Raw genomic sequence first — 112,798 nt, 5'->3', positions numbered from 1 at the left:
TCAGCGCCGGCTTCTCCTTCGCGGACGGGGACTGATGGCCGGCGCCTTCACACGGACGGCGCCGCTGGTCGAGCGGCGTGCCTTCCTGAAGATGGCGGGGGCGGCCTGGGCACTGTCGCTTTCGCCGGGGGCGGCCTTTGCGCTGTCGCGGACGGATGCCGTCTATGCCTCGGGCTTCATGGCGCCGGATGGCTCCTATGGCATCGCCACGGTGACGGAGCAGGGCGAGATCGTCGAGAAGGTGGCGCTGCCGGCGCGGGCGCATGGCATGGCCTATTCGGCGGCGACGGGAAAAAGCGTCGCCTTTGCCCGCCGGCCCGGCACCTATGCGATGATCTTCGATCCGCTGGGGCGGGCAGAGCCGATCGTGATCGGCGCCGTCGAGGGCCGGCATTTCTTCGGCCATGGCTGTTTTTCCGCGGACGGGCGGCTGCTCTATGCCACCGAGAACGATTTTGCGGCCAATCGCGGCATGATCGGGGTCTATGACGGCACGGACGGGTTTGCGCGCATCGGCGAGTTTCCCTCCTACGGCATCGGGCCGCATGACATGACGCTGTCGGCCGATGGCGGGCTGCTGGTGATCGCCAATGGCGGCATCGAGACCCACCCGGATTTCGGCCGCACCAAGCTCAATCTCGACCATATGGAGCCGTCGCTGGCGCTGGTCGACACCAGGACCGGCGCGCTTGTGGAGCGCCACACCATGCCGGAGCGCTGGCGGCAGCTTTCCACCCGGCATGTCGATATCGATGCCAGGGGGCGGGTCTGGTTTGCCTGCCAGTATGAGGGGCCGCGCAACGACCTGCCGCCACTTGCCGGCTCCTTTGCGCCGGGCGAGGATCTAAGCTTCGTCGATCTGCCGGAGGAGGCGACGGTGGCGCTGGCCAACTATGTCGGCGCGGTCGCGGTGAACCGGGCCGAGGGGCTGGTCTGCCTGACCTCGCCGAAGGAAGGCGTGGCCGTGACGCTGGAGGCGGCGACGGGCAAGGTGATCCGGCAGGAGAGGGTTCCCGATGCGGCGGGCGTTGCGGCCTCGCCGAAGAGCTTTGCGGTGTCGAGCTATGACGGCGATTTTGCCGGCCGGCGCAGCGACGTCGCCTGGGACCAGCATATCGTGCGGATCGCCTCTAAAGGGCAATGAGCTGCGGCAGGTCCTCCCAGAGATAGGCGAGCTGTTCGTGATCCTGCCTTCCGACACGCACGCGGCCCTGCGCCGCGACGGTCGCGCCGATATGTTCGTAAAAGCCGCGATTGGCATTTTCGGCAAGCACCCAGGCAAACAGGCCGTTTGCGCCGCGCGCGAGGCAATCGCTCGCCACGGCCTTGACCAGCGCCTTGCCGAGGCCGGTGCCCTGCGCGGCGGGGCGGATATAGAGCGCGTAGAGTTCCATGATGCCGGGTGGCACGGGGTGCCGGGCCGGGCCGTAATTGGCAAAGCCGATCAGGCCGTCGGCATCGACGCCCGCCTGATAGAAGACGCCGCCCGCCTGCATGCGCCGGGCGTGGCGGATGGCCTGGTCGTCCTCACTCATGCCGTCGAGATAGGCATCGTCGATGATGCCGCGAAAGGTCGCGCGCCAGGTCTCGACGAGGATTTCGCCGATGATGAGCGTGTCCTCGCTGTCGGCGGGGCGGATACGGAAGGGCTGGTTCATAGAAGGGATATGGGAGCCATGGTGCGAAGGTGGAAGAGGGCCGCCAGCGATGATCGCTGCGGTCTCGTGCCTCGGTGGGACGGCTCTGGACACGCCGGTTTGCGGCGCTATGTCCCGCTCTATGTCCAAGCCTCTCGTCTATGCGCTCTTCATCGTCCTCGTCACCGGCTGCGGCCTGCTGATCGGCATCAACAACATTCCCGGCGAATGGTATCAGTCGCTGGCAAAGCCCGCGTTCAATCCGCCGAACTGGGTTTTCGCGCCGGTCTGGACGGCGCTTTATGTGATCATCGGCTTTGTCGGGGCGCGATGCTTTCTCCACCATCGGTCTTCAGCGATGATGCGGCTGTGGGTCGCGCAGATGATCTTCAATTTCGCCTGGTCGCCGCTGTTCTTCGGCCTGCAGCGGATCGCGCTGGCGCTGATCGTCATTCTGGCGCTTCTGGTTTCGCTCATTGCCTTTCTCGGCGTCAGCTATCGCCGCGATCGGGCCTCATTCCTGCTGTTTCTGCCTTATCTCGCCTGGGTCGCCTTTGCGACGCTGCTGAACCTTTCGATTGTGCTTATGAATTGAGCTTGCCGGTGAGGGGCGTGCGTGCAACTGTCGATGCCAGAGGCAGGAGCAGCGAACCAACACGATGCAGGATGACAGACCGGCGGATTTCCGCGCGCGAATCCGTGAAAGTTTCGAAAAGCAGGCGGTGATGCGCACGATCGGCGCCGAATTGACGCGGATCGAGCCGGGCACGATCGAGATCGAGCTTCCCTTTGACGAGAAGCTGACCCAGCAACACGGATTTCTCCATGCCGGCATCATCTCGACGGCGCTGAATGCCGCTGGCACCTATGCGGCCTATTCGGTGCTCGACCCGGATGCCTCGATCCTGACCATCGAATTCAAGGTCAATTTGATGTCGCCGGGGCGGGGCGAGCGGTTTCTGTTTCGCGGCGAGGTGACCAAGCCGGGCACGACGATCATCGTGTCCGACGGGCGCGGCTATGCCATCTCGCCGGACGGGCCGGCCAAGCTGATCGCTTCCATGACCGGCACGATGATGGTGATCCGCGGGCGCGAGGGGATCGAGGGATGAGCTTCGAGCTGAAACCGGTAGCGGACAAGACGTTGCTCTATGTGATGGCGGCGGATGCGGAGTATGGCCGGCACCTGCATGCACGCATCTTGCCGTTGATGACCGGCGTCGGACCGGTCGAGGCGGCGGTGGTGCTGACGCGCACGCTGGCGGAACTGAATGGCCAGGGCGCGCTGCCCGATCTCGTGGTGTCGCTCGGCTCGGCGGGCTCGGCGCGGCTGCAGCAGGCGGAGGTTTACCAGGCGACCTCGGTTGCCTATCGCGACATGGATGCCTCGCCGCTTGGTTTCGAGAAGGGCATCACGCCGTTTCTCGACCTGCCGGTCGTCGTCGATCTGCCGCTCAGAATTCCGGGCGTGCCGGAGGCCAGCCTCTCGACCGGGGCCAATGTCGTCTCCGGTGCGGTCTATGACACGATCGCGGCCGACATGGTGGAGATGGAAACCTTTGCCGTGCTGAGAGCCTGTCAGTCCTTCGGCATTCCGCTGGTCGGGCTGCGCGGGATTTCCGATGGCCGCGAAGAGCTGAAGCATGTCGGCGACTGGACGCAATATCTGCACATCATCGACGAAAAGCTCGCCGCCGCCGTCGATGCGCTGGAAGAGGGGATCGTCTCGGGCGCGGTCGCGTTGTGACGGGTCACTCATCCCAGTCGATGATCCGCAATTGCGGCCAGAGCGCCGTCCATCGGGCGATCTTCGTTGCATAGACATCGCTCGTGATCTGCTTCTTGTTCGGGCGGACGGTGGCGTTCATGAGGTCGTCGATGCCATAGGGTGCGCAGAGATCGAAACCGTTCGGGCGCGGGCGCAGCGCAATGGCTGTCGCCGTGGTGGGGAAGGTGCTGACCGCATCCTCTATCGAGCGGTAAGGCGCGATGGCGTAGCCAAATTTGGCCTCGTACCAGAGATGGACGCGCGCCTCGTTCTTGATATCAAGATGAACCGGGAGATCGTTAAACGCCGCTCTGATCCTTGCCGCATGGGCGGACTCGGCGGTCTCGGAAAGATCGTCGATATCGAGATAGACGATATCGATATCGGTGATGCCGTGATTTGCAGGGAGCGCGAAGCGGGCGTTCCAGACGGTCTGGGCAAGGGCGCCGGCAGCAAGCCATCCGTCGGGCAGCTGGAGATCGCTCCAGCGGGCGAGAAGCGGCGCGATCAGCGGGCTTGCGAGGATGACAGCCTTCAGGTCGTCGGGGTCGGCCATGGAGCTTTCCGGGGAGTTCTGTATGATCCGATCGATGCCACGCCGCCTGCCGGGCTGTCCAGCGGGGCTCGGAAATTGTGCGGGTGCAATGTAATCGTTGCACTTCAGCGAGCCTTTATTTAAAGGCTCGCCATGATCACGCTTGCTGAAAGATCCCCCATGACCCAGACAGCGCATCCCGATACCGTCCTCATCATCGATTTTGGCAGCCAGGTCACCCAGCTGATCGCGCGCCGCGTTCGTGAAGCCGGCGTCTACTGCGAAATCGTGCCGTTCCAGTCCGCGGAGGAAGGGTTCCACCGGCTGCAGCCGAAGGCCATCATCCTTTCGGGCAGCCCCGCCTCGACGCTGGAAATCGGCTCGCCGCGCGCGCCGCAGATCGTCTTCGATTGCGGCCTGCCGGTTCTCGGCATCTGCTACGGCCAGCAGACCATGTGCGAACAGCTCGGCGGCAAGGTCGAGGCCGGCCATCACCGCGAATTCGGCCGCGCCTTCCTCGAAATCGACAAGGAATGTGCGCTGTTCGACGGCGTCTGGCCGGTCGGCTCGCGCCATCAGGTGTGGATGAGCCATGGTGACCGCGTCACTGCGATCCCCGAGGGCTTCGAGGTCGTGGCGACCTCGGCCAATGCGCCGTTTGCCTTCATCGCCAACGAAAAGCGCCGCTTCTATGCCGTGCAGTTCCACCCGGAAGTGGTGCACACGCCGGATGGCGCGAAGCTGCTCTCCAATTTCGTGCACAAGGTTGCCGGCTTGAAGGGCGACTGGACGATGGCCGCTTACCGAGATCAGGCCGTCGAGGCGATCCGAGCGCAGGTCGGCGACAAAAAGGTGATCTGCGGTCTTTCGGGGGGCGTCGACAGCTCGGTTGCAGCGCTGCTGATCCATGAAGCGATCGGCGACCAGCTGACCTGCATCCTCGTCGACCACGGCCTGATGCGCAAGAACGAGGCGGCGGATGTCGTCGCCATGTTCAAGGAACATTACGACATCAAGCTCGTGCATGTGGATGCCGCCGACCTGTTCATCAATGCGCTGGAAGGCGAAAGCGATCCGGAAAAGAAGCGCAAGACGATCGGCAAGCTTTTCATCGACGTGTTCGAGGCGGAAGCCAAGAAGCTCGGCGGCGCCGATTTCCTCGCCCAGGGCACGCTCTATCCCGATGTCATCGAAAGCGTGTCTTTCACCGGTGGTCCTTCGGTCACCATCAAGTCGCACCACAATGTGGGCGGCCTGCCCGCGCGCATGAACATGAAGCTGGTCGAGCCGCTGCGCGAACTCTTCAAGGACGAAGTGCGCGTGCTCGGCAAGGAACTCGGCCTGCCCGAAAGTTTCATCGGCCGGCATCCCTTCCCTGGACCGGGTCTTGCGATCCGCTGCCCCGGCGGCATCACCCGCGAAAAGCTGGAAATCCTGCGGGAAGCCGATGCCGTCTATCTCGACGAAATCCGCAAGGCCGGTCTATACGACGCGATCTGGCAGGCCTTTGCCGTGCTCTTGCCGGTGCAGACCGTCGGTGTCATGGGCGACGGCCGCACCTACGAATTTGTCTGCGCGCTCAGGGCCGTGACCTCGGTCGACGGCATGACGGCGGATTTCTACCACTACGACATGGAATTCCTCGGCCGCGCCGCGACCCGCATCATCAACGAAGTCCGCGGCATCAACCGCGTCGTCTACGATGTGACCTCGAAGCCGCCGGGCACCATCGAGTGGGAATGAGCCAAGCGGCGATAGAATGATGACGGCGGGGAATTTCCCCGCCGTTTTTTATTGTGCTTCGTATTTCAAAAAATTTGCAGGGAGATGTCGATTTGCGGCAGGCTCGTTCGTCGTTCCGGTGAGAGGCCAATAGAGGCCGGCTCGAACAGGGAGAAAGACGATGCGTGTCATGGTGTTCGTGAAAGCGACCGAGGAGAGCGAAAAGGGCATGCCGCCGGCGGCCGAGGCCTTCGAGGCGATGGAGCGGTTCAACGACGAACTGGTCGAGGCCGGCATCATGCTGGCCGGTGCGGGCCTGAAGCCGAGCACGCAGACAAGGCGCATCGCCTTCGACGGCCCCGGCCGCACGGTGATCGACGGACCGTTCGCAGAGACGCGCGAACTGGTCGCCGGCTTCTGGATCTGGAACGTGAAAGACATGGACGAGGCGATCGCCTGGGTGAAGCGCTGCCCCAATCCCATGTCCGGCCCGAGCGAAATCGAGGTCTGGCCGTTTATGAGGAAGAGGACGTGATCGCGTTGCTGAAGTCCGGCGAGGAGATGCGCAAGACGCTCGGCGTCGCCTGAAATCTCCGGCTGGAGCGGGGATCGAGGGCGTTCTGTTCCGCACGTCCATGATTCAATTATAGGAATAAATTCGTATTTGTTCCTATTTTGTTCTTGATAGAATCGGACAATCGGCTATACTGCCGGCATCAAAAAGAGAGAGGAAATTGCGATGCTTGGACAGTCCGGGAACGAGAAACTGCGTCCTCAGCAGGGCTCGCTTTGGAATGGCTTGCCGGAGATCGGCCCGGAGAGGGGCAGGGCGCGGCGTCACGAGGAGAAGGGGCGCTCCAACGTCTTTCTGGCGGTCATGCCGGATCAGCCGGCGGCGATGCAGGCCTGGGAGGCCGGGCAGGAACTGGGGCACCGGCATGGGCTTTCCCATGCGATGCGGCCGAGGGAGACCCTTCATGTGACGCTTAACCCGATCGGGTCTTATCTCACGCTTTCGGAGACCGATGTTTTTACGGTTTCGGAGGTGATGTCGTCACTTCGGGGCGCCCCCTTCGAAGTCAGCTTCGACCGGGTCGCCAGTTTTGCCCATGGCGAGCGCAGACTGATGGTGCTTTGCAACGCCATCCGCAGCGAGGAACTGATGGACCTGCATGTACAGCTGGCCAAGGAGATGTGGGCGGCGGGCATGACCTTCACCTACAATCCGCGGTTCATGCCGCATATGACCCTGAGCTACGGCGAGACGGAAATCCCCGAGACGGTGCTGGCCGAGCCGGTGCGCTGGATGGTGCGCGAAGTCGTGCTGGTCCATAGCCTGGTGGGCGAAAGCCGCTATGAATATCTCGGCCGCTGGCCGCTTTGCGACGATGCGGGATAGCAGCTTTCCCCGTCTTGCGCTCGGCGGGCGGAACGACCATAGATCGTCACCGGAAATTGCGGGAAAGGCGATACTTCTGTGCAGACATCCGAGATCGTGATTGCCGGGGATACGCCCGGCCTTGAGTGGCGGCTTCCGGTTATCCGGTTCAATGGCAAGGATGCCAAGGCGCCGTCCGTCTACATTCAGGCGGCGCTGCATGCCAACGAGCTTCCGGGCACGGCCCTTCTGCACTTCCTCTGCGCCCGGCTGCGAAAGGCGGATGCGGAAGGGGCCATTCTCGGCGATATCACCATCGTTCCGCAGGCCAATCCGATCGGCGCGGCGCAATCGCATTTCGGCGAGATGCAGGGGCGTTTCGATCTGGCCTCGCGCGTCAATTTCAATCGCGAATATCCGCTGATCCCGGTGGATGAGCGCGATAGCCTGCTGGAGGGCAAGGAAAGTCTGACGGCCGTCAACCGGCTGAAGCGCGAACTGCTGTACATGGCCATGGGCGCCGACCTGATGCTCGATCTGCATTGCGACGACCAGTCGCTGCAATATGCCTATATCGACGATGCCTTCTGGCCGGAGGCTGCCGATCTGGCCGCCGCCCTGAAGATGGAAGCGGTGTTCCTCTCCGACGGCGAAAGCTCGGCCTTCGAGGAGGCGGTGGGCTATGCCTGGAAGCATCAGGGCAAGGGAGCGAAGAAGACCGCGTTGCCGGGACGGCTTGCCGTCACCGTCGAGCTTCGCGGGCGGGCCGATGTCTATCCGGGCATGGCGAGCGCCGATGCCGACGGGCTCTGGAATTTCCTCGCCGGCCGCGGCGTGGTGGCCGATCCGGGTTTCCTCGCGGCGAACTATGAGGGGCCGGCTTTCGCGCTCGACAATATCGAGATGATCCGCGCACCGGAGGCGGGCACGGTGCTCTTCCATAGGGATATTGGCGACACGGTTGCCGAAGGCGACCTGTTGGCGACCATCGTTACCCGTCCGGGCATGGCCGAGGGCGATATCGAGGTGCGGGCGCCGCAGGCCGGGCTCGTCGCCACCCGCGCGTCGGCCCGTTTTGCCCGCCGCCGTGACGACCTGATGAAGATCGCCTGCGCGGCGCCGAGCAAGGCCGTTCGCAAGGCCGGAACACTGGAAGACTGAGGGACGGGCGTGGCGGTCAAAATCTACGGCATCAAGAACTGCGACACGATGAAGAAGGCGCGCAGCTGGCTCGATGGCCACGGCGTCGCCTATGCCTTCCATCACTACAAGAGCGAGGGTATCGATCGCGAGACGCTGACAGCCTGGTGCGAGGCGCTGGGCTGGGAAACGGTGCTCAACAAGGCGGGCACGACCTTTCGGGCGCTGCCGGAGGCCGAGCGGCAGGATCTCGATCGGGAAAAGGCCATCGCGCTGATGCTGGCGCAGCCTTCGATGATCAAGCGGCCGCTGCTTGACCGCGACGGGCATTTTTCCGCCGGCTTCAAGCCGGATCGCTACGCGGCGGAATTCAAGGGCTGAACAATGTCGAAGACGACGCGGGCGACGCAGTTTCTGAGCAAAGCCGGCGTGGCCTTCACGGTGCATGCCTATGACTACGATCCGTCGGCGGATCGTATCGGCATGGCGGCGGCGCAGGCTTTGGGCGAGGAGCCGCGGCGGGTGTTGAAGACGCTGATGGCGGAGGTCGATGGCAAGCCGGTCTGCGTCGTCGTGCCGTCCGACCACGAAGTCAGCATGAAGAAGCTGGCAGCGGCCTTTTCCGGCAAATCGGCCAACATGATGAAGCCGGCCGATGCCGAGCGGCTGACCGGCTATCATGTCGGCGGCATCAGCCCCTTCGGGCAGAAGAAGCTCGTGCCGACCGCCATCGAGGAAGCGGCCTTGTCCGAGCCGCATGTGTTCATCAACGGTGGCCAGCGCGGGCTGCAGGTGCGGCTGGCGCCTGTGGATGCGAAAACGGCGCTGAAGGCGGTTGCTGCGCCGCTGGTGGCGTGAGGCGGTGCGGCTGCTTGTCTGAAGTTGGCTGCCGCCGCAGGTTCCGCCGCTCTCGCAAGGGGGAAGGGAGTTGCAACGCCATTCCATAGGCATCAGCTGCACATGAGCAGAGCGCGGGCCTGCCGTCCTCATGGAGGACGGCGTTTATCGCTTCCGTAGGATGGCGCAGTTCGCTGTTAGCAGCGCGCTTCGTAGCGGCGGCCGTAGCGATCGCGGTAGATGCAATAGCCGCGGTGCTCCTGGGAGTGGCCGATCAGGGCGCCGACGGCGCCGCCGGCCACGGCGCCGATAGCCGCGCCGCCCCAGCTGTTGCTGGCAATGCCGCCAATGATCGCGCCGGAGCCCGCGCCGATCGCGGCGCCCTTCTCCGTCTGGGTGCAGGCCGTGAGGGTAGCAATCATTCCAATCAAAACAACAAGCTTACGCATGATCAGACCCTTTTGCATTCGCGGGATGGGAGTGCAGCATCTACGCAATACGCGCTTTTGTCGAGAGGTTCGATTCCGGTTGGCGGGCAGGAGGGGGATGCCAACTGTCGATGGTCTTTCGCTTTCGGCTTCCGGTTTGGCCCTCGTCGCGATAGAACGGGCCATCACACATGAGCAGGAGCCATCCCATGGACGCGACCACAGTCAAAACCGTTATCGATCCCGTGAAGCTGGAAAAGCTTGCCGAGGTCGCCGTCAAGGTCGGCCTGGGGCTGGAGCGCGGGCAGGATCTGGTCGTCACCGCGCCGATCGCGGCCCTGCCGCTGGTGCGGTTCATCACCAAGCATGCCTATATGGCCGGCGCGGGGCTTGTCTCGACCTTCTATTCCGACGAGGAAGCGACGCTCGCCCGTTATCGATACGCGCCGGACGAAAGCTTCGACCGCGCCTCCGACTGGCTCTATGAGGGCATGGCCAAGGCTTACGCCGGCAATGCCGCGCGGCTGGCGATTTCCGGCGACAATCCGATGATGCTGGCGGGTGAGGACCCGGCCAAGGTCGCCCGCGCCAACAAGGCCAATTCGATCGCCTACAAGCCGGCGCTCGAAAAGATCTCCAATTTCGACATCAATTGGAACATCATCTCCTATCCGAACCCGGCCTGGGCAAGGCAGATGTTTCCGGACCTGCCGGAAGATGCCGCCGTCGCCAGGCTGGCGGAGGCGATCTTTACCGCCTCGCGCATCAATGTCGCCGATCCCGTCGCGGCCTGGGCCGAGCACAACGCCAACCTGCACAAGCGCTCTGCCTGGCTGAACGGCGAGCGGTTCTCGGCGCTGCACTTCACCGGTCCGGGCACCGACCTGACGGTCGGTCTTGCCGATGGTCATGAGTGGCATGGCGGCGCATCAATGGCCAAGAACGGCATCACCTGCAATCCGAACATCCCGACCGAAGAGGTGTTTACGACGCCGCACGCGCTGCGCGTCGAGGGGCATGTTTCCAGCACCAAGCCGCTGTCGCATCAGGGCACGCTGATCGACGATATCCAGGTGCGTTTCGAGGGTGGACGAATCGTCGAGGCGAAGGCGTCGAAGGGTGAGGCGGTGCTGAACAAGGTGCTCGAAACCGACGAGGGCGCGCGGCGACTGGGCGAAGTGGCGCTGGTGCCGCATTCCTCGCCGATCTCCGCAAGCGGCATCCTGTTCTACAACACGCTCTTCGACGAGAACGCCTCCTGCCATATCGCGCTCGGCCAGTGCTATTCCAAGTGCTTCCTGAACGGCGCTTCGCTGAGCCAGGAGCAGATCAAGGCGCAGGGCGGCAATTCCAGCCTGATCCACATCGACTGGATGATCGGTTCCGACAAGGTGGATATCGACGGCATCCTGCCGAACGGTGGCCGGGTCGCCGTCATGCGTAAGGGCGAATGGGCCTGATGACCGGGCGACAAACCGTGCGGCGTGCCTCCTTCTCCCCGAATGCGGGGAGAAGGTGCCCGACAGGGCGGATGAGGGGCTGAATCTCGACATTCTCGGGGAAGAGGGTTTTGCCCCTCACCCTGGCCCTCTCCCCGCAGGCGGGGAGAGGGGACAATGAAGTTTGCCGCGCCCTGATCGTCAGAGATTGAGGCTGCCGATCGCCTTGGCGATATCGGGCATGCCGAAGGGTTTTCTGAGCAGCGCGGTATTGGCGGGGTCGCCGAGTTTCGGGGCTTCGTTCTGGCCGGTGGCGAAGATGATGCCGATATGGGGGAAGCGCTCGCGCACTTCCTTCGCCAGCTCCGTGCCGGACATGCCGGGCAGGCCGAGATCGGTGATGAGGATGGCGATCGGCTTGGCGTCGAGGATCGTCAGCGCCTGCTCGGCGGTGCCGGCCTCCTCGACCGCATGGCCGAGTTCGCTCAGGATATCGGCCGTCGACATGCGGATCAGGAAATCGTCTTCGACCAGAAGCACGCTGTGCTTCACCTCTTCCCGGCGGACGGCAGGCGGGTGGCGCTCCAGACGTCGGCGCGCCTCGATGTGCTGGCGGTGGTTGTTGAGCACGTGGCGGATCTTGCGGGCAAGCGCCTCGCGCGTATAGGGCTTGGTCAAAAGCTCGACGCCCTCGTCCAGCCGGCCGCCGTGCACGATCGAATTTTCCGTATAGCCGGAGGTGAACAGCACGGCGATTTCCGGGCAGCGCTCGCGCACCTGCCGCACCAGTTCCGTGCTGCGCAGCGGCCCCGGCATCACGACGTCGGTGAAGAGCAGGTCGATCGTCGCGCCGCTTTCGATGATGGTCAGCGCGCCCGCGGCATCCTTCGCCTTCAGGACGCTGTAGCCGAGGGCGCCGAGAAGCTCGACGACGGTGTTGCGCACCTGGTCGTCATCCTCGGCGACGAGGATGGTTTCGGTGCCGCCGGTGACCGGGCCGAATTCACCCTCGACGATGACATCCTCGGCCTGGCGGATGCGCGGGAAATAGAGCTTGACCGTCGTGCCCTGGCCGACCTCGCTGTAGATCTTCACATGGCCGCCGGATTGCTTGACGAAGCCGTAGACCATGGACAGGCCGAGGCCGGTGCCCTTGTCGACCGGCTTGGTGGAGAAAAACGGCTCGAAGACCTGCGCCAGCACGGCAGGCTCCATGCCGGAACCGGTGTCGGTGACCGCAAGCATCACATATTGACCGGGCTGCACGTCGTCGTTCTGACGGCAATAGGTGTCGTCGAGGGAGGCATTGCCGACTTCGATCGTCAGCTTGCCGGCGCCGTCCATGGCGTCACGCGAGTTGATGGCGAGGTTGAGCAGGGCATTTTCGATCTGGGTCGGATCGACGAAGGCGTTCCAGAGGCCGCCGGAGCGGATCGTCTCGATCTCGATGGCTTCGCCGAGCGTCCGGCGCAGCATGTCCTCCATACCGGTGACGAAGCGGCCGATATTGACGGCCTTGGGTTCCAGCGGCTGGCGGCGGCCGAAGGCGAGCAACTGGCTTGCGAGCTTGGAGCCGCGATTGACGCCGCTCAGCGCATTTTCGATGCGTTTCTGGGCGCGCTCGTTGCCCTGCACGTCGCCCGCCAGAAGCTGGAGATTGCCCGAGACGACCTGCAGCAGGTTGTTGAAATCATGGGCGACGCCGCCGGTCAACTGGCCGAGCGCCTCCATCTTCTGGGACTGGCGCAGCGTCTCTTCCATGCGCATGCGCTCGGCGATTTCGCTGGCGACCCGCTGTTCGAGGCTGCTGTTGACACGCTGCAGCTCTTCCTCGGCGCGCTTGCGTTCGCCAAGTTCACGCTCCAGGGCCTGGAAGAGGCTGGCATTGTCCATGCCGATCGCCGCAAGGCCGGCGGCGCTGATGACGAGGTCTTCATGCTCCTGCTTGAAGACGCCGGGCCGGGGATGGCCGAAGAACAGGCCGCCGATCACCTCGCCGGAGCGCGAAACGACGGGCACGGCGAGATAGCTTCGCACCGGCAGGTGGCCGGAGGGCATGCCGCGATAGGGCGCGCTGTGGCCATAGCGCGGATCGGCGAGAATATCGTCGGAGCGGATGACGCCTTCGCCCTTGAAGGTGGGCTGGAACACCGCCGTCGCCCGCGGCATGGGAAAGCTCGAAAAGCTTTCGCGCGGCACGCCGGAGAGCGAATAGAGCATGTAGCTCTCGCCCTTCTCGTTCAGCACATTGTAAAAGAAGGCACCGAATTTCGCGCCGGTCATGGCGACACCGGCATCGGTGATCATCTGCACGACCTTGTCGAGGTTGCGCTCGGCGGCGAGGTCCGTCCCGAGTTTGTTGAGCACGCTGAGCACGGCCGTCTCGCGCCTGAGCGCCAGTTCGGCATGCTTCTGCTCGGTGACGTCGTTGCCCTGCACGAAGACGCCGAGGGCCTTGCCGTTTTCGCCGCGGATCGGCTGGTAGATGAAATCCAGATAGCGCTCCTCGACCACGCCGGGAGCACGTTCGAGCCTGACCGGCGTCGCCGTGCCGACATAGGCCCTGCCGCTCTCGCGCACGTCCATCAGAACTTCGACGAAACCTTGGCCGATCAGTTCCGGCAGGGCTTCGAGCAGAGGTTGGCCGAGGATGTCGCGGTTACCGATCAGCTTGAGATAGGCGTCGTTGGCCATTTCGAAGCGATGATCGTCGCCGGTCAGCACGGCCATGAAGCCGGGGGCCTGGCCGAACATCAGCTTCAGCCGGTCGCTTTCCCCCCTCAGCCAGCGTTCGGCCTTTACCTTGAGGGTGGTTTCCACGACGATCGCCATCACGGCCGCGGGCTTGCCGTCCTCGCCGATGATCGGCGAATAATCCAGGTTCATCCAGACGGGTTCGAGCTGGCCGCTGCGCTGCAGCATCAGTTCCTGATCCGTATAGGCGAGCGTGCCGCCGGCAAGGCCGACCTTCATGACATTGTCGTTGAAATCGGCGACTTCCGGCCAGCCTTCCCGCACCTTGGAACCCAGCAACTGCGGATGACGGCCGCCGGCAAAGACGGAATAGGCGTCGTTGTAGATCATGATGCCGTCCGTGCCCCAGAGGGTGACGATCGGCACCGGCGACTGGAGGATGAGCGCGACGGTCGTCTTCAGGCTCTGCGGCCATGTGGTGACGCAGCCTATGGAGGTCGCAGACCAATCATAGGCTGCGATCAGCCGGGCAAGGTCGCCCTTATGGGCCAGGAAGGCGAAATCGTCGTGTTGCATAGAGGCAGGCAATCGCAAGGAAAAGGGACGGTGCAGGTTAGATAGAGGCCGGGAAGCGTCTGGAAAGAGGCGGTTTTGCGATTTGTTTCAAGGAAAACGCGGAGTTCCGGTATTCCCTGAAACCCCTCTCAGCAGGCGAGATCGGCGACCACGGCATCGAGGATCAGCATTCCCGCCGGCGTGCAGCGCAGGCGGGAATTGCCAAGCCGCTCGATGAAGCCGTGCTCGATCAGGAACTGCTCGCGGTCCGGGTCGGGCTCGCGGCCTGACAGGCCCTGCCAGCGCACGAGATCGATGCCTTCCTTGAGGCGCAGGCCCATCAGCAAGAGTTCGTCGGCCTGCTCGTCGCGGCCGAGGATTTCCTGGTCGATCATGCCGTGGCCGTGGTCTTCCACCAGTTTCAGCCAGTCTTCCGGCTTGCGCTCGGTGGCGGTGGCGATCTTGTTGGCACCCATCGTCAGGCGGCCATGGGCGCCGGGGCCGATTCCGGCGTAGTCGCCGTAACGCCAGTAGGTGAGGTTGTGGCGGCTTTCGGCGCCGGGGGCGGCGTGGTTGGAGACCTCGTAGGCCGGCATGCCGATGGATGAGGTGATCTCCTGCGTCGCTTCGTAGAGCACGGCGGATTGCTCGCCATCGGGCACGATCAGCTTGCCGGCCTTGTGCAGGCCGTAGAAGGGCGTGCCTTCCTCGATGGTCAGCTGGTAGAGCGAAAGATGATCGACGGCGTAGGAGACGGCTTCCTTCAGCTCCTTTTCCCATTCCTCGACCGTCTGTTTCGGCCGGGCGTAGATCAGATCGAAGGACATGCGCGGGAAGATGTCACGGGCGAGCCGGATCGCCTTCAGCGCATCCTCGACATTGTGGAGGCGGCCGAGGAACTTGAGGTCGGCGTCGTTCAGCGCCTGCACGCCGAGCGAGACCCGGTTGACGCCGGCTGCGCGGTAGCCGCGGAAGCGGGTCGCCTCGACGCTGGAGGGGTTGGCCTCCATGGTGATCTCGATGCCGTCAGGCACGTGCCACTCTTTCGCGATGCCGTTCAACACGGCCTCTACGGTCGCCGGGTCCATCAGCGAGGGCGTTCCGCCCCCCATGAAGATGCTGGTGACGGTGCGCGGGCCGGAGAGGCGGCGGGCTTCCGCCATTTCCTTCAGGAAGGCCGCGACGAAACGCGGCTGGTCCACCGGCTGGTGGCGGACATGGCTGTTGAAATCGCAATAGGGGCATTTGGCGGCGCAGAAGGGCCAATGCACATAGACCCCGAAACCGGGGTCGTTGTGGTCGCCGATGGAGGTGAAAGTGGCCATTCCGTTCGTTTCTTTTTAGTCCGTCTATGGCTGCTTGGGCGCCGTTTCAGGCGGCAAGGCAGGTTTCGGCAAAGAGCTTGAAGGCGCGGGCGCGGTGCGACAGCGCATCGGCGTCGCCCGGCTTCCAGCCGTGTTTCTGTTCGGCGGTCATTTCGCCGAATGTGGTGTCGTAGCCATCCGGTTGAAAGACCGGATCGTAACCGAAGCCGCTTACGCCGCGCGGCGGCCAGACCAGCTTTCCGGCGACTTCACCGCGGAAAAGCTCGACGTGACCATCCGGCCAGGCAAGGCAGAGCACGGACACGAAGCGCGCGATGCGGGCGTCCGGCGTCGTCGCCCCCTTTTCCTGAAGCGCCGTTTCGACCTTCTGCATAGCCATGGCGAAATCGCGGGTGCCGTCGGCGGTTTCCGCCCAGTTTGCCGTATAGACGCCCGGCGCGCCATCCAGCGCATCGACGACGATGCCGCTGTCGTCCGACAGGGCCGGCAGGCCGGAGGCATGGGCCGAGGCCAGCGCCTTGATCTTCGCATTTTCCTCGAAGGTCGTGCCGGTTTCGTCGGGTTCGATGAAGTTCAGATCGGCCGCGGATCTGGCGGAAAAGCCGAGCGGGCCGATGAGGTCGCGGATTTCCTGGATCTTGCCGGCATTGTGGCTGGCGACGACGATCGTCTTGTCTTCAAGCTTGCGCATTGGGTTTCTCTCAGTCGATGTTCCAGAGGCCGGGTTCGGCGCATTCCAGGCTGTTGCCGGCGGGGTCGCGGAAATAGATCGAACGGGCGCCGTTCGGCCAGCGGATGTCGGCCTCGATGGCGATGCCGGCGGATACGAGTTTTTCGGCGAAGCGGTCAAGGTTTTCGGCCGCGACGCGGAAGCAGGCGTGGCCATGGCCCTTGGTGCCGTGGGGCGGGACAGGCAGCGCGCCGTCATGGGGCGGCTTCACTGTCTCTTTCGGGTTGAAGATCAGGAGTACGCTGTTGCCGCAGCGGAAGAAGACATGGCGGCTTCCGGCGCGGGTGATCCTTTCGAGGCCGAGGATGCTGCCGTAGAAGTGCTCGGCGGCGTCGAGATCGTCGGCGTAGAGGGCGGTTTCGAGGATGCCTTCGAGGGAGTTAGGCATGGTGAGCGCCCCTCATCCGCCCTTCGGGCACCTTCTCCCCGCAGGCGGGGAGAAGGGAGATACCGCACACTCCGTCGTCCCCTCGCCCCGCTTGCGGGGAGAGGGTTAGGGTGAGGGGCAATCTTGTCCGAAGAAGCGCCATCGGTTCCCGTCTTAGCCTGCGACAGCCTGCTTCTGCAGCGTCACCAGTTCGGCGATGCCGTTCTTGGCGAGGCCCATCAGGGTTGAGAATTCGGTTTCGGAGAAGGGCTTGCCTTCGGCCGTGCCCTGGATTTCGACGATGCCGCCGGCGCCGGTCATGACGAAGTTGGCGTCGGTCTCGGCGGCCGAGTCTTCGAGATAATCGAGATCGATGACCGGCTGGTCGGCGAAGATGCCGCAGGAGATCGCGGCGATATGGTCCTTCAGAACCTTCTCGACCTTGATCATGTTGCGGGCTTCCATCCACTTCAGGCAGTCGTGAAGAGCGATCCATGCGCCGGTGATCGAGGCGGTGCGGGTGCCGCCATCGGCCTGGATGACGTCGCAGTCGATCGAGATCTGGCGTTCGCCGAGCGCCTGCAGGTCGACGACCGCGCGCAGGGAGCGCCCGATGAGGCGCTGGATTTCCTGGGTGCGGCCGCTCTGCTTGCCGGCGGCGGCTTCGCGCTTCATGCGCTCGCCGGTGGCGCGCGGCAGCATGCCGTATTCGGCCGTGACCCAGCCCTTGCCGCTGTTGCGCAGCCACGGCGGCGTCTTGTCCTCAAGGCTTGCCGTGCACAGCACATGCGTATCCCCGAACTTCACCAGACAGGAGCCTTCGGCGTGCTTGGAAACGTTGCGCTCGAAGGAAACCTTGCGCATCTGGTCGGTTTTTCTGCCGGAGGGCCGCATCATGAACTCCAATTTGATGTGTGTGCGCCCTTCTAGCCTATGTTGAGGAGAAGGGAAATCTTTTCGGCGGTTGACGGGACAGCCTGTGTTCAAAGCATTTTCCCTTTTGCACTGGCGCGCGGGATCACTATATTTTACGGAAGTGCAACAGCGTGGAATTTGCGGCGTAAATGGTGATCAACCCATCCGGCATGCGTGACAGGCTTTCCGCGCTCGACGAGCGCTCGGGAGAGATATTTCGCCGGATCGTCGAAAGCTATCTCGACAGCGGCGAACCGCTCGGCTCGCGCAATCTGTCGCGGCTGTTGCCCATGTCGCTGTCGCCGGCCTCCGTGCGCAATGTGATGAGCGATCTGGAGGATTTGGGGCTCATCTATGCGCCGCATACGTCAGCCGGACGCCTGCCGACGCAAGTGGGGCTGCGCTTCTTCGTCGATGCCTTCATGCAGGTCGGTAATCTTTCGGCGGAGGACCGCGCCTCGATCGATCGCCATGTGCGGCGCGAAGACCATGCGCAACCGGTCGAAACGCTGCTCTCCGAGGCGAGCCAGATGCTGTCGGGCATGTCGCGCGGCGCGGGGCTGGTGATAACAGCCAAATCCGATCCGGTGCTGAAGCATGTCGAATTCATGCGGCTTGCGCCGAACAAGGCGCTCGCCGTTCTGGTCGGTGAGCACGACCAGGTGGAAAACCGGATCATCGAGTTGCCGGGCGGCGTCACCAGCTCGCAGCTGACGGAGGCCGCCAATTTTCTCAACGCCCACTTAGCCGGACGCACGCTGAACGAGGCGCGGGGTGAGATGCAGACGGTCAAGGACGCCGTGCGCGCCGAACTCGATGCGCTGTCGCAGGATCTCGTCGAGCGCGGGCTGGCGATCTGGTCGGGCAATTCCGGCGACGACAAGTCGACGCAACTGATCGTGCATGGCCGCGCCAATCTCCTGGAGGGGCTTGCCGGCGCCGAGGATATCGACCGGCTGCGCATGCTGTTCGACGATCTCGAAAAGAAGGACAGCCTGATCGAAATCCTGAACCTTGCCGAAAGCGGTTCGGGCGTGCGCATCTTCATCGGTTCGGAGAACAAGCTGTTTTCGCTCTCCGGCTCGTCGCTGATTGTTGCGCCCTACCGCGACAGCGACGAGAAGATCGTCGGCGCCGTCGGCGTCATCGGGCCGACGCGCCTCAACTATTCCCGCATCGTGCCGATGGTGGATTATACCGCGCAGCTCATGTCGCGCCTGTCTCGCCGGAGTTAAGGCGACTTGCGCCCTTGATTTTTGAGCCTCGAAGCTCGATATCGGCAGCAACACGACTTTCCGGAGACCGTAATGACCGAAGACACGAACAAAAACGGCCCCGAGGCCTATGAAACCGAGGATGCCGCCGTGGCTGCGGAAGCAGCTGGCGAGGTAGGTACTGAAGCTGCCGAGGCCGACGCGCTTGAGGCGGCTCGCGCCGAGGCGGCCGATCTGCGCGACCGCTACCTGCGTCTCGCTGCCGAGATGGACAACCTGCGCCGCCGCACCGAGCGCGACGTAAAGGATGCCAAGTCCTATTCCGTCGCCGGCTTTGCCCGCGACATGCTGGCCGTTTCCGACAACCTGCGCCGGGCGCTCGATGCCATTCCGGCCGAGGCGCGCGCGGCCGGCGAGGCTGGTCTCGATGCATTGATCGAAGGCGTCGAGATGACCGAGCGCTCGATGCTGTCGGCCTTAGAGCGCCATGGCGTGAAGAAGCTGGAGCCGGAAGGCCAGAAGTTCGACCCGAACTTCCATCAGGCGATGTTCGAGGTTCCGAACCCGAACGTGCCGAACAACACCGTCGTTCAGGTGGTTCAGGCCGGCTACACGATCGGCGACCGCGTATTGCGGCCGGCGATGGTCGGTGTCGCCAAGGGCGGCCCGAAGATCGCTATTGTCGAAGGCGAGACGCCGGCGGCGTGATATTTGCCGCGTAGGTGCGGCACATCCCTTCTCCCCGCATGCGGGGAGAAGGTGCCCGACAGGGCGGATGAGGGGCGATTTCTGCCCCTTTTTTATTGCGGCTTTGCCCCTCACCCTAGCCCTCTCCCCGCAGGCGGGGAGAGGGGACGACGCAGTAAGTTGCAATCCTTATCCAAACAACTGCTTCAGATGATCGTTCAGGAAACGTCCTTCCGGATCGAGCTTGTTTCTCAGCGTCTTGAAATCACCTGCGCGCGGGTAGAGCGCCGTCACATCGTCGGCGCCGAGGAAGTGGAGCTTGCCCCAATGCGGGCGCGAGCCGAACTGGCGCAGGATGTCGTCCACGTCCTTCAGGTAGTTCCAGTAATCCGTGCCGGGCTCGCCCGAGACGGAGAGCGTGATCGAATCCTGCTCGAAGAACGGGCTGATCCAGCCGGGGTCGCCGGCGGTGAAGCGGTATTCGATCGGATAAATGCAGGTCGGATGCTTCTCCAGCATCAGCTTGCGCACCTCCATGCAGGCCTGCTTGCCGTAGCGTAGCGGCACGGCGTATTCCAGCTCGTGGAAATTCGGCACGTATTCGATCGGATAGATTTCCGAGGAATAGGCGATCTTTTCGAAGCCGCGCTCCATCGGCGGCTCGGTGGTGATGTCGATGGTCTTCATCTCGCAGACATCCGACAGGCTGTCGGTGGTCGAGACGGAGGAGGTATCCGGCAGGCAGTAGCAATGCCGGCTTTCCGGCACGGGGCACCAGAAGAAGCCGAAATGGCGATGGTTGGCGGCGAGATCGTCGTGCTGCTCCATGCACTCGTCGAAGGTGCAGCGCCAGAGCTTTTCGTGGAGATTGTAGCTCTCCATCGTCTGCAGGGTGATTTCCGAGATCACACCGAGCATGCCGATGGACACGCGGGCGGCATTCAGGAGATCGGGCCGGCTTTCATCGACGACGAGGATGCTGCCGTCCGGCTGAACGAGCCGCATACCGACGATCTGGGACGCCATGTTGCCGAGCGTGATGCCGGTGCCGTGGGTGCCGGTCGTCAAGGCGCCCGCCAGCGCCTGGCTGTCGATGTCGCCCTGGTTGATGAGCGAGAGGCCGGCTTCCTTCAGCGCCTTGCCGAGCGTGTTGATCGTCGTGCCCGCGTAGACCGAGACGCGCTTGCGCTCCGTGTCGATATTGGTGATGCCCTGCAGCCCCGAAAGGGTGAGGTGCAGCCCGCTGGTGAGCGCGACCGGGGTGAAGGAATGACCCGAGCCGGCACAACGCACGTTCAAGCCGTTCGAGGTTGCCTCCCGCACCATTTGCGCGAGCGCCGCCTCGCTGTCGGGCGCGCCCTTGTGCCTGACGATGCACGACTGGTTGCCGACCCAGTTGCGCCAGTGTCCGCCTGCTTCCATGATGATTGCCTCCCCTGATTCAGACTGCGGTGAAGCAGTTGTCGACGAAAAGATGGGTGCCGTTGATGAAGCTCGATTCATCGCTGGCGAGGAAGAGGGCGGCTTGCGCCACCTCCATCGGATCGCAGAGCCGGCCCTGCTGGGCGGCGATCGCGGCGTCGGAGACATCGATGCCGTATTTGGTCAGGCCGGCGAGTTCGCGCTTGCCGTGGTCGGTGGCGATGAAGCCGGGGCAGACGGCGTTGGAGCGGATGCCGCGGTCGCGGAACTCGACCGCGATGGCGCGGGCGAACATGTGGCAGGCGCCCTTGGTGGTGTCGTAGAGCACTTCCATTGGGGTTGCCGCGACGGCCGAGATCGAGGATGTGGAGACGATGCTGCCGCCGCCGGCCGCCAGCATGCCCGGTAGGACGGCCTTGGTCATCAGGAACATCGAGCGGACATTGACGGCCATCAGCCGGTCCCACTCATCTTCTTCCGTTTCGAGGAAGGGGCCGACGGCGAGGATGCCGGCGTGGTTGAAGAGCACGGTGATGGCACCGAAGGCGTCTTCCACCGCCTTGACCGCGGATTTGACCTCTGAGGATATCGAAACATCGGCGGGGGCGAAGATCGCCTCACCGCCTTCGGCGCGGATGGCGGCCGCGACCTCCTCACCCTTGCTGCGCGGCAGATCGACGATGCCGACGCGCGCGCCTTCGCGTGCGAAAAGCTGGGACGCGGCAAGGCCGCATCCTCCCGCGCCGCCGCTGATCAGGGCGGTTTTACCTTGAAGCCTGCCTGCCATGCCGTTCTCCTCGTTTTTGTGTTTGCGAGGATATTATCGACAAAACAAAAGCTGTCGATATCGCCGGACATCGACAGCTTTTGAAATCAAGCAGCTAAGGGACGATCAGGCCGCGTTGGCGTGGTCGTCGCTGAGGAAGGCGTAGATGGCCGACGCCGAGTCGGTGGCGCGGAGTTTTGCAACCATGTCGGGGTCGCGCAGCACGCGGGCGATGCGCGACAGCGCCTTCAGGTGGTCGGCACCAGCACCTTCCGGCGCGAGCAGCAGGAAGACGAGATCGACCGGCTGGTCGTCGAGCGCCTCGAAATCCACCGGCTGATCGAGCCGGGCGAAGATGCCGACGATCGCCGGCAGATGCGCGAGCTTTCCGTGCGGGATGGCAATGCCATTGCCGACGCCGGTCGAGCCGAGGCGTTCGCGCTGCAGGATGACGTCGAAGATATCCCGTTCAGGAAGGCCGGTGATCTTGGATGCTTTGGAAGCGAGTTCCTGAAGCAGCTGCTTCTTGGAGTTCGCCTTCATTGCGGGGATGATTGCATTTTGCTGCAGCAAGCCTGCCAATGCCATTCTGTTGTCCTCGTTGCCCGAAAAGGCCCGCTGCCGCTTACCGGCCGAGCCCCATCGATCGTCTGTCGGCTGCTTCAGCGGGATCAGGCCCGCATCAGCCGCCGGGAAAGCAGGGCGCGGAAGCAGCCGGGGCCGCCTCCGCGCAGATCTGCTCAGCCTTTGATATTGGCCGCATCAATCCAGCCAATGTTTCCATCGTTGCGTCGATAGACGATATTCAAATGCTCATTGCCAGGGCTGCGGAACATCAGGACCGGCTCGTCCGTCATGTCGAGCGCCATCACGGCGTTTGCGACGGACATGGTCTTGAGCTTCTTGGAGCTTTCCGCGACGATCGTCGGTGCGTAATCTTCCGGAAGCTCGTCGTCTTCGTCGGGCACCGAATCCATCACGGTATAGGCTACTTCTGCAAATCCGGCATGGCCATTGCCATTGTGGTGATCCTTGAGCTTGCGCTTGTAGCGGCGAATGCGCTTTGCGATGCGTTCCGCTGCGGCGTCGAAAGCTGCCTGCGGGTCGTTCGCCTGGCCATTGGCCTGCAAGGCTGTCCCACTGTCGAGGTGGATCTTGCAGTCCGCGCTGAAGCGGGGCCCGGATTTTTCCACTGTGACCTGGCTTGAATATCCTCCGTCAAAATATTTCGTAACGGCTTGGCCGATCTGGTCTTCAATACGCAGACGGAAGGCTTCGCCGATTTCCATATGTTTACCGGATACACGCACACTCATGGAGTTTCCTCTCTTTTCGTGATTTGCGCAGCCAGTCTATTCCAACCGCACCCGTCCTCCAAGCACTTCACGCACGCAAAAAATTTTGCGTCGGTCATGTCAGGATGTGCGGGATTGTCAGTTGCGGGTTACAGGCCCGCCTGTTGCGCGGCCTGTTACAGCCAATGCTTGCGAAAGTCAAGACAACGTTAACGAAGGCCTCAGGCCGAGGCCCTCTTCAGCGCGCGTTTCTCACGGCGGCGCTGCACGGAAGAGGCGATGTTCATCGCCTCGCGGTATTTGGCGACCGTGCGGCGGGCAATGTCGATGCCGCCCTTTTTGAGGAGGTCGACGATGTCGTCGTCGGAGAGAACGGCATCCGGGCTTTCCTGCGCAATCATCGCGCGGATGCGGTGGCGCACGGCTTCGGCCGAATGGCCGTCGCCCCCCTCGGACGAGCCGATCGAGACGGTGAAGAAATATTTAAGCTCGAACAGGCCGCGCGGCGTCAGCATGTACTTGTTCGAGGTGACGCGGCTGACGGTGGATTCGTGCATCTTGATTGCATCGGCGACCGTCTTCAGATTGAGCGGACGCAGGTGATCGACGCCGTTGACGAGGAAGGCATCCTGCTGGCGCACGATCTCGGTCGCGACCTTCATGATGGTGCGGGCGCGCTGGTCGAGGCTGCGGGTCAGCCAGTTGGCCGTCTGCAGGCATTCCGACAGGAAGGCGTGATCTTCGCTGTTCTTCGGCGCATGGCGGGCGACGGTGGCGTAATAGGCCTGATTGACCAGCACGCGCGGCAGGGTTTCCGGGTTGAGTTCCACCGCCCAACTGCCGTCCGGGGCGGCGCGCACGACGATATCGGGAATGATCGCTTCGCTCGCGCCGGTTTCGAAGCCGGTGCCGGGTTTCGGATCGAGCTTGCGGATTTCCGCGAGCATGTCGATCAGGTCCTCCTCGTCGACGCCGCAGAGTTTTTTCAGGCTGGCGAAATCGCGGCGGGCCAGCAGGTCGAGATTGTCGAGCAGGGCGGCCATGGCCGGGTCGAGCCGATCGCGTTGGCGAAGCTGGATCGCCAGGCATTCGCTCAAATTTCGGGCAAAGACGCCGGGCGGATCGAGCTGCTGCAGGCTTTCGAGCACGCGGGCGACATCGGCCGTCGTCGTGCCGAGGCGGGCGGCGATTTCGCCGATGTCGGCCTGCAGGTAGCCGGCCTCGTCCAGATGCTCGGCAAGCTGGCGGGCGATCAGCAGGTCGGCGGCGGTATGCACGCTGAAGGGGATCTGCGTGTCGAGGAAATCGCGCAGCGTCGTGCGGTTTGCGACGAAATCCTCGAGGTCGTAGCCTTCCTCGCCATTGCTGCCGGGCATGGATTTCCATTGCCCGAGAAGTTCCGGCGCATCGGCGCGCGGTGATCCGTTGTCGTCGGGAAAGACGTTTTCGAAATTGGAATCAAGCTGTTCGCTCATCCGCTCGCCGGTCGTGGCCATCGCGCTGTCATAGACGTCGCCCAGCGGCTCGAAAGCGGGGCGGTCGTCCCCAGGGGCGGCATCTTCGGCGTTGCGGAGGTCGTCTTTCCGGTCCGTGCCGGCGGCCTCGTCGGCGGAGGCGAATTCGAGGAGGGGGTTTTTCTCGACTTCCTGTTCGATGAACTGCGTCAGCTCCAGATGCGTCATCTGCAGCAGCTGGATCGACTGCATCAATTGCGGCGTCATCGCCAGCGTCTGGCTTTGGCGCAGGAAGAGGTTGGCTGACAATGCCATTCGGACGCTGAACTCCCCTGGAGGTTCAGGGAATAACGGCATCCGGCACGGAAAAGCCGACGTCGATCCCTCAACTGGCCCAAAAATTGCTTATTCCAAAGGTTTGGTCAAGCGCCGGGCCGAAGTGAGGTTAAAGGCTGAAATTGTCGCCGAGATAGAGGCGGCGCACATCCGGGTTGGCGACGATATCGTTGGCGCGACCATGGGTCAGCACCTCGCCGGCATGGATGATATAGGCGCGGTCGATGAGGCCCAGCGTCTCGCGGACATTGTGGTCGGTGATCAGGACGCCGATACCGCGCGAGGTCAGATGCCGCACCAGCGCCTGGATATCGGCGACCGAAATCGGATCGACGCCGGCAAAGGGCTCGTCGAGCAGCATGAAGGTCGGGTCTGTCGCCAAGGCGCGGGCGATTTCGAGGCGGCGGCGCTCGCCGCCCGAGAGTGCCACGGCCGGCGACTTGCGCAGGTGCGAGATGTTGAACTCGCCGAGCAGTTCGTTGAGCTTGCTCTCGCGCCGCTCGCGGTTCTTGTCGTGCAGTTCGAGCACGGCGCGGATGTTGTCCTCCACCGTCAGCCCGCGAAAGATCGAGGCTTCCTGCGGCAGGTAGCCGACGCCGAGGCGCGCGCGGCGATACATCGGCATCGAGGTTACCTCGTTGCCGTTGATCTCGATCGTGCCTTCGTCGACCGGCACGAGGCCGGTGATCATGTAGAAGCATGTGGTCTTGCCGGCGCCGTTCGGGCCGAGCAGGCCGACGGCCTCGCCGCGGCGCACCACCAGGGACACCCCGCCCACCACGCGGCGGCCGCGATAGGACTTCGTCAGGCCGCGGGCGATCAGCGTGCCGTCATAGCGTGCCTTCTCGGCCGCAGGCCGGGCTGCATGAGCCGGTTCGGTTTTCACGCGCTTGCGCTTGTGGAGGAAGGGAATGTTCACGGGGGCGCCAGACCGTCAGTTGGTCTTCTGGGACTTGGGGTCGAGCTGGATCTGGACGCGACCGCCGCAGGCCTGCAGTTCCGCCTCGCCGGTCGCCATCTGCACGTTCAGCTGGCAGCCGGTGAAGACGTTCTTGCCTTCCGACAGCACTACCTGCTTGCCCTTCAGCACCAGCGTCTGGGCGCCCATGTTGAATTCGCCGGTGTCGGCGGTCGCCTGCTGGGTGCCCGACTGCAGGAAGACCTTCTGGCTGACCTCGATGCGGTCGATATCGGCATTGCCGCTGGAGATCGCGCCGCCACCCTTCTTATAGAAGACCACCATGTTGCCGGCCTGCAGCGTCGTCGTGCCCTGCACCACCTTTACATTGCCGGTGAAGATCGCCTTGCTTTCCGGGTCCTTGATTTCGAGCTTGTCGCTCTCGATCTGGATCGGGCTGTCGTTCGACAGCTCCAGTCCCTTGATCTTGCTTTTGGTTTCCTGTGCGAGAGCAGAGGTTGCGGCAAGCGGGCTAACGCCGAGAAAGAGCAAAGCGGCGGCAATGGAATAATTCAAAAAGGAATGGGCCGACATGGGTGCACCGGGTTTCTAGTTGGCTGTCTTGCGGATGGTGCTGGGGTCGACGACGACTTTCACCATGCCCTCGAATGTTACAATGCGTCCCTTATCCGTCATTCTCAGCCGCTGTGCAACAATGGAACCGCCATTCATGCTGATGGCAACCGGCTCCCTGGTTTCCATTTCGCCGGCATTGATATCGAGATAGGCGGAGCGGAAATCGGCCAGCAGGCCGTTGTTGAGCGAGATGCTGAAGGGCTTGTCCATGTCGAGCGTATTCTTGCCGCGGTCGTAGATGCCGCTCTTGGCCTCCACGGTCGCCTTCAGCGTATCGTTGACGGGCATTTCGGCGTGGATGGTCTCCAGCGTGATGATGTCGGGATTGGCGATATCCTGAAGGGCGCGGGCGGCCTTCATCGAATAGCTGATATCCTGTTTGTTGCGGCCTGATATCGCCGGGTTCTGCATGACGATCTTGCCGTTTTCGATCGTGGCGTTCTCGATCTGCAGGTCTTCCGGCAGGAAGGTGCGCACGACGGACACGGCGATGAAGATGAGGGCGATGACGACGGCTGCGATCGGCAGGAGGATTTTCAGCCGCGCCACCCGACGCGAATGGCGCACTGCTTCTGAATAAGCATCGGGCAGCGCCGGCCCGGAATGCGCAAGCGCGCCGGTGAAAGGCATGTCGTTCATGAAGAAACCCGTAATCGCCGCGCTCCGGGGTCTCGATGCGCAGCCAGCCTTGAAATCGATCGATGACGTAATGTGACGTGATTGGCGGTGAATATGGAGATTTTTTTGTTCCCGTACAAGGAAGGTTCGAAAAACTCCGAAATCGGGTTACATCCTTGGCTGCACGGCGTTATTCATGGCGCATCGACAAATGAGGAAAGACGGAATGGATCAACTCGCCATCGCCGACCGGCGGCAACTGCGGCGCAAACTCGGTTTCTGGCGCATTGCCTGCGTTCTCCTGATCCTTGCCGCCGCGGCCGCCGCCTATCTCTGGGCGACCGCCGAGAAGGCCGGGCTGGCGGCGCGCCCGCAGATCGCCCGCGTGGAGATTTCCGGGGTCATTCAGGACGACCGCGAACTGCTGGAGCGGCTGGACCGGATCGCCAAGGCCGACGCGGTCAAGGGCCTGATCGTGACGATCTCCTCGCCCGGCGGCACGACCTATGGCGGTGAAACCATCTACAAGGCGATCCGCAAGGTGGCGGAGAAAAAGCCGGTTGTGTCCGATGTACGCACGCTTGCGGCGTCTGCCGGCTATATGATCGCGATTGCCGGCGACCAGATCGTCGCCGGCGAAACCTCGATCACCGGCTCGATCGGCGTGCTGTTCCAGTATCCGCAGATCAAGACGCTGCTCGACAAGGTCGGCGTGTCGCTGGAGACGATCAAGTCGGCGCCGCTGAAGGCCGAGCCGAACCCCTTCCACCCGCCGAGCGAGGAAGCCAAGGCCGTTATCCAGTCGATGATCGACGACAGTTTCGACTGGTTCGTCGATCTCGTCGCCGAGCGCCGCAAGCTGGCGCGGCCGGATGCGCTGCGCCTTGCCGACGGCCGCATCTTCACCGGCCGGCAGGCGCTGAAGGAGAAGCTGGTCGATGTGCTCGGCGGCGACGACGAGATCAAGGCCTATTTCAAGAGCCGCAAGGTGGATGCCGATCTGCCGGTCGTCGACTGGGAGGCGCCGGGCCGTTCTTTCCCGTTCGGCCTCGGCTCGATGGCGGCCGGCTGGGTCAAGGCATTGGGATATGAGGTTTTTCCCGCCCTCGGCGGGCTTGAAAAATTGTCCGGAGAGAAGTTGTTTCTTGACGGTCTTCTCTCCGTTTGGCAGGTTGGCAGCAACTGAAGGCTGGCCGGGAGACGATGAACTCCGGCTGACGCGGCCGATAGCGGCCCTTTATGGCTCGAAGGATTGAAATCCGCTTCGCCTGCTATACGTAAAATACGAAGAACAAACGATAAAAACCGAGAGGGGGCAACAGTGATCAAATCGGAGTTGGTGCAGATTGTCGCGGCTCGCAATCCGCATCTCTATCACCGTGACGTCGAGAATATCGTCAATGCGGTGCTCGATGAGATCACCGATGCGCTCGCCGCCGGAAATCGCGTGGAATTGCGCGGCTTCGGCGCATTTTCCGTCAAGAACCGCCCGTCGCGCTCCGGCCGCAACCCGCGCACCGGCGATTCCGTCTTCGTCGAGGAAAAATGGGTGCCCTTCTTCAAGACGGGCAAGGAGCTGCGCGAGCGGCTGAACCCCGGCTCGGATGACGAGGACGACGAATAATCGCTGCCCGGCTATCGGAGATCGCATGAAGAAAATCGTCAATATCGTCGTGCTGGTGCCGGTCGGCATTCTGCTGATCGTGCTTTCGGTGGCCAACCGCCAGAACGTGCGGCTGGCGCTTAATCCGTTCAACCCTGATGACAGCGTTCTGTCCGTCTCGGCGCCGTTCTTCGTCTTCCTGTTCCTCGCGGTGATCTTCGGCTTGCTGCTCGGTTCGTTTGCGACCTGGCTCAGCCAGCACAAATACCGCAAGCGCGCCCGCAACGAGGCGCATGAGGCGGTGAAGTGGCAGACGGAAGCCGAAAAGCAGCGGGTGCGCGCAGAAAACATCGCCTCAAAGGCGCTGATTCCTTCGAATTCGGTGTGACCGGGCCGATATAATCAGGCTTTGGCTCTTTCGCTGACCGCGGCGTTGAAATCGTCGAAGAAGCGGCGGGCGAGTTTTCCGACCGTGGCATCGATGAGCTTGCCGCCCATCTGGGCGAGTTTGCCTTCGACATTGGCCTTGGCCTCGTAGGAGAGCAGGGTCTCATTGCCTTCGCGAACCATCACCACATCGGCGCTGCCGCGGGCGAAGCCGGCAATGCCGCCCTGGCCTTCGGCCGATATCGTGTAGCTGTCGGGTGCGCGGATGTTGCTGAGCAGGATCTTGCCGGAAAAGGTGACGGAGAGGATGCCGAGCTTGACCTTGACGGTGGCGAGCGTTTCGGTGTCGGACAGGCGCTCCATCGACTGGCAGCCGGGGATCAGTCCCTTCAGGAATTCGGGGTCGTTCAGCGCTTCCCAGACGATCCGGGGCGGTGCTGCAATCCTGACGTCGCCTCTCATCTCGGACTATCGTTCCTTTCCTGATATGCCTGTCCTATATGCGAGGGCGAAACCGCTTTGCCAAGGGCGATAGCGATGCTATTTGCTCGGCAAACGATGTGAAGGATCAGGCGTGAGAGACAAGGACCGGGGCCAGAAGGGAAAAGGCGCGAGCAAGGGGGGGAAGCCTTCCGGGCGTTCCGCGCCATCCGCGCCGCTGCGCGCCGGGGCCAGCCGTGCTACAAGCCGCCCGACGCCTAAGCCGCGTCCTGTTTCCGAGGAGCGTGAAAGTCGTCCGGTCAAGCCGCGGCCGGAAAAGGCCGTCGAGCGGGAAGCGGAGGCGCAGGTCGTTCTTTCGCTTCGCGAGGGTGAAAAGCCCGGCGAGCGCGTGCCGGTCATTCTCGAGACCAAGGGTTCGAGCGATTATCATCTGATCGACAGCGGCCATGGGCTGAAGCTGGAGCAATACGGTCCTTACCGGATCGTGCGGCCGGAGGCGCAGGCGCTTTGGCCGCCGCTCTTGCCGGCCCACGTCTGGGAGAAGGCCGATGCTGTGTTTACCGGCGATACGGATGAGGACGGAATCGGCCGCTGGCGTTTCCCGAAGGAAGCGCTGGGTGAGACCTGGCCGATGCGTATTCTGGATGCCGATTTCTACGGCCGCTTCACCGCCTTTCGCCATGTCGGCGTATTTCCCGAGCAGCTCGCCCATTGGAGCTGGATGAAGAACCAGGTCGAGACGGCGGGGCGGCCGCTGAAGGTCCTGAACCTCTTCGGCTATACCGGCGTCGCCTCGCTGATCGCGGCAAAAGCGGGTGCGGAAGTGACCCATGTCGATGCCTCGAAGAAGGCGATCGGCTGGGCGCGGGAAAATCAGGCGCTTGGCCGGGCCGAAAGCCTGCCGATCCGCTGGATCTGCGAAGACGCGATGAAGTTCATCCAGCGCGAGGCGCGGCGCGGCAGCCGTTACGATATCATCCTCACCGACCCGCCGAAATTCGGCCGCGGGCCGAATGGTGAGGTCTGGCAGCTATTCGACCATCTGGCCCAGATGCTCGATATCTGCCGCGACATCCTGTCGCCCGAGGCGCGCGGCCTCGTGCTGACGGCCTACTCGATCCGGGCGAGTTTCTATTCGATCCACGAGCTGATGCGCGACACCATGCGCGGCCGCGGCGGCGTCGTCGAATCCGGCGAACTGATCTTGCGCGAGGGCGGCCTTGACGGCAGGGCCCCGGCGCGCGCGCTTTCCACCTCCCTCTTCAGCCGATGGGTACCGAAATGAGCCATGACAACCACCACCATGACGGCCCGCGCCGTGTGGGCCAGGTGAAGGAGGTCACGAGCCTCACCAACCCGATCATCAAGGACATCAAGGCGCTCGCCCAGAAGAAGAGCCGCGACGAGACCCGCAGCTTCATGGCCGAGGGCCTGAAGCTGGTGATCGATGCGCTGGAACTCGGCTGGACGATCAAGACGCTGGTCTATGCCAAGGCTGCCAAGGGCAAGATTCAAGTTGAGCAGGTGGCCCTGAAGACGGTCTCGACCGGCGGGCTGGTGCTGGAAGTCAGCGAAAAGGTGCTGTCGTCGATCACCCGGCGCGACAATCCGCAGATGGTCGTCGGCATTTTCGAGCAGCGCTACAAAAGCCTGAAGGATGTGAAGCCGGCGGCGGGGGAAACCTATGTCGCGCTCGACCGGGTGCGCGATCCCGGCAATCTCGGCACCATCATCCGCACGGCCGATGCGGCGGGCGCCTCGGGCGTCATTCTGCTTGGGGACACGACCGATCCCTTCTCGCTGGAAACCGTGCGCGCCACCATGGGTTCGGTGTTTGCCATGCCGGTAATCCGCGCCGGCAATGCCGATTTCATCAAGTGGCACAAGTCTTCGGGCGCGCGGGTGGTGGCCACCCATCTGGCCGGCGCGGTCGACTACCGCACCATCGACTATCGCTCCAAGCCCGTCGTCATCCTGATGGGCAACGAGCAGGCCGGCCTGCCGGACGAACTGGCGAAGGAAGCCGATGCGCTCGCCCGCATTCCGCAGCAGGGAAGGGCGGATTCGCTCAATCTCGGCATCGCCACCGGTATCATGCTGTTCGAAGCCCGCCGCCATCTCCTGACGCTGGACGGCAAGGCATGAACGAACGGACGGCGCTTTTCTCCCGGCCGCTGCCAATCGCGGTCTTCATCATCCTTGCCGTCATTCTCGATCAACTGGTGAAGGTCGCCGTCGAGATGTGGCTGCCGTTCGGGGAAGATGTCGCTATCTTGCCGGTGCTGGCGCTGCACCGCATTTACAATTACGGCGTCGCGTTTTCCATGCTCGACCATATGGAAGGCTGGTTCATCGTCGGCATGCGGCTGGTGGTGGTGGCCTTCGTGCTGTGGCTCTGGCGGCGCACGCCGGGGGATCGTGCCTTCGCTCATTTCGGCTATGCGATGATCATCGCCGGCGCGATCGGCAACCTGATCGACCGGTTGCTGTTCGGCTATGTCATCGACTATATCCGTTTCCATACGGAAACGTGGTCCTTCGCCGTCTTCAATCTCGCCGACAGTTTCATCACCATCGGCGCCGGCGCGATCATCCTCGACGAACTGCTGCAGTCGAAAAACAAGACTCGCTAAAAGTTTAGGGATCGCCGGAAGGCAATCGGAACGCTTGTGCTGTAGGTATCTCGACCGGTAACTCTGGATTGAGAGGACGGGCGTCGGGCGGTGTAGGGAGCCTCCGTCGCCTGTGGACGGCATGGGCGAACTGTCGAATCTTCATCAACGCATCGCGCGCGAGCTTGCGACGCAGGACCGTGGCAACCGGTATCGTAGCCGTGGTCGCGGCCCGAACCAGGACGAATTCGAAGACCTGGAGATCGGGCAGGCGCCCGAGACGAACCCGGAACGCTATGCGATCCTTAAACCGGCGCTGGCCGGGGCGGGGCTGCTCTGCTCGGCGGCGGTGCTCGGCACCGGCGCGGAAGCCGGTTTCGAGCTGCTGTCCGGCGGGCTTGCGCTGGCCGGCATGGCCGGCGCCGGGGTGTTCCTGGCCGACTGGTATCGGTCCCGCAGGGCGCGCACCGCTTCGGTCGAGGCCGTGCCGAACGAACGTGCCAGCGACCGCAAATGGGAGCGCAGCGAAGCCTCCGGTCTTTTGTCGGCGATCCATGATGCGCTCGGCGACATCGCTGTCGTGCGCGAGCCCGGCGGCAAGATCATTGAGGCGAATGGCGTTTTCCGCAGGGTGACGGGTCAATCGCGGCCGGAAGGCATGACCTGCGAGGCGCTGGGGATCGATTTCGAGCCGATGCCCGAACCCAATCACTATCGCGTCCGCATCGAGAGTGTCGCGGGTCCGCGGCTCTTCGACTGGCATGACGTCATGGCCCGCCGCTCAGGCAGCGGCGCGCTGACGATGCACTCGATCGCCCGCGATATCACCGAGGAAAGCCGGATTGCCCGCGAAAGCGAGGATGCCCGCCGCCGCGCCGAGCAGGCAAGCCAGGCCAAATCCCGGCTGCTCGCCACCGTCAGCCATGAAATCCGCACGCCGCTCTCGGGCATTCTCGGCATGAGCCACCTGATCGGCCAGACGCGGCTGACGGGCGAGCAGAAGAATTATCTCGCCGGCATGCGCCAGTCCGGCCACGCGCTGGTGCAGCTGGTGGACGACCTTCTCGATTTCTCCTCCATTGAAGCCGGACGCTTCCAGCTTCGCCCGTCGCAGGAGGCGGTACGCGATACGATCGAAAGCGTGGTCGAGATGCTGTCGAGCCGCGCCCATGAGAAGGCCATCGAGATCGGCGCCACCGTTTCGGCTGCGGTGCCGGGGCTGATGGAATTCGATGCGCCGCGGCTGCGGCAGGTGCTGTTCAACGTCATCGGCAATGCGGTGAAATTCACCCACAGGGGCGGCGTGTTCGTCAGCGCCGATCTGGTGGACAGGGTGCTGCTGGTCCGCATCGAGGATACCGGTCCCGGCATGAATCGCGAGGAGCAGGCCCGCATCTTCGACGAATTCGAACAGGCCGGAGACAATGTGCAGCGTAGCGGCGGTACGGGCCTGGGGCTGGCGATTTCGCGCCATATCATGGAGCAGGTCGGCGGCAGCCTGACGCTGTCGAGCGAGCCGGGCAAGGGCGCCACCTTCGAAATCCGTTTCCCGGTCTGTGTCGGCGATCTGCCGGCCTCGGCGCGCAGCCGGCAGGGCACGCTGGAAGGATCGCGGGTGTTGGTCATGGCGCCGAAGGGGCCGGCGGCGCGGGCGCTGTTCGAAACCGTGACGACGCTTGGCGGCCACTGCGTGTTGGCGGAAAGTTTTGGCGAGGCGCAGGCGCATGCCGGGCGAGCGGTCTCCGGTCAGGTGGAACTGACCGATATCGTCGTCGATCATCGCCATGCCGGGCAATTCCGCCGCTTGCTGGCCGATCTGCCGGGCCTCGCGCAGGTGAAGATCCGCCGCATCTATCTGGTCAATCCCGAGGAGCGCAACGGGCGGCCGATGAACCAGATCGACGGGTATCAGGCCTGGCTGATCCGACCGCTGCGCGAACGCTCGCTGGTCGAGGTTCTGCGCGGCCGCATGAAAGGCATGGAAGTGAGAGACGCCATCAACGACAACCGACCGATGCTGCGCGAAGTGCCGACCGTTCGTTCCGAACATCAGCGAAAAGGCATTCTGCTGGCGGAGGACGACCCGATCAATGCGCGGATCATCGGCGCCATGCTGGAAAAGACGGGGCGCGGCGTTCGCCCGGTGGACGATTTCTCCGTCGTCGCGAACCTGTTGTTCGACGCGCCGAAGGACGAGCGGATGGCTCCAGAGCTGATCGTCAGCGATCTCAACATGCCCGGCGGCGACGGGCTGAGCATGATCATGCGGCTGCGCAGGCAAGAGGCTACCGCCGGCCGTCCGGCCGTTCCGGTGATCGTTCTGACCTCGGATGTCAGTGAGGAAACGTGGCAGAAGCTGCTGAAGGCCGGGGCGTCGGCCGTGCTTGCCAAACCCGTCGATCCCGCAAAACTCAAGGCCGAAGTCGAGCGCCTGCTGCCGGTGTAGCGAGGGGCGGGTCGGGCTGTTTCCAAGCTCCCGTCATGTCACTATGCTGTCGTAGAAACATGGTTTAAGCCCGGCAGAACGAAGCGGTCGGGACCTGTAGCATGACGATGGAATTGTTGGATCGTATGGGGTTTCTTGAACAGCCGCAGTCGCCCGTTCGGCCGTCCGTGGCACCGGCCTCGGATGTGCTCGGGCGTATCGGCACGCTGGAAACCCGACTTGCCCGGACAAATACCGAAATCGACGCGGCGCAAGCTGTGCGCTACCGTGTGTTCTTCGAGGAGATGCGGGCGAAGCCCAAGCCCGATGTCGCGCGTCGCAAGCGCGATGTCGATGCCTGGGACGGCATCTGCGATCACCTGCTGGTGCTCGATACCGGGATCGACGGCGATGCCGTGGATCAGATCGTCGGCACTTATCGCCTGCTGCGCCAGGATGTGGCCGAGCGCTCCGGCGGTTTCTATTCGGCTTCCGAATTCGGCATCGAGGCGCTGCTCGCCCAGCACCCGGACAAGAAGTTCATGGAACTCGGCCGCTCCTGCGTGCTGCCGGAGTATCGCACCAAGCGCACGGTCGAACTGCTCTGGCAGGGAAATTGGGCCTATGCGCTGAAGCATGGCGTCGACGCCATGTTCGGCTGCGGCTCCCTGCCCGGCGCGATCCCGGAGGAGCATGCGCTTGCCCTATCCTTCCTGCATCATACGGTGCGCGTTACCGGAGACTGGCAGGTTTCGGCCCGGCCGGAGCTGTTCCGCACCATGGATCTGATGCCGGCAGAGGCGATCAATGCCCGCAGGGCGCTGGCGGCGCTGCCGCCACTGATCAAGGGCTATATGCGGCTTGGGGCGATGGTCGGTGAAGGCGCCGTTGTCGACCATGCCTTCAACACGACGGACGTTCTGATCGTGTTGCCGATCAACAACATCTCCGGCCGCTACCTCAACTACTATGGCGCGGATGCAACACGCTTCGCCAGCTGACGTGCTGCAACGCAATGTGAATTGACGCGTTGCGGTAATCTTGCCTATATTTCGACGGTAAAGAGTAGCTGTAGCAGCTTTTGATCATCGATTGGTAATGTGTGCCGTATATGAAGGGACATGACGTCCCGGAATTTTGATCAAGATCAGTATTTCGCATGAAAAAGCCCGCACCGGATCGCTCCGTGCGGGCTTTTTTCGTTGGCATTACATTACATCGTAGCGTTGTGGGCCGCGAGCGCTGCCATATTGACGATATCGCTGTCCTTGGCGGCCATCGAGACGATCTGCACCGACTTGTCGAGACCGACGAGCATCGGGCCGATGACGGTCGAGCCGCCGAGTTCCTGCAGCATCTTGGTGGAGATCGAGGCCGAGTGGAAGGCCGGCATGACCAGCACGTTGGCGGTGCCGGAGAGGCGGCAGAACGGATACTGTTCCATCACCTTGACATTGAGGGCGACATCCGCACCCATTTCGCCGTCGTACTCGAAATCGACGCGGCGCTTGTCGAGGATGTTGACGGCCTCGCGCACCCGCTCGGAGCGCTCGCCGGAGGGATGGCCGAAGGTCGAATAGGCAAGCATCGCCACCCGCGGGAAGTAACCCAGGCGGCGGGCGAGGCCGGCGGCTTCCTCGGCGATATCGGCAAGCTCCTCGGCGGTCGGCATGTCGTGGACGGCGGTATCGGCGACCAGCACGGTGCGGCCGCGGCAGAGCGCCAGCGACACGCCGATCACCCGATGGCCGGGCTTCGGATCGATGCAGCGGCGCACGTCATCAAGCGCGGTGGAATAGTTGCGGGTGATACCCGTCACCATGCCGTCGGCATCGCCCATCGCGACCATGCAGGCGGCGAAGTGGTTGCGGTCGTTGTTGATCAGGCGCTGGACGTCGCGGAAGAGGTAGCCCTTCCGCTGCAGGCGGGCATAGAGATAGTCGGTATAGGCGGCCGTGCGCTTGGAAAGGCGGGCGTTGACCACCTCGATGCCCGGCCGGTCGAGGTCGATGCCCTCGCGTTCGGCCAGTTCGCGGATGAGGTCGTCGCGACCGAGCAGCAGCGCGGTGCCGAGGCCCTGGTTGGCATAGGCGAGCGCCGAGCGCATCATGCGTACTTCTTCGCCTTCGGCAAAAACGATGCGCTTCGGCTGGCGGCGCACCCGCTCGTAGATGCGCTGCAGCGTCGAGGCGATCGGGTCACGGCGGGCCGACAGCTGGCGGGCATAGGCGTCGAGATCGGGGATCGGCTTGCGCGCGACGCCGCTTTCCATCGCCGCCCTGGCGACCGCGACGGGAATGGCCGAGATCAGGCGCGGATCGAAGGGAACCGGGATGATGTATTGCGAGCCGAAGCGCGGGCGGTTGCCCTGATAGGCGGCGGCGACGTCATCCGGAACGTCTTCCTTGGCAAGACTTGCCAAGGCTTCGGCCGCGGCGATCTTCATCGCCTCGTTGATGGTCGTGGCGTGCACATCGAGCGCGCCGCGGAAGATATAGGGGAAGCCGAGGACGTTGTTGACCTGGTTGGGGTAATCCGAGCGGCCCGTTGCGACGATGGCGTCGTCACGGATTTCGGCGACTTCCTCCGGCGTGATTTCCGGGTCCGGATTGGCCATGGCGAAGATGATCGGGCGCGGGGCCATGGAGCGGATCATGTCCTGCGACAGCGTGCCCTTGCCGGAAAGGCCGAAGACCACGTCGGCGCCGTCCATGGCCTCGGTCAGCGTGCGCATGTCGGTCTTGATCGCGTGGGCCGATTTCCACTGGTTCATGCCCTCGGAGCGGCCCTGGTAGATCACGCCCTTGGTGTCGCAGAGCGTGATGTTTTCGGACGGGAAGCCCATGGACTTGATCAGCTCGATGCAGGCGATGGCGGCAGCACCCGCGCCGTTGCAGACGAGCCTCGTCGTCTTGAAATCGCGGCCGGTCAGCGACAGGGCATTGATGAGGCCGGCGGCGGCGATGATCGCGGTGCCGTGCTGGTCGTCATGGAACACCGGGATGTCCATGACCTCGCGCAGCTTCTGCTCGATGATGAAACAGTCCGGCGCCTTGATGTCTTCGAGGTTGATGCCGCCGAAGGACGGCCCGAGGAAGCGCACGCAGTTGATGAATTCGTCGACGTTTTCGGTATCGACTTCAAGGTCGATGGAATCGACGTCGGCGAAGCGCTTGAACAGCACCGACTTGCCTTCCATGACCGGCTTGGAAGCGAGCGCGCCGAGGTTGCCGAGGCCGAGAATGGCGGTGCCGTTGGAGATGACGGCGACCATGTTGCCGCGTGTTGTATAATCGTAAGCCTTGGCCGGATCGGCGGCGATCGCCTTGACGGGCACGGCGACCCCCGGCGAATAGGCAAGCGAAAGGTCGCGCTGGGTCGCCATCGGCTTGGTCGGCGAAATCTCGAGCTTGCCGGGACGTCCCTGGGCGTGGAAGTCAAGCGCTTCCTGATCCGTTACGCTGCGCGCATCGCGATTGCCGCTGCCTGATTCGACCATGCATTCCCCTCCGAGTCCTGTGGGCGAAGGCTCCTCCCCGCCGCTTTCGTATTGTCTTCTATAAACGGGCGCGGATAGTGTGGCACCTGTTTTCTGGGGCCAAAATGACTTTTCTGCACGATCCGACATATAGCGATTCCGACGTTCTTTCCGCAGCGAAGCTGGCTTCGGAGGAGAGCCGCGCCTCGGCCACGCCGATGATGGAACAGTACATCGAGATCAAGGCGAACAATCCGGGATCGCTGCTGTTCTATCGTATGGGCGATTTCTACGAGCTGTTCTTTCAGGATGCCGTGGAAGCCTCCCGCGCGCTCGGAATCACGCTGACGAAACGCGGCCAGCATCTGGGCCAGGACATTCCGATGTGCGGCGTGCCGGTGCATGCGGCCGACGATTATCTGCAGAAGCTGATCGTGCGCGGCTTTCGCGTCGCCGTCTGCGAGCAGGTGGAAGACCCGGCCGAAGCCAAGAAACGCGGCTCGAAATCGGTGGTCAAGCGCGACGTGGTGCGGCTCGTCACGCCGGGCACGATCACCGAAGACAAGCTGCTTTCGCCGTCCGAGACCAACTACCTGATGACGCTGGCCCGCATCCGCAGCGGCAGCGAGCCGCTTTTGGCGCTGGCCTGGATCGATATTTCCACCGGCGTCTTCCGGCTGGCGGAGACGACGGAAAGCCGGTTGCTGGCCGATATTCTGAGGGTCGAGCCGCGCGAACTGATCCTTGCCGATACCGTCTTCCACGATCCCGAGATGCGGGCGGTGGTCGATGTGCTCGGCCGGGTGGCGGTGCCGCAGCCGGCGGTGCTGTTCGACAGCGCCACGGCGGAAGACCGTATTTCCCGCTATTACGGCGTGAAGACGCTCGATGGTTTCGGCGGCTTTTCGCGGGCCGAGATGGCGGCGGCCTCGGCGGCGATCGCCTATGTCGAGAAGACCCAGTTTGCCGAGCGTCCGCCGCTTGGCATTCCCGAGCGCGAAAGCGGTGCTTCGACGCTGTTCATCGACCCGGCGACGCGCACCAACCTCGAATTGGTCAAGACGCAATCGGGTGATCGTAACGGCACGCTGCTCAAGGCGCTCGACCGCACCGTGACCGGCGGCGGCGCGCGGCTTCTGGCCGAACGCCTGATGTCGCCGCTGACCGATCCCGAGCGCATCGCCGAGCGGCTGGATTCGATCACCGCGCTGCTCGACCAGCCGCAGCTGATGGCCGATCTGCGTCAGGCCTTGAAGCATGTGCCGGACATGCCGCGCGCCTTGTCGCGGCTGTCGCTCGGGCGCGGTGGCCCGCGCGATCTCGGCGCTATCCTTGCAGGCACAATGGCGGCGGCCGACGTGGTGCGTCTGTTGAAAACGGGCAATCTTTCGCAGGAACTGGACCTTGCGCTCGATTCCATCCTTGGTTTGCCGGGGGAACTTTCGCGGCGGCTTGCCACGACGCTTTCCGACGAACTGCCGCTCTTGAAGCGCGACGGCGGTTTCGTGCGCCAGGGGGCGAGTGCCGAGCTGGACGAGGTGCGGGCGCTGCGCGACCAGTCGCGGCGGGTGATCGCCGGCCTGCAGCTGAACTATGCCGAGGAAACCGGCATCAAGTCGCTGAAGATCAAATATAACAATGTGCTCGGCTACTTCATCGAGGTGACCGCCGGCAATGCCGGGCCGATGACCGACAGCGACGCGGCCCGCGCCCGCTACATCCATCGCCAGACCATGGCGAACGCGATGCGCTTCACCACGACGGAGCTTGCCGATCTCGAATCGAAGATCGCCAATGCCGCCGACCGGGCGCTGTCCATCGAACTCGAAGCCTTCGATGCGCTTACCAGCCTCGTCGTCGGCGAGGCCGAGGCGATCAAGGGGGCGGCCTTCGCGCTCTCCGTCATCGACGTGTCCGCGGGTCTGGCCTCTCTCGCCGAGGAGCAGGGCTACTGCCGGCCGGTGGTCGATGGCTCGAAGATGTTTGCGATCGATGGCGGCCGCCATCCGGTGGTCGAACAGGCGTTGCGGCGGCAATCGGCCCAGACCTTCGTTGCCAACAGCTGTGATCTCTCGCCGCGCGACGGCGAAGGCGATGGCGCGATCTGGCTTTTGACCGGCCCGAACATGGGCGGTAAATCGACCTTCCTGCGGCAGAACGCGCTGATCGCGATCATGGCGCAGATGGGCTCCTTCGTGCCGGCAGCATCCGCGCATATCGGCATCGTCGACCGGCTGTTCTCCCGTGTCGGCGCTTCCGACGATCTGGCGCGGGGACGCTCGACCTTCATGGTCGAAATGGTCGAGACGGCGGCGATCCTCAATCAGGCGACCGACCGCTCGCTGGTCATCCTCGACGAAATCGGGCGCGGCACGGCGACTTTCGACGGTCTTTCAATCGCCTGGGCGGCGGTCGAGCATCTGCATGAGGGCAATCGCTGCCGCGGGCTGTTCGCCACCCATTTCCATGAGCTGACAGTGCTTTCGGAAAAGCTTGGCCGGCTTTCCAACGCCACCATGCGCGTCAAGGAATGGGACGGCGACGTCATCTTCCTGCACGAGGTCGGGCCGGGGGCGGCGGATCGTTCCTATGGTATTCAGGTGGCGCGTCTCGCCGGCTTGCCGGCCTCCGTCGTGGCGCGGGCCCGCGAAGTGCTCGCCAAGCTCGAAGATGCCGACCGCAAGAACCCGGCCAGTCAGCTGATCGACGATCTTCCGCTGTTCCAGGTGGCGATCCGCCGCGAGGAGGTCGCCAGGGCCGGGCCGTCCAAGGTCGAGGAGGCGTTAAAAAGCCTCAATCCCGATGATATGACCCCGCGCGAGGCCATGGAAGCGCTTTATGCGCTGAAGAAGCAGCTCGGCAACAGCTGACGGCCCCTGTGCAATCCGCGACGAAGCGGCTAAAGCAGTAAGGCGGCGCCGGAAGCGCCGGACAGGAGCACGAGCGGCAGGCGATGAGCAGGAACGACATCGACTTTTCGGACATTCTCGATGTCCCGGCGTTGCGTGCGAAATGCGGCTTCATCGCCTCCGCCTATGCCGAACAGCGCGAGCCGATGCGCCATGCGCTGCTCGCCGCCTTTCGCGAGGCCAACCGCAAGGGCCGCGAGAAGGCCCGCGAACTGTTGGATGCCGATGGCGGCGGGTTGAAATGCGCCATGCGGATTTCCTGGCTGCAGGACCGGTTGATTACCCTGCTGCACGATTTTGCCCTGAACGAGATTTTCGATGCCTCGCAGACGCCGCAGTCCTCGCGGATCGCGGTAGCGGCCGTCGGCGGCTATGGCCGCGGCACGCTGGCGCCCGGCTCCGATATCGATCTCCTGTTCATCCTGCCGGAAAAGAAGGCGGTGTGGAGCGAGCCGGCCATCGAGTTCATGCTCTATATCCTCTGGGATCTCGGCTTCAAGGTCGGCCACGCCACCCGTTCGCTGGAGGATTGCATCCGGCTTTCCCGCAGCGACATGACGATCCGCACCGCTATTCTCGAGGGACGCTATATCTGCGGTTCGCTGGCGCTGACGGAGGAACTGTCCAGCCGCTTCGACGAGGAGATCGTCAAGAACACCGGCCCGGCCTTCATCGCCGCCAAGCTTGCCGAACGCAACGAGCGCCACCGCAAGGCCGGCGATACGCGCTATCTGGTCGAGCCGAACGTCAAGGAAGGGAAGGGGGGCTTACGCGACCTCAACACCCTGTTCTGGATCGCCAAGTATTTCTACCGGGTCAAGCATGCCGCCGATCTGGTGAAGGTCGGCGTGCTCTCGCGCCAGGAACTGAAGCTGTTCGACAAGTCCGAGGATTTCCTCTGGGCGGTGCGCTGCCACATGCACTTCCTGACCGGCAAGGCGGAGGAGCGGCTGTCCTTCGATATCCAGCGCGAGATCGCCGAACGTCTCGGCTATCACGATCATCCGGGCATGACGGCGGTCGAGCGCTTCATGAAGCACTATTTCCTCGTCGCCAAGGACGTCGGCGACCTCACCCGCATTTTTTGCGCGGCGCTGGAAGACCAGCAGGCCAAGCAGCTTCCGGGGCTTGGGGCGGCCATTTCCCGCTTTACCCACCGGACGCGCAAGATCGCCGGCTCGCTGGAGTTCGTCGACGACGGCGGCCGCATTGCGCTGGCAAGCCCCGATGTCTTCAAGACGGACCCGGTCAACCTCATCCGCATCTTCCATGTGGCCGATATCAACGAACTCGAATTCCATCCGGCGGCGTTGAAGCAGGTGACCCGGTCGCTGGGGCTGATCACCCAGGCCGTGCGCGACAACGAGGAGGCCAACCGCCTCTTCATCTCGATCCTGACTTCGAAGCGTCAGCCGGAATTGATCCTGCGGCGCATGAACGAGGCCGGCGTGCTCGGCCGCTTCATTCCCGAATTCGGCAAGATCGTCTCGCTGATGCAGTTCAACATGTACCACCATTATACGGTGGACGAACATCTCTTGCGTGCGGTCGATATCCTTTCGAGCATCGACCAGGGACGCGACAAGGAAGCGCATCCGCTTGCCGACAAGCTGATGCCGAGTATCGAGGACCGCACGGCGCTTTTTGTTGCGGTGCTGCTGCACGATGTCGCCAAGGGCCGGCCGGAAGATCATTCCAGCGCCGGCGCCAAGGTGGCGCGCAAGCTTGGGCCGCGCTTCGGGCTGACGCCGAAGCAGACGGAAACGGTGGCCTGGCTGATCGAAGAGCACCTGACGATGTCGATGGTCGCCCAGACCCGCGACCTCAACGACCGCAAGACGATCATCGATTTCGCCGACCGGGTGCAATCGCTCGACCGGCTGAAGATGCTGTTGATCCTGACGGTCTGCGATATCCGCGCCGTGGGACCCGGCGTGTGGAACGGCTGGAAGGGCCAGCTGCTGCGCACGCTTTACTACGAAACCGAGCTTCTGCTCTCCGGCGGCTTTTCGGAAATGCCGCGCAAGGAGCGCGCCGCCCATGCGGCAGACGTGCTTTTCGAGGCGCTGGCGGACTGGAGCCAGAAGGACCGCAAGACCTACACCAAGCTGCACTATCAGCCCTATCTGCTCTCCGTGCCGCTGGAGGATCAGGTCCGCCACGCGCATTTCATCCGCGAGGCCGACAAGACGGGCCGGGCGCTGGCGACGATGGTGCGCACCCACCAGTTCCACGCGATCACCGAAATCACCGTGCTGTCGCCGGACCATCCGCGTCTGCTTGCGGTGATCGCCGGCGCCTGTGCGGCAGCCGGTGCAAACATCGTCGATGCGCAGATCTTCACCACCTCGGATGGCCGGGCGCTGGACACGATCCTCGTCAACCGCGAGTTCACGGTCGATGGCGATGAGACACGCCGGGCGGCCAATATCGGCAAGCTGATCGAGGACGTGCTGTCGGGCAAGAAGCGCCTGCCGGAGGTGATCGCCAGCCGCACCAAGAGCCGCAAGCGCACCAAGGCGTTTACGGTGACGCCGGCCGTCACCATCTCCAATACGCTCTCCAACAAGTTCACCGTCATCGAGGTCGAATGCCTCGACAGGCCGGGCCTGTTGTCGGAGATGACGGCGGTGCTGGCCGATCTTTCGCTCGACATCGCGTCGGCTCATATCACCACCTTCGGCGAGAAGGTCATCGATACCTTCTACGTCACCGATCTCGTTGGCCAGAAAATCGTCAACGAAAGCCGCCACAGCCACATTTCCGCCCGCCTCAAGGCCGTCATGTCCGATGAGGTGGACGAGGCACGCGACCGCATGCCCGCCGGCATCATCGCGCCGCAGAACAGCGGGCGGGCGGGCCTATCCCGAAAGTCCAGGGCAGAAACATGAGTCTCGTTCGAAAATTCGCCACCGTTGGCGGCGCCACGCTCGGCAGCCGCGTGCTCGGCTTTGCCCGCGAAACCCTGATGGCGGCGGCACTCGGCACCGGTCCGATGGCGGATGCCTTCTATGCGGCCTTCCGGTTTCCGAACCTCTTTCGCCGGCTGTTTGCCGAGGGTGCCTTCAATGCCGCCTTCGTGCCGTTGTTTGCCAAGGAGATCGAGGCGAACGGCATCGACGGCGCCAAGCGTTTTTCCGAAGAGGTGCTGGGCGTTCTCTTCACCGTGCTGCTTTTGATCACCATCGTCATGGAACTGGCGATGCCGTGGCTGGTCTCATGGATCATCGCTCCCGGTTTCGATGCGGGGACGGAAAAGTTCGACGTCACCGTCAAGCTGGCGGCGGTGATGTTTCCCTATCTGATGTGCATGTCGCTGACGGCGATGCTATCGGGCATGCTGAACTCGCTGCATCACTATTTTGCCGCCGCGATCGCGCCGGTTTTCCTGAATATCGCCCTGATCGCCGCCCTCGGCTACGGCCTTTTGACCGGCGCCGATCCGCTGGCGACGGCCTGGTATCTTTCCTGGGGCGTACTGGTCGCCGGCATTTTGCAGATGGCCGTGCTCTATGTCGGGGTGCTGCATGCGGGCATGCGCTTCGGGCTGGCGCGGCCGCGCTTTACGCCGAATGTAAAACGCCTGCTCTGGCTCGCGCTGCCGGCGGCCGTCACGGGCGGCATCACCCAGATCAACCAGATCATCGGCCAGATGATCGCCTCCACCAAGGACGGCGCGATCGCGGTGCTGCAATATGCAGACCGCGTCTATCAGTTGCCGCTCGGCGTCGTCGGTATCGCCGTCGGTGTCGTGCTTTTGCCGGAATTGTCGCGGGCGCTGCGCTCCGGCCATGAGCGCGAAGCGGCGAACCTGCAAAACCGCTCGCTGGAATTCGTGCTGTTTTTGACGCTGCCGGCCGCCGGTGCGCTCTGGGTCATCTCCGATGAGATCGTGCGGGTGCTTTACGAGCGTGGGGCCTTCTCGGCCGATACGACGAGCACCGTTGCCGCGACGCTGGCGATCTACGGTCTCGGACTGCCCGCCTTCGTGGCCATCAAGTCGCTCAATCCCGGCTTCTTCGCCCGCGAGGATACCAAGACACCGATGCGGATCACCGGTCTTTCGGTGGCGGTCAATTGCGCGCTTGCGGTGTCGCTCTTCCCGTTCTTCGCCGAGCGCGGCATCGCCACTGCGGAAGCGACCTCAGGCTGGCTGACGGCAACGCTTCTTTTTGCGACACTGATCCGGCGCGGGCATTGGAATTGGGAAAATGCGCTGGCTTTCCGCGTGCTGCGGCTTCTGATCGCCACGGTCATCATGGGTCTGGTGCTGAACTATGCCTCCGCCGCCCTGTCGGACTGGCTTGCGCCCCAAAGCCCGCTTCTCACCCAGCTTTCGGCGCTAATGATGCTGATCGGCCTTGCCATGGTCGTCTATTTCTCCGTGGCCTTCCTGATCGGCGGCGCGGATGCCTCGATGATCCGGCGCAACCTGAAGCGCAAGGCGCAGGCCGCGTCATCCGCCGAATCTTGATGCGAGCGGACAGAAGCCCATCAGCAATTCCGCTTGATCGCGCCAGATGCCTTGTGCATAAGCGCGGCCATCTTCAACAGAGCCAGAGCAATCTAGGCCCTCCACAAGCCTGATCGAGGACACGATGTCAGAATTCAAGCCGCTGGTCTTTTCCGGCGTTCAGCCGACCGGCAATCTTCATCTCGGCAATTATCTCGGCGCTATCAGAAAGTTCGTGGCGCTGCAGGAAAACAACGACTGCATTTATTGCGTCGTCGACCTGCATGCGCTGACCGCCCAGCTGGTGCATGAGGATATGCGCAACCAGATCCGCTCGATTGCCGCTGCCTTCATCGCGTCGGGCATCGATCCGAAGAAGCACATCGTTTTCAACCAGTCGGCCGTGCCGCAGCATGCCGAGCTTGCCTGGATCTTCAACTGCGTCGCGCGCATCGGCTGGATGGAACGCATGACCCAGTTCAAGGACAAGACCGGCGGCAAGAATGCCGAGCAGGTCTCGCTCGGCCTGCTCGCCTATCCGAGCCTGATGGCCGCCGACATCCTCGTCTACCGCGCCACGCATGTTCCGGTTGGAGACGACCAGAAGCAGCATCTGGAACTGGCCCGCGATATCGCCATGAAGTTCAACATCGACTTCAAGGATCATATCGCGCCGACCGGCTACGGCATCGACATCAAGGTCGGCGAAGAGCCGGTGCATGCCTATTTCCCGATGGTGGAGCCGCTGATCGGCGGGCCGGCGCCGCGGGTCATGAGCCTGCGCGACGGCACCAAGAAGATGTCGAAATCGGATGCCTCCGATCTTTCGCGCATCAACCTTCTCGACGATGCCGAGACGATTTCCAAGAAAATCCGCAAGGCCAAGACCGACCCGGATGCGTTGCCAAGCGAAACCGATGGCCTGAAGGGCCGTCCCGAAGCGGAAAATCTCGTCGGCATCTACGCGGCGCTTTCCGACAAGACCAAGCAGCAGGTGCTCGATGAATTCGGCGGCCAGCAGTTCTCGGTCTTCAAGCCGGCGCTGATCGATCTTTCCGTCGCCGTATTGTCGCCGATCACCGGCGAGATGCGCCGCCTGATGGACGACACCAGCCACATCGATGCCATCCTGCGCGACGGCGGCGAGCGGGCGCGGGCGCGGGCGGAAGTGACGATGCGGGAAGTCCGCGAGATCATCGGCTTCCTGCAGTAAAAAGAGGTCTTGCGGCCAACCGGAACGAGTGTAAGAGTCCGGCCATGGTTTCGACACGACTCTCACGACTGGAAGGTCACCGCCGTAAATTCATGGCGGTGATCGACGATACTCCCGAATGCAGCCGCGCCGTCCATTACGCCGGCATGCGCGCCAAGAACTCCGGCGGCGGGGTGGTTTTGCTTTACGTGATCGCCGATGGCGATTTCCAGCAATGGCTGGGTGTCGAGGCGGTGATGCGGGCCGAAGCGCGGGCCGAGGCCGAGGCGACGCTTGCCAAGATCGCCCAGACCGTGCGCGAGACGATCGGCATCGAGCCGGAAATGGTGATCCGCGAGGGCAGCGCCACCGAGCAGATTTACGGCCTGATCGAGGAAGACCGCGACATCGCCATTCTGGTGCTGGCCGCCGGCTCTGCCAAGGATGGTCCAGGCCCGCTCGTCTCCTCGATTGCAGGCAAGACGGCAGCCTTTCCGATTCCCGTCACCGTCATCCCCGACAGCCTGACGGATGCGGAGATCGATGCGCTGAGCTGACGCAGTGTAAAGCGCCCGTCGCGCTTGATGTCGCGGGTTGATCAGCCTATATATTGTTTTGAATTATTCTAAACTCGGCCGCACATCTCCCCGGCCGATGCAGGAGAGCGAGATGTTCATTCAGACCGAAGCAACGCCGAACCCGGCGACCCTCAAGTTCCTGCCCGGCAAGGTGGTGATGGAACACGGCACGGCGGAATTCCGCGACAGCGAGGAAGCTGCCGCCGGCTCGTCGCTCGCCGCCCGCCTGTTCATGATCCCCGGCGTGACCGGCGTCTATTTCGGCTATGATTTCATCACCGTCACCAAGCAGGATCAGGAATGGCAGCACCTGAAGCCGGCGATCCTCGGCTCGATCATGGAACACTTCATGTCCGGTCAGCCGGTCATGGCGATTCACAGCCGCGCCGAAGAAAGCGATCTCGAAGGCGAGTTCTTCGATGCGGGCGACGAAACCATCGTCGCGACGATCAAGGAACTCTTGGAAACCCGCGTGCGCCCGGCCGTGGCCCAGGATGGCGGCGACATCACCTTCAAGGGTTTCCGTGATGGCACGGTTTTCCTCAACATGAAGGGTGCCTGCTCGGGTTGCCCATCTTCGACGGCGACGCTGAAGCACGGCGTCCAGAACCTGCTTCACCACTTCGTGCCGGAGGTTCAGGCGGTCGAAGCCGTCTGATCGGCTTCGCATCCCATGATCGTTCTTGCTCTCGATACGGCCGGGACGGGCTGTTTTGCCGCTCTCTATGATAGCGCCGAAGACCGTGTGCTGGGTTCGGCCGGTGCCGATATCGGTCGTGGCCATGCCGAGCAACTGATGGCCTTCATCGACGAGGCGCTGGCCGCCAGCAGCAGGGCGCTTGCCGATGTCGAGCGGGTTGCCGTCACCATCGGTCCCGGCTCCTTTACCGGCATTCGTGTGGGGGTGGCTGCGGCGAGGGGGTTTGCACTCTCGCTCGGCGTTCCCGCTGTCGGCGTTTCGCGGCTTGCGGCGCTTGCGGCAGCGGCCGCAAGGGACAATCCGGGACGGCCGATCGCGGTGGTCATGGATGCCAAGCGCGACGAAGTCTATGCCCAGATGTTTTCCGCCGGTCTTGCCGAGCTGACGCCGCCGGAGGCGCTCGAGATTGCGGATGCCGTCACCCGTTTCCGGGACTATGATGGTATCGTTTGCGGTTCCGGTGCCTCGCTGGTGTCAGCCATGCCGAACGGCAGCGATCTCACTGAGATCGGCGTCGTTGCGAAACTCGGCGCTTACGCTGATCCAGCTCAGGGCAAGCCGAAGCCGCTTTATTTACGGGGTCCCGATGTGAAGCCGCAGGCCGGCTTTGCCGTTGCCCGAGCATGAGTGCCGTCCATGGCCCTGACAGACTATTTTGTCCGCAAAGCGGAATTTGATGTCTTCGCCCTCGAGGCCGAGCATCTGGCACAGGCTGCCGCCATCCATAAGCAGCGTTTTTCCGCCCATTGGAGCGATGGCGAGCTGCATCGTCTGCTGGTGCAGGACACCGTCTTCGGCTTCATCGCGGGGCAGGTGAATGCGAGCCGACCGGCGATCGGCGGCTTCGTTCTGGCGCGGGTGGCGGCTGGCGAAGCGGAAATCCTGACCATCGGCGTCGACCCGCGTTACGAGCGCCACGGCCTCGGCTGGCGGCTGATGCGGGCGGCGCTGCGCGAGGCGCGCGACAAGGCGGCCGACAGCATGTTCCTCGAAGTAGACGAGACCAATCTGGCGGCCATCGGCCTCTATCGCAAGCTCGGTTTTGCCAAGGTCGGCGAGCGGCGGGCCTATTATCAGCACGCTAACCGTGCGCCGACGGCCGCCCTTGTCATGCGGCTCGATCTTGATTAGCCCTTGCCCCTGATATCAGGAAAAGCCGGGAAGCCTTTGCAGAGTTCGTCGATCCATTCGCCCATCCGGAAGGGCTTTTGCCATGAGGATTGATCCCGGTTCCGTCCTCAACTGGCTGCGTATCGGCGTATGCCTGACCGTTCTTGTGGCTGCCACGTTCCTCATCGCGCCAATCCAGGTGCTGGCTCTGTGGCTGGACCGGCCGCTCAGGCGCACTCTGCCGCGCTACTGGCACCGTCTGGCCTGCCGGCTCATCGGTATCCGCGTAACCGTGCATGGGGCGCTGGACCGCCAGCGGCCGCTGATGCTGGTGTCCAATCATGCCAGCTGGAAGGATATCCTGGTGCTCGGCTCGATTGCCGATGTGGTCTTCGTCGCCAAGTCGGATGTGAAGTCATGGCCGGTCTTCGGCCTATTGGCGCGGCTGCAGGCGACGATTTTCGTGCGGCGGGAAGAAAAGCGCACGACCGGAAATCAGGTCAACGAGATCGGCCAGCGGCTGGCGGCCGGCGAGATCGTCGTGCTGTTTCCCGAGGGCACGACCTCGGACGGCAACCGTCTGCTGGAGATCAAGACCTCACTCTTCGGCGCCGCCGCCGCTGCTGTGCCGCTCTCGCCGACCGGGACCGTGCATGTGCAACCTGTCGCAATCGCCTATACGGGCGTGCATGGCATGCCGATGGGGCGCTATCATCGCCCGATCGCGGCCTGGCCGGGCGACATTCCGATGCTGCCGCATCTGATCGGTATCCTGAAGGAAGGGGCGGTCGATGTCGACGTCATCTTCGGCGAGCAGATCAGCTATACGGCCGAGAGCAACCGCAAGCTGGTGAGCCGCCAGATCGAAAAGCGGATGCGGGACATGCTGTCCCTGAAACTGCGCGGCCGCTAACCCTAAAAACGCTTCAAATCCGGGCTTTCATGCTCTATGGAAGCCCCATGACCGAGGAAATCGCAACGCTCTCCGGCGCGCAGGACGCGCCCGTCGCTCACCAGAACACCCGCAAGGTCTTCGTGAAGACCTACGGCTGTCAGATGAATGTCTACGATTCCGATCGCATGCAGGATGCGCTGGCCAAGGACGGCTATGTCGCGACCGATGTGATGGAGGATGCCGATCTCGTTCTTCTCAACACCTGTCATATCCGCGAAAAGGCGGCCGAGAAGGTCTATTCGGCCCTCGGGCGCCTGCGCGAATTGAAAAAGAAGAAGGCCGGCGAAGGCCGCGAGATGATGATCGGCGTTGCCGGCTGCGTCGCGCAGGCCGAGGGCGACGAAATTTTGCGCCGTGCCCCGGCCGTGGATCTGGTCATCGGCCCGCAGACCTATCACCGCCTGCCGGAAGCCTTGAAGCGCGTGAAGCGCGGCGAGCGCGTGCTTGAGACCGATTATGCGATCGAGGACAAGTTCGAGCATCTGCCGGCCCCGGAAAGGGCAAAGACGCGGGCGCGGGGTGTTACCGCGTTTCTCACCGTGCAGGAAGGCTGCGACAAGTTCTGCAGCTTCTGCGTGGTGCCCTATACGCGGGGGTCCGAGGTTTCCCGTCCGGCCGCGCAGATCGTTGCGGAAGCCCGCAAGCTGGTCGAAGGCGGGGTGCGTGAGCTGACGCTGCTCGGCCAGAACGTCAATGCCTGGCATGGTGCCGGCCCCGATGGCGCCGAATGGGGCCTTGGCGAATTGCTGCATCATCTCGCAGGCATCGAGGGCCTTGCACGGCTGCGCTATACCACGAGCCATCCGCGCGACATGGATGACGGCCTGATATCGGCCCACCGCGACCTGCCGCAGCTGATGCCCTATCTGCATCTTCCGGTGCAATCCGGCTCCGACCGCATCCTGAAAGCCATGAACCGGCGCCATACGGCCGCCGAATATCTGGCGCTGATCCATCGCATCAAACAGGCGCGTCCTGATCTCGCTTTGTCCGGCGATTTCATCGTCGGTTTCCCCGGCGAGACCGACGAGGACTTCGAAGACACGCTGCGGCTGGTCGAGGCCGTGGGTTATGCACAGGCGTTTTCGTTCAAATATTCGACCCGTCCGGGAACGCCAGGGGCCGATCTGAAAGATCAGGTGCCGGAAGACGTCAAAGCCAACCGCTTGGAAAGATTGCAGGCTTTGCTTCTGAAACAGCAGCATGCCTTCGCCGAAGCGTGCGTCGGGCGTGAAATCGACCTGCTTCTGGAGAAGCCGGGCCGCATGCCGGGCCAGCTGATCGGCCGTTCGCCCTGGCTGCAATCTGTGAATGTTGATGCAAAGTCATCGCAAATCGGTGACATTGTCAGAGTACGAATCACAGGCACCGGCCCTAACAGTTTGTTTGCCGACATGGTAAGCTGAGGGCTGAACCTCCAAGGGAGCTTTGCCGCTTGAACGGACACGAATTGGTTTCTTCTTCACCGCGCCAGTCGAAAACATCCGCGACAGACGTCAATCACTTCGTGCTTACTTTCGAGAACAATCGCTTTGCAAGCGAGCTTTTCGGTCAGTTCGATCAGAATTTGAAATTGCTGGAGCAACTGCTCCACATCGAGGCCCGACCGCGCGGCAATTCCGTGGCGATCTCCGGCGATGTGCTGGCAACCAACCAGGCCCGCCGGGCGCTCGATTTCCTCTATGGCCGCCTGCAGAGTGGCGGGAGCATAGATGCGTCGGATGTCGAGGGCGCGGTTCGGATGGCGGTTGCCGCCGATGACCAGCTGCAGCTGCCGACAATGGAAAAGAAGGCCAAATTGAACCTCGCGCAAATCTCCACGCGCAAAAAGACGATCGTTGCCCGCACCCCGACGCAGGACGCCTATATGCGCGCGCTGGAGCGGTCCGAGCTTGTCTTCGGCGTCGGTCCGGCCGGCACCGGCAAGACCTATCTCGCCGTTGCTCATGCCGCGCAGCTTCTGGAGCGCGGCGCCGTCGATCGCATCATCCTGTCGCGCCCGGCCGTCGAAGCCGGTGAGCGCCTGGGCTTCCTGCCCGGCGACATGAAGGAAAAGGTCGATCCCTATCTGCGCCCGCTTTATGACGCGCTCTACGACATGATGCCCGGCGACAAGGTGGAGCGGGCGATCACCGCCGGCGTCATCGAAATCGCGCCGCTCGCCTTCATGCGCGGCCGAACCCTTGCCAATGCCGCCGTCATCCTCGACGAAGCCCAGAACACCACATCCATGCAGATGAAGATGTTCTTGACGCGTCTAGGCGAAAACGGCCGCATGATCGTCACCGGCGATCCGAGCCAGGTCGACCTGCCGCGCGGCGTGAAATCCGGCCTCGTCGAGGCGCTGCAGATTTTGAAGGGCGTCGAGGGCGTGTCCGTCGTGCGCTTCAAGGATGTCGATGTCGTGCGCCATCCGATGGTGGCGCGCATCGTGCGCGCCTATGAGGCGCAGACCGCCGTGCAGGACGAAAGCGAGCTGGGCGACCGCTGAGGCGGTCGTCGACCGTCATGAGCAATCTCGATATCCAGATCAGCGTCGAGGTGGGCGAATGGCCCTCCGAAGACGCCCTTCAGAGTTTTTGCGAACGCGTGCTGGAAAAGGCCGCGGCGTTTCTCGTCGAGCAGGAAAAGCAGCCTTTCCCCGACATGGCGCCGGAGCTTTCGCTGGTTTTCACCGACGATGCCTCGATTCGCGAGATCAATGCGGAATGGCGCAATATCGACAAGCCGACCAACGTCTTGTCCTTCCCCGCTTTCCCGGTCGAGCCGGGCAAGATGCCGGGGCCGATGCTGGGCGATATCATCCTGGCGCAGGAGACGATCGCCCTTGAAGCGGCCGATCTCGGCAAGCCCTTCGATGAGCATCTGACCCATCTGCTCGTCCATGGATTCCTGCATCTTTTCGGCTACGACCACATCCATGCCGGCGATGCGGAAAGAATGGAAGGGCTTGAGACTCGCATTTTGGCCGATCTTGGGTTATCTGATCCCTATGGGGACAGTGATCCCGTATGATAGTTTGGAACGATGAGCGATTTTAAAGCACAGCCGGCCGCGGCTGGAAGGGACGAGGCGGAAGCCTCAAGTTCGGACGAGGCGGGCAGTAGTAGCGCCGCCGCGCAGAAACCTGAGAGCGGCAAATCATCCTCCTTCTGGAGCCGGGCAGCGCGGATTTTCCGCGGGGCAAACAATGCAAGCCTGCGCGACGATCTCGCCGATGCGCTGATGACCGACGCCGGCACCGACACCGCCTTTTCGCCCGGCGAACGGGCGATGCTCAACAACATCCTGCGCTTCCGCGAAATCCGTGTCGAGGACGTCATGGTGCCGCGTGCCGATATCGAGGCGGTAGACCAGAGCATCACCGTCGGCGAGCTGATGGTGATCTTCGAGGAATCCGGCCGTTCGCGCATGCCGGTCTATAGCGAAAGCCTCGACGACCCGCGCGGCATGGTCCATATCCGCGACCTGCTTTCCTATGTGACCAAGCAGGCCCGCAACAAGCGCCGCACCGGCACGCGCGCTGCTGCAGCCTCTACCGCGGACAAAGCGGAAAAAGCCCCGCGTCAGCCGAAGGCTGTCTTCGATCTCGGCCGCGTCGATCTTTCCAAGACCGTGGAAGAGGCGGGCATCGTCCGCCAGGTGCTGTTCGTGCCGCCGTCGATGCACGCCTCCGACCTGATGCAGCGCATGCAGGCCGCCCGTATCCAGATGGCGCTGGTCATCGACGAATATGGCGGCACCGATGGTCTGGCATCGCTGGAAGACATCGTCGAAATGGTCGTCGGCGATATCGAGGATGAGCATGACGATGAAGAAGTCATGTTCGCCAAGACCTCGGACGACGTTTTCGTCGCCGATGCCCGCGCCGAGCTGGAAGATATAGCCGCCGCGATCGGCCCTGATTTCGACGTGCGCGAGCAGCTCGAGGATGTCGACACGCTCGGCGGCCTCGTCTTCGCCTCGCTCGGCCGCATCCCGGCCCGCGGCGAAGTCGTGCAGGCGATCCCTGGCTTCGAGTTCCAGGTGCTGGATGCCGATCCGCGGCGCGTGAAGCGCGTGCGGATCGTCAGAAAGCGCCCGGCCGCCTCCCGCCGCCGCCCGCTGCAGAAGGGCGAAGAGGAAACCGGCGCCGAGATGATCGCCACGCCGGAGGCCAATCCGTTACGGGATACCGGATGATAGGACCCGTGGTTCTAATGTAGAAATGCCCGCCTCGACAGGCGGGCATTTTCGTTTCCGCCGCGCGCCCCGCCGCCGAATGGCGAAGCTTCGTAGGGTGGCAGGACAAACCCCCGCTTTTTTGGAACACTGCGCCTGCATTGATTCGGGGTGCGGCCGCGTGGGTGACAACCCGCGAACAGCGAGGGGAACGATATGGAGTGGCTTTCTGGCAGGATCATGCTGTTGTCGGGAGCGAAGCGGGCGGTTGTCGCGTTTCTTGCCGGGCTCCTGACGGTGCTCGCCCTGCCACCCTTCGGCATCTTCATCGTTCCGTTCCTGACCTTTCCGGTCCTTGTCTGGCTGATGGACGGCGCCACGGGAAATCCCGATCATGGCCTGCCGCGCCGCGCCTTTCCGGCCTTTGCCATCGGCTGGTGCTTCGGTTTCGGCTATTTCCTCGGCGGGCTCTGGTGGCTGGGCAATGCGTTGCTGGTGGAGGCGGATGATTTCGCCTGGGCGCTGCCGCTTGCCGTCATCGGTCTTCCCGCCGTTCTTGCTGTCTATTACGGGCTGGCGACGGTGCTGGCGCGCATGCTTTGGTCGGATGGGCTCGGGCGTATTGCAGCACTTGCGCTGGCCTTCGGCATTGTCGAATGGGTGAGGGGCTTCCTGCTCACCGGGTTCCCCTGGAATGCCATCGGTTATGCGGCCATGCCGGCGCCGGTGATGATGCAGTCGGCTGTCGTCTTCGGTCTTGCCGGCATGAACGGGCTGGCGGTGTTCGTCTTTGCGATGCCGGCGCTGATCGGCACGCGCAAGGGCGCGGGGCTCGGCCTCTCGCTTGCGGCGCTGCTGGTCGCCGCCCATCTCGGCTACGGTTACTGGCGTCTGCCCGCGCCGGCAGTACCGGAGGCGGGGCTGTCGGTGAGGCTGGTGCAGCCGGTGATCGACCAGTCGACAAAGCTCGACGATGCCGCGCGCGAAGAGATTTTCACCGCCCATCTCCAACTGACCGCGTCAGCGCCGGCCGAGGGCGGCAAACGGCCGGACCTCGTCGTCTGGCCGGAAACCTCGGTGCCGTTCCTCCTGACGGAAAATCCGGACGCACTCGTCAGCATCGCCGACGTCTTGCAGGAGGGGCAGGTGCTGCTTGCCGGCGCCGTGCGGGGCGAAAATGCCGGCACGGGGCTTCCGCCGCGCTATTACAACTCCGTCTACGCCATCGACGATCGCGGCCAGATCATCGGCGCGGCCGACAAACTGCATCTCGTGCCCTTCGGCGAATACCTGCCGCTCGAAGGCATGTTGTCCTCGCTCGGTCTGCAGTCGGTCGCGGCTTCCATGCCCGGCGGTTTTTCGGCGGCGGCGAGCCGTTCTCTGCTGACGCTGCCGGATGGCAAGGTGCTCTACCCCCTGATCTGTTACGAGGCGATCTTCCCCGAGGAGATCGGCGACGAGGCGCTGCGGGCCGACATGCTGCTGAATATCACCAACGATGCCTGGTTCGGGGATACGCCCGGACCCTATCAGCACTTCCAGCAGGCCGAACTCAGGGCGGTCGAAACCGGCGTTCCGCTGGTGCGCGGCGCCAATAGCGGCATCTCCGCCGTGGTCAACGGCTATGGCGAAGTTGTATCGGGCGCCGCCTTCAACGTTAAAGGTGTCGTGGACACAATCTTGCCGGGAAAGGTCGCGATACCTTTTACGCCGGGCCAACAGCGTCGGAATGCGCTGCTCGCCGCGGTTATGTCGCTCGCGGTTGCGCTGGTTTCTCGCAGTAGTTTTGTTTTTAGGGTGAATTGACCAAAAACCCCTAAAATTGCATAGTAGCAATTACCATGGGCCTAAACCTATGGTCGGAGGGTTTCCGCCCTGGCTTCACAACGTGGCGTGTAGCCTGCCCTCCGGCAGCATCCAAATTCGTGGATGCTGAACTTCGCGTATTGGGAACCGTTATGATTGAGAACAAAAAGAAGCCGAATCCGATCGACATCCATGTCGGCAGCCGGATTCGCCTTCGTCGCACCATGCTGGGCATGAGCCAGGAAAAGCTCGGGGAAGCTTTGGGGATTACGTTCCAGCAGATCCAGAAATACGAAAAGGGAACCAACCGGGTCGGCGCCAGCCGTCTGCAGAACATTTCGGCGATCCTGAATGTTCCGGTGTCCTTCTTTTTCGAAGATGCTCCTGGCGACAGTGCATCCGGCGTGTCCGGCATGGCCGAAGCCTCGAGCTCCAACTACGTGGTTGATTTCCTGTCGTCTTCGGAAGGTCTGCAGCTAAACCGCGCCTTCGTGAAGATCGGCGACCCCAAGGTTCGCCGCAAGCTGGTCGACCTGGTCAAGGCACTGGCGGCGGAAGCTGAGGCCGAATAGGCCAAGGCAAAGCAATCACGCAAAAAAAGCGGCCGAAAGCGCCGCTTTTTTTGTGCCCTGAGATAGGCCGCACGCCTGCGGTGAAGGCAGTTCGTAAAACCGCTGCACAGTTTTGCGCGACATGCTCCGAAAGACGCACAATCTTTTTCGTGACTTTGACATAAAGATATATTTATATCCTTGTGTCATTGTCATTTGCTGTCAGACTGACTACACCGAGCAAGACGTCTTTCTTTGAGGGGAATTCCCGCATGCGTGCCAATTACCTGTTTACAAGCGAGTCCGTGGCGGAAGGTCATCCGGACAAGGTTTGCGACCGGATTTCGGATGAGATCGTCGATCTCGTCTACCGCGAAGCCGCCAAGACCGGCGTCGATCCGTGGAGCGTGCGCATCGCTTGTGAAACCCTGGCAACGACCAACCGTGTCGTCATCGCCGGTGAAGTGCGTCTGCCTCCGAGTCTTATGAAGACCGACAAGGACGGCAACTCCGTCATCAACCCGTCGAAATTCAAGTCCGCCGCCCGCAAGGCGATCCGCGAGATCGGCTACGAGCAGGACGGCTTCCACTGGAAGAGCGCCAAGATCGACGTGCTCCTGCATTCGCAGTCGGCCGATATCGCCCAAGGGGTGGACAACGCCGCCGACAAGCAGGGCGACGAAGGTGCCGGCGACCAGGGCATCATGTTCGGCTACGCCTGCCGCGAAACCGAAGAGCTGATGCCGGCGCCGATCTATTATTCGCACCGCATCCTCCATCTGCTCGCTGCCGCCCGTAAAAAGGGCGAGGGCGATGCCGGCAAGCTCGGGCCGGATGCCAAGAGCCAGGTCACGGTCCGTTACGTCGATGGCAAGCCGGCCGAAGTCGCCTCGATCGTGCTTTCCACCCAGCATCTCGATGACAGCTGGGATTCGGACAAGGTGCGCGCGGTCGTCGAGCCCTACATCCGCGAAGCCCTGCACGATATCGCCATCGCCGAGGATTGCGCCTGGTACATCAACCCCACCGGCAAGTTCGTCATCGGCGGCCCGGATGGTGACGCCGGCCTCACTGGCCGCAAGATCATCGTCGACACCTACGGCGGAGCAGCTCCGCACGGCGGCGGCGCCTTCTCCGGCAAGGACACGACCAAGGTCGACCGTTCGGCGGCTTACGTCGCCCGCTATCTCGCCAAGAACGTCGTGGCCGCCGGCCTTTCCGACCGCTGCACGATCCAGCTTTCCTATGCCATCGGCGTTGCCCAGCCGCTGTCGATCTATGTCGATCTGCACGGCACCGGCAAGGTGACCGAGGATGAGGTGGAAGCCGCGATCCGCAAGACGATCGATCTTTCGCCGTCCGGCATCCGCCGCCATCTCGACCTCAACAAGCCGATCTATGCCAAGACGTCGGCTTACGGCCATTTCGGGCGCAAGGCCGGCCGCGACGGTTCCTTCTCCTGGGAGAAGCTGGACCTCGTGAAGCCGCTGAAGGACGCGCTGAAGGAAAACAGCCTGAAGGCTGCCTGACGCCCGTCGCGCAAACGTGCGCAGCGGTTTTGCGATAACGATGCGCGCAACAAAAATGCCGCCTCTGGACGGAGAGCGCCATTAGACAGTAAAGAGCGGGGGCTTCCTTTTGGGAGGCCGCCGCTTTTTCTATTCGAAAGACCACGCCATGACCGAACAGCACCGCAGCCGCTCGACCGAAGCCTTCTTCGGCCGCCGCAAAGGCAAACCCTTGCGCACCCAGCAGGCCGGCTATCTGGAAACGGTGCTGCCGCTGCTCAAGCTCGACCTTTCCCAGCCGGGGCCGGAGGATTTGAAGAGCCTGTTTCGGCACCCTGTCGAGAAGGTGCGGCTGGAGATCGGCTTCGGCGGCGGCGAGCACCTGATCCATCGCGCCGTCGAAAACCCCAAGACGGGCTTCATCGGCGTCGAGCCCTTCGTCAATTCCATGGCCAAGTTGATCGGTCATATCGAGGAGAAGGGCGCAGAAAATATCCGGCTCTATGACGATGACGCCACACAGGTTCTAGACTGGATGCCGGAGGCCTCAGTCGATCAGATCGATCTGCTCTATCCCGATCCGTGGCCGAAGCGGAAGCACTGGAAGCGGCGCTTCGTGTCGAAGGTCAATCTCGACCGCTTTGCGCGCGTGTTGAAGCCGGGCGGAATTTTCTGCTTCGCCTCGGATATCGATACCTATGTGAACTGGACGCTGCTCAAGTGCCGCGACCATCAGGCCTTCGAATGGACGGCGAAAAATGCCTCCGACTGGCTGACGCCCTATGCGGGATGGCCGAGCACGCGCTACGAGGCCAAGGCAAGGCGCGAGGGCAGAAGCTCGGCCTATCTCACATTCCGGCGCGTCTGATCAGACGCGCCTCTTACCGCATATACAATCGCCTTAGTGCAGGCTGACGGTCTTCAGGTCGTCTTCGGCCGCCTTGAAGAAGGTGCTTGAGCGGTTGTCGGTAAGAAGGATCGGCGTGCCATCGGCGCCGAACAGGGCCCAAAGATCGAGGCCGGGGTCCATGTCCGGTGCTTCCGGGAAGCAGCGGGAAACCTCGTCCGAACGCATTTTCCTGATGTAGCCGACTTCACCGGCGCCGAGATGAGCGAGATCGTTCTTCGAGAGCGGCGCGCTGACGTTTTTCAGTCCCATGAGTCTTGCTCCGTGGCTTTACGACCGGGCATCGGGTGATGCACCGATTCGTAAGACTTGCGTTCCGCCCGAACCCCTGGAAATCCGGGATTTTCGGCGGTCAAAGCGAGCGGTCGATCCACCCGCGATCCTAGTCTGGGACGAAAATATTAATTTTCTTTACCATACGGACCGGTTCCGGCCGCATGAGGTCGATTGCGAGCAGCCCGTTGCGCAATTCCGCCTTCAAAACCGTCAATCCGTCGGCCAGCATGAAGCTGCGCTGGAACTGCCGCGCGGCGATGCCGCGGTGCAGGTAGTCGCGCTCGCCGGTCTCGATCTGGCGGCCGCGGATGACGAGCTGGTTATCCTCCGACGTGATGTCGAGATCGTCTTCGGAAAAACCGGCGACGGCGAGCGTAATGCGCAGCCGCTGCGGCTCGCCGCTGGCGGCATCGCTGTGCACGCGTTCGATATTATAGGGCGGATAGCCGTCATTGCCCTTGGCGATACGCCTGAGGGTATTTTCCATCGCGTCGAACCCCAGCATCAGCGGGCTCGAGAAAGGTGGCAGGCGGCTCATGTCCTCGTCCTTGTGAATCAAGCGACTTCGGTTCGGGCGGGTCCGCTCATGCAGCACCCGCCGCGTGGAATATGGTAGCTGTGCGCAATCAGTACAAGATCGGGAGAAGGCGCTTGCACAGGCGCGCTGTGCAAATCATAGTCCGCGCCGAAAAGACAAGGAGTGCATTCCATGGCCGAGCCCAGGAAAATCATCATCGACACGGACCCCGGCCAGGACGATGCCGCCGCCATCATGCTGGCGCTCGGCAGCCCCGAGGAACTCGACGTGCTCGGCATCACCACGGTTGCCGGAAACGTGCCGCTGTCCCGGACCTCGCGCAATGCCCGCGTCGTCTGCGAGCTGTGCGGCCGGCCCGATGTGAAGGTGTATGAAGGGGCCGAGCGGCCGCTTTTGCGCCAGCTCATCACCGCCGAACATGTGCATGGCAAGACTGGGCTCGACGGCCCGGTCGTAGACGAACCCGTCATGAAGGTTCAGGACCAGCACGCGGTCGATTTCATCATCGAGACGATACTCTCGCACGAGGCGGGAACTGTGACGCTTTGCACGCTCGGCGCGCTGACCAATATCGCCCTTGCCCTGCAGAAGGCGCCTGACATCGCGCCGCGCGTGCGCGAACTGGTGATGATGGGCGGCGGCTTCTTCGAAGGCGGCAACATCACGCCGGCTGCCGAATTCAACATCTACGTCGATCCCGATGCCGCCAAGATCGTCTTTGCCTCGGGCATCCCGATCGTGATGATGCCGCTCGACGTCACCCATAGGGTGTTGACCTACAAGAGCCGCGTCGAGAAAATCCGCGCCATCGGCTCGCGCCCGGCCGTTGCCATGGCCGAGATGCTGGAGTTCTTCGAGCGCTTCGATATTGAGAAATACGGCTCCGACGGTGGCCCGCTGCATGATCCGACGGTAATCGCCTATCTGCTGCGGCCGGAACTCTTCAAGGGCCGCGATTGCAATGTCGAGATCGAGACGGCTTCCGAACTGACGGTCGGCATGACCGTGGTCGACTGGTGGCAGGTGACCGGCCGCAAGCACAATGCAAAGGTGATGCGCGAGGTCGACGACCAGGGTTTCTTCGATCTCCTGACGGAGCGGCTGGCGCGGCTTTGAGAATTCGAAATGAAAACGGCGCCCGAGGGCGCCGTTTCTGTTTCATATCTTGATCGCAGAGGCGATCAGAACTCTTCCCAGTTATCCGTGGCCAGTGCATTGGCGCCCGAGGTCTGCGGCGTCGTAGTGTAGCGGGCCGGGGCAGGCTTTGCAGGCGTGTAGGCTGCCCTTGCCGGCGCGGCCGGCGCCCGCATGCGCTCTGCCGTGCCGCGCAGCATATCGACCGAGGACTGAGCCTGGCGGCCAACCTGGAAGCGGGAGACGAGCGAGCTGAGCGTGCGGGCCTCTTCGTTGAGGGCGACGCTGGCTGCAGTTGTCTCCTCGACCATGGCGGCGTTCTGCTGGGTCACCTGATCCATCTGGTTGACGGCGGTGTTGATCTCCTTGAGGCCGACGGCCTGTTCGGAAGCCGACGACGAAATCTGGCGGATCAGGCCGTTGATCTGCACCACCTGGTCGGCGATCTTCTGTAGCGCGCTGCCGGTCTGGCCGACAAGCTCCACACCCTCGCGGACCTGATCGGCCGAGGTGTTGATCAGTGCCTTGATCTCCTTCGCGGCATTGGCCGAGCGCTGGGCGAGTTCGCGCACTTCCTGGGCGACGACGGCAAAGCCTTTGCCGGCTTCACCCGCACGGGCGGCTTCCACGCCGGCGTTCAGGGCCAGCAGATTGGTCTGGAAGGCGATCTCGTCGATGACGCCGATGATGCGGCTGACTTCGCCCGAGGACTGCTCGATGCCCTTCATCGCCGAAATCGCCTTCTGGACGACTTCGCCGGACTTTTCGGCATCGCCGCTGGCCGATTCCACCGACTTGGCCGCGATCTTGGCATTGTCGGCGCTGGCATTGACCTGCGAGGTCAGCTCGTCGAGGGCGGCTGCGGTTTCCTCAAGGCTTGCGGCCTGCTGCTCGGTGCGGTGCGACAGGTCGTTGGCGGCCGACGAGATTTCGCCGGTGCCGTTGCCGATATTGTGAACCGAGCTGTTGACCGTCTGGATGGTCTCTTCAAGGCTCTGCATCGCGGCGTTGAAGTCGTTCTTCAGCTGGGCGTACTCACCCGGAAAATCGTCGGCGATGCGGTAGGCGAGGTCGCCGGCCGAAAGATGCGACAGGCTCTTGCCGAGGCGGGTGACGATATCGCGCTGCAGGGCGTTCGACTGGGCGCGTTCGGCTTCCGTCTGGTTGCGCTGCTCTTCGGACTGACGGCGCTCGTGCTGGGCTTCGGCTTCCAGGCGCTTGGTATCGGCGAGCTGGTGGCGGAAGCCTTCGAGCGCCTTGGCGACGGAGCCGGTTTCATCGGCACGATCCTGACCAGCGATCGGATTGGTGTAGACGCCGCGGCTGAGGGTTTCAACATCTGCCACGAGGCCGGCGAGCGGCTTCTTCACAAAACGGCGCACGGCGAAATAGAGGCCGAGCATGACGGCGGCGAGCACGGCGATGCCGCCGATGACCATCATGGTGGTCTGGTCGTTGACCGGGGCGGCGATGGCGCTGCGCGGCACGTCGACGAGAAGAACCCAGGTCGTGCTGATATCCGGCAAGGCGAAGGGATAGACGATGCGGTCGAAGGGCTCGAACTCGTCATATTTGAGATTGGGGATAAGGCCGACCTTGTTGGAGGCGAGCGCTTCCTTGACGAGTTCCGCGCCGGTTCCGTCGAAGGGCTTCATCAAGAGATCTGGGATGGGCGCGACCAGCCAGTTGCCGTTCTGGGCGACGAGGGTGACGCGGCCGGTCTCGAACGGATGGATCTTGCTGAGCTTTTCGGACAGCGAATTCAAGGAGACATCGACGCCGCTCACGCCGATCATCTTGCCGCCGGACATGACGGGATAGGCAATGGAAGCCATCGAGACGTTGTCGCCGGTCGTGGTTTCCTGATAGGGCGCAGACATCGCACCCTTGCCGCTCTTGGCGGCCAGCGAATACCACTGGCCTTCATAATCGGATTCGAAGGCAGAGAAGGTGATGCCGCCCGTCTTGTTCTTGGTCCAGTAGGGGTTGAAGGCGCCGGTCTTGCTGCCGCCGAACTCCTTCTTTTCCACATAGTCGGCGGCCTTGCCGTCGAAGGCGCCGTCCGGCGCTTCGGCAAACCAGCTGCCGAAGGCAAAGGCGTTGTTCTGGACGTTGCTCTTCAGGATGCTGATGATCGACTTGCGATCGAGGAAGCCGCCCTCGTGGCCGAGGCCGACGGAACCGGCCATGGAGCGGGCAGCGCCCGCAAGCTCGCCAATATCGCTGGCAATGCCCGATGCGATCGCCTTGGCTTCGACTTCGGCCTGGTCACGCACCAGCGTTTCCACTCGGGTCTGGGTCTGCGAGATCAGGACATAGTTGGATGCGAGCAGGACGAGGGCGATCGTTCCGCCCGTCACCGCGATCAGCTTGGTGGCCAGAGATTTGGCCTGAAACTTGAGCATGAAAATCCCCTCGGGATAGAAACTGGCGGTCGCGAGGCCGCAACGGGAAGCAGACAGATGTTGGGAAATGCTCCCTCATGGAGCGCCAGATGCCGCAAGGACATCGCAAGACCGAGCCCGGACCTTTCGGCGCGGCTCGCTGCACAGCTTCTGAATAGCTGGAAAATTATTAAAATTAGAAGAATACGAGACGTGAAAGGCCGGTTTACCAGGCTTTTGCTACAAATGCGGCATACTCCATCCGAATTGCGAACGGAGAGCGTCTACGGAGCGCAACTTGCGTTTGCGAGAGCCTGGATCAGGTCGCGCAAACGCAGGCGCATCCGGCTTTTAGAGACGGGCTTCCACCTCGGCGGCAACAGGGATCGCCGGCTGGGCGCCGGGCTTCAGGCAGGCGAGCGAGCCGGCAACGGCGGCGCGGCGCAGCGCCTTCTCGAAATCGAGGCCGGCATCGAGGCTGGCGGCGAGATAACCGCAGAAGGTATCGCCGGCGCCGACCGTATCGACCGGCTCGATCTTCAGCCCCTTGGCGGTGTGGATCGCGCCCTCGCTTAGAGCAACGACGCCCTCGGCGCCGAGGGTGACGATGATTGTCTGACCGGTTTCCTCATGCAGTCGGCGCATTGCGGCGACCCGCTCGTCGGCGCTGAGGCCGGTTTTGCCGGCGAGCAATTCGAATTCGGTCTCGTTGGCGACGACGATATCGGCCATGCGGCCGAGACGGGCCGCATCCGGCGTCAGCGGTGCAATGTTGATGAGCGAGCGGATGCCGGCCTTCTTCGCGGCCGACAGCGCTGCTTCGATGGATGCGGCGGGGATTTCGAGCTGCAGCACCAGCGTATCGCCCGTGTCCATGGCTGCGACGGCAGCGATGCCATCGTTTTCCGTGACCTCGCCGTTGGCGCCGGCCACCACGATGATGACGTTTTCGCCATCGCCGCCGACGAGGATGTGGGCGGTGCCGGTCGCCCTATCGACGACGTTGACGGCGGAAAGATCGGTGCCGGCCTGCTTCATCAGCGCCAGTGCATCGGTGGCGAAGGCATCGGAACCGACGGCGCCGGCCATCAGCACCTTGGCGCCGGCGCGGGTTGCGGCGAGCGCCTGGTTGGCGCCCTTGCCGCCGGCGGCGGTGGAAAAACCGGTGCCGGCCAGCGTTTCGCCGGGCTTCGGCAGGCGCGGGGTGGTGGCAATCAGGTCCATGTTGATGGAGCCGAATACAGTGATCATGAAAAGCCTCCCCGGCATGTTGGTGCGCTGCAGCCTGTGGGATACAGCGTGCGATTTTGGCCGGACACTGCCCGAGACGGTCAGTCCTCGTCAACCACCCTGAGCTTCAGCTGGCCAAATCGGTTTTCCGCACCGGATTTATGCTCTGCGGAGGTGACTGGCGGTGCGCCGTTTTCGAGTTCCAGCGCTTCGATACGGGCGCCGCGCCGCTTCAGCTTGTCGGAGGAAATGAGGATATCGTCCACGTCCTTCTGGGTCGCGGTGAAATGGCCATGGAGCTTGCGGATGCGCTCGTCGAGACGGCCGAGGTCTTCCATCAGCCGGATCACCTCGCCCTGGATCAGATGGGCCTGCTCGCGCATTCGGGCATCGCGCAGGATCGACTGGATGACCTGGATCGACAGAAGCAGCAGCGACGGCGAGACGATGACGATGCGGGCGCGGTGGGCCTTCTGCACGATCGCTTCGAAATGCTCGTGGATATCGGCGAAGATCGATTCGGAGGGAACGAACAGGAAGGCGGTATCCTGCGTTTCGCCGGCAATCAGATATTTGCCGGCGATATCGCGGATATGCACCTCCATGTCGCGGTGGAATTGCTGGCCGGCGAGCCGCGCCGTTTCCGCGTCGCTGGTGCTGCGCATCGCGTTCCAGCTTTCCAGCGGAAATTTGGCGTCGATCACCAGTACCGGCTGGTCGTTCGGCATGCGGATGGTGCAGTCGGGGCGTGAGCCGTTGGAGAGCGTCGGCTGGAAGGCAAAGGCGCCGATGGGAAGGCCGTCGGCGACGATGGTTTCCATGCGCGACTGGCCGAAGGCGCCGCGCGTCTGCTTATTGGAGAGGATCTGCTGCAGGCCGGCCATGTCTTTCGCCAGCGACTGGATGTTGGTTTGGGCCGTGTCGATGACGGCCAGACGCTCCTGCAGGCGGCGCAGGTTTTCGTGCGTCGCTCGGGTCTGCTCGGTGATGGATGCGCCGATGCGCTGCGTCATGCCGTCGATGCGCTGGTTGATGGAGTGGTTGAGTTCGGATTGCCGGGTGCCGAACACTTCGGTCATGGCGGCAATGCGGCCCTGCATTTCCGTCTGGGCCGAGAGGAGCAGGGCCATGCGTTCGTCGGCGGCTTCCGTGCGCTGCCTCTGCCGGCGCGCGCTCGACAGCGAGACGAGGACGGCGAGCGCCAGCACAACGGCCACCGCCGCCAGAAGCTGCGTGACGCCGACGGGATAAGTGCCGAGATGGAAGAGGATCGGATCGGGAGCGATGGAATTCATGCCCCGAGGCTAACAGATTTTCGCCAGCTTTCCAGATCAAAACGGGAACATTGCTTTTCGACAGTCAATCGCGATTGATTTCGCGTCAAAATTCTTTGCCGGGAGAATTCCATCCGTGCCGAAGATCGGCTAAGGGGAGCGATGACCATCAAGCCGCTCATTATTCTGCCCGATCCGGTTCTTCGCGAGCTGTCCCAGCCCGTCGAGACCGTCAACGACGACATCCGCCGCTTGGCCGACGATATGCTGGAAACCATGTACGATGCCCCCGGCATCGGCCTTGCCGCGATCCAGATCGGCGTGCCGCGCCGCATGCTGGTGATCGACGTTTCCAAGGAAGGCGAAGACAAGCAGCCGCTGGTCTTCATCAATCCCGAGATCGTCAGCACGTCGGATGAGCGTTCGGTCTATGAGGAAGGCTGCCTGTCGATCCCGGATTATTATGCCGAGGTCGAGCGTCCGGCCGCACTGACGGTCAACTATATCGACCGCGACGGCAAGAGCCAGAGCGTAAAGGCGGACGGGCTGCTGGCGACCTGCCTGCAGCACGAGATCGACCATCTGAACGGCACGCTGTTCATCGATCACATCTCCAAGCTGAAGCGCGAAATGGTGATCCGTAAATTCACCAAGGCGGCGAAGGTGCGCGGCGCCAAGGCGATCTGATCTCCGCGCTATCGGGCCTTTGACGGGCCGCCTCCTTTGCAAGGAATGATGCCGTGTCGCTTCGTATCGTCTTCATGGGAACGCCTGAATTTTCCGTACCGACGCTGTCGGCGCTGGCGCAGGCAGGGCACAAGATCGTTGCCGTCTATAGCCAGCCGCCGCGGCCGGGCGGGCGTCGCGGGCTCGATCTGCAGAAGTCGCCGGTGCATCAGGCCGCCGAACTGCTCGGCATTCCCGTACGCACGCCGCTGAACTTCAAGGCCGAGGAAGACCGCGCCGAATTCCGTGCTCTCGATGCCGATGTCGCGGTCGTCGTCGCCTATGGGCTGTTGTTGCCGGAGGCGATCCTCTCCGGCACGCGGCTTGGCTGCTATAACGGCCATGCGTCGCTTCTGCCGCGCTGGCGGGGGGCGGCACCCATCCAGCGGGCGATCATGGCTGGCGATCACGAGACCGGCATGATGGTAATGAAGATGGATATCGGTCTCGATACGGGACCGGTGGCGCTGACCAAGGCTGTTGCCATCGGGCCGGAGATGACGGCGGGCGAATTGCACGACAAGCTGATGCTTGTCGGCGCGACGCTGATGCGCGACGCCATGGAAAAGCTGGAGGCCGGCGACCTGCCGCTGACGCCGCAGCCGGAGAGTGGCGTGCTTTATGCGGCCAAGATATCGAAGGCCGAGACACGCATCGATTTTTCGCGCCCGGCGGATGAGGTGCACAACCATATCCGCGGGCTCTCGCCGTTTCCGGGCGCGTGGTTCGAAGCCGAAATCGGCGGCAAGCCGGAGCGGATCAAGGTGCTTGCGAGCACGGTCGAGAAGGCTGGCGGCGAGCCGGGTACGGCCCTATCCGACGATCTGACCATTGCCTGCGGCGAAGGCTCGGTGCGGCTGACGCGGCTGCAGAAGGCCGGCGGCAAGGCGCTGGGCGCGGACGAATTTCGGCGCGGCACGTCCGTTCCTGCCGGCACAAGGCTTATCTGATGCCGCGGTTTCGCCTGATCATCGAATATGACGGCTCGGCCTATGTCGGCTGGCAGCGGCAGGACAATGGCCCTTCCGTGCAGGGTGCGGTCGAGAAGGCGATCCTGAGCCTGACGGGCGAGACCGTTTCCATCCGTGGCGCGGGGCGCACCGATTCCGGCGTTCATGCCCGCGGGCAGGTCGCCCATGCCGATTTGCAGCGCAGTTGGAAAGGCGAGACGCTACGCAATGCGCTGAACGCCCATCTCGGCCAGAACGGCGAGCAAGTGGCGATCCTCGATGCCGCGGAAGTGCCTGATGCGTTCGACGCCCGCTTTTCGGCGCTGCGACGCCATTATCTTTACCGGATCATCTGCCGCCGTTCGCCGCTGGCGCTGGAAGCCAGACGTGCCTGGTGGGTGGTGAAGCCGCTCGACCACGAGGCGATGCACGCGGCGGCGCAGATGCTGGTTGGAAAACATGATTTCACCACCTTCCGCTCGGCCCATTGCCAGGCCAATAGCCCGGTCCGCACCATTGACCGGCTGGATGTGACGCGCGATGGCGAGTTGATCGAAATCCGCGCCACGGCCCAGAGCTTCCTGCACAACCAGATCCGCTCCTTTGCGGGTACGCTGAAACTGGCGGGCGAGGGCAAGTGGACGCCTGACGATGTGAAGACCGCGCTGGAAGCGCGCGACCGCAAGGCCTGCGGCCCCGTCGCGCCTCCGGACGGGCTCTATTTCATGCAGGTCGACTACTGATCAGACGGGAAACAGCCCGAGCGCATCGCGCAGCCATTCGCCAGCCATCAATGGCGGCAGCAGATAAAGGGCGGTCAGGGTGAAGGCGAGCAGGGTGTGCTTGCCGGTAATCGTCTTCAGGAGCATGAAGACGGCCGCAATCGAGACCATCATGACGATCAGCGACAGAAGTGCGGCGAAATCGCCGCTTGCCGGCACCATGAGCGAAAGCGCCGCCGGCACCGCCGCCGCATAAAGCAGCGGCACCGATATCCAGTTTGTGGTGACGATGACGTCGGCGAGAAGCTCGCCGAAGGCCAAGGGCTTGGCCAGCGCCGCGATCAACGCGATGGGCACGATCCAGCTGATGAGATCGATGGTCATCAGCTTCAGGATGAAGGGCAGCCCCGCCGATGTGCCCTCCGGCATGTTGGAGAGGTAGTAGTACCGCGTCGATGCCCAGATGACGGCCATGGCCGGCAGCGACCACAGGATGGCGGCAAAGGACCGAATGACGCCCGCGGCCGAGTTGTCGAGATAGTCGAAGCCGCGCTGGTCGCCGGTGAGCAGCAGCCAGATGCCCTTCAGGTAAAGGGAGATTTCCTCAAGCTGCGGCATTGCCGAACCAGCGTTCGAGGAAGGTTTCGTAGATCGCCGTCAGTGTCTCCAGGTCGGCAACGGCCACGCGCTCGTCGACCATGTGCATGGTCTGGCCGACGAGACCGAACTCGACCACCGGGCAATAATCCTTGATGAAGCGGGCATCCGAGGTGCCGCCGGTGGTCGAAAGCTTGGGCCGACGGCCGACCACGGCTTCGACGGCGCCCGAAAGCGAGGAGATCAGCGCATCGTTATGGGTGAGGAAGACATGGCTTGGGCGCTCGGCCCAGACGATGTCGTATTTCACCGGGTCGCGACCGGGGCGAAGCGGGCTTTCCTTGGCCGCGCGGTCGAGGCGGGCGATGATTTCCGCCTGCAGGCTTTCGGCGCCCCAACTGTCGTTGAAGCGGATGTTGAAGCTTGCCGTTGCCCGCGCCGGGATGACGTTGACGGCGCTGTTGGCGACATCGACGGTGGTGACTTCGAGGTTCGACGGCTGGAAATTCTCGGTGCCGGCGTCGAAGGGCGGGTCCATCAGCGCCTGTGTCAAGGCGAGGATGCCGCGCACCGGATTATCGGCGAGATGAGGATAGGCGGCGTGGCCCTGCACGCCGTGAACGGTGATCTTGCCTGAGACAGAGCCGCGACGGCCTATCTTGATCATGTCGCCGAGTTGGTCGGGATTGGTCGGCTCGCCGACGAGACACGCGTCCCAGCGTTCGCCCTTGCCGGCCGCCCACTGTAGGAGCTTGATCGTGCCGTTGATGGCCGGGCCCTCCTCGTCGCCGGTGATGAGGAAGGAGATCGAGCCCTTCGGCTTGCCGTTCTTTTCGACATAGCGGGCGACGGCGGCGACGAAGCAGGCGATGCCGCCCTTCATGTCGACGGCGCCGCGGCCGTACATTTCGCCACCGGCGATCTCGGCGGCAAAGGGCGGATGCGACCAGTCGGCCTCGTTGCCGACCGGCACGACATCGGTATGGCCGGCAAACATCAAATGCGGGCCTTCGCTGCCGAGACGGGCGTAGAGATTTTCGATATCCGGCGTCGCCTCGTCCGTCGCCGTCACGCGCTCGACCTTGAAGCCAAGAGGCGAGAGCATGGCCTCGAGCGCGACAAGCGCACCGCCTTCGGCGGGCGTGACGGAAGGGCAGCGGATGAGGGTGGCGAGATTGGCGATGGGATCAGTGGAGGACATTGCGCACGCCTGTTGTTTTTTCGCGGGACTGTTTATCCGATCGCCGCCGGCCTGTCACTGTCCCGCAATGGCATGGCTAGTCTTGACGATTTCCTTCAGGCCCGAAACGCTCTAGTTTTTTCTTAACGCGCGGCGCGCATAGTTCCGTGCAATTTCTTCCTGGTAGGCCTTGGTGTGGCGCCAACGGTCTCGAGGCCTTGTTCGATGCCGTTCTTTTATTTCGCCCTCTTCGTGCCGTTTGTCATGCTGGTATTCAGCGTCGCATTCCTGATCGCGGCGCGCAGCGGCTCGCGCCCGGCGCTCTATTGGGCCTTCGCCCATATGATGATCGCCGTGGGCTTCGGGGCTCCGGCACTGGAAGGTTACATTCCGATCAAGCTGCAGGCGCTGCTGGCGGATGGCTTTCTGCTGATCGGCGCGGTGCTTTACGGGCAAGCCCTGCTGATCCGCTTCAAGGCGCCACGCTATCTGCTGCTGCAGAGTGGCTTTGCGTTGGTGGCTTTTATCGTCGTGGCCGGCGCGGTGCTGATCGCCGAGAGCCTGCCGCTGGAGCTTGGGCTTCACGATGCCTTCACCTGCGTTCTCTGGCTGTTTCCGCTGTTCGTCGTGGCCCCCTGGCTTCGGGCACCCATCGACTGGGCGCTGGCGGCGGTGACGCTGATGATCGTGCTCGATGTCGTCGTGCGCAACATCGTCGTCTATGCGATTGCACCCAGCGGGGCTGCGCTGCAGAGCTTCAGCGATTCGGGTTACGCCTTCTTCATGCAGGCCTCCGGCGCCATCATCGGCCTGCTGTTTGCCCTTGTTGCCCTTGCTTCGGTCGCGATCGACCTGCTTGGCCGCTACCGGCAGCAGGCGGAATTCGATTCGCTGACCAATCTCCTCAATCGTCGCGGGCTGGACGAGGCCCTTGCCCGGCTGAAGGCGGCAGGGCCGCTTTCGGGAACGGTGGTCATCTGCGACATCGATCACTTCAAGCGGATCAACGACGATTTCGGCCACACGGTGGGCGACCGCGTTCTGGTCAGTCTTTCGGCGCTGCTGCGGCGCCATTGCGCGGCAAGTGACCTGATCGCGCGCTATGGCGGCGAGGAGTTCGTGATCTATATGTCGGAGGCGGGGCCGGGCGCCGCGTTCGAAAAAAGCGAGAGGATCAGGCGGGAAATCGCCGGCAGCGACTGGCGGGATATGGGCCTCGACCGCGGCGTCACGGCAAGTTTCGGCATTGCCGGTATGGGCGGGGAGACCATAGAGAACGCGCTTGAGCGGGCGGACGTGGCGCTTTACCGCGCCAAGAGCAGTGGCCGCGACAAGGTGATGGCCGCCGATGTTGCATCGCCCGCCGGGTCTTCCAATGTCACGTCGCTGCAGCGTCGTGCCCGGAGGCGCTAGAGCGTTTCCGCTTTTCTTCGAATCGCGAAGCGCTCCAGCTCGTTGTTCTGACGCATTTGCGGACGCAAAACCGCTTCGCACTTTTGCCGGAAATGCTCTAGAAGTTCTCGCCGTCCGGTTCGTTCGTGCGGGCGCCGAAATCGTTCGGTTCTTCGGTGCCCGGCCAGAAACACAGCGCGAACATCAGCGGGCTGATGACCGGCAGAAAGAGAAACAGCGCCAGCATGCCCGTCTGGCCGATATCGTGCAGCCGCTTGACCGTCAGGAGAAATACCGAGGCCGTCGAGACGCCGCCGGCGATGATCGTCAGGATGATCCAGAGCGTCAGGGCGCCATGATTGTTCTCGTTCGCCAGGATGCGGGCCATGGCGAAGCTGATGATCGACAGCCAGAACAGCCAGCCCAGAAGATAGGGCTGGCGGCTGATGCGGCCGGAGGGGCTGAAGAACAGCCACTGCATGGATTTTTCCGATGCGGCGGCTGCCATGGGATCAGTCTCGCAGCAGTTCGTTGATGCCGGTCTTGGAACGGGTCTTTTCATCGACGCGCTTGACGATGACGGCGCAGTAGAGGTTCGGGGCCGGCTGGCCGTTGGCCATGGTGCTGCCCGAGGGCATCGAACCGGCGACGACGACGGAGTAGGGCGGCACTTCGCCATAGGTGATCTCGCCGGTGGCGCGATCGACGATCTTGGTGGACTTGCCGATGAACACGCCCATGCCGAGAACCGAGCCCTCGCGCACGATGCAGCCTTCGACGACTTCCGAGCGGGCGCCGATGAAGCAGTTGTCCTCGATGATGGTCGGGCCGGCCTGCAGCGGCTCCAGCACGCCGCCGATGCCGACGCCGCCGGAGAGGTGGACATGCGCGCCGATCTGGGCGCAGGAGCCGACGGTCGCCCAGGTGTCGACCATCGTGCCTTCGCCGACATGGGCGCCGAGATTGACGAAGGACGGCATCAGGATGGCGTTCGGGGCGATATAGGCCGAGCGGCGCACGACGGCACTCGGCACGGCGCGGAAGCCGGCTTTCTCGAATTCGTTGACGCTCCAGCCTTCGAACTTCGACGGTACCTTGTCCCACCAGACGGAACCGCCCGGACCGCCCTTGACGATCTCCATCGGGTTGAGACGGAAGGAAAGCAGCACAGCCTTCTTCAGCCACTGATGAACGGTCCAGTTGCCGTCCTCGCCCCGCTCTGCGACGCGCACCTTGCCGGCATCGAGAAGGTTGAGAGCGGTTTCCACGGCATCGCGAACTTCGCCCCTGGTCGAGGTGTTGATCGTCTCGCGATTGTCGAATGCGGTCTCGATGGTCTGCGAAAGGTCGGCATGGTTCGTCATCGGAATTCCTTAAGCTTCGGCGGATATCGTGAAACTGCTGTAGAGCATGATCCCGAAAAGTTGAAGCGGTTTTCGGTTGCGGTCTGCCCTGCAGACGGCTCTATGTCGCGAAATGATCGCCTTACGATTTGCATCGGCGGTATCACGACATTCAATAGACACCTGGCGGCCCTGCAGGGCATTCGGCGTGGGTTAAGGAAAGTTCAGCATGGCAAGAATGAAGAAGCGCAATCTGCGTCGCAAGGATGGGGTCTGGGACCCGCTCGTCGACAGCCAGCAGGCCAAGCACCGGGCAGCCGGCGTGCCGCCGACCCCGCAATCCATGTCGCCTTCCTACCGGCTCGCCTATGCCGACGACGATTTCCTGAGCCGTGAGGAACTGCGGCCGGTGCGGCTGCAACTGGAGCTTCTGAAGACCGAGATGATGCTGGCCGAGCGCGGCATCACCTCCACCGTCGTCATGTTCGGCGGCGCGCGCATTCCCGAGCCCGGCGGCGATGCCTGGGCGGCCAGGAACGACATCCAGCGGAAGAACCTGACGGAGGCGTCCGTTTATTACGAGGAGGCGCGCAAGTTCGCGCGGCTCTGTTCGGAACATTCCGCCCAGTCCGGCTACAAGGAATTCGTCGTTGTCACCGGCGGCGGGCCGGGGGTGATGGAGGCGGGCAATCGCGGCGCGATGGAAGTCGGCGCGCCTTCGATCGGTCTCAACATCGTGCTTCCGCACGAGCAGGCGCCAAACCGCTACGTGACGCCGGACCTCAGCTTCAACTTCCACTATTTCGCGATCCGCAAGATGCATTTCCTCGTGCGCGCCAAGGCGGTCACGGTTTTCCCCGGCGGCTTCGGCACGCTGGACGAACTGTTCGAGACGATGACGCTGATGCAGACCGGCCGCATGGCGCTGGTGCCGCTGATCCTGTTCGGGGAAAAATTCTGGCGTTCGATCGTCAATTTCGAGGCGCTGGCCGATTTCGGCACCATCGCGCCGGATGACGTCAATCTCGTGCGGTTCGTGGATACCGCCGAACAGGCCTGGCAGATCATCTCGGATTTCTACGAGAAGGTCGATCCGGGTGCGGTGCCGATCGCTTCCGGCGCGCGGTAAACCCAGACGCGTTTTGCGCGGTTCGAACCATCCGGCCCGAGCCGCGTTTCCTCCCGGTCAGCAATCAGGAGGAAACCATGAGCAATCGAAGCCTGCCGGAAATTTCCAGGAAAATGCGCGAGATCGATATCGCGATGCTCTCCACCCACACGGAAGGCGGCGCAATCGCCGGCCGTCCGATGAGCAACAACGGCGACGTGGAGTATGACGGCGATTCCTATTATTTCACCTGGGAGCAGTCCCGCATGGTGGACGATATCAAGCGCAATCGGAAGGTGGCGCTGTCCTTCCAGGGCGACAAGGCTTTCCTGGTGGCGGTGGAGGGCGAGGCCGACCTCATCCGCGACCGCGAGACCTTCAAGAAACATTGGACGCCCGAACTCGACGAATGGTTCAAGGATGGCGTCGATACCAAAGGCCTCGTGCTCATCAAGGTGCACGCGACCCGCGCCCACTATTGGGACGGCGAGGAAGAGGGCGAAGTGCGCCTCGACAGCTGAGACGATGCAAGCAGACAAGCCCGGCATCGGTGCGCCGGGCTTGTCGTGAAATCAGATTTTGCGGGTGAAATCGCCCGCGTCGATGAAGCCGTCGCCATTGGTGTCGCGGCGCTTGAATATCTTGCCGGCCTGTTCGGTGACTTCCGCCAGGCTGAGAGAGCCGTTTCCGTCGGCATCGATGCGGTGGAAAGCCTTCCCCCGCATGCCGGGCATCGCGGCCGGGCGGATGTCCTTCATCTTTTCGTGAAATTCAGCCGTGGCCTGTTCCGATTTGCCGGCATCACGCCATTGCTTGCGTGCGTCACGGAACGCCTCACGCTTTGCCCTGATCTCGTCACGGGTGACCTGACCGTTGCCGTCGGCATCGAAGGACTTGAAGGCGATCTCGGTGCGGGTCTTCACCTCGTCCAGCGAGACCTTGCCGTCCTTGTCTGTATCGAGCCGTTTGATCATCCATTCCGCCCGTTGCTCCGGCGTTGCTTTCTGCCGTGCGGCGAAGCTTGGCGAGACCGCGCCGGTCACGGCGATCGTGGCGGCAACAAAGCCGAGAAGGATTGTTTTGGTATGCATGGCATGTCCTTTCAGAGTTCGTCTCTGAGGAAAAGGATAGCCGAGATCACCGGTCGGACCAGTTAAACTTTGGTAATTCAGATGTTTGACGAAAGCGCGGCTTTTTCGTGGTGCTTGGACTTAGCCCACCAGCCGCGTCAGGAAGCCGGTCAGGTCTTCCGTCACATAGTCGATCTGCTCGTCTTCGCCGGAGGTCTTTTCCCAGACTTCGGCGAATTCATATTCGAGATTGCGCGGCACCAGCAGCACCGTCTTCATGCCGAGCGTGCGCGGCACGAGCAGGTTGCGCGGCAGGTCCTCGAACATTGCGGCATTGCGGGTATCGACCCGGTGCAACTGCATGAACTTGTGATAGGTATCGCCCGCCGGCTTCGGCACGAAATCGGCGGCGACGATATCGAAGATGTCGTCGAAGTTTTCCAGGATGCCGAGCGCACGCGCCGTGGCTTCGGCGTGGCGCACGCTGCCGTTGGTGAAAATGAACTTGCGGCCCGGCAGCGCCTTGATCGCCTCTCCGAGCGCCGGATCGGCCGGCACGACGGAATAATCGATCGCATGGGCCTTTTCGAGGAAGTCGTTCGGGTCGATGCCGTGATGGATCATCAATCCTTGCAGCGTTGTGCCGTGGTCGCGGTAATATTGCTTCTGCAGCGATTTGGCGTCGACGGGGTCGAGCGACAGAAGGGCCGAGACATAGGCCGTCATGTTGCGGTCGATCTGCGAGAACAGATTGACGTGATGCGGATAGAGCGTGTTGTCGAGATCGAACACCCAGTCGGTGACATGGGCGAAATCGGCTTTGGTCGGCAGGCGGTCGGGCTTGTTCATGGGCGTTCTTATGGCACGGGGCGGGCGGGAAGCAAAAAGGAATTGTTGACAGCGGGCCGTCTATCCGATGGATTTTGCCCCGGTCGCATGATAGCCGGCAGATATGGAAGCCTGGATCGTCATCACCATCGCCGCGGCGTTTCTCCAGAACCTGCGGTCCGCCCTTCAGAAACATCTGCAGACCTCGCTCGGCACCACCGGCGCGAGCTTCGTGCGCTTTGGCTACGGTTTTCCGTTGGCGATCCTCTATGTCACTGGGCTCCACTTTCTCGCGGGATATAGCCTGCCGGCGCTGAACGGCAGTTTCTGGTTCTGGGCCATCATCGGTGGCCTGGCGCAGATCTTTGCGACGATGCTGCTGGTCTATCTGTTCTCGCTTCGCAACTTCGCCGTCGGCACCGCCTATTCCAAGACCGAGCCGGTGCAGGCGGCGATCTTCGGACTGATCCTGCTCGGCGAAAAGCTGACACCCGGCGCCATCGCGGCGATCATCGTCGGCGTTTTCGGCGTGATGATGATCTCGGTGGCGCGCATGCCGCTCTCCTGGCGCAACCTCCTGATCGCCATGACCAGCCGCACGGCGATGGTCGGTATCGCCTCCGGCGCCGTCTTCGGTATTTCGGCCGTCGCCTACCGTTCGGCGGCGCTTTCGCTCGATGGGCCGAACCCGATCATGCAGGCGGCGGTGACGCTTGCCTGCGTCACGACCTTCCAGACCGTGTTCATGCTGGTGTGGATGGCGATCAAGGACAAAAACGAGATCGTCCAGGTGATCCGCTCCTGGCGGTCTTCCGCACTTGTCGGCTTGGCCGGCGTCACCGGTTCGGCCTGCTGGTTCACGGCCATGGCGCTGCAGCAGGTGGCCTATGTGCGGGCGCTCGGCCAGATCGAGCTGGTTTTCACCTTCATGGCCTCCATCTTCCTGTTCCGCGAGCGCATCACGAAGATGGAAGCGGCGGGCTGCGTGTTGATCGTCGCCGGTATCCTGCTGCTCCTGATGTGGAAATAGCGAGGTCGGCGGATCGTTGATGCCCGGCTGGAGGCAAGCTATGGTTCGGGCAGCGGCCTTTTCGCCGCGCGGCTGATCGGAGAAGCGCCGGTGACGGCTCGGGAAACGCTCTATGCGGACTGGATGGAAACGCCGCTCGGCCCGATGCTCGCCGTCGGCGACCACACCCATCTGCACCGTCTTGAATTCCATGACCGAGAGGCGCTGATATCGGAAATGGACGACCTGCGGCGCAGGGCGCGCTCACCGGTCATTGCCGGCCGCACGGCGCCGGTCGAGCAGATCGATGCGGAACTCAAGGCCTATTTCGCAGGCGAGAGCGGTGACTTCAGGACGCCGCTGAGCCTCGGCGGCAGTGCCTTCGAGCGTGCGGTCTGGGAAAAGCTTCTGGAGGTCCCGCTCGGCGAGACGTGCTCCTATGGCGATATAGCCCGTGCGGTCGATACGCTGCAGGCCGTGCGTGCCGTGGCGCGGGCCAATGGGTCGAACTGCATCCCTATCGTCATCCCCTGTCACCGCTGCATCGGCTCGGATGGCTCGCTGACCGGCTATGGCGGCGGGCTTTGGCGCAAACAATGGCTGCTGCGCCACGAGGGAAAGATGCGGCCGGTCGGATTATTCGCTGAGGAGAGATTATGAGCCAGATCGAAAAGGCTAAGGCATTCCAGGCGCTGCATCGCAAGGGCGATCCGCTGGTTCTCTACAACATCTGGGATGCCGGCACGGCCGGTGCCGTCGCTTCGGCCGGCGCAAAGGCGCTTGCCACCGGCAGCTGGTCCGTCGCTGCTGCCAATGGCTATGCCGATGGCGAGGCGATTCCGCTTGAAACGCTGGTGGCTGTCGCCCGCTCGGTGGTCGCGGCCACCGATCTGCCGGTCAGTATCGATTTCGAGGGCGCCTATTCAGACGATCCGAAGCGGGCCGCAGCCAACGTCGCGCTGCTGATGGAGGCCGGAGCGGTCGGCGTCAATTTCGAAGACCAGATTGTCGGCGGCGAGGGGCTTTATTCCATCGGGGACCAGACGGCCCGCATCCGCGCCATCCGGGCCGTGGCTGACGAACGCGGCCTGCCGTTCTTCATCAATGCTCGGACCGATCTCTTTTTGAAGGAAGCGGACGGCAGCAAACACGGGGCGCTGCTCGACGAGGCGATCGCGCGCGCGCATGCCTTCGCAGAGGCCGGTGCAAGCGGCTTTTTCGCGCCTTGGCTCGCCGATCCGGCGCTGATCACACGCCTCTGTGAGGCGAGCCCTCTGCCGGTCAATATCATGATGAAGCCGGGTGCGCCGACGGTCGCCCAGCTTGCCGTCTGCGGTGTTTCGCGGGTGAGCTACGGCCCTGGCCCCTACCGCGCCATGATCGCCTGGCTGAAGGCGGAGGCGACCAAGATATATGGCTGATAATAGCCGGCGATGACGAAGCCGTGATGGACCCGTGTGGGTCGGTCACGCGTTGACCCTGCAAAAGATCAAGCGATTGAACAATTTGCAGGAGAATCTGTCATGAAAAAGATAGCCACCATCGGTGTGGCGCTGGCCACGATCTTTACGGGCATCATGCCCGCACACGCCTTTCCGGGCGTCCCCGCAATCTCGACGTCGCAGGCCAGGATGCCGGGCGTGGAAGAGGTTCGCGACAGGCGTTGGATTCGCGGGAACTATGATCGCCACAACTGGGGCAATGATAACCGCTGGCGATACGGCAACAACCGCCATTGGCGCTACGACAACGGCTACTATCATCATCACGACAATTATGCCGGCGTGATCATCGGCGGCCTTGCGGCCGGCGCGCTTCTCGGAAGCGTCCTGAACGCGCAGCCGCGCACCTATTACGGCGGCAATTCCCATACGTCGTGGTGCTACAATCGCTACCGCTCGTACCGCGCTTGGGACAACACATTCCAGCCTTACTACGGCGGACGTCGCCAGTGTGTATCCCCATATTGACGGGATGCGCATCACACGGCAATCCGCGCAGGTCGCGTCAATGCACTGATTTTAAAGAAAGAAGAAATGGCGCACCCGAAGAGATTCGAACTCCTGACCCCCAGATTCGTAGTCTGGTGCTCTATCCAGCTGAGCTACGGGTGCGTGTCGCTGCGGCGTCAACCGCTTGCGTGGCGATCCTCTAAAACGTCCGGTCGGGGATTGCAAGCGAATTTGCGAAGAAATTTTGCTTTTTGACTGCAGAATTTATCTACTTCGTTGAAATAAAAGGGAAATTACCTGTCATCGTTCGATGGGTAAGATAGGCTTGCGCTTAATGGCGGCGGCGCGAGCGGAAAACATCGAGCGGCACGGCCCTGTCCGGCAGCTCGATCTGGAACAGTGTGCCGGGGGAGGGCTTGTCGACCAGCGAAATCGTGCCGCCATGGGCGAGTACCAGCTCGCGGGCGATGACAAGGCCGAGGCCGGTGCCGCCGGAGCGAGCCGAGCCACGGAAGGCGGAGAACAGGTTTTCACGCGCCTTTTGCGGCATGCCGGGGCCGGTGTCGTCAACGGTGATGCAGACGACGCTACCGGTGCGCACCGCCGAGACGGTGACGATGCGGGCGCGTCCGCTGTCGGCGTCGTTGAGCAGGGCCTGGACCGCATTGCGGCAGATGTTATGGACGACGCGGAAGAGCTGTTCGCTGTCTGCATCCACCTGCAGGTCTTCCGGCACATGGTTGCGAAAGTCGATGCCGGAGGCGGAATCGATCGATAATATCTCTGCGACGTCGACCACCAGCGGCCTGAGCGCCAGGAAGCGGCGGTGCGGCTCCTGTTCAGTGGTGCGGCCATAGGAGAGGACTTCCGTCGTATAGCCGACGGCGCGGTCGATGGTGCGCAGCAGCGTTGGGGCGAAGCGTTTGACGACGGGATCGTCGACATCCGACAGCCGGTCGGAGATTAACTGTGCCGAAGACAGGATGTTGCGCATGTCGTGGTTGATCTTGGAGACGGCAAGGCCGAGATCGGCGAGGTTCTTCTGGCTCTTCAGCGTCTTCTGCAACTGCTGCTGCATGGCGGCGAGATGCTGGCCGGCGAGCGAAAGCTCGTCCTGTCCGGGGGAGGGTGTGAGCACGCGGGCGGGGTCCGACGGATCGGCGGAAAAGGCCTGCATGCTCGCGGTCATCCGGCGAATCGGCGTGATCATGATGCGATTGATCGCCACGAAAATCAGCGTCGCCGTGAACAGCGACAGTCCTATCGACAGGAAGAAGACGTTGCGGGCGTAGACCAGCATCGCCTTGTGCAGGTTGCGATCCGACATCACCAGTTCGATAATCGCATCGCTTTCGCCGAGCGGCGCGTAGACGCGGATGATCTCGTCGCCGCCGGAAATCAGCGTGTGGAAGGCGTCGCCGATCGCTTCGAGCGGCATGACGTCGGTCAGGTCGTATTGCGCATCGACTTCCGGCGGCATGTCGACAGCGGCGATCAGGCGTGATTCGTTCTTGCGGCGGATGGCGATGGCCTTGGTGTCGGTCGCCATCAACGTTTCGTCCTGCAGGGGACGCGGCAGCTCGACATTCTCCAGGCCGTCGACGACGACGCCAGCGGCCGCGGCCGTGTTCAGGCGGTCCTGCAGCCAGCGCACGCGCATGTTGGCGACGGACGGCACGAAGATCAGCACTTCGGCGAGCATGACCGACACCACGGTCAGCAGCAGCAGCTTGCCGGACAAGCCGCGCATCAGCCCGACCGTCGCCTGCGGCGCCTCCACCGATCCTGTTGCGTGTTGGGTCATGTCCGGTTGGGTCCGTGCTTCCTCGATTGACGCGCGCTCCATACCCCATACGCAAAATTCGCGCGTGTGGTTTCGTGTGTCGAAACATATATTAGTGCATGTCGCGCAAAAGTGTGCAGCGGTTTTGCGGAAACGACATGCGCAAGACAAAAACCTGAAGCGGAGGGGTTTTCCAATCGGCGACGGGTGCCGGAGGCATTGCGCAACAAAAATCCCGCGGTTTGGGCCGCGGGATTGAAGGTTTCGTCGTTCGGGGAGATCAGAATTCTTCCCAATTGTCCCTGGCAACTGCGGCGTTTCCACCGCCGCCAAAGGCGCGGGCGACATTACCCATCATGCGGCGGGCGGGTGAAGCGACGGGGCGGGCCGTGTCGCGCGCTGCAGCCGGGCCTGAGGCCTGCCTGCCGCCCTCGTCCAGCTTGAAGTGCGAGATGAGGCTTGCAAGGCCGCTGGCTTCGCTGGAGAGCTTGTGGGTCGCGGCATTGGCCTCCTCGACCATGGCGGCGTTCTGCTGGGTGACCTGGTCCATCTGGTTGACGGCGGTCGAGACCTCGCCGAGCCCGGTCGACTGTTCGCGGGCGGCGGTGGCGATCGAGTGGATGTGGTCGTTGATCTTCAGCACGCGGCTTTCGATCTGGCCGAGCACTTCGCCGGTTTCTTGCACCAACTGCACACCGGTCGCCACTTCCGCGCCGGATTTGCTGATCAGCGCCTTGATGTCCTTGGCGGCGCTGGCAGCCCGCTGGGCAAGCTCGCGCACTTCCTGGGCGACGACGGCGAAACCCTTGCCGGCATCGCCGGCACGGGCAGCCTCTACGCCGGCATTCAGCGCGAGCAGGTTGGTCTGGAAGGCGATCTCGTCGATGACGTTGGTGATCTGGCCGATTTCGCTGGAGGCCTGCTCGATCCGGCCCATGGCATCGACGGCCTTGCCGACGACGGCGGCGGAGCGGGCAGCGCTCTGCGTGGCCTCGGTCACCATGACGGTGGCTTCCTGGGCGCGGTCGGTGGAGTTGCGCACGGCAGCGGTGATCTGGTCGAGGGCGGCGGAGGTTTCCTCCAGCGCCGCGGCCTGCTGTTCGGTTCGCTTGGAAAGATCGTCGGCGGCCGAACGCAGCTCGGAGGAGTTGCCGTTGATGCTGTCGGTGGCGCCACGCACGTCGCGCAGGGTCTTCTGCAGCGTTGCGAGCGTGTCGTTGACGTTCTGCTGCAGTTCGGCGAAGGCGCCCTGGAACTGGCCGTTCATCGATTGCGTAAGGTCGCCGACGGCAAGGCTGGCGATGACGCGGCGGGTTTCGGCGATGCCGCTGTCGACGCTGCCGACCAGTTCGTTGACGCTGCCGGCAAAGCGGTTCAGGTCGTCATTGCCGTAGTCCTTGTGGATGCGGCGGCTGAAATCGCCGGCGGCGGCGGCCGAAACGACGGTGGCGATGCTCGACTGCAGGTCGGCGCTCTTTTCGCGCAGCGCGCTTTCCTGGGCGTTCATTTCGCGCACGGCAAGGCCGTTGCGCTTGAAGACCTCGACGGCGGCGGCCATTTCGCCGATCTCGTCCTTGCGGCCGGCGAAGGGAACGTCGGCATCGAGGTCGCCGGAGGCGAGGCTCTTCATCGAATCCGTCAGCTGCAGGATCGGGCGGCTGAGCTGGTTGGTGGCAATGGTAAAGGCGGCGCCGAGGCCGATGGCAAGACCGATGCCGGCGGTCAACAGCACGAGCACGATCATTTTGCCTTCGATCGCGTTGATTTCCGACTGGATTGCGTCGAGTGCTGCAAGGTCGGTGGCGACGACGGCGTCGATCTCGGCCTGGAAGGCCTTGCGGTTGGCGCGGTTCTGGTCGTTGTTGCCCTGTTCGTTGGCGGCCTGCGGCGAGACTTGCGTGCCCAGCCGCGCGGTTTCCGTACGGAAGGTGCGGAATTCGGCGGCGCGGCCGACGACGGCGTCGAAGGCGGCGAGCTGTTCGGCCGGCACCAGCGGACGCCATTCCTTCAGGAGTACATCGATCTTGTCGAGGCTCTTGACGATGCCTTCGGCGAAGGGCGCGGATTTTTCGAGGCTCTTTGCGGCATAGATGCCGCGCGCATCCATGACCACGGCGGTCACGAGCCGGTTAAGGTGCTCGCCGTTGAAAGCGCGGTCGGAGGCGACGTCGAATTGACGGAGCTTGTCGTTGTATTGCTTGACGACCGTCAGGGCGATGCCGGTGACCAGGAGCGTGATCAAGCTCATGATGCCGACGATCAGGTAGATCTTACCGCGAATTTTCATGGATTAGGGTCCTCGATGACGATGTGACCCCGAAAGCACGGCCCACATAACCCGGCGAGCCTAAGTCGAGCGTGGTTAACGGATGTTTTCAGTCATACAAATTATTCTAGCAGTTGCCTGTTAACCCGCTGTTGAGGCAAGTCTGCTCATCCTTCGCCTTTGCCGGCCCAAGTATCGAGGCTGGCTTTTCTGGAAGGCTGCTGCTTTTTCGGCGCAAACGCCGGGAGATCCGGCATTTCTTGGCCGCGCGATTGACTCGCCCGCTTATTTGCACTTATAAGCCGCGCACGTCTGGACAAGTCCCCTTGCCCTGCGGCAACGCCGTGTCCTGACGATAACGCTCCTTGCTAAAAAGCAAACTCAAGAAGGGCCGCACACCGCGGTATTAAAATAAATGACGAAGCGTACCTACCAACCGTCCAAGCTTGTTCGCAAGCGCCGTCACGGCTTCCGTGCACGTATCGCCACCAAGGGTGGCCGCAAGGTTATCGTTGCCCGCCGGGCACGTGGCCGCAAGCGTCTGTCGGCCTAAGGCCTGCGGCGCATGAGCGTCTTCCGTTTCATCGAACCGGGATACGCCATGCGCGGCTTTCGGTATTCCGGTTTCCGGGTGTCGAATTCAAGAGCGTTGGCGCATGACGTCTGACGACCACAAGACAACTGCCGGGCGGCTCAAGAGCCGGCCGCAGTTCCTCGCAGTCCGCGAAGGTCAAAAGCGCAAGGGCCCGCTGTTCCTTCTCGAAGTTCTAGATCGCAAGGAACCGGAGAGCGCCCCGCGCGTCGGTTTCACGGTGACCAAGAAACACGGCAATGCCGTCGAGCGCAACCGGATGCGCCGCCGCCTGAAAGAGGCCGTGCGACTTTCCGCCGGATTTGCAATGAAGCCCGGACACGACTATGTGATTGTCGCCAGACGCGAGCTTTTGACTGCCCCTTTCGAGCGGCTGACGAAGGGGCTTTGCGATCGCATCGAAAGCAGCAAGAATATTCACGGCCGCCGACCGGCTCCAGGAAAGAATGATGGAAAATAACCGCAACTACTTCGTGGCGATCGCCCTGTCCGTGCTGATCCTCATCGCCTGGCAGTTCCTCTACGTCAGCCCCAAGATGAAGGCCGAGCAGACCGCTGCCCAGCAGGCGGAGCTTCTGAAGCCGAAGGCGACCGGCGAAAACGCCGCGACGCCCGCTCTTCCGGGCGCCACGAACAACGCCGCCGTTCCCGGCACGGGCGAAAGCCGCGACCAGTCGCTGGCCAAGTCCGCCCGCGTTACCATCGACACGCCGGCTCTCAGCGGCTCCATCAGCCTGACCGGCGCCCGTTTCGACGACCTGAAGCTCAAGGATTACCACGAGACGGTCGATGACAAGAGCCCGATCATCACGCTTCTGAGCCCGGCCGAAACCAAGGACGGCTATTTCACCGAACTCGGCTATGTCGGCAACGAGGCGACCGGTGCTGCCCCCGGCCCGCAGACCGTCTGGACGCTGAAGAGCGGCACGACGCTGACCCAATCGACCCCGGTCACGCTGACCTATACCAACGAAAAAGGCGTCACCTTCGACCGCACCATCTCGGTCGATGAACACTATATGTTCCAGGTGAACGACAAGATCACCAACGGCAGCGCCGAGCCTGTCGCGCTTTCCGGCTATGGCCGCGTCACCCGCTTCTCCAAGCCCGCGACCCCGAGCGTCTACGTGCTGCATGAAGGCTTCATCGGCGTTCTCGGCGATCACGGCCTGCAGGAAGTCAAATACGCCAAGGTCGAAAACGACGCCCCGGTCGAGCCGGGCAAGGCAACCACCGGCTGGCTCGGCATCACCGACAAATACTGGGCGACCGCCATCGTGCCGCCGCAGGCGACGCCCTACGAGGCCCGCTATTCGCACTTCACCGACGGTCGCGAGCGCTTCCAGTCGGACTACAAGCAGGACCCGGTCACGGTTGCCGCCGGCCAGAGCGTCGAGCTGAAGAACCTGATCTTCGCCGGCGCAAAGCAGGTTCCGCTGATCTCCAGCTACGAGACCTCCTACAACATTCCGCAGTTCGACCTCCTGATCGACTGGGGCTGGTTCTACTTCATCACCAAGCCGATGTTCAAACTGATGGATTTCTTCTTCCATTTCTTTGGCAACTTCGGCGTGGCGATCCTGATGACCACCATCGTCGTCAAGGCGCTGTTCTTCCCGCTTGCCAGCAAGCAGTACGCTTCCATGGCGAACATGAAGAAGGTTCAGCCGAAGATGGAGGAACTGAAGAAGAAGTTCGGCGACGACCGCATGGGCCTGCAGCAGGCGATGATGCAGCTCTACAAGGACGAGAAGATCAATCCGGTTGCCGGCTGCTGGCCGATCGTGTTCCAGATTCCGGTGTTCTTCGCGCTCTACAAGGTCATCTACGTCACCATCGAAATGCGCCATGCGCCGTTCTTCGGCTGGATTCAGGACCTTTCGGCGCCCGATCCGACCTCGGTGTTCAACCTCTTCGGCCTCATCCCGTTCGAAGTGCCGCATATGCTGATGATCGGCGTCTGGCCGCTGGTCATGGGTGTCACCATGTTCCTGCAGATGCGCATGAACCCGACGCCGCCGGACCCGACCCAGGCGATGCTGTTCACCTGGATGCCTGTCGTCTTCACCTTCATGCTGTCGAGCTTCCCGGCCGGTCTCGTGATATACTGGGCCTGGAACAACACCCTGTCGATCATCCAGCAGGCCTTCATCATGAAGCGCCACGGCGCCAAGATCGAGCTGTTCGACAACCTGAAAGGGCTGTTCTCGAAGAAACCGAAACCGGCGGAGTAGCCGCCGTCCTTCGGTCGAAATATCAAAGCCCCGGAGATCCGTTTCCGGGGCTTTTTCGTGCGAATTGCGACGGGCCGATGTCGCCACTACCGGAGCCTGCGGATGAAAAGCCGATTATCAAGGCATAAAGGCGCATCCGTGCGCCGGCCGATGTCATCGCCAGATCGGAAGCCTCCATGTCGCTGTCCCCGTCCGAGCCGGCCTCAGGGCAACTCACCCAGACACAAGGGCTGATGCTGGTTCTCGGCTCGGCGGTCGTCTGGAGCTTTGGCGGCACGCTGGCGCGGTTTCTGGAGGTTCAGGACGGCTGGACCATCGTCTTCTGGCGCTCGCTGTTTGCGGCGCTTTTCCTCATCGGTTTCATGCTGTCGCGGGACGGCGCCAGGGGTGTCCTGCGGCTGTTCCGAGATATGGGTATTCCCGGCATCGCGGTCGGCTGCTGCTTTGCCACGGCCTCCACCTCCTTCGTGCTGGCGCTCAGCTATACGACGGTTGCCAATATCATGCTCTTGCAGGCGAGCGTGCCGCTGATCGCCGCCCTGATCGGCTGGTTCGTGTTTCGAGAGCGGGTGGCAGGTTCGACCTGGGTGGCGATCGCCGCCGTCATCTGCGGCGTGCTGGTCATGGTGTCGGATTCGCTGAGCGGCACCGTCTCGCCGATCGGCGATGCGCTGGCCCTGCTGATCGCCTTGGTCTTTTCGCTGGCGACCGTCATTACCCGGCGATACGCCCATGTGCGCATGACGCCGGCCGTCTGCCTCGGCACGATCATCGCCGGCACGCTGGCGGCCTCACAAACCTCGGGCTTTGCCGTCAGCCCGGCGGATTTCGGTATCCTGATCGTGTTTGGGGCGTTGAATTTTGGGCTGGGCCTTGCCCTGTTCGTCACCGGCGCGCGGCTGGTTCCGGCAGCACTCGCGGCACTGTTCGGCACGGCCGAGACGGTGCTGGCGCCGCTCTGGGTGGCGCTCATCCACAACGAGATCCCGAGCCTCAACACCATCATCGGCGGTTCGGTCGTGCTGATTGCGCTTCTCTCCTATCTGACGATTGAATTGCTGCGGCAGCAGCGTTTGTCACGGCGAACTTGACAAGGACCGCCAAAACCGCAAAGCCCCAAGGGAGAAAAAAGCCCGGAAGGATGCACCATGACCGACAGAAAGCCCGAGGACGACAAGCCGCTGTTCGGCCGGCCCTGGATTTTCATCCGCGGCGTGCCTTCGATGAAGTTCCTGCCGCCCGAGGGACCGGCCGAGATCGCTTTTGCCGGCCGCTCGAATGTCGGCAAGTCGTCGCTGATCAATGCGCTCGTCGGACAAAAGGGGCTGGCGCGCACCTCCAATACGCCGGGTCGCACCCAGGAGCTTAACTATTTCGTGCCGGACGGCTTTTCGGGCGCCGACGGAGACCTGCCGCCGATGGCGCTGGTCGATATGCCCGGTTACGGCTATGCGCAGGCGCCGAAGGAAAACGTCGATGCCTGGACGAAGCTGGTGTTCGATTACCTGCGCGGCCGCGCCACGCTGAAGCGCGTCTACGTGCTGATCGACAGCCGCCACGGCATCAAGAAGAACGATGACGAGGTTCTCGACCTGCTCGACAAGGCGGCCGTCTCCTACCAGATCGTGTTGACCAAGACCGACAAGATCAAGGAACCGGCGGTGCCAAAACTGATCGCCGAGACGCTGGAGAAGATCAAGAAGCACCCGGCCGCCTTCCCGGAAGTGCTGGCGACCTCCTCGGAAAAGGCGGCCGGCCTCGATGATCTGCGCGGCGCGATCGAAACGGTGATCTCGCAGTAGGAAGCCGCGGCAAAATAGCGCTGTCACTACCCTGACATGAATTCCGCCCTACCTACCCGTTGCCGCCTCTGTCGCGGTCATCGAGGGAAAGGAGAACATCATGTCGGATTTGATCGTCATAGCTTTCGATAACCCCGAGGAGGCGGATCGCGTCCTTGTGAAGCTGAACGGCCTCAAGAAGGAATATCTGATCGATCTCGAAGATGCCGTCGTCGTCGTGCGCGACGAGGCGGGCAAGGTGCATCTGAAGCAGAGCCTCAACCTGACGGCCGTCGGCGCCACCTCCGGCCTCCTGTCCGGGTCGCTGTGGGGCGGGCTTGTCGGGCTGCTGTTTCTCAATCCGCTGGCGGGCTTTGCCATCGGCGGGGCAATCGGCGCGGGGGCGGGCGCGCTTTCCGGCTCGCTTGCCGACTACGGCATCGACGACGATTTCATCAAGTCGCTCGGCGAAACCATTCCGAACAATTCCTCGGCGCTTTTCGTGCTGGTGCGCAAGGTGCAGCCGGAAAAGGTGCTGGCCGAACTCGGAGGCGTGCGCGGCCGGGTGCTGAAGACGTCGCTTTCGCCCGATCAGGAAAGCAAGCTGCAGGCCGCCCTTTCCGGCGCGACGCCCGCGGCCTGATCCTCTTCGACTATTGCCGGCGCTACGACGTGGCGCCGGCCGTGAAGGTCATGGCGAGGCCGTTGATGCAGTGACGCTTGCCGGTCGGCGGCGGGCCGTCGTCGAAGACATGGCCGAGATGGCCGCCGCAGCGGCGGCAGTGACATTCGGTGCGAACCATGCCGAAGGTCTTATCTTCCCGGAGCCCGACGGCGTTGGGCAGCGCTTCCCAGAAACTCGGCCAGCCGGTGCCGCTGTCGTATTTCGTCTCGGAGGAGTAGAGCGGCAGCTCGCAGCCGGCGCAGTGGAAGACGCCCTTGCGCTTTTCGGTGTTGAGCGCGCTGGAGAAGGGGCGTTCCGTATCTTCCTGGCGCAGCACGCTATACTGCTCGCCGGTCAGCATCGCCTTCCATTCGGCATCGGTATGGGTCACTTCGAAGGTTTCTTCGGCGAATGCTGCGACGGGAAACCGCAGCGCCGACAGCGCCAGCGCCCCGGCACTCGACAGAAGGAATAGACGGCGGTTCGGCATCTCGGTGTCTCCCTGCAGGTTGCGGCGCCAGATTATCCTTGTGGCGGCCCTGCGGCAAAGCACATGCTTGTCAAACCGTCGTGATCTGCGTGTCGCCTATTGGCCGGTCGGGAGTTCGCTCTTGCCGGTCGTGACCGTGGCACCGGTCGGGGCAGCAGGCGTAGCGGCGAGCCGCGCGCTTTCCAGAATAGCGATGACGGCAAGGCCGGCCATGGCAAGACCCGCCAGCGTCCGCCAGAAGGGAAGCGAATTCCAAAGACCGGTTTTTTCACGCGGCGCCGGCGAGGCAAAGATGCGCCGCTCGATGGCGCTGTAGGAACGCGGCGCCGGCGGGGCCGGGTCCTGGATGGCGTCGAAGCTGGAGAGGTTGCTGCGCCAGCGATTGACGATGGCGGCAAAACCGCTGTCGAGCACGATGCGCGCCTCGACCTTGCGGCGGTCTTCAGCCGACAGGATGCCGAGCACATATTCGCCCGCGATCAGTTCGTCGCGTTTCGAATCGCCGCGCTTCGGGGTCTGGGTACTCATCGTTCCATGCACTTTCTCGGTTTGGACGGGCTCGTCGCCTCTTTCTCCGGCATTGCCGCATGTTCCGGCGCGAACCTTTGAGATCATAAGCTGCATTGCCTGCATTGGCCACCCAGCTTTCACGCCGCTGTCATCTTAGCAGCGAATCATTCCATCGGCGAAAAACTTGCGCTACACAGCATCCGACATATTTTGAAGGTTCCTCCCATGACCGTATCCGAAAGCGAAACACAGGCACGCCTTCTGGCGCAGGCGCTGCCTTACATGCAGCGTTACGAAAACAAGACAATCGTCGTAAAATATGGCGGCCACGCCATGGGCAATGCCGAACTCGGCAAGGCCTTCGCCGCCGACATCGCGCTCCTGAAGCAGTCCGGCGTCAATCCGATCGTCGTTCACGGCGGCGGCCCGCAGATCGGCGCGATGCTGACCAAGATGGGCATCGAATCGAAATTCGAAGGCGGCCTGCGCGTCACCGACGCCAAGACCGTCGAGATCGTCGAGATGGTGCTGGCCGGCTCGATCAACAAGGAGATCGTCGCGCTCATCAACCAGACGGGCGAATGGGCGATCGGCCTTTGCGGCAAGGACGGCAACATGGTCTTTGCCGAAAAGGCGAAGAAGACGGTGGTCGATCCCGACAGCAATATCGAGCGCGTGCTCGATCTCGGCTTCGTCGGCGAGGTGGTGGAGGTCGACCGCACGCTGCTCGACCTGCTCGCCCGCTCGGAGATGATCCCGGTCATCGCCCCGGTCGCCCCCGGCCGCGACGGCGCCACCTACAACATCAATGCCGATACCTTTGCCGGCGCCATCGCCGGCTCGCTCAATGCGACGCGCCTGCTGTTCCTGACGGACGTTCCGGGCGTGCTCAACAAGAACGGCGAGCTGATCAAGGAGCTTTCGGTGGCGGAAGCCCGCGCGCTGATCAAGGACGGCACGATCTCCGGCGGCATGATCCCGAAAGTCGAGACCTGCATCGAGGCGATCGATGCCGGCGTCCAGGGCGTTGTCATCCTGAACGGCAAGACGGCGCATGCGGTGCTGCTGGAGATTTTCACCGAGCACGGTGCGGGAACGCTGATCGTTCCTTGAACGAAAGGTTGACGCGGCCGAGCGTCTTGCTCCCGCCTTCAATCGCATAACTCCGTCATCCTCGGGCTTGTCCCGAGGATCCACGTTGCTTGGCATGGATGGTCGGGTCGAGCCCGACCATGACGAAAGAGAGAGTGTGTGTTGCCCGGCTTTTGGGCATTCAATGCCTAAACGGTCAGGCGTTGCTGATCTCGATCAGGAAAAGCTGGGCCTCGCCCTCGCAGGTCAGTTCGACCGGCCCTTGCGTCGGGGCGGCCGCCATGTCGAGCGCAGACAGCTTGACGTCGAGGCCATCGGCCCGCAGCGCGACGTCTCCCCTGTGACAGAAAACGAGAAGCCTGTCGGCGTCGCTGCTCAGCCGCTGCTCGCCGGAAATCGTTATCTTGCGCACCCGGTGCGAAAACGCGCTGCGCTTCGTCATCACGTTGAGGTCGGTGATCGCGCCGGCGATCAGCCGGGCCGCGGTCGCGACATCGGCCGGGAAGGGCAGTGGCGCGTCGTCGCCGGTCAGCCGCACGGTCCTGTCTGCGATATCGAGCACCATGCCCTCGCCCTCAAGGATCGACAGCGTGCGGTCGATGCCGGGGAAGGATGAAAAAGGGCCGTCGCTTGCCACCGTCGCCATGCTGATCCGCCAGTCGAAATCGGAAACCGTTGCGCCCTCGGGAAAAACCGTGATCTCGACCGTCTCGCCGCCGCCGTTCTTCCACGGCATGCGTCGGTAATCAGTTGCGCTTCTGAGGATGGTCCAGCTGCGATCGTTCATGGTCTCTCACCGTAAACCGCGGGTCTTTCGGCCCGGAAAGAAAAGGCCGCGCACCTTCTGAGACGCGCGGCCCTGTCGATCAGTTGCCGAGAATGCCCGGCAGACGCAGGCCCTTTTCGCGGGCGCAATCGAGCGCGATGTCGTAGCCGGCATCGGCGTGGCGCATGACGCCGGTCGCCGGATCGTTCCAGAGCACGCGTTCCAGGCGCTTGGCGGCATCATCGGAGCCATCGGCGCAGATGACGACGCCCGAGTGCTGCGAGAAGCCCATGCCGACGCCGCCGCCGTGGTGCAGCGACACCCAGGTTGCGCCGGATGCGGTGTTGAGCAGGGCGTTGAGCAGCGGCCAGTCGGAAACGGCGTCCGAGCCGTCCTTCATCGCTTCGGTTTCGCGGTTCGGCGAGGCGACCGAGCCACTGTCGAGGTGGTCGCGGCCGATGACGACCGGAGCCTTCAGCTCGCCGTTACGGACCATTTCGTTGAAGGCGAGGCCGAGGCGATGGCGATCGCCGAGACCAACCCAGCAAATGCGGGCCGGAACGCCCTGGAAGGAGATGCGCTCGCGCGCCATGTCCAGCCAGTTGTGCAGGTGCTTGTTGTCCGGCAGCAGTTCCTTGACCTTGGCGTCGGTCTTGTAGATGTCTTCCGGGTCACCCGAGAGAGCAGCCCAGCGGAACGGACCGATGCCCTTGCAGAACAGCGGGCGGATATAGGCCGGCACGAAGCCGGGGAAGGCGAAGGCGTTTTCGAGGCCTTCATCCTTGGCGACCTGGCGGATGTTGTTGCCGTAGTCGAACGTCGGGATGCCCATGTCCTGGAAGGCGATCATCGCTTCGACGTGGTCACGCATCGAGGCGCGGGCGGCCTTTTCGACCGACTTCGGATCGCTGACGCGCTTTTCCTTCCACTGGCCCATGGTCCAGCCCTTCGGCAGGTAGCCGTTGATCGGGTCGTGAGCCGAGGTCTGGTCGGTGACCATGTCCGGGCGGATGCCGCGGCGAACCATTTCCGGCAGGATTTCGGCGCAGTTGCCGAGCAGGCCGACGGACTTGGCTTCGCCGTTCTTGGTCCAGCGGGCGATCATTTCCATGGCTTCGTCCAGCGTCTCGGCCTTTTCGTCGAGATAGCGGGTGCGCAGGCGGAAATCGATCGAATCCGGGTTGCACTCGACGGCAAGGCAGGATGCGCCGGCCATGACGGCTGCGAGCGGCTGGGCGCCGCCCATGCCGCCGAGGCCGCCGGTCAGAACCCACTTGCCCGTGAGGTTGCCGTTGTAATGCTGGTTGCCGGCTTCGACGAAGGTTTCGTAGGTGCCCTGCACGATGCCCTGGGTGCCGATGTAGATCCATGAGCCGGCGGTCATCTGGCCGTACATGGCGAGACCCTTCTTATCCAGCTCGTTGAAGTGATCCCAGGTCGCCCAATGCGGCACGAGGTTGGAGTTGGCGATCAGGACGCGCGGCGCATCCTTGTGGGTGCGGAACACGCCGACCGGCTTGCCGGACTGGACGAGCAGGGTCTCGTCCTCGTTGAGCGACCGCAGCGTCTCGACGATCTTGTCGAAATCGGCCCAGGTGCGGGCGGCGCGGCCGATGCCGCCGTAGACCACCAGCTCATGCGGGTTTTCCGCGACGATCGGGTCGAGGTTGTTCATCAGCATGCGCAGCGGCGCTTCGGTCATCCAGCTCTTGGCGCTCAGTTCGGTGCCCTTGGGCGCGCGCACTTCGCGGATGTTGTGGCGGGGATTGTTCATGCGTTTTTCCTCCGGTCAGTGTTTCAGGCCAAGCGCGATCTCTTCGATGCGCTGGAGAATGGTTTTCAGATGCGGGCGGAGCCGTTCGGCCTTGGCGGTGTCATAGGCGAAAGGCGGGGCTTCGGTGGCGAGATGGGTGGATTGCGCCAGCTCCATCTGGATTGCATGCACGTTGTTTTCGGGCTTGCCGTAATGGCGGGTCGTCCAGCCGCCCTTGAAGCGGCCGTTGAGGACATGGGTGTAACCCGCGGCCTCGGCGACCGTCTTGACGGTGGCAGCCTCGATGGCGGTGGCGCAGGTGCGGCCGCTATCGGTGCCGATGTTGAAATCCGGCAGCTTGCCTTCGAACAGGAAGGGAATATGCGAGCGGATCGAGTGGCAGTCATAGAGCACGGCCACGCCGTGGATGGCCTTCACCCGCTCGATCTCGGCACGAACGGCCGCATGATAGGGCGCGTGAAAATTGGCAAGGCGTTCGGCGATGTCGCCTTCTTTCGGCTCTTCGCCGTCCTTCCAGATCGCCAAGCCGTCGAAATCGGTCTCGGGTACCAAGCCAGTGGTGTTCTGGCCGGGGTAGAGGCTGACGCCTTCCGGGTCGCGATTGGCGTCGATGACGTAGCGGTGGAAGGTGGCGCGCACCGTCGTCGCTTCCGGCAGAAGGTCGGCATAGAGCATGTGGATGTGCCAGTCGGTGTCGGCAAGCTTGCGGCCGTTGTCGTTCAGCCGCCGGGCAATCGCCTCCGGCACCTCGGTCCCCGTGTGCGGGAAGGCGAGGATGACCGGCGACGAACCCTGACGGATTTCAAAGACGCCCATCTCAGGCCTCCAGAGCCGGCAGGATGCCAGCCGATACGGCGGCGTTCAGCGCGCCCGTGGCGACGAGGTCGGAAGCAGCCTTCAGGTCGTCGGCCATGTAGCGGTCTTCCTCGATCGACGGCGAGACGGCGCGGAGCGCAGCGGCGGCCTTCTGCAGCTCGGGGCTGGTGGCCAGCGGCGCGCGGCATTCGACGCCCTGTACGCCGGTCAGCGCCTCGATGCCGATGATCGCAAACAGGTTGTCGGTCATCTGCAGCAGACGGCGAGCACCGTGGCAGGCCATGGAAACATGGTCTTCCTGGTTGGCCGAAGTCGGGGTCGAGTCGACCGAGGCCGGATGCGAAAGCTGCTTGTTCTCGCTCATCAGCGCGGCCGAGGTGACTTCCGCGATCATCAGGCCGGAATTGAGGCCCGGCTTCTTGGCGAGGAAGGCCGGCAGGCCGTAGGAGAGAGCCGGATCGACCAGGAGCGCGATACGGCGCTGGGCGATCGCACCGATTTCGCAGACCGCAAGCGCGATCTGGTCGGCGGCGAAGGCGACCGGCTCGGCATGGAAGTTGCCGCCGGAAACGACGGAGTTATCGGAAAGTACCAGCGGATTGTCGGTGACCGCGTTGGCTTCGATTTCGAGCGAGCGGGCGACCGAGCGCAGGAGATCGAGGCAGGCGCCGTCGACCTGCGGCTGGCAGCGGATGCAGTAGGGGTCCTGAACGCGCTCGTCGCCTTCGATATGGCTTTCGCGGATGGCCGAACCGGCAAGCAATGCACGAAGCGTCGCGGCGGTATCGATCTGGCCCTGATGGCCACGCAGCGTATGGATATCGGGATGGAACGGGGCGGACGAGCCCATGGCGGCATCCGTCGAGATCGCGCCGGTGATCAGCGCTGCCTGGGCGGCGCGGTGGGCGCGGAACAGGCCGGCCAGCGCCAGTGCCGTAGAGGTCTGGGTGCCGTTGATCAGCGCCAGGCCTTCCTTGGCGGCAAGCACGGTCGGGGTGAGCCCGGCCTTTTCAAGGGCACGGGCGCCGCTCAGGCGCTCGCCGTTGAAGAAAGCTTCGCCATGGCCCATCATGACGGCAGCCATGTGGGCGAGCGGTGCGAGGTCGCCGGAAGCGCCGACCGAGCCCTTTTCCGGGATCACCGGGACGACACCCTTTTCGAGCATGCCTTCGATCAGCCGAACGAGTTCGAGGCGCACGCCAGACGCGCCGCGGCCGAGCGAAATCAGCTTCAGCGACAGGATCAGCCGCACGACGTTTTCCGGCAGCGGATTGCCGACGCCGCAGCAATGGGAAAGGATCAGGTTACGCTGCAGGGTGGCAACATCTGCGGCATCGATCTTGATCGAAGCGAGTTTGCCGAAGCCGGTGTTGATGCCGTAGACCGGGGCATTGCCGGCGGCGATTTCGGCGATGCGGGCGGCAGCCTTGTTGATGCCGGCATCGAAGGAAGGATCGAGGCGGACCGGCTCGCCGGTCCAGTAGATCGTTTCCAGCTGCTTGAGCGGCACGGAACCCGGATGAAGCACGATGGTCATGGCTTGGCACTCTCTCCCTTAAAGACGCGCTGATAAAGTGGGTTGAACCCGATGCGGTAGACGAGCTCAGCGGGCTCATCGATAGTCCAGATGGTAAAATCGGCCGACTTGCCGGCTTCGAGCGTGCCGGTCTCATCAAGAAGACCGAGCGCGCGGGCGCCTTCGCGGGTGGCGCCCGCGATGCATTCTTCCACGGTCAGACCGAACAGCGTCGCCGACATATTCATGGTGAGCAGCAGCGAGGTCAGCGGCGAGGTGCCGGGGTTGCTATCGGTGGCGACGGCGATACGGGTGCCGGCATCGCGCAGGGCCTGAACCGGCGGCAGCTGCTTTTCGCGCAGCGTGTAGAACGCGCCCGGAAGCAGCACGGCGACGGTGCCGGAAGCGGCCATGGCCTTTGCGCCATCCGCATCCAGATATTCCAGATGATCGGCGGAAATCGCGCCATAGGAGGCGGCAAGCTTGGCGCCGCCGAGATCGGAAAGCTGCTCTGCATGCAGCTTCACCGGCAGGCCGAATTCCCTGGCCTTGTCGAAGACGCGGGTGATTTCGGCCGGCGAGAAGGCGATGCCCTCGCAGAAGCCGTCGACGGCATCGACGAGGCCCTTGGCATGGGCGGCTTCGAGGCCGGGCAGCACGACATCGGTGATGTAATCGCCGTTGCGGCCCTTGTATTCGGGCGGCGTCGCATGGGCGGCGAGATAGCTGGTGACGATGCGGACGGGGCGCAGGGTCGCGAGTTTGCGCGCCGCTTCCAGCATCTTCAGTTCGGTTTCGATATTCAGCCCGTAGCCGGACTTGATCTCGACGGTCGAAATGCCTTCGGCAATCAGCGTGTCGAGGCGTGGCAGGGCGGCTGCGACGAGTTCATCCACCGTATAGGCATTGGTCGCCTTGACGGAGGAAACGATGCCGCCGCCGGCGCGGGCGATCTCTTCATAGGTCGCGCCTTCGAGGCGCATCTCGAATTCACGGGCGCGGTTGCCGCCATAGACGAGGTGGGTGTGGCAATCGACGAGCGACGGCGTGATCCAGCGACCACCGCAATCTTGAGTATCCGCGCCGGAAAATTCGGCAGGCAGGCCGCTTTTTGCACCGGCATAGACGATGCGACCGTCGCGTACGGCGACGACGCCGTCCTCGACAATGCCGAGGCCGCCGGCTTTTTCGTTCAGGGTTGCCAGGCGCGCGTTCTGCCAGAGCCTGACCCGCCCTGCCTGTTCGCCCTGCTTATCAGAAAAATTGTTCCCGCCCATGAGCCTTGCACCATTTCTTCGTTGTGATAATGTATATACATAATCTTTCGAGTTTCAAGCGGAAAAGTTTTCTGCTCCACTGAAAGCACCAAGAGGAGAGGACATGACGGTCATTCATGCAAGGGCGGTTTTGACGCCGCAGGGTTGGCAGAAGGATGTACGGCTGACGCTGTCGGGCGGGCGGATAGAGGCCGTGGAGGCGGGGCAGGCAGCCCAGCCCGGAGACGAGCGCCACGGCGTCCTCGTTCCGGCCATGCCGAACCTGCACAGCCACGCCTTCCAGCGCGCCATGGCGGGTCTCGCCGAAGTGCGCGGGCCTGCTTCGGACAGTTTCTGGAGCTGGCGCACGGTGATGTACAAGTTCGCGCTGTCGATGACGCCGGACCATGCCGAAGCGGTGGCCGCCGCCCTCTATATGGAAATGCTCGAAGCCGGCTTCTGCCGCGTCGGAGAGTTCCATTACCTGCATCACGACAAGGATGGCCGGCCTTACGCGAATATCGCCGAGATGGCCGAGCGCATCGGTGCGGCGAGCGCCGAGACCGGCATCGGCCTGACGTTGCTTCCGGTGCTCTATGCCCATTCCGGGTTCGGCGGTGCAGCCCCCATCGACGGCCAGCGCCGTTTCATCAACTCCACCAGCCAGTTCGAAGCCCTGATGGCCGGCTGCCGCACCGTTACGGACCGGCTCGACAACGGCGTGCTGGGTGTCGCGCCCCACAGCCTGCGGGCGGTGACGCCGGACGAGCTGAAGGTCGCCGTCAAATTGGCGGGCGATGGGCCGATCCACATCCATGTGGCCGAACAGACGAAGGAAGTGGAAGACTGCATCGGCTGGTCCGGCGCGCGGCCGGTTCAGTGGCTGCTCGACAATGCCGGCATCGACGGCCGCTGGTGCCTGATCCACGCGACCCATATGACGGATGACGAGACGCGGCGTATGGCGCAAAGCGGCGCGATCGCCGGCCTTTGCCCGATCACGGAGAGCAACCTCGGCGACGGCATCTTCCCTGCACCGGTTTTCCTGGAGCGCGGCGGCCGCTACGGCATCGGCTCGGATTCCAACATCCTGATCTCGGTTTCCGAAGAGCTGCGCCAGCTTGAATATTCCGAACGCCTTGGCCTGCGCGCCCGCAACGTCATTGCGGAAAGCGGCGGCTCGACCGGGCGCTCGCTGTTCGAGCGGGCGATCGAGGGCGGCGGTGCGGCGCTTCAGAACCATCCGAAGATCGCGGCCGGCGCCGGTGCCGATTTCGTCGCGCTCGATACCTCGGCTGTTCCCTATCTCGACGGCGACCAGTTGCTCGACAGCTGGGTCTTCGCCTCGGGCGTGACGGTCGACAGCGTCTGGTCGGCGGGCCGCAAGGTCGTCTCCGAAGGCCGCCACGTCAAGCGCGATGCGATCGCCAATCGTTTTCGCGCTGTCATGCAGGAATTGATCGCGGGCTGATTATGGAAAGGGGCGGGCTTTTGCGCGTGTGAGCAAAGGCCCTCCCCAACCCTCCCCACCAGGGGGAGGTTGGGAAAGGCGTTTTTTACCCATTTTTTCCTCGAGACCCTACCGTCAAGGCCGCTGTCCCTGCGGGGAAAACTGCGCGACGAGCGAGTGGCGGTCACCGGGATAGGTGAGGCGCACATGGGTCACCAGACCCTTTTCGCTCCAGGTGCGGCGCTCGACCACCAGGCAGGTGGTTCCATCCGCCAGTTCCAGCGCTTTCGCCTCGTCGTCGGCGGCCGGAACGGCCTTGATGATGTGCTCGGCCGTCGTCCACGGCACCTGCTTCATCAGCCAGGGACCCGGCGCCTCCGCGGCGAAATCGACCCCCTCCGCCTCCGGTACGGCTTCCAGATTGATGATCCGATCCTCGTGGCAGAAGGGCTTCTTGCCGGCGAAATGAATGCAGCGGAATTCGAGGATCGGTGTTGACGTGTCCAGCGACAGCCGCGAGGTCTCACTGGGCCGGACCTTGCGCTTGCTGCGGCTGACGAGGCAATAGCGATAGGGAAGATTGAGGCTTTTGACCTCCGACTCGATATCGTGGATTTCGAGGATCGCAGCCTGCGACTGCGGCCGCGCGACGACGGTGCCCGAACGCTTGCGCCGCTCCAGGAGGCCGGCGGCAGCAAGGCGCGTCAGCACCTTGTTCACGGTCATGCGCGAGCAGCCGTATTGCGCGGCGAGATCGATCTCGAAAGGAATGCGGAAACCCGGCGGCCATTCGCCTGAAACGATGCGGGCCTCTATTTCATCCTGGATACGGCGATCAAGTGTATCTTCTTTCGCCACGTTTTCTCCGCTGTCTGGAAATGGCCGAAGGCAGGAATGATGCCGTCGCGTCTATCTGATCCAGAATTATTGTCAAATCGCTTTGGATGCCAGACCCACGCAACCGGAAGACGGAAATGCCCTTAAGGCGCGATAGACAAACGGTCGAGCGTTGCGGGATCGTCTCCTGCATAGAACTGCGTCAGGGTTTCGCGAAAGAGCGCATTACCCGGCCCGGCGTGGGCAAAGAGGGTCAGGCAGGAGCGGAATTTCATATCGTCCGGCGCACCGAAAATTTCGCGGGCGCTGCGGCCGGTGTGGATTTTCACGGCTTCGGTGCATTCCTCGAGCCGTGAACCGAGCAGCGGATGGGTAAGATAGGCCTTCGCCTCGTCCTGTCCTGAAATCGCATAACGCTGGGCCATCGGCGAATGGCCAAGGCCGGCGACCTGGGGGAAGACGAACCACATCCAATGGGTCCGCTTGCGGCCATCGCGCAGTTCGGCAAGCGCTGTCTCATAGACCGGCGCCTGCGCATCGACGAAACGTTGAAGGTTCCATTTGTCCTGCATGGTCTTCTCCTGCCGTGCCGGCTGCGATCGTCAACGCGGCAGGAGACGATCGGTTCAGGCCGGGCCTACCATTTCTGGTGCACGTGCGCCTTGATCAGGCGTTCGTAGATATCCGCCAGGGCCTGCATCGTCTCAGGTTTCGGGGCGGCGATGTCGCTTGCGGCGGCATTGCCCTTGGCCTGCGCCTCGTTGCGGGCGCCGGGAATGACGACGGAGACGGCCTTGCTCTGCAGAATCCACGCCAAAGCAAACTGCGCCATCGTCACGCCTTCAGGCACGAGCGGACGGACCTGCTCGACAGCCTCCAGCGCCACATCGAACGGCACGCCGGCAAAGGTCTCGCCGACATCGAAGAACTCGCCATGGCGATTGAACTTGCGGTGATCGTCATCGGCGAATTTCGTTTCGGCCGTGATCTTGCCGGAAAGCAGGCCGGAGGCGAGCGGTACGCGCACGATGACGCCGACATTCTTCTTGACGGCTTCCGCGAAGAACAGGTCCTGCGGCCGCTGGCGAAAAATATTGTAGATGATCTGGACCGTGGCGACGCCCGGATATTCGATCGCCTTCAGGGCTTCCTCGACGCGCTCGACGGAAACGCCATAGGCACGGATCTTGCCCTTGGTGACGAGGCCATCGAGGGCGCCAAACATGTCCGGGCTGTAATAGACGTCGGTCGGCGGGCAATGAAGCTGGACGAGATCGAGTGTCTCGACGCCGAGATTGGTAAGGCTGCGGTCGATGAAGGCCTCTATATTGGCGCCGGTATAGCCGTCCGCGACATGCGGGTTCAGCCGGCGGCCCGCCTTGGTGGCGACGAAGGGTTTGTCACCGCCGCGCTCCTTCAGCACCGAGGCGATGATCTTTTCCGAGCGGCCGTCGCCATAGACATCGGCGGTGTCGATGAAGGTCACCCCGGCATCGAGAGCGGCGTTCAGGGCACGCTTGCCGTCCTCTTCGGAAACATTGCCCCAGGCTCCGCCGATCTGCCAGGCGCCGAAGCCGATTTCGGAAATGGTGGCCCCGGTGCGGCCAAGGGTTCTGGTCTTCATGGGTAAGGTCCTCGCCTGTAACGTTGCAAGAGCGTGTCGTCGGGGTTTCTAAGCCGATTGTGGCGGATGCGAAAGTCTATTCGTCGTCGAAGCGTATGCCGGCCTGCCCGCGGGTCAGATCGCGGACCAGCGTCCGGATTGCCTCGCGCAGAGGCTTGGCCATCTGCACGTCAAGCACAGCGCCGGTACCGGTAAAGCTTTCCGTCGCGATCGTCACGCCGTTCGAAGCGAGCCGCGCCTTGACGAGGGCGAGATCGGAAAAATCACATGTGATCGTCGCCCCGTCCATCTCGATCACTTCGGCCTTTTCGGCGGCGCGCAAGCCCATCGCGGCGGTGCCGCCATAGGCGCGGATCAGCCCGCCGCTGCCGAGCAAAATGCCGCCGAACCAGCGGATGACGACGACGGCGACGTGATCCAGCCCCTGACCGTCAATCGCCTGCAGGATGGGCTTGCCGGCGGTGCCGCTCGGCTCGCCGTCGTCGTTAAACCGATAGAGCTGGCCGACGCGCCAGGCCCAGCAATTGTGGTTTGCCGCGGGGTCGGAATGGGTGGCGATGAAATCCTTCGCGTTCTGTTCATCGGATACGGGGCCGTAGACCGCGATGAAGCGGCTCTTCTTGATATCCTGACTGAAGGTTTCGGTGGTGCGGAGGGTCAACATGCCGGGATGTGATAACCGATGATCCAGTGGCGCGCCATGGGGCCGGAAAAACTCAGTCGCCGTCGAAGGCGGTGAGGATCGGGCAGGGGCCGATATCGGAGGCGGCGCAATCATGGGCGAGCTTGTGCAGCGCCTTGCGGGCGGTTTGCAGTTCCGCGATCTTCGTATCGAGGGCAGAGATGCGCTCCCTGGCAAGCGCCCGCGCCCGCTGGCGATCCTCCCCGGCATCGAGTTCGATCAGTTCGCCGATCTGTTCCAGCGTGAAACCGGCCGCTTGGGCCGCGCGAATGAAGCGCAGCCGGCGCAGGTCGGCATCGCCGTAGCGGCGGATCGCGCCGTGCAGGCCGCCACCGCCCATCCGTTCCGGCAGGCCAAGAAGGCCGCGGCGCTGGTAGTAGCGGATGGTTTCGACACCGACACCGCCTTCGCGCGCAAGGCTCGCAATCGTAATGTTTTGCATGCTTGACTCCGTACTATGGTACGGAACCTATATAGGATGCAGTCGGTTAAAACCAAACCCCAGCGAAAGACTGCATCATGCTCGACACCACACAACGCAAAGCTATTCTCTACCGCATGGTGATGCCCAAGCACGCCTGCCCCTACGGGCTTAAGGCCAAGGACCTGCTGGAACGCGAAGGTTACGACGTCGAAGACCATTGGCTGAAGACCCGCGAGGAAACGGATGCGTTCAAGGCCGAGCATGACGTGAAGACGACGCCGCAGGTTTTCATCAACGGAAACCGGGTCGGCGGTTATGACGATACGCGTCGGTTTTTCGGTAAGACGGTGCGTGATCCGAAAGCCGTGACTTACCGTCCGGTGCTGGCGGTTTTTGCAATCGCGGCGCTGATGGCGCTTGCGGCGAGCTATGCCAGCTTCGGCACGGTTCTGACCATCCGTGCCGGCGAATGGTTCATCGCTTTCAGCATGGCAATCCTGGCGATGCTGAAGCTGCAGGATATCGAGAGCTTTTCGACGATGTTCCTGAACTACGACCTGCTTGCAAAGCGCTGGGTGCGTTACGGTTATGTCTATCCCTTCGCGGAAGCCGGCGCCGGTATTTTGATGATCGCAGGCGCGTTGGACTGGGTCTCCATCCCCGTCGCGCTGTTCATCGGCACGATCGGCGCGGCCTCGGTGTTCAAGGCTGTTTATATCGACAAGCGGGAACTCAAATGTGCCTGCGTCGGCGGCGGCAGCAATGTGCCGCTCGGTTTCCTGTCGCTGACGGAAAACCTGATGATGATCGCCATGGCGATCTGGATGCTGTTCATGTCCGCACCAATGGGGCACATGGGCTAACTCGCCCATGCCTCCCAACACTCCGTCGTCATCCTTGGCCGAAAAGCCGAGGATCTATGGGCCTCTCGCTGAATAGAGAGGCTGGTGGATGGTCGGGTCAGGCCCACTGGTGTCCGGTTTAAGTTGGAAAGAAATCGAGCATCATCTGTCTGTTGTCGTATTGGGGCGGTGGCTTTAGAGTTCGCAGGGTGTCGATCGGTTTTCGGTGCATGAGATTGAGGCTCACGAGCCTTGCGAATTCGAGGGTTTTTTCGACGGTGTCCTGGCAGGCCTGGGCGGCTGTGAGGATGAGATAGGCGATCAGGGCGACGAAGACCTGGATACGCACGGCGTTTTCGGAGTTTCCGAGAAAGTGGCGGATCTTGAGGTTCTGCTTGATCCATTTGAAGAACAGTTCGATCTGCCAGCGCTGTCTGTAGAGGTCGGCGATCTCCTGTGCCGGTGCGTCGAGATCGTTGGTGACGAGCCGGATGATCTTGCCGGACTGGATGGTCACGACGATCTCGCGCAACGGATCGCTAAACGGGTTCGTGCGGGAGCGCGCCATGCGCTCGGGCAGAAGGCCGATGCTGTCTGAGAGGATGGCTGTCCCCTCGGTGAGCGGCAGTTGCGTCACGGCTTCGAGACGGCTGTTGCTCTTGAGGCGGGTGACGAAGCGGGCGCCGGCCGCGTCGATGTTTTCCCACCACCCGAAATCATAATAGCCGAGATCGAAGACATAGGTCATGCCCGGCATGATCGCCATGGCTTTGGCGGGGACGATGTCGTTGGTCTTCTGGCCCGACAGCGTCATGGCCAGCGGCAGGCCGGCATCTGGATCGTAGCAGACATGCAGCTTGACGGCGCGGTGACCTGAAACCATGTCGGCCCATCCGCCGGAGAGCGAGGAGAGCGTGATGCGGGTGGCGTCGAGCAGGCGCACGGCATCACGGATATGGCGGCGGGTGCGGCGGCTGGCGGCGTTGGCCATATGGGAGAACAGGCCGGCAAACACATCGCAGGGCCGTCGTGCATTGGCGTCGGCCAGCGTGGCGCGGGCAACGCATCGCCCACCCAGATGGTAAGCCGGGCCTTCTGGCTTGAAAGCCCGGCTTCGATCTCGCGCAGGCTCGCCGCGCCGGAAAGCTGGCCGAACAACAGCGCCAGGAACTGGCTCTTGGTCGTCAGCCGGCGAACCCGGTGATCGGCCTTGTGGTCATCCACAAGCCGATCGAACACCGACCAGGGAATATGCTTCTGTATCTGGTGGAAAACGCTATTCTCGTGCCGCATGACATTGACCTCCTGCTCGTGTCCAGAACGCCGCGAAACGTCTGAAACCAAGTAGAATCAATGTCATGCACCATGTCTACAAATTTAAACCGGACAGCAGTGGGTCAGGCCCGACCATGACGGAGGAGGCTGAGGAGACGCGTCGATAATCTGAAGATGCCGCGCCTTCGCGCGGCGTCTTCATTTGGTAATCAGCCGATAGACATCAGGCTGGCATTGCCGCCGGCGGCGGCGGTATTGATGCTGGTCGAGACTTCTTCCAGCAGCCAGTTGAGGCAATAGGCATCCGGGTTCTTGTCCAGCTCAGCCGTGGTTGCGGCCTGAACCAGAACCAGCGGGCCGGGAAGCCCTGCGATCTCCTTGTTGACGGCAACGATGCGCTCCGCATCGCCTTCGACTAGCGCGCCGGCAAACGGACCATCCGCCTTCCAGTCCTTCGACCAGGAGACGCGGGTTGAAACCGAGGCCGGCAGGCCTGACAGTTTTTCCTGCAGGCCGGAAGTCGCATCGATAACGACGGTGTTACCGGTCGCAAGGGCTGCCGCCAACTGGCGGTAGAGGCCGGTTTCCGTCTGCGGCACGGCGAGCACGCGGCCACGCGGATGCAGCTCATAGAGGTTGCGTTCGCCGACAGGGCCGGCAAGCTCGCTTGCGAGGCCGAGCGCCGAGACGCTGCCGGTTTCGCGGGTGGCCGAGGCCTCGTTCTTCAGGCCCTTGCCATCCAGCCACTTGGCGAAATCGAGCAGGACCGGATCGGTATGAACCGAGCTGTGCTGCGGAGGAACCGGCGGCGTCGAGACGAGGCGACCGAGATAGAGCGGGCCGCCCGCCTTCGGGCCGGTGCCGGAAAGGCCGCGGCCACCAAAGGGCTGCACGCCGACGACGGCGCCGATGATGTTGCGGTTGACGTAGAGATTACCGGCCTTCACCCGCGAGGTGACATGGGCGATCGTCTCGTCGAGGCGGGTGTGAAGGCCGAAGGTCAGGCCATAGCCGGTGGCGTTGATGTCGTCGATCAGGCGGTCGAGGTCATCGCGCTGGTAGCGCAGCACATGCAGGACCGGGCCGAAGACTTCGCGTTTCAGGTCGGACAGCTTCTTCAGTTCGATGATCGTCGGGGCGACGAAAGTGCCCTTGGCCGCCGTCTCGCCGGGGGCGATGCGTTCGACGCGGGCGCCGAGCCCACGCATCGTCTCGATATGCTTTTCGATGATGCCTTGGGCCTCAGAGGTAATCACCGGGCCGACATCGACGGAGAGACGGTCGGTGCGGCCGATTTCCAGCTCGTGCAGTGCGCCCTTCAGCATGGTCAGCACGCGGTCGGCCACGTCTTCCTGCAGGCAGAGCACGCGCAGCGCCGAGCAGCGCTGGCCGGCGCTGTCGAAGGCCGAGGCGATGACATCTCCGACGACTTGTTCAGCCAGTGCCGAGCTGTCGACGATCATGGCGTTCTGGCCGCCGGTTTCGGCGATCAGCGGGATCGGCTTGCCGATCTTGGAGAGGCGGCCTGCCAGTTGCGCCTGGATGAGGCGGGCGACTTCGGTGGAGCCGGTGAACATCACGCCGGCAATGCCGTCCGCGCCGACAAGCGCCGCGCCGATGCGGCCGTCGCCCGGCAGAAGCTGCAGCACGTCGCCGGGAATGCCGGCTTCGTGAAGGATGCGTACACCTTCGGCGGCGATGAGCGGGGTTTCCTCGGCAGGCTTCGCCAGAACCGGGTTGCCGGCAACCAATGCCGCAACGACCTGGCCGGCGAAAATGGCGAGCGGGAAGTTCCACGGGCTGATGCAGACGATCGGGCCGAGCGGCGCGTGGGCCGGGCCGAGCGTGCGGCTGGCCTGTTCGGCGTAGTAGCGCAGGAAGTCGATGGCTTCGCGCACTTCGGCGATGGCGTTCGGCAGCGACTTGCCGGCTTCGCGGATGATGAGGCCGAGCAGCGCCGGCATGCGCTCCTGCATCAGGTCGGCGGCGCGGACGAGGCGGCTGGCGCGCTCTGCGGGGGAGACGGCGGCCCACTGGGCCGCAGCCGCATTGGCGGTGGCAACGGCGCCAGCGACATCTGCCTCGCGGGTTTCAGTAACGGTGCCGACGCGGTCGGTGAGATCGCCGGGGTTGAGAACCGGACGGCTTTCTCCATCGGCCGTCTTGCCGCCGATCAGGGGTGACGCCTGCCAATCGACCTTGGTCGTGGCCACCAGCGCGTCATCGAGCATCGAGAGCGTGACTTCGTTGGAAAGATCGAATCCCCTGGAGTTCGGCCGACCGGTATAGAGTGCTTCCGGCAGCTTGATCTTGTCGTGCTGGGCGCCGGGAACCGGCATGGCGCGGACAATATCGACCGGATCGGCGATCAGGTCGTCGACCGACACGGCCGGGTCGGCGATGCGGTTGACGAAGGAGGAGTTCGCGCCGTTTTCGAGCAGGCGGCGCACGAGGTAGGCCAGCAGCGTCTCATGGGTGCCGACCGGGGCGTAGATGCGGGCCGGGCGGTCGAGCTTGTCCTTGCCGACGACTTCGTCATAGAGCGGCTCGCCCATGCCGTGCAGGCATTGGAACTCGTAGTCACCGACCTTGAAATCAGGGCCGGCGAGTTCGTAGATCGTCGCCAGCGACTGGGCATTGTGGGTCGCGAACTGCGGGAAGATCACGTCGCGGGCGGCAAGAAGCTTTTTAGCGCAGGCGATATAGGAAACGTCGGTATAGATCTTGCGGGTGTAGACCGGGAAGCCATCGAGGCCGTCGAGCTGCGCGCGCTTGATCTCGGCATCCCAATAGGCGCCCTTGACGAGGCGCACCATCATGCGATGGCCGGAGCGGCGGGCGAGGTCGATGATGAAATCGAGCACGAAGGGGCAGCGCTTGCCATAGGCCTGCACGACGAAGCCGACGCCGTTCCAGCCGGACAGATCGGGATCGAGGCGCAGCGCTTCGAGCAGGTCGAGCGACAGTTCCAGCCGGTCGGCTTCCTCGGCATCGATGTTGAGGCCGATGTCGTAGCCCTTGGCGATCAGCGCCAGCGCTTTCACCTTCGGCAGCAGTTCGCCCATCACGCGGGCGGCTTGGGCGCGGGTGTAGCGGGGGTGCAGTGCGGAAAGCTTGATGGAGATGCCGGGGCCTTCATAGATGCCGCGGCCGGCCGAGGCCTTGCCGATGGCATGGATGGCGTTTTCGTAATCGGTGTAATAGCGCTTGGCGTCGGCAGCCGTGGTCGCGGCTTCGCCGAGCATATCGTAGGAATAGCGGAAGCCGCGGGCTTCGAGCGGGCGCGAGCGCTTCAGCGCTTCCTCGATGGTCTCGCCGGTGACGAACTGCTCGCCCATCATGCGCATCGCCATGTCGACTCCGCGGCGGATGACCGGCTCGCCGGCGCGGGCGATGAGGCGGGTCAGTGCTGCGGAAAGGCTGCGGTCGTTGACGGTGGAGGTGAGCTTGCCGGTGACGACGAGGCCCCAGGTCGCGGCATTGACGAACAGCGACTTGCCGCCGCCGATATGGGACTTCCAGTCGCCCTCGGAGATCTTGTCGCGGATGAGAGCGTCGCGGGTGGCGGTGTCCGGGATGCGCAGCAGGGCTTCGGCAAGGCACATCAGCGCCACGCCTTCCTGGCTCGACAGCGAATATTCCTGCACCAGTCCTTCGACGCCGGAGCCCTTGTGCTTGGCGCGCAGCGCGGTGATCAGCTTGCGGGCGGTGTGCTTGGCGCGGGCGCGGGTATCGGCGGGCAGCGCTGCCTCTTCCAGCAGGCGCGGCACGGCTTCGGTCTCGGGGATGCGGTAAGCTGATGTGATCGCCTGGCGCAGCGGTGTCGGGGCCGAGATCGGCGGCGCGAAATTGGCAAAGGGCTGTACGGCGTTATCTGCGACTGGTTGCGGCTGGCTCATCGATCATCCCTTTTAAAACGCGCTGGCGGCATCTTCGTGCTCGGGCCGGAAAATACGGTTGGTTGCGCCGTATATCCATCCGGTCAAATTGGCGATATGCCGATTTTATCTCTATTTTTTATCTCCGAAACCGTACACTATGCGGCATATCCTTCAGTCCGCCGAAGAATGCGAAAATGCGCCGGCCGCCAGGATATCCCGGTGGCGGTGGCGCGCCATCAGGCACTCGTCGTCGCCGGGCATGCAGGTGCGGCAGACGATGGGCCGGACCGCATAGATGCGGCAGCCGACGTGGATGCCGAGCTTCCCTTCGAGAGCATCGCAGCGATCATTGGAACAGCGCATGCCGCCGAGATCCGCGGAGACGTATTCCGCGGGTATCCGTTCGATCTCGGCGTCGCTTTCCAGCGAAAAACGCGGCCAGTCGGCCGAATAGGCGCAGCATGCGCCGCAGGCCTGACAGTCAAAGGTTTCGGGGGGTGCGCTCATGCGCCAAGGCTAACATGGTCTGATGTCATGCGAAACCACCCGCTTTACGCAACGGCGGCCTCACGTTTGGCAATCTCGTAATCCTCGGTGTGAACGAGCACGCCGGTATCGGTCATGACGGCGATGCCGTAGGCGGCCGGTTCATCGACGGAGAGCGACGCGTCCGGCGCTTCGAAGGGCATCGGCTGCTGATGCACAGGGCTCTTGAACACGGAGAAGGGAATGCCGCGGCTGGAGCCGGAGATGGTGCGGTGCACGTGGCCGGCGAAGATATGCAGCACATTGCCGCGCTTCTTCACCAGATCGTAGAATTCGACCTCGTTGATCAGGCGGATCTGGTCCATGCCGGAAAAACCAGTCGCATGCGGCGGGTGGTGCATGAACAGCAGAACCGGCCTGTCGCCTGCCGTTTCCAGCTGGCGGTCGAGCCATTCCATCCTGATGTCGCAGAGCAGGCCGGCATGGCTGTTGGGATAGTCGTAAGGCGGGGCAAACAGCGTATCGAGCAGCACGACGCGGCAATCGTCGAAATCGATGACCCGCTGCACGAAGCCGTTTTCGTCCGTCACGGTTTCAGGGAACACGTCGAGGAAAGTCTCGCGCCGGTCGTGATTGCCGATGGTGATCGCCAGCGGCGGGGTGAGTTTGTCCAGTTCGCGCTTCAGCCGCTCATAGGAGGTGCGGTCCGCCCGGTGCGCGAGGTCGCCGGTGACGATCACCTGATCGGCATCCGCATGGTAGCGGTTGACGTGGTCGATGCCGGCGGCAAGCCGCTCGGCCGGGTCGAGGCCGATGATGGTCGTGCCTTCGGGAACCATGTGGAGATCGGTAAAGATAATCAGCTTCGTCATAGCGGGAACCGTAAAATGGGAACGAATGAAGGAGGTGCCGGGGGTAAAGTCCATGTCTGGGGTGAAGGGGCTAACGTCCGGGCGGGTAAAATCTGCCGCCAAGAAAATCCATCTTTCTGCCCGTAGGCAAGTCCCTTTTCCTGCGATATCACCAGTGCCGAATTGGATTCGATTGCCGACGAAGGAGTACCGCCATGAGATGGAAACGCACGATCCAGCTGCTGGATGTTCACGCCGAGGGTGAAATCGGCAAGGTGGCGATCGGCGGTGTGCCGAAAATCCCCGGAAATTCCATCGCCGAGCAACTCAACTACATCAACACGGTGGATGACAGCCTGCGCCGGTTCCTGTGCCTGGAGCCGCGGGCGTCCTCGATCGGCTCCGTCAACCTGCTGGTGCCGGCCAAGCGGCCGGAAGCCGATGCGGGCTTCATCATCCTGCAGGCCGACCAGGCCCATGCCATGTCCGGCTCCAACTCGATCTGCGTGACAACAGCGCTGCTCGAATCCGGTATCGTCGAGATGAAGGAGCCGGAAACCGTCGTCATGCTCGACACCGCCGCCGGCCTCGTCAAGGCGACGGCGACCTGCAAGGACGGGCGCTGCGAGCGCGTGACGCTGACCATGACGCCCTCTTTCGTTCAGGAACTCGATGTCGAGCTCGATACGCCGGACTGGGGCCGCATCAAGCTCGACCTCTGCTACGGTGGCATCTTCTATGCGCTGGTCGATGTCGCCCAGGTCGGCACGACGATCGACAAGGCCAATGCCCGCACGCTGGTCGAGGCCGGTATGAAGATCAAGGAACTGGTCAACAAGGCGATCCCCGTCGTGCATCCGGAAATCCCGGAAATCAACGGCGTCGCCTATGTGATGTTCCGCGATACGGAAGCCGACGGCACGGTGCGCACCTGCACCACGATGTGGCCGGGCCGTGTCGACCGCTCGCCCTGCGGCACGGGCAGTTCGGCCAATCTGGCGACGCTCCATGCGCGCGGCCTTGCCAAGGTCGGTGATGTCTTCACCTCGCGCTCGATCATCGGTTCGGAATTCAAGGTGGGCCTGCAGGCGGTGACGGAAGTTGCGGGCCGGCCGGCGATCATCCCGACGATTTCCGGCCGCGGCTGGACCTTCGGCCTGCATCAGGTGGCGCTCGATCCCTTCGATCCGCTGGCCGAGGGCTTTGCCATGACGGACACCTGGGGACCGGAAGCGGGTAATATCCGCTGACAACGAGGCTCGCCGGCTACTGCGGGCGGGCCATTTTCTTCAGGGCTGGCGCGGCAGCGGCAACACTGCCGGTCACGCCGTGATCGATCACGGCCCTTTCGGCCGGCTGCTTGGCAAGAGCGGCGATCGCATAGTCGTCGCCGGCGGCCGGCATGATGACCGCAGCGCGGGAAGACGGAACAACGATCGCAGCAACCGAAAGCGCGCTGACGGCCGCCAGCAGCAGCGCGTTGATGATCGAAATATGTTTGGCGGCAACCTTTTTCATGGCGTTCTCCCTTGGGTTCGTGCCACCTTGGATCGTCGCGATCCGGGCAGCTGTTCCGCCGGAAACAGCCGGTTGAAGCGGCAGGAGCGACAAAAGGGAGAGAACCGGGTCGGCCGCGCAGAAGCGCCGCCGCGGGCCGGACGGCGAAGGAGTTGGGCAATGACGCGGAATATTCGCAAGCCACGACCGTTTCTGATCGGCCGCCGTACATTCATCGCCGGTTGCGCGGCAACCATGGGCGGCCTCGTTGCCGCGCCGAGCCGGGCGGGCACCGTCATTGGCACGGCCTCCGATATTCGCGGCGACGTGCAGCGCAAGCGCCTGCAGACGGAAGAGGGCCTTTCGACCGGCGCCGAGATCATGGACAAGGACCGCGTCGCGACCGGCGCCGATGGCTTTGCCGATCTGACATTGGAAGGTGACACTCGCATCCTGCTCGGCAACCGGACGGAGCTACTGATCGACAGCTTCATCGCCAACCAGGGCGGTACGATGGAGCTCGGCATGGGACAGATGGTCTTTGATCGGCCGGAAGGTCTGCCGAAGATCGACCTGGCTGTTCGCACCGCTTTCGGCATGATCGGCGTGCGCGGCACCAAGTTCTTCTGCGGCCCGACGCGCGGTGTTTTCGGCGTCTTCGTCGAGCACGGGCAGGTGGCGGTCGAAGGCGGTGGCGTGACCGAACTTGTCGGCCCCGGCGACGGCGTGGAAATCGCTCGCCCCGGTGAAGCGCCGAACAAGCCGGTCAAGTGGAAGGAAGCGCGCATCGTAGAGGCCTATGCGAGCGTCGGCCTCAAAAGGTAAGAATATACTTACTCTTCATCGTTGTTGGTGAAGAGTTCCATTTCGCCGAAACCGCGGATTTCGTGCATCCCCAGAGAGCGCAAAGGCCGGCCGCTTTCGGCTGCTGCCTGGGGGCCGATGCAGATCGCCGTTCCCAGGAATTTGTTGGCCTCCTGAAGCCGCGCCGCGAGATTGATGGCGTCGCCATGGGCGGTGTAGTCGAGCTTGCCGCCGGCACCGACCTCGCCGAGCACGGCAATACCCGTCTCGATGCCGATGCGGGTGCGGCCGAACTGGTATTCGACGAAACCGGGACGGGTGCGCATTTCCTCGGTCAGCACATGGATCGCCTCGGCGCAGTCGATCGCCTTGTTGACATGGTCTTCGAGGTCTTCCGGCGCATTGAAGAAGGCGTGCACGGCATCGCCCACCACCTTGTCGACCATGCCGCCATGGATCGCCACAAGCGCATTGACCTCGGCATAATAGGTATCGAGCAGGGCGACGAGATCGCGCGGCGAAAGCTTGTGCGTCAGCGTCGAAAAGCCTTCGATATCGGTGAACAGGGCGGTCACCGGCCGCTCCTCGCTGGCGGCGGTGTCGTCGTCCGGATTGTCGATGTAGCGCTCGACGACCGTTTGGGGCAGGTATTGGGAAAACTTGCTGCGCGCGGCGGATTCCGAGCGCCTGACGCGGGCGAATTGCAGCGTGCTGGTGACCGCGAGCACGGCGAGTAGCGCAAGGCTGACGCCCGGTGCATCGAAGAGCAGGCCGGTAAAGCGATAAAGCGCGGTGGCCGCCGCGACCGTGAAGCAGACGGCGAGCAGGCCGAGCAGCATGGCGGTGACCGGCCGCAGCCGGGTTGCGATCAGGGCGACGAGCGCGCCTGCGATGACGGCGATACCAGCCTCGATCAGCGGCAGGCGCTGGTCGCGGTGGGGGATGAAGCCGGTGAGGACAGCATTGGCGATATCGGCGTGAATTTGCACCGAGGGTTCCAGCGGCATAGAGGCGGTGGAACGCAGCCCGCCGAGATTGGGCAGGCTGCTGCCGATCAGCACGATCTTGTCCTTGAGCTTTTCCGGGGCGACGGTTCCACCGATCACGTCACCGGCCGAGACCGTGCGTTCGTGGATGCGGCCGGCGCCGCTTGCGGCAAAGCGCATGGAGCCGCTCTCGTCGAACTGAATCTGCCGCGAGGCAAGCCTCAGCCAGGGCGGATCGCCACCCAGGATCGGCGTCGATGAGCTGCCACCGAGATGGGCGACTTCGAGGCCGAAGGCGGGATAGGCGTCGTTGCCGAGGATGGAAAAAGCCTGCACGCGGCGAATGCGGGCATCCTCGTCGCCGACCAGGAAGGCGGCCGCGGCCGAATGCGCCGAAGCCTGCAGGAAAGCGCAGGATGTTTCCGCCCCCTCGATGAACCACAATTCGGGAATGCGAATGGGCTTGCGCACCGCGACCGGCGGCACCGGCACGGGCCGTTCGCCGACCGTGTCGGCAATCAGGAAGCCGAGAATGGTCGGAACCTTGGCGATCGCCTGCGCCAGCGCTGCATTGGCCGGATCTCCGGCCACGCAATCGTTGCTGAAGACGAAATCGACGGCGACGGTCTTGGCGCCGGCTTCCGCGACCCTGGTAATGACGGCAGCGGTGTCTGCCCGGTCCCAGGCCTTGTCATCCGTGCCCTGCAGGGACTTGCGATCGACGTCGATGACAACCAGTTCCGGCGCTCGCGGGCTTGGCACCCATTGGGTCACGGCATCGAAGAACAGCTCGCGCTGCGTCTCCATCGCCTCGCCGCCGAGCGTGAAGAGCAGGGCGGCGGCGGCAAGGCTTGCGGCCATGCCGGCGTAAACCGGCCGGATGCGGGAGAGACGCAAGCTCTTCACGCCTCATTCCTCTTCCGGCTCGGCGATCCTTTTCAAGCGTTCGACATAGCAGGTGATGATGCCGTCGTTGCGCTTGATGGCATGGCATTCCTCCAGCGACAGGATGGAGCGGTTCACCTTGGGGCGGCTGGCGCCGAGAATGCCGGCGATATCCGACTGGCTGAGCGTCAGGCGCAGATTGGCGCTTTCCGGCAGGTCGGTGCCGTGGATCTGCCGGAGTGTCGCCAGGAAGAAGCGGGCGACGCGCGAATTCAGATCATAGAGCGCGATCGTTTCCAGCCGGTCCGTGGTATCGCGCAGCAGCGTGCAGAGATAACGCATCACCGCCTCGGCCGCGGCAGGCCGGTTGGTGATGAACTCCATGAAGGCCTTCTTGCTGATGATATAGCCTTCTGTCGCCGTGATCGCCGTGGCATCGGCCGAGCGCG

General features: G+C 63.2%; 108 protein-coding genes, 1 tRNA gene and 3 pseudogenes (2 of these 112 running past the window's edge). 61 read left to right on the top strand and 51 right to left on the bottom strand.

What is annotated here, in order from left to right; all coding sequences use genetic code 11:
* Positions 1–35, top strand: the 3' portion of a protein-coding gene (locus tag ASC86_RS05620; RefSeq protein WP_056317246.1) for an imelysin family protein. It extends 1,081 nt beyond the left edge of the window; 35 of the gene's 1,116 nt are visible here — the last part of the coding sequence; its start codon lies off the left edge, out of view; the stop codon is at positions 33–35.
* Positions 35–1,144, top strand: coding sequence for a DUF1513 domain-containing protein (locus tag ASC86_RS05615; RefSeq protein WP_056317243.1), 1,110 nt, complete (start codon positions 35–37; stop codon positions 1,142–1,144). The genes ASC86_RS05620 and ASC86_RS05615 overlap by 1 nt, the downstream gene beginning before the upstream one ends.
* Here the strand turns inward: ASC86_RS05615 and ASC86_RS05610 are convergent.
* On the bottom strand, positions 1,131–1,658 hold the full coding sequence (locus ASC86_RS05610) for a GNAT family N-acetyltransferase (RefSeq protein WP_056317242.1): 528 nt from the start codon (positions 1,656–1,658) through the stop codon (positions 1,131–1,133). The two genes, ASC86_RS05615 and ASC86_RS05610, sit on opposite strands and share 14 nt — an antisense overlap.
* A 121-nt stretch (positions 1,659–1,779) precedes the next feature.
* Here ASC86_RS05610 and ASC86_RS05605 point away from each other — a divergent pair, with 121 nt between their 5' ends.
* From ASC86_RS05605 to ASC86_RS05595, 3 genes are all read left to right on the top strand, one after another.
* On the top strand, positions 1,780–2,232 hold the full coding sequence (locus tag ASC86_RS05605) for a TspO/MBR family protein (protein WP_056317239.1): 453 nt from the start codon (positions 1,780–1,782) through the stop codon (positions 2,230–2,232).
* A gap of 64 nt (positions 2,233–2,296) precedes the next feature.
* The gene (locus tag ASC86_RS05600) at positions 2,297–2,749 is read left to right on the top strand and encodes a PaaI family thioesterase (protein ID WP_056317235.1); all 453 of its coding nucleotides are present in this window, start codon (positions 2,297–2,299) and stop codon (positions 2,747–2,749) included.
* Entirely contained in the window at positions 2,746–3,384 is a 639-nt protein-coding gene (locus ASC86_RS05595; RefSeq protein ID WP_056317232.1) for a 5'-methylthioadenosine/S-adenosylhomocysteine nucleosidase, read from the top strand. Before ASC86_RS05600 ends, ASC86_RS05595 begins: the two co-directional genes overlap by 4 nt.
* A gap of 4 nt (positions 3,385–3,388) precedes the next feature.
* Here the strand turns inward: ASC86_RS05595 and ASC86_RS05590 are convergent, their stop codons facing one another.
* Positions 3,389–3,961: a nucleotidyltransferase family protein gene (locus tag ASC86_RS05590; RefSeq protein ID WP_056317229.1), complete on the bottom strand. Its 573-nt coding sequence runs from the start codon at positions 3,959–3,961 to the stop codon at positions 3,389–3,391.
* 159 nt (positions 3,962–4,120) lie between these two features.
* On the opposite strand from ASC86_RS05590, the gene guaA reads away from it, so the two are divergent.
* The 6 genes from guaA (at position 4,121) to ybaK (ending at position 9,038) form a co-directional block, all read left to right on the top strand.
* Positions 4,121–5,683 carry a glutamine-hydrolyzing GMP synthase gene (gene guaA, locus ASC86_RS05585; protein WP_056317226.1) on the top strand — a complete coding sequence of 521 codons (1,563 nt, stop codon included), beginning with the start codon at positions 4,121–4,123 and terminating at the stop codon, positions 5,681–5,683.
* A gap of 160 nt (positions 5,684–5,843) precedes the next feature.
* Positions 5,844–6,197: a YciI family protein gene (locus tag ASC86_RS05580; RefSeq protein ID WP_056317224.1), complete on the top strand. Its 354-nt coding sequence runs from the start codon at positions 5,844–5,846 to the stop codon at positions 6,195–6,197.
* A 204-nt stretch (positions 6,198–6,401) separates the two neighbouring features.
* Positions 6,402–7,061 (top strand): 2'-5' RNA ligase family protein, encoded by a 660-nt coding sequence (locus ASC86_RS05575; protein ID WP_056317221.1) that lies wholly within the window; start codon positions 6,402–6,404, stop codon positions 7,059–7,061.
* A gap of 78 nt (positions 7,062–7,139) precedes the next feature.
* Positions 7,140–8,201: a succinylglutamate desuccinylase/aspartoacylase family protein gene (locus tag ASC86_RS05570; protein WP_056317217.1), complete on the top strand. Its 1,062-nt coding sequence runs from the start codon at positions 7,140–7,142 to the stop codon at positions 8,199–8,201.
* A 9-nt stretch (positions 8,202–8,210) separates the two neighbouring features.
* On the top strand, positions 8,211–8,561 hold the full coding sequence (locus tag ASC86_RS05565) for an ArsC family reductase (protein WP_056317214.1): 351 nt from the start codon (positions 8,211–8,213) through the stop codon (positions 8,559–8,561).
* 3 nt (positions 8,562–8,564) lie between these two features.
* Complete coding sequence (gene ybaK / locus ASC86_RS05560) at positions 8,565–9,038, top strand: Cys-tRNA(Pro) deacylase (RefSeq protein ID WP_056317212.1); 474 nt, start codon at positions 8,565–8,567, stop codon at positions 9,036–9,038.
* A 176-nt stretch (positions 9,039–9,214) separates the two neighbouring features.
* On the opposite strand, the gene ASC86_RS05555 is transcribed toward ybaK, so the two are convergent.
* A complete protein-coding gene (locus ASC86_RS05555; RefSeq protein ID WP_056318300.1) occupies positions 9,215–9,466 on the bottom strand; it encodes a YMGG-like glycine zipper-containing protein in 252 nt (83 codons plus the stop codon).
* Between the two features lie 188 nt (positions 9,467–9,654).
* Here ASC86_RS05555 and ASC86_RS05550 point away from each other — a divergent pair, with 188 nt between their 5' ends.
* Complete coding sequence (locus tag ASC86_RS05550; protein WP_056317210.1) at positions 9,655–10,905, top strand: aminopeptidase; 1,251 nt, start codon at positions 9,655–9,657, stop codon at positions 10,903–10,905.
* Between the two features lie 180 nt (positions 10,906–11,085).
* Here ASC86_RS05550 and ASC86_RS05545 read toward each other — a convergent pair whose 3' ends face one another.
* The 5 genes from ASC86_RS05545 to rph form a co-directional block, all read right to left on the bottom strand.
* Positions 11,086–14,154, bottom strand: coding sequence for a response regulator (locus tag ASC86_RS05545; RefSeq protein WP_280136965.1), 3,069 nt, complete (start codon positions 14,152–14,154; stop codon positions 11,086–11,088).
* A 128-nt stretch (positions 14,155–14,282) separates the two neighbouring features.
* The gene (hemW, locus tag ASC86_RS05540) at positions 14,283–15,458 is read right to left on the bottom strand and encodes a radical SAM family heme chaperone HemW (RefSeq protein ID WP_056317207.1); all 1,176 of its coding nucleotides are present in this window, start codon (positions 15,456–15,458) and stop codon (positions 14,283–14,285) included.
* A gap of 46 nt (positions 15,459–15,504) precedes the next feature.
* Positions 15,505–16,149, bottom strand: a complete 645-nt coding sequence (locus ASC86_RS05535; protein ID WP_056317205.1) for a non-canonical purine NTP pyrophosphatase — start codon at positions 16,147–16,149, stop codon at positions 15,505–15,507.
* Between the two features lie 10 nt (positions 16,150–16,159).
* The gene (locus ASC86_RS05530) at positions 16,160–16,576 is read right to left on the bottom strand and encodes a VOC family protein (RefSeq protein WP_056317202.1); all 417 of its coding nucleotides are present in this window, start codon (positions 16,574–16,576) and stop codon (positions 16,160–16,162) included.
* Between the two features lie 153 nt (positions 16,577–16,729).
* Positions 16,730–17,449: a ribonuclease PH gene (rph, locus tag ASC86_RS05525; RefSeq protein WP_056317200.1), complete on the bottom strand. Its 720-nt coding sequence runs from the start codon at positions 17,447–17,449 to the stop codon at positions 16,730–16,732.
* Between the two features lie 170 nt (positions 17,450–17,619).
* Here rph and hrcA point away from each other — a divergent pair, with 170 nt between their 5' ends.
* Positions 17,620–18,705, top strand: coding sequence for a heat-inducible transcriptional repressor HrcA (hrcA, locus tag ASC86_RS05520; protein ID WP_056317198.1), 1,086 nt, complete (start codon positions 17,620–17,622; stop codon positions 18,703–18,705).
* Between the two features lie 72 nt (positions 18,706–18,777).
* Entirely contained in the window at positions 18,778–19,392 is a 615-nt protein-coding gene (gene grpE, locus ASC86_RS05515; protein WP_056317194.1) for a nucleotide exchange factor GrpE, read from the top strand.
* Positions 19,393–19,560: 168 nt separating this feature from the next.
* Here the strand turns inward: grpE and ASC86_RS05510 are convergent, their stop codons facing one another.
* The 8 genes from ASC86_RS05510 to lptC all read right to left on the bottom strand — a co-directional run bounded on the left by ASC86_RS05510 (position 19,561) and on the right by lptC (position 26,817).
* Positions 19,561–20,799, bottom strand: a complete 1,239-nt coding sequence (locus ASC86_RS05510; RefSeq protein ID WP_200943781.1) for a D-arabinono-1,4-lactone oxidase — start codon at positions 20,797–20,799, stop codon at positions 19,561–19,563.
* 13 nt (positions 20,800–20,812) lie between these two features.
* Positions 20,813–21,580, bottom strand: coding sequence for an SDR family NAD(P)-dependent oxidoreductase (locus ASC86_RS05505; protein ID WP_056317188.1), 768 nt, complete (start codon positions 21,578–21,580; stop codon positions 20,813–20,815).
* Between the two features lie 105 nt (positions 21,581–21,685).
* Positions 21,686–22,147: a PTS IIA-like nitrogen regulatory protein PtsN gene (ptsN, locus tag ASC86_RS05500; RefSeq protein WP_056317185.1), complete on the bottom strand. Its 462-nt coding sequence runs from the start codon at positions 22,145–22,147 to the stop codon at positions 21,686–21,688.
* A gap of 152 nt (positions 22,148–22,299) precedes the next feature.
* On the bottom strand, positions 22,300–22,875 hold the full coding sequence (gene raiA, locus ASC86_RS05495) for a ribosome-associated translation inhibitor RaiA (protein ID WP_056317182.1): 576 nt from the start codon (positions 22,873–22,875) through the stop codon (positions 22,300–22,302).
* Between the two features lie 200 nt (positions 22,876–23,075).
* Entirely contained in the window at positions 23,076–24,623 is a 1,548-nt protein-coding gene (gene rpoN / locus ASC86_RS05490; RefSeq protein ID WP_056317178.1) for an RNA polymerase factor sigma-54, read from the bottom strand.
* A gap of 130 nt (positions 24,624–24,753) precedes the next feature.
* Positions 24,754–25,530, bottom strand: coding sequence for an LPS export ABC transporter ATP-binding protein (lptB, locus tag ASC86_RS05485; protein ID WP_056318294.1), 777 nt, complete (start codon positions 25,528–25,530; stop codon positions 24,754–24,756).
* A 48-nt stretch (positions 25,531–25,578) separates the two neighbouring features.
* Positions 25,579–26,136, bottom strand: coding sequence for an LptA/OstA family protein (locus tag ASC86_RS05480; RefSeq protein ID WP_056317174.1), 558 nt, complete (start codon positions 26,134–26,136; stop codon positions 25,579–25,581).
* Between the two features lie 15 nt (positions 26,137–26,151).
* On the bottom strand, positions 26,152–26,817 hold the full coding sequence (gene lptC, locus ASC86_RS05475; protein ID WP_056317171.1) for an LPS export ABC transporter periplasmic protein LptC: 666 nt from the start codon (positions 26,815–26,817) through the stop codon (positions 26,152–26,154).
* 205 nt (positions 26,818–27,022) lie between these two features.
* On the opposite strand from lptC, the gene sppA reads away from it, so the two are divergent.
* The 3 genes from sppA to ASC86_RS05460 all read left to right on the top strand — a co-directional run bounded on the left by sppA (position 27,023) and on the right by ASC86_RS05460 (position 28,787).
* Positions 27,023–27,982: a signal peptide peptidase SppA gene (sppA, locus tag ASC86_RS05470; RefSeq protein ID WP_056317166.1), complete on the top strand. Its 960-nt coding sequence runs from the start codon at positions 27,023–27,025 to the stop codon at positions 27,980–27,982.
* A gap of 135 nt (positions 27,983–28,117) precedes the next feature.
* A complete protein-coding gene (locus ASC86_RS05465; RefSeq protein ID WP_056317164.1) occupies positions 28,118–28,420 on the top strand; it encodes an integration host factor subunit beta in 303 nt (100 codons plus the stop codon).
* 25 nt (positions 28,421–28,445) lie between these two features.
* Complete coding sequence (locus ASC86_RS05460; protein ID WP_056317161.1) at positions 28,446–28,787, top strand: lipopolysaccharide assembly protein LapA domain-containing protein; 342 nt, start codon at positions 28,446–28,448, stop codon at positions 28,785–28,787.
* Between the two features lie 14 nt (positions 28,788–28,801).
* Here the strand turns inward: ASC86_RS05460 and ASC86_RS05455 are convergent, their stop codons facing one another.
* Entirely contained in the window at positions 28,802–29,248 is a 447-nt protein-coding gene (locus ASC86_RS05455) for a carbon monoxide dehydrogenase subunit G (RefSeq protein WP_056317158.1), read from the bottom strand.
* A 112-nt stretch (positions 29,249–29,360) separates the two neighbouring features.
* Here ASC86_RS05455 and ASC86_RS05450 point away from each other — a divergent pair, with 112 nt between their 5' ends.
* The 5 genes from ASC86_RS05450 to ASC86_RS05430 all read left to right on the top strand — a co-directional run bounded on the left by ASC86_RS05450 (position 29,361) and on the right by ASC86_RS05430 (position 35,265).
* Positions 29,361–30,512, top strand: coding sequence for a class I SAM-dependent rRNA methyltransferase (locus tag ASC86_RS05450; protein WP_056317154.1), 1,152 nt, complete (start codon positions 29,361–29,363; stop codon positions 30,510–30,512).
* Positions 30,509–31,372: an RNA methyltransferase gene (locus ASC86_RS05445; protein ID WP_056317150.1), complete on the top strand. Its 864-nt coding sequence runs from the start codon at positions 30,509–30,511 to the stop codon at positions 31,370–31,372. The genes ASC86_RS05450 and ASC86_RS05445 overlap by 4 nt, the downstream gene beginning before the upstream one ends.
* A complete protein-coding gene (gene lspA / locus ASC86_RS05440; RefSeq protein ID WP_056317148.1) occupies positions 31,369–31,860 on the top strand; it encodes a signal peptidase II in 492 nt (163 codons plus the stop codon). Before ASC86_RS05445 ends, lspA begins: the two co-directional genes overlap by 4 nt.
* A 121-nt stretch (positions 31,861–31,981) precedes the next feature.
* Positions 31,982–34,285: an ATP-binding protein gene (locus tag ASC86_RS05435; RefSeq protein WP_056317145.1), complete on the top strand. Its 2,304-nt coding sequence runs from the start codon at positions 31,982–31,984 to the stop codon at positions 34,283–34,285.
* Positions 34,286–34,386: 101 nt separating this feature from the next.
* Positions 34,387–35,265 (top strand): GNAT family N-acetyltransferase, encoded by an 879-nt coding sequence (locus ASC86_RS05430; protein WP_056317140.1) that lies wholly within the window; start codon positions 34,387–34,389, stop codon positions 35,263–35,265.
* 212 nt (positions 35,266–35,477) lie between these two features.
* On the opposite strand, the gene ASC86_RS05425 is transcribed toward ASC86_RS05430, so the two are convergent.
* On the bottom strand, positions 35,478–37,763 hold the full coding sequence (locus ASC86_RS05425) for an NADP-dependent malic enzyme (RefSeq protein WP_056317134.1): 2,286 nt from the start codon (positions 37,761–37,763) through the stop codon (positions 35,478–35,480).
* A gap of 104 nt (positions 37,764–37,867) precedes the next feature.
* Here ASC86_RS05425 and mutS point away from each other — a divergent pair, with 104 nt between their 5' ends.
* The 17 genes and pseudogenes from mutS to trmB all read left to right on the top strand — a co-directional run bounded on the left by mutS (position 37,868) and on the right by trmB (position 58,533).
* Positions 37,868–40,612: a DNA mismatch repair protein MutS gene (mutS, locus tag ASC86_RS05420; protein ID WP_056317131.1), complete on the top strand. Its 2,745-nt coding sequence runs from the start codon at positions 37,868–37,870 to the stop codon at positions 40,610–40,612.
* Between the two features lie 77 nt (positions 40,613–40,689).
* Positions 40,690–43,542, top strand: a pseudogene (locus ASC86_RS05415) ([protein-PII] uridylyltransferase); the annotation flags it as partial.
* Positions 43,539–45,125 carry a murein biosynthesis integral membrane protein MurJ gene (gene murJ, locus ASC86_RS05410; RefSeq protein ID WP_056317123.1) on the top strand — a complete coding sequence of 529 codons (1,587 nt, stop codon included), beginning with the start codon at positions 43,539–43,541 and terminating at the stop codon, positions 45,123–45,125. The pseudogene ASC86_RS05415 and the gene murJ, both read left to right, overlap by 4 nt.
* A 124-nt stretch (positions 45,126–45,249) precedes the next feature.
* Positions 45,250–46,317 (top strand): tryptophan--tRNA ligase, encoded by a 1,068-nt coding sequence (gene trpS, locus ASC86_RS05405; protein WP_056317119.1) that lies wholly within the window; start codon positions 45,250–45,252, stop codon positions 46,315–46,317.
* Between the two features lie 44 nt (positions 46,318–46,361).
* Positions 46,362–46,853 (top strand): universal stress protein, encoded by a 492-nt coding sequence (locus tag ASC86_RS05400; protein ID WP_056317116.1) that lies wholly within the window; start codon positions 46,362–46,364, stop codon positions 46,851–46,853.
* 112 nt (positions 46,854–46,965) lie between these two features.
* Positions 46,966–47,532 (top strand): NifU family protein, encoded by a 567-nt coding sequence (locus ASC86_RS05395; protein ID WP_056317112.1) that lies wholly within the window; start codon positions 46,966–46,968, stop codon positions 47,530–47,532.
* Between the two features lie 15 nt (positions 47,533–47,547).
* Positions 47,548–48,201, top strand: coding sequence for a tRNA (adenosine(37)-N6)-threonylcarbamoyltransferase complex dimerization subunit type 1 TsaB (gene tsaB / locus ASC86_RS05390; protein ID WP_056317108.1), 654 nt, complete (start codon positions 47,548–47,550; stop codon positions 48,199–48,201).
* A gap of 9 nt (positions 48,202–48,210) precedes the next feature.
* Entirely contained in the window at positions 48,211–48,705 is a 495-nt protein-coding gene (locus ASC86_RS05385) for an N-acetyltransferase (protein ID WP_056317106.1), read from the top strand.
* Positions 48,706–48,787: 82 nt separating this feature from the next.
* Complete coding sequence (locus ASC86_RS05380) at positions 48,788–49,597, top strand: lysophospholipid acyltransferase family protein (RefSeq protein WP_056317104.1); 810 nt, start codon at positions 48,788–48,790, stop codon at positions 49,595–49,597.
* Positions 49,598–49,644: 47 nt separating this feature from the next.
* Complete coding sequence (gene miaB / locus ASC86_RS05375) at positions 49,645–51,045, top strand: tRNA (N6-isopentenyl adenosine(37)-C2)-methylthiotransferase MiaB (protein WP_056317102.1); 1,401 nt, start codon at positions 49,645–49,647, stop codon at positions 51,043–51,045.
* A 29-nt stretch (positions 51,046–51,074) separates the two neighbouring features.
* Positions 51,075–52,130 carry a PhoH family protein gene (locus ASC86_RS05370; RefSeq protein WP_056317099.1) on the top strand — a complete coding sequence of 352 codons (1,056 nt, stop codon included), beginning with the start codon at positions 51,075–51,077 and terminating at the stop codon, positions 52,128–52,130.
* A 17-nt stretch (positions 52,131–52,147) separates the two neighbouring features.
* Positions 52,148–52,654, top strand: coding sequence for an rRNA maturation RNase YbeY (ybeY, locus tag ASC86_RS05365; protein ID WP_056317097.1), 507 nt, complete (start codon positions 52,148–52,150; stop codon positions 52,652–52,654).
* Positions 52,655–52,666: 12 nt separating this feature from the next.
* The gene (locus tag ASC86_RS05360) at positions 52,667–53,821 is read left to right on the top strand and encodes a hemolysin family protein (RefSeq protein ID WP_056317094.1); all 1,155 of its coding nucleotides are present in this window, start codon (positions 52,667–52,669) and stop codon (positions 53,819–53,821) included.
* A gap of 195 nt (positions 53,822–54,016) precedes the next feature.
* A complete protein-coding gene (lnt, locus tag ASC86_RS05355) occupies positions 54,017–55,606 on the top strand; it encodes an apolipoprotein N-acyltransferase (RefSeq protein WP_056317091.1) in 1,590 nt (529 codons plus the stop codon).
* A 152-nt stretch (positions 55,607–55,758) separates the two neighbouring features.
* Positions 55,759–56,178 (top strand): helix-turn-helix domain-containing protein, encoded by a 420-nt coding sequence (locus ASC86_RS05350; RefSeq protein ID WP_056317088.1) that lies wholly within the window; start codon positions 55,759–55,761, stop codon positions 56,176–56,178.
* 251 nt (positions 56,179–56,429) lie between these two features.
* On the top strand, positions 56,430–57,686 hold the full coding sequence (gene metK / locus ASC86_RS05345) for a methionine adenosyltransferase (RefSeq protein ID WP_056317084.1): 1,257 nt from the start codon (positions 56,430–56,432) through the stop codon (positions 57,684–57,686).
* Positions 57,687–57,834: 148 nt separating this feature from the next.
* A complete protein-coding gene (trmB, locus tag ASC86_RS05340; RefSeq protein WP_056318291.1) occupies positions 57,835–58,533 on the top strand; it encodes a tRNA (guanosine(46)-N7)-methyltransferase TrmB in 699 nt (232 codons plus the stop codon).
* A 33-nt stretch (positions 58,534–58,566) separates the two neighbouring features.
* Here the strand turns inward: trmB and ASC86_RS05335 are convergent, their stop codons facing one another.
* Entirely contained in the window at positions 58,567–58,824 is a 258-nt protein-coding gene (locus tag ASC86_RS05335) for a DUF1150 family protein (protein ID WP_056317081.1), read from the bottom strand.
* Between the two features lie 130 nt (positions 58,825–58,954).
* Positions 58,955–59,386: an Hsp20 family protein gene (locus ASC86_RS05330; RefSeq protein WP_056318289.1), complete on the bottom strand. Its 432-nt coding sequence runs from the start codon at positions 59,384–59,386 to the stop codon at positions 58,955–58,957.
* Between the two features lie 171 nt (positions 59,387–59,557).
* Here ASC86_RS05330 and ASC86_RS05325 point away from each other — a divergent pair, with 171 nt between their 5' ends.
* Positions 59,558–60,502 (top strand): nucleoside hydrolase, encoded by a 945-nt coding sequence (locus ASC86_RS05325; RefSeq protein ID WP_056317078.1) that lies wholly within the window; start codon positions 59,558–59,560, stop codon positions 60,500–60,502.
* A gap of 65 nt (positions 60,503–60,567) precedes the next feature.
* On the opposite strand, the gene ASC86_RS05320 is transcribed toward ASC86_RS05325, so the two are convergent.
* The 3 genes from ASC86_RS05320 to rmuC all read right to left on the bottom strand — a co-directional run bounded on the left by ASC86_RS05320 (position 60,568) and on the right by rmuC (position 65,429).
* Positions 60,568–62,925, bottom strand: a complete 2,358-nt coding sequence (locus tag ASC86_RS05320) for a methyl-accepting chemotaxis protein (protein WP_056317075.1) — start codon at positions 62,923–62,925, stop codon at positions 60,568–60,570.
* A 330-nt stretch (positions 62,926–63,255) separates the two neighbouring features.
* Positions 63,256–64,155: a ribokinase gene (locus tag ASC86_RS05315; RefSeq protein ID WP_056317072.1), complete on the bottom strand. Its 900-nt coding sequence runs from the start codon at positions 64,153–64,155 to the stop codon at positions 63,256–63,258.
* 80 nt (positions 64,156–64,235) lie between these two features.
* The gene (rmuC, locus tag ASC86_RS05310; protein WP_082509881.1) at positions 64,236–65,429 is read right to left on the bottom strand and encodes a DNA recombination protein RmuC; all 1,194 of its coding nucleotides are present in this window, start codon (positions 65,427–65,429) and stop codon (positions 64,236–64,238) included.
* Between the two features lie 141 nt (positions 65,430–65,570).
* Here rmuC and def point away from each other — a divergent pair, with 141 nt between their 5' ends.
* Genes def through truA form a run of 3 tightly spaced genes read left to right on the top strand, consistent with a single transcriptional unit; the run spans position 65,571 to position 67,827 of the window.
* On the top strand, positions 65,571–66,095 hold the full coding sequence (def, locus tag ASC86_RS05305; RefSeq protein WP_056317070.1) for a peptide deformylase: 525 nt from the start codon (positions 65,571–65,573) through the stop codon (positions 66,093–66,095).
* A gap of 53 nt (positions 66,096–66,148) precedes the next feature.
* Positions 66,149–67,084 carry a methionyl-tRNA formyltransferase gene (fmt, locus tag ASC86_RS05300; RefSeq protein WP_056317067.1) on the top strand — a complete coding sequence of 312 codons (936 nt, stop codon included), beginning with the start codon at positions 66,149–66,151 and terminating at the stop codon, positions 67,082–67,084.
* Complete coding sequence (gene truA / locus ASC86_RS05295) at positions 67,084–67,827, top strand: tRNA pseudouridine(38-40) synthase TruA (RefSeq protein ID WP_056317065.1); 744 nt, start codon at positions 67,084–67,086, stop codon at positions 67,825–67,827. Before fmt ends, truA begins: the two co-directional genes overlap by 1 nt.
* Here truA and ASC86_RS05290 read toward each other — a convergent pair whose 3' ends face one another.
* Positions 67,828–68,424, bottom strand: coding sequence for a hypothetical protein (locus ASC86_RS05290; RefSeq protein ID WP_056317062.1), 597 nt, complete (start codon positions 68,422–68,424; stop codon positions 67,828–67,830).
* Positions 68,411–69,604, bottom strand: coding sequence for a succinyl-diaminopimelate desuccinylase (gene dapE / locus ASC86_RS05285; protein WP_056317059.1), 1,194 nt, complete (start codon positions 69,602–69,604; stop codon positions 68,411–68,413). The genes ASC86_RS05290 and dapE overlap by 14 nt, the downstream gene beginning before the upstream one ends.
* Positions 69,605–69,808: 204 nt before the next feature.
* Between dapE and ASC86_RS05280 the strand changes: the two genes are divergently transcribed.
* Positions 69,809–70,996 (top strand): GGDEF domain-containing protein, encoded by a 1,188-nt coding sequence (locus ASC86_RS05280; RefSeq protein ID WP_056317056.1) that lies wholly within the window; start codon positions 69,809–69,811, stop codon positions 70,994–70,996.
* A 97-nt stretch (positions 70,997–71,093) separates the two neighbouring features.
* Here the strand turns inward: ASC86_RS05280 and ASC86_RS05275 are convergent, their stop codons facing one another.
* A complete protein-coding gene (locus tag ASC86_RS05275; RefSeq protein WP_056317054.1) occupies positions 71,094–71,483 on the bottom strand; it encodes a DUF805 domain-containing protein in 390 nt (129 codons plus the stop codon).
* Positions 71,484–71,487: 4 nt separating this feature from the next.
* Complete coding sequence (gene dapD / locus ASC86_RS05270) at positions 71,488–72,339, bottom strand: 2,3,4,5-tetrahydropyridine-2,6-dicarboxylate N-succinyltransferase (protein WP_056317051.1); 852 nt, start codon at positions 72,337–72,339, stop codon at positions 71,488–71,490.
* 208 nt (positions 72,340–72,547) lie between these two features.
* Here dapD and ASC86_RS05265 point away from each other — a divergent pair, with 208 nt between their 5' ends.
* Positions 72,548–73,447, top strand: a complete 900-nt coding sequence (locus ASC86_RS05265) for an LOG family protein (protein ID WP_056317044.1) — start codon at positions 72,548–72,550, stop codon at positions 73,445–73,447.
* 77 nt (positions 73,448–73,524) lie between these two features.
* Positions 73,525–73,947 carry a pyridoxamine 5'-phosphate oxidase family protein gene (locus tag ASC86_RS05260; RefSeq protein WP_056317039.1) on the top strand — a complete coding sequence of 141 codons (423 nt, stop codon included), beginning with the start codon at positions 73,525–73,527 and terminating at the stop codon, positions 73,945–73,947.
* A 51-nt stretch (positions 73,948–73,998) separates the two neighbouring features.
* Here the strand turns inward: ASC86_RS05260 and ASC86_RS05255 are convergent, their stop codons facing one another.
* Complete coding sequence (locus tag ASC86_RS05255; RefSeq protein ID WP_056317035.1) at positions 73,999–74,517, bottom strand: EF-hand domain-containing protein; 519 nt, start codon at positions 74,515–74,517, stop codon at positions 73,999–74,001.
* A gap of 120 nt (positions 74,518–74,637) precedes the next feature.
* On the bottom strand, positions 74,638–75,345 hold the full coding sequence (locus ASC86_RS05250) for a pyrimidine 5'-nucleotidase (RefSeq protein ID WP_082509880.1): 708 nt from the start codon (positions 75,343–75,345) through the stop codon (positions 74,638–74,640).
* A 103-nt stretch (positions 75,346–75,448) separates the two neighbouring features.
* On the opposite strand from ASC86_RS05250, the gene ASC86_RS05245 reads away from it, so the two are divergent.
* The 4 genes and pseudogenes from ASC86_RS05245 (at position 75,449) to ASC86_RS05230 (ending at position 78,303) form a co-directional block, all read left to right on the top strand.
* Positions 75,449–76,354 (top strand): EamA family transporter, encoded by a 906-nt coding sequence (locus ASC86_RS05245; RefSeq protein WP_056317027.1) that lies wholly within the window; start codon positions 75,449–75,451, stop codon positions 76,352–76,354.
* Positions 76,355–76,366: 12 nt separating this feature from the next.
* Positions 76,367–76,993, top strand: a pseudogene (locus ASC86_RS05240) (methylated-DNA--[protein]-cysteine S-methyltransferase); the annotation flags it as partial.
* Positions 76,990–77,754 carry an isocitrate lyase/phosphoenolpyruvate mutase family protein gene (locus tag ASC86_RS05235; protein WP_056317019.1) on the top strand — a complete coding sequence of 255 codons (765 nt, stop codon included), beginning with the start codon at positions 76,990–76,992 and terminating at the stop codon, positions 77,752–77,754. The pseudogene ASC86_RS05240 and the gene ASC86_RS05235, both read left to right, overlap by 4 nt.
* Before the next feature lie 102 nt (positions 77,755–77,856).
* Positions 77,857–78,303 carry a BA14K family protein gene (locus ASC86_RS05230; RefSeq protein WP_056317016.1) on the top strand — a complete coding sequence of 149 codons (447 nt, stop codon included), beginning with the start codon at positions 77,857–77,859 and terminating at the stop codon, positions 78,301–78,303.
* Positions 78,304–78,370: 67 nt separating this feature from the next.
* Here the strand turns inward: ASC86_RS05230 and ASC86_RS05225 are convergent.
* The 3 genes from ASC86_RS05225 to ASC86_RS05215 all read right to left on the bottom strand — a co-directional run bounded on the left by ASC86_RS05225 (position 78,371) and on the right by ASC86_RS05215 (position 82,355).
* Positions 78,371–78,447: transfer RNA gene (locus tag ASC86_RS05225), tRNA-Arg, on the bottom strand.
* Between the two features lie 169 nt (positions 78,448–78,616).
* The gene (locus tag ASC86_RS05220; RefSeq protein ID WP_056317013.1) at positions 78,617–80,089 is read right to left on the bottom strand and encodes a HAMP domain-containing sensor histidine kinase; all 1,473 of its coding nucleotides are present in this window, start codon (positions 80,087–80,089) and stop codon (positions 78,617–78,619) included.
* Positions 80,090–80,348: 259 nt separating this feature from the next.
* Positions 80,349–82,355, bottom strand: a complete 2,007-nt coding sequence (locus tag ASC86_RS05215) for a methyl-accepting chemotaxis protein (protein WP_056317010.1) — start codon at positions 82,353–82,355, stop codon at positions 80,349–80,351.
* Positions 82,356–82,749: 394 nt separating this feature from the next.
* Between ASC86_RS05215 and rpmH the strand changes: the two genes are divergently transcribed.
* The 6 genes from rpmH to ASC86_RS05185 all read left to right on the top strand — a co-directional run bounded on the left by rpmH (position 82,750) and on the right by ASC86_RS05185 (position 87,584).
* Positions 82,750–82,887, top strand: a complete 138-nt coding sequence (rpmH, locus tag ASC86_RS05210; protein WP_037104763.1) for a 50S ribosomal protein L34 — start codon at positions 82,750–82,752, stop codon at positions 82,885–82,887.
* 103 nt (positions 82,888–82,990) lie between these two features.
* Entirely contained in the window at positions 82,991–83,386 is a 396-nt protein-coding gene (gene rnpA / locus ASC86_RS05205) for a ribonuclease P protein component (protein ID WP_056317008.1), read from the top strand.
* Positions 83,376–85,160, top strand: coding sequence for a membrane protein insertase YidC (gene yidC, locus ASC86_RS05200; RefSeq protein ID WP_056317006.1), 1,785 nt, complete (start codon positions 83,376–83,378; stop codon positions 85,158–85,160). Before rnpA ends, yidC begins: the two co-directional genes overlap by 11 nt.
* A 176-nt stretch (positions 85,161–85,336) precedes the next feature.
* The gene (locus ASC86_RS05195; RefSeq protein ID WP_056317000.1) at positions 85,337–86,251 is read left to right on the top strand and encodes a DMT family transporter; all 915 of its coding nucleotides are present in this window, start codon (positions 85,337–85,339) and stop codon (positions 86,249–86,251) included.
* Positions 86,252–86,308: 57 nt separating this feature from the next.
* Positions 86,309–86,962, top strand: a complete 654-nt coding sequence (yihA, locus tag ASC86_RS05190; RefSeq protein ID WP_056316997.1) for a ribosome biogenesis GTP-binding protein YihA/YsxC — start codon at positions 86,309–86,311, stop codon at positions 86,960–86,962.
* A gap of 100 nt (positions 86,963–87,062) precedes the next feature.
* Positions 87,063–87,584 (top strand): DUF1269 domain-containing protein, encoded by a 522-nt coding sequence (locus tag ASC86_RS05185; protein ID WP_056316995.1) that lies wholly within the window; start codon positions 87,063–87,065, stop codon positions 87,582–87,584.
* A 22-nt stretch (positions 87,585–87,606) separates the two neighbouring features.
* Here ASC86_RS05185 and msrB read toward each other — a convergent pair whose 3' ends face one another.
* Complete coding sequence (msrB, locus tag ASC86_RS05180) at positions 87,607–88,095, bottom strand: peptide-methionine (R)-S-oxide reductase MsrB (protein ID WP_056316993.1); 489 nt, start codon at positions 88,093–88,095, stop codon at positions 87,607–87,609.
* Between the two features lie 96 nt (positions 88,096–88,191).
* The gene (locus ASC86_RS05175) at positions 88,192–88,623 is read right to left on the bottom strand and encodes a hypothetical protein (protein WP_156386902.1); all 432 of its coding nucleotides are present in this window, start codon (positions 88,621–88,623) and stop codon (positions 88,192–88,194) included.
* A gap of 207 nt (positions 88,624–88,830) precedes the next feature.
* On the opposite strand from ASC86_RS05175, the gene argB reads away from it, so the two are divergent.
* Positions 88,831–89,718, top strand: a complete 888-nt coding sequence (gene argB, locus ASC86_RS05170; protein ID WP_056316984.1) for an acetylglutamate kinase — start codon at positions 88,831–88,833, stop codon at positions 89,716–89,718.
* Between the two features lie 175 nt (positions 89,719–89,893).
* Here argB and ASC86_RS05165 read toward each other — a convergent pair whose 3' ends face one another.
* From ASC86_RS05165 to hutI, 5 genes are all read right to left on the bottom strand, one after another.
* A complete protein-coding gene (locus ASC86_RS05165; RefSeq protein ID WP_056316981.1) occupies positions 89,894–90,484 on the bottom strand; it encodes a HutD family protein in 591 nt (196 codons plus the stop codon).
* 79 nt (positions 90,485–90,563) lie between these two features.
* Entirely contained in the window at positions 90,564–92,237 is a 1,674-nt protein-coding gene (hutU, locus tag ASC86_RS05160; RefSeq protein ID WP_056316977.1) for a urocanate hydratase, read from the bottom strand.
* A gap of 15 nt (positions 92,238–92,252) precedes the next feature.
* Positions 92,253–93,053, bottom strand: coding sequence for an N-formylglutamate deformylase (gene hutG, locus ASC86_RS05155; protein ID WP_056316974.1), 801 nt, complete (start codon positions 93,051–93,053; stop codon positions 92,253–92,255).
* A gap of 1 nt (position 93,054) precedes the next feature.
* A complete protein-coding gene (hutH, locus tag ASC86_RS05150) occupies positions 93,055–94,590 on the bottom strand; it encodes a histidine ammonia-lyase (RefSeq protein WP_056316971.1) in 1,536 nt (511 codons plus the stop codon).
* Positions 94,587–95,846 (bottom strand): imidazolonepropionase, encoded by a 1,260-nt coding sequence (gene hutI / locus ASC86_RS05145; RefSeq protein WP_056316968.1) that lies wholly within the window; start codon positions 95,844–95,846, stop codon positions 94,587–94,589. Before hutI ends, hutH begins: the two co-directional genes overlap by 4 nt.
* Before the next feature lie 103 nt (positions 95,847–95,949).
* Here hutI and ASC86_RS05140 point away from each other — a divergent pair, with 103 nt between their 5' ends.
* On the top strand, positions 95,950–97,296 hold the full coding sequence (locus ASC86_RS05140; protein ID WP_056316963.1) for a formimidoylglutamate deiminase: 1,347 nt from the start codon (positions 95,950–95,952) through the stop codon (positions 97,294–97,296).
* 114 nt (positions 97,297–97,410) lie between these two features.
* On the opposite strand, the gene hutC is transcribed toward ASC86_RS05140, so the two are convergent.
* The 5 genes from hutC to ASC86_RS05115 all read right to left on the bottom strand — a co-directional run bounded on the left by hutC (position 97,411) and on the right by ASC86_RS05115 (position 100,860).
* Positions 97,411–98,133, bottom strand: a complete 723-nt coding sequence (hutC, locus tag ASC86_RS05135) for a histidine utilization repressor (RefSeq protein ID WP_056316961.1) — start codon at positions 98,131–98,133, stop codon at positions 97,411–97,413.
* 122 nt (positions 98,134–98,255) lie between these two features.
* Positions 98,256–98,684 carry a DUF1810 domain-containing protein gene (locus tag ASC86_RS05130; RefSeq protein WP_056316958.1) on the bottom strand — a complete coding sequence of 143 codons (429 nt, stop codon included), beginning with the start codon at positions 98,682–98,684 and terminating at the stop codon, positions 98,256–98,258.
* A 65-nt stretch (positions 98,685–98,749) separates the two neighbouring features.
* Positions 98,750–99,736 (bottom strand): aldo/keto reductase, encoded by a 987-nt coding sequence (locus tag ASC86_RS05125; protein ID WP_056316956.1) that lies wholly within the window; start codon positions 99,734–99,736, stop codon positions 98,750–98,752.
* 76 nt (positions 99,737–99,812) lie between these two features.
* Positions 99,813–100,400, bottom strand: a complete 588-nt coding sequence (locus ASC86_RS05120) for a YigZ family protein (RefSeq protein WP_056316954.1) — start codon at positions 100,398–100,400, stop codon at positions 99,813–99,815.
* 52 nt (positions 100,401–100,452) lie between these two features.
* On the bottom strand, positions 100,453–100,860 hold the full coding sequence (locus ASC86_RS05115) for a MerR family DNA-binding protein (protein WP_056316951.1): 408 nt from the start codon (positions 100,858–100,860) through the stop codon (positions 100,453–100,455).
* 77 nt (positions 100,861–100,937) lie between these two features.
* On the opposite strand from ASC86_RS05115, the gene ASC86_RS05110 reads away from it, so the two are divergent.
* Complete coding sequence (locus tag ASC86_RS05110) at positions 100,938–101,705, top strand: glutaredoxin (protein ID WP_056316949.1); 768 nt, start codon at positions 100,938–100,940, stop codon at positions 101,703–101,705.
* Between the two features lie 118 nt (positions 101,706–101,823).
* On the opposite strand, the pseudogene ASC86_RS05105 reads toward ASC86_RS05110, so the two are convergent.
* The 4 genes and pseudogenes from ASC86_RS05105 to ASC86_RS05090 form a co-directional block, all read right to left on the bottom strand.
* Positions 101,824–102,977: pseudogene (locus tag ASC86_RS05105) on the bottom strand (IS4 family transposase).
* A 191-nt stretch (positions 102,978–103,168) separates the two neighbouring features.
* Positions 103,169–106,858 carry a trifunctional transcriptional regulator/proline dehydrogenase/L-glutamate gamma-semialdehyde dehydrogenase gene (gene putA, locus ASC86_RS05100; RefSeq protein ID WP_056316947.1) on the bottom strand — a complete coding sequence of 1,230 codons (3,690 nt, stop codon included), beginning with the start codon at positions 106,856–106,858 and terminating at the stop codon, positions 103,169–103,171.
* Between the two features lie 153 nt (positions 106,859–107,011).
* Positions 107,012–107,347 carry a YkgJ family cysteine cluster protein gene (locus ASC86_RS05095; protein WP_056316944.1) on the bottom strand — a complete coding sequence of 112 codons (336 nt, stop codon included), beginning with the start codon at positions 107,345–107,347 and terminating at the stop codon, positions 107,012–107,014.
* A gap of 44 nt (positions 107,348–107,391) precedes the next feature.
* Positions 107,392–108,198: a phosphodiesterase gene (locus ASC86_RS05090; protein ID WP_056316941.1), complete on the bottom strand. Its 807-nt coding sequence runs from the start codon at positions 108,196–108,198 to the stop codon at positions 107,392–107,394.
* A 194-nt stretch (positions 108,199–108,392) separates the two neighbouring features.
* On the opposite strand from ASC86_RS05090, the gene ASC86_RS05085 reads away from it, so the two are divergent.
* Positions 108,393–109,427 carry a proline racemase family protein gene (locus ASC86_RS05085; RefSeq protein ID WP_056316938.1) on the top strand — a complete coding sequence of 345 codons (1,035 nt, stop codon included), beginning with the start codon at positions 108,393–108,395 and terminating at the stop codon, positions 109,425–109,427.
* Between the two features lie 16 nt (positions 109,428–109,443).
* On the opposite strand, the gene ASC86_RS05080 is transcribed toward ASC86_RS05085, so the two are convergent.
* Entirely contained in the window at positions 109,444–109,695 is a 252-nt protein-coding gene (locus ASC86_RS05080) for a hypothetical protein (protein ID WP_056316936.1), read from the bottom strand.
* Between the two features lie 234 nt (positions 109,696–109,929).
* Between ASC86_RS05080 and ASC86_RS05075 the strand changes: the two genes are divergently transcribed.
* Positions 109,930–110,499, top strand: a complete 570-nt coding sequence (locus ASC86_RS05075) for a FecR family protein (protein ID WP_162244976.1) — start codon at positions 109,930–109,932, stop codon at positions 110,497–110,499.
* Positions 110,500–110,507: 8 nt separating this feature from the next.
* Here ASC86_RS05075 and ASC86_RS05070 read toward each other — a convergent pair whose 3' ends face one another.
* Together ASC86_RS05070 and ASC86_RS05065 are read right to left on the bottom strand one after the other, a co-directional pair.
* Complete coding sequence (locus ASC86_RS05070) at positions 110,508–112,325, bottom strand: adenylate/guanylate cyclase domain-containing protein (RefSeq protein WP_056318285.1); 1,818 nt, start codon at positions 112,323–112,325, stop codon at positions 110,508–110,510.
* 48 nt (positions 112,326–112,373) lie between these two features.
* Positions 112,374–112,798, bottom strand: the 3' portion of a protein-coding gene (locus ASC86_RS05065) for a Crp/Fnr family transcriptional regulator (protein ID WP_056316931.1). 280 nt of this gene lie beyond the right edge of the window; the window shows 425 of its 705 coding nt (coding positions 281–705); its start codon lies beyond the right edge, outside the window; the stop codon is at positions 112,374–112,376.

Origin of the sequence: Rhizobium sp. Root1212, assembly GCF_001424985.1 — a bacterium.
Classification (GTDB): domain Bacteria; phylum Pseudomonadota; class Alphaproteobacteria; order Rhizobiales; family Rhizobiaceae; genus Pararhizobium.
Note: the sequence above shows the minus strand (reverse complement) of the source record. Positions and strands in the feature narration are given on the sequence as shown.

Coding starts and splice junctions, on each gene's coding strand:
- ASC86_RS05615 (WP_056317243.1), top strand. CDS start 35: ATGGCCGGCGCCTTCACACGGACGGCGCCGCTGGTCGAGCGGCGTGCC.
- ASC86_RS05610 (WP_056317242.1), bottom strand. CDS start 1,658: ATGAACCAGCCCTTCCGTATCCGCCCCGCCGACAGCGAGGACACGCTC.
- ASC86_RS05605 (WP_056317239.1), top strand. CDS start 1,780: ATGTCCAAGCCTCTCGTCTATGCGCTCTTCATCGTCCTCGTCACCGGC.
- ASC86_RS05600 (WP_056317235.1), top strand. CDS start 2,297: ATGCAGGATGACAGACCGGCGGATTTCCGCGCGCGAATCCGTGAAAGT.
- ASC86_RS05595 (WP_056317232.1), top strand. CDS start 2,746: ATGAGCTTCGAGCTGAAACCGGTAGCGGACAAGACGTTGCTCTATGTG.
- ASC86_RS05590 (WP_056317229.1), bottom strand. CDS start 3,961: ATGGCCGACCCCGACGACCTGAAGGCTGTCATCCTCGCAAGCCCGCTG.
- guaA (WP_056317226.1), top strand. CDS start 4,121: ATGACCCAGACAGCGCATCCCGATACCGTCCTCATCATCGATTTTGGC.
- ASC86_RS05580 (WP_056317224.1), top strand. CDS start 5,844: ATGCGTGTCATGGTGTTCGTGAAAGCGACCGAGGAGAGCGAAAAGGGC.
- ASC86_RS05575 (WP_056317221.1), top strand. CDS start 6,402: ATGCTTGGACAGTCCGGGAACGAGAAACTGCGTCCTCAGCAGGGCTCG.
- ybaK (WP_056317212.1), top strand. CDS start 8,565: ATGTCGAAGACGACGCGGGCGACGCAGTTTCTGAGCAAAGCCGGCGTG.
- ASC86_RS05555 (WP_056318300.1), bottom strand. CDS start 9,466: ATGCGTAAGCTTGTTGTTTTGATTGGAATGATTGCTACCCTCACGGCC.
- ASC86_RS05550 (WP_056317210.1), top strand. CDS start 9,655: ATGGACGCGACCACAGTCAAAACCGTTATCGATCCCGTGAAGCTGGAA.
- ASC86_RS05545 (WP_280136965.1), bottom strand. CDS start 14,154: ATGCAACACGACGATTTCGCCTTCCTGGCCCATAAGGGCGACCTTGCC.
- hemW (WP_056317207.1), bottom strand. CDS start 15,458: ATGGCCACTTTCACCTCCATCGGCGACCACAACGACCCCGGTTTCGGG.
- ASC86_RS05535 (WP_056317205.1), bottom strand. CDS start 16,149: ATGCGCAAGCTTGAAGACAAGACGATCGTCGTCGCCAGCCACAATGCC.
- ASC86_RS05530 (WP_056317202.1), bottom strand. CDS start 16,576: ATGCCTAACTCCCTCGAAGGCATCCTCGAAACCGCCCTCTACGCCGAC.
- rph (WP_056317200.1), bottom strand. CDS start 17,449: ATGCGGCCCTCCGGCAGAAAAACCGACCAGATGCGCAAGGTTTCCTTC.
- hrcA (WP_056317198.1), top strand. CDS start 17,620: ATGGTGATCAACCCATCCGGCATGCGTGACAGGCTTTCCGCGCTCGAC.
- grpE (WP_056317194.1), top strand. CDS start 18,778: ATGACCGAAGACACGAACAAAAACGGCCCCGAGGCCTATGAAACCGAG.
- ASC86_RS05505 (WP_056317188.1), bottom strand. CDS start 21,580: ATGGCAGGCAGGCTTCAAGGTAAAACCGCCCTGATCAGCGGCGGCGCG.
- ptsN (WP_056317185.1), bottom strand. CDS start 22,147: ATGGCATTGGCAGGCTTGCTGCAGCAAAATGCAATCATCCCCGCAATG.
- raiA (WP_056317182.1), bottom strand. CDS start 22,875: ATGAGTGTGCGTGTATCCGGTAAACATATGGAAATCGGCGAAGCCTTC.
- rpoN (WP_056317178.1), bottom strand. CDS start 24,623: ATGGCATTGTCAGCCAACCTCTTCCTGCGCCAAAGCCAGACGCTGGCG.
- ASC86_RS05480 (WP_056317174.1), bottom strand. CDS start 26,136: ATGTCGGCCCATTCCTTTTTGAATTATTCCATTGCCGCCGCTTTGCTC.
- lptC (WP_056317171.1), bottom strand. CDS start 26,817: ATGAACGACATGCCTTTCACCGGCGCGCTTGCGCATTCCGGGCCGGCG.
- sppA (WP_056317166.1), top strand. CDS start 27,023: ATGGATCAACTCGCCATCGCCGACCGGCGGCAACTGCGGCGCAAACTC.
- ASC86_RS05460 (WP_056317161.1), top strand. CDS start 28,446: ATGAAGAAAATCGTCAATATCGTCGTGCTGGTGCCGGTCGGCATTCTG.
- ASC86_RS05455 (WP_056317158.1), bottom strand. CDS start 29,248: ATGAGAGGCGACGTCAGGATTGCAGCACCGCCCCGGATCGTCTGGGAA.
- ASC86_RS05445 (WP_056317150.1), top strand. CDS start 30,509: ATGAGCCATGACAACCACCACCATGACGGCCCGCGCCGTGTGGGCCAG.
- lspA (WP_056317148.1), top strand. CDS start 31,369: ATGAACGAACGGACGGCGCTTTTCTCCCGGCCGCTGCCAATCGCGGTC.
- ASC86_RS05435 (WP_056317145.1), top strand. CDS start 31,982: ATGGGCGAACTGTCGAATCTTCATCAACGCATCGCGCGCGAGCTTGCG.
- ASC86_RS05430 (WP_056317140.1), top strand. CDS start 34,387: ATGACGATGGAATTGTTGGATCGTATGGGGTTTCTTGAACAGCCGCAG.
- ASC86_RS05425 (WP_056317134.1), bottom strand. CDS start 37,763: ATGGTCGAATCAGGCAGCGGCAATCGCGATGCGCGCAGCGTAACGGAT.
- mutS (WP_056317131.1), top strand. CDS start 37,868: ATGACTTTTCTGCACGATCCGACATATAGCGATTCCGACGTTCTTTCC.
- murJ (WP_056317123.1), top strand. CDS start 43,539: ATGAGTCTCGTTCGAAAATTCGCCACCGTTGGCGGCGCCACGCTCGGC.
- trpS (WP_056317119.1), top strand. CDS start 45,250: ATGTCAGAATTCAAGCCGCTGGTCTTTTCCGGCGTTCAGCCGACCGGC.
- ASC86_RS05400 (WP_056317116.1), top strand. CDS start 46,362: ATGGTTTCGACACGACTCTCACGACTGGAAGGTCACCGCCGTAAATTC.
- ASC86_RS05395 (WP_056317112.1), top strand. CDS start 46,966: ATGTTCATTCAGACCGAAGCAACGCCGAACCCGGCGACCCTCAAGTTC.
- tsaB (WP_056317108.1), top strand. CDS start 47,548: ATGATCGTTCTTGCTCTCGATACGGCCGGGACGGGCTGTTTTGCCGCT.
- ASC86_RS05385 (WP_056317106.1), top strand. CDS start 48,211: ATGGCCCTGACAGACTATTTTGTCCGCAAAGCGGAATTTGATGTCTTC.
- ASC86_RS05380 (WP_056317104.1), top strand. CDS start 48,788: ATGAGGATTGATCCCGGTTCCGTCCTCAACTGGCTGCGTATCGGCGTA.
- miaB (WP_056317102.1), top strand. CDS start 49,645: ATGACCGAGGAAATCGCAACGCTCTCCGGCGCGCAGGACGCGCCCGTC.
- ybeY (WP_056317097.1), top strand. CDS start 52,148: ATGAGCAATCTCGATATCCAGATCAGCGTCGAGGTGGGCGAATGGCCC.
- ASC86_RS05360 (WP_056317094.1), top strand. CDS start 52,667: ATGAGCGATTTTAAAGCACAGCCGGCCGCGGCTGGAAGGGACGAGGCG.
- lnt (WP_056317091.1), top strand. CDS start 54,017: ATGGAGTGGCTTTCTGGCAGGATCATGCTGTTGTCGGGAGCGAAGCGG.
- ASC86_RS05350 (WP_056317088.1), top strand. CDS start 55,759: ATGATTGAGAACAAAAAGAAGCCGAATCCGATCGACATCCATGTCGGC.
- metK (WP_056317084.1), top strand. CDS start 56,430: ATGCGTGCCAATTACCTGTTTACAAGCGAGTCCGTGGCGGAAGGTCAT.
- trmB (WP_056318291.1), top strand. CDS start 57,835: ATGACCGAACAGCACCGCAGCCGCTCGACCGAAGCCTTCTTCGGCCGC.
- ASC86_RS05335 (WP_056317081.1), bottom strand. CDS start 58,824: ATGGGACTGAAAAACGTCAGCGCGCCGCTCTCGAAGAACGATCTCGCT.
- ASC86_RS05330 (WP_056318289.1), bottom strand. CDS start 59,386: ATGAGCCGCCTGCCACCTTTCTCGAGCCCGCTGATGCTGGGGTTCGAC.
- ASC86_RS05325 (WP_056317078.1), top strand. CDS start 59,558: ATGGCCGAGCCCAGGAAAATCATCATCGACACGGACCCCGGCCAGGAC.
- ASC86_RS05320 (WP_056317075.1), bottom strand. CDS start 62,925: ATGCTCAAGTTTCAGGCCAAATCTCTGGCCACCAAGCTGATCGCGGTG.
- ASC86_RS05315 (WP_056317072.1), bottom strand. CDS start 64,155: ATGATCACTGTATTCGGCTCCATCAACATGGACCTGATTGCCACCACC.
- rmuC (WP_082509881.1), bottom strand. CDS start 65,429: ATGAATTCCATCGCTCCCGATCCGATCCTCTTCCATCTCGGCACTTAT.
- def (WP_056317070.1), top strand. CDS start 65,571: ATGACCATCAAGCCGCTCATTATTCTGCCCGATCCGGTTCTTCGCGAG.
- truA (WP_056317065.1), top strand. CDS start 67,084: ATGCCGCGGTTTCGCCTGATCATCGAATATGACGGCTCGGCCTATGTC.
- ASC86_RS05290 (WP_056317062.1), bottom strand. CDS start 68,424: ATGCCGCAGCTTGAGGAAATCTCCCTTTACCTGAAGGGCATCTGGCTG.
- dapE (WP_056317059.1), bottom strand. CDS start 69,604: ATGTCCTCCACTGATCCCATCGCCAATCTCGCCACCCTCATCCGCTGC.
- ASC86_RS05280 (WP_056317056.1), top strand. CDS start 69,809: ATGCCGTTCTTTTATTTCGCCCTCTTCGTGCCGTTTGTCATGCTGGTA.
- ASC86_RS05275 (WP_056317054.1), bottom strand. CDS start 71,483: ATGGCAGCCGCCGCATCGGAAAAATCCATGCAGTGGCTGTTCTTCAGC.
- dapD (WP_056317051.1), bottom strand. CDS start 72,339: ATGACGAACCATGCCGACCTTTCGCAGACCATCGAGACCGCATTCGAC.
- ASC86_RS05265 (WP_056317044.1), top strand. CDS start 72,548: ATGGCAAGAATGAAGAAGCGCAATCTGCGTCGCAAGGATGGGGTCTGG.
- ASC86_RS05260 (WP_056317039.1), top strand. CDS start 73,525: ATGAGCAATCGAAGCCTGCCGGAAATTTCCAGGAAAATGCGCGAGATC.
- ASC86_RS05255 (WP_056317035.1), bottom strand. CDS start 74,517: ATGCATACCAAAACAATCCTTCTCGGCTTTGTTGCCGCCACGATCGCC.
- ASC86_RS05250 (WP_082509880.1), bottom strand. CDS start 75,345: ATGAACAAGCCCGACCGCCTGCCGACCAAAGCCGATTTCGCCCATGTC.
- ASC86_RS05245 (WP_056317027.1), top strand. CDS start 75,449: ATGGAAGCCTGGATCGTCATCACCATCGCCGCGGCGTTTCTCCAGAAC.
- ASC86_RS05235 (WP_056317019.1), top strand. CDS start 76,990: ATGAGCCAGATCGAAAAGGCTAAGGCATTCCAGGCGCTGCATCGCAAG.
- ASC86_RS05230 (WP_056317016.1), top strand. CDS start 77,857: ATGAAAAAGATAGCCACCATCGGTGTGGCGCTGGCCACGATCTTTACG.
- ASC86_RS05220 (WP_056317013.1), bottom strand. CDS start 80,089: ATGACCCAACACGCAACAGGATCGGTGGAGGCGCCGCAGGCGACGGTC.
- ASC86_RS05215 (WP_056317010.1), bottom strand. CDS start 82,355: ATGAAAATTCGCGGTAAGATCTACCTGATCGTCGGCATCATGAGCTTG.
- rpmH (WP_037104763.1), top strand. CDS start 82,750: ATGACGAAGCGTACCTACCAACCGTCCAAGCTTGTTCGCAAGCGCCGT.
- rnpA (WP_056317008.1), top strand. CDS start 82,991: ATGACGTCTGACGACCACAAGACAACTGCCGGGCGGCTCAAGAGCCGG.
- yidC (WP_056317006.1), top strand. CDS start 83,376: ATGGAAAATAACCGCAACTACTTCGTGGCGATCGCCCTGTCCGTGCTG.
- ASC86_RS05195 (WP_056317000.1), top strand. CDS start 85,337: ATGTCGCTGTCCCCGTCCGAGCCGGCCTCAGGGCAACTCACCCAGACA.
- yihA (WP_056316997.1), top strand. CDS start 86,309: ATGACCGACAGAAAGCCCGAGGACGACAAGCCGCTGTTCGGCCGGCCC.
- ASC86_RS05185 (WP_056316995.1), top strand. CDS start 87,063: ATGTCGGATTTGATCGTCATAGCTTTCGATAACCCCGAGGAGGCGGAT.
- msrB (WP_056316993.1), bottom strand. CDS start 88,095: ATGCCGAACCGCCGTCTATTCCTTCTGTCGAGTGCCGGGGCGCTGGCG.
- ASC86_RS05175 (WP_156386902.1), bottom strand. CDS start 88,623: ATGAGTACCCAGACCCCGAAGCGCGGCGATTCGAAACGCGACGAACTG.
- argB (WP_056316984.1), top strand. CDS start 88,831: ATGACCGTATCCGAAAGCGAAACACAGGCACGCCTTCTGGCGCAGGCG.
- ASC86_RS05165 (WP_056316981.1), bottom strand. CDS start 90,484: ATGAACGATCGCAGCTGGACCATCCTCAGAAGCGCAACTGATTACCGA.
- hutU (WP_056316977.1), bottom strand. CDS start 92,237: ATGAACAATCCCCGCCACAACATCCGCGAAGTGCGCGCGCCCAAGGGC.
- hutG (WP_056316974.1), bottom strand. CDS start 93,053: ATGGGCGTCTTTGAAATCCGTCAGGGTTCGTCGCCGGTCATCCTCGCC.
- hutH (WP_056316971.1), bottom strand. CDS start 94,590: ATGACCATCGTGCTTCATCCGGGTTCCGTGCCGCTCAAGCAGCTGGAA.
- hutI (WP_056316968.1), bottom strand. CDS start 95,846: ATGGGCGGGAACAATTTTTCTGATAAGCAGGGCGAACAGGCAGGGCGG.
- ASC86_RS05140 (WP_056316963.1), top strand. CDS start 95,950: ATGACGGTCATTCATGCAAGGGCGGTTTTGACGCCGCAGGGTTGGCAG.
- ASC86_RS05130 (WP_056316958.1), bottom strand. CDS start 98,684: ATGCAGGACAAATGGAACCTTCAACGTTTCGTCGATGCGCAGGCGCCG.
- ASC86_RS05125 (WP_056316956.1), bottom strand. CDS start 99,736: ATGAAGACCAGAACCCTTGGCCGCACCGGGGCCACCATTTCCGAAATC.
- ASC86_RS05120 (WP_056316954.1), bottom strand. CDS start 100,400: ATGTTGACCCTCCGCACCACCGAAACCTTCAGTCAGGATATCAAGAAG.
- ASC86_RS05115 (WP_056316951.1), bottom strand. CDS start 100,860: ATGCAAAACATTACGATTGCGAGCCTTGCGCGCGAAGGCGGTGTCGGT.
- ASC86_RS05110 (WP_056316949.1), top strand. CDS start 100,938: ATGCTCGACACCACACAACGCAAAGCTATTCTCTACCGCATGGTGATG.
- putA (WP_056316947.1), bottom strand. CDS start 106,858: ATGAGCCAGCCGCAACCAGTCGCAGATAACGCCGTACAGCCCTTTGCC.
- ASC86_RS05095 (WP_056316944.1), bottom strand. CDS start 107,347: ATGAGCGCACCCCCCGAAACCTTTGACTGTCAGGCCTGCGGCGCATGC.
- ASC86_RS05090 (WP_056316941.1), bottom strand. CDS start 108,198: ATGACGAAGCTGATTATCTTTACCGATCTCCACATGGTTCCCGAAGGC.
- ASC86_RS05085 (WP_056316938.1), top strand. CDS start 108,393: ATGAGATGGAAACGCACGATCCAGCTGCTGGATGTTCACGCCGAGGGT.
- ASC86_RS05080 (WP_056316936.1), bottom strand. CDS start 109,695: ATGAAAAAGGTTGCCGCCAAACATATTTCGATCATCAACGCGCTGCTG.
- ASC86_RS05075 (WP_162244976.1), top strand. CDS start 109,930: ATGGGCGGCCTCGTTGCCGCGCCGAGCCGGGCGGGCACCGTCATTGGC.
- ASC86_RS05070 (WP_056318285.1), bottom strand. CDS start 112,325: ATGGCCGCAAGCCTTGCCGCCGCCGCCCTGCTCTTCACGCTCGGCGGC.